The following is a 111,183-nucleotide window of genomic DNA, read 5'->3' on the forward strand; positions in this document are numbered from 1 at the left end:
CTGGCGGGCCGCCGAGCCCGCCCGGGTGGCCCGAGCAGCGACCGAGGCGGCGCTGACCGAGCAGATCCGCAGCATTCACACCGCCACCAAGGGCGCCTACGGCGTTCCCCGGATCACGCGTGAGCTGCGGGAATCAGGTCCGGTGGTGAATCACAAGCGGGTCGCGCGATTGATGCGGGCCGCCGGCATGACCGGCCGTCACTTGCGCAAGGGCAAGCGGACCACGGTCCAAGACGCGCGAGCACCCAAGGCCCCGGACCTGGTGGGGCGTGACTTCACCGCGCCCAGAACGGATGTGCGCTGGTGCGGAGACATTACGTATCTGCCGGTCGGGAACGACTGGATGTATCTCGCCACCGTCATCGACATGCATTCGCGGCGGGCAGTCGGCTGGTCCATGGCCGAGCACATGCGGGCCGAACTGGTCATCAATGCCATCGAGGCCGCTGTCGCGATCCGTGGCGGATCCGTCGACGGCGTGGTGTTCCACTCGGATCGCGGCACGCAATATACGTCGGCTGCCCTCGCCGTGGCATGCAGAAGGCATGGAATTCGCCGTTCCATGGGGCGAGTTGGCTCCAGCTACGACAATGCGCTGGCGGAATCCTTCTTCGCCAGCATCAAACGAGAACTACTTCACGGGGAACGCTGGCTGCAGAATTCCGAGGCCCGCATGGCGTGTTCTCCGGGCTTGCCTGGTACAACAACCGGCGCCGTCACTCTGCCCTCGGCCATCTCAGCCCGGTCGAGTTCGAACGGCAAACGATCGCATCAAGTAGCCTGAATCTGGCCGCATAGGTCACAGATGTCCACGTAGCGGGGCAAAGCCCAGACTGTCACCCGAGGCGTCATACAGGACGACCTCACTGTCGGAGATCTGGAGGTAGCGCTCGTACTGCTGCCACCACCGCTGCGACACCTTGCCCCACGGCGCGTCGAGGGAGTTGTAGGTGCGCGCCAGGGTGAGGTTCTGGCCGACGCCCGCGATCGAGAAGTCGGTGGCCGTCAGCATCAGGTTGCCGGTCGAGAAGTCGACGTGCCCGGTCAGCGCGTCGGTGATCGCGAAGTCGCTGAACCGGTGCCAGGGCACCTTGCCCTGACCTTCGGGTACGTACGTCTCCTACATGCAGGCCTCCGGCGAAGAGCTTGCCGAGCCGTACGGCGGCTTCATCGACCTCGCCCGCGAGGTACGCGCAGGGGCCGACGTGTTCGCCTGCGCCGAAAAGATCCGCAGCTGGCGTCTGTGACTCACCGGACATGCCAGAAGCAGCAGCCGCTCCGCCCTGCCTTCGCCCGCTGTCTCGGGCACGCGGGGCTGTCAGGACGGGCGTCGGCCCCTGCTGAGTGGCCGCTGGCCAGCGTACGCACGTTCTCACCGACACCGCGCAGGCCCGCGAGTGGGGCCCGGAACCGATCAGCCTGCTGCGCGCCCTGCCCACCCTCGTCCACGGGCACCTGTCCACTGCACAGCGTGGTCTCTTGCCCCGACCGGGCATGGATCCGCACGGTCTCCGCCGTCCGGTGCAGCACCGACCGGTCCCCGTCGTTCTCCAGACTTTGACGTGTCTCATGGGCCGTCGCGAGTACGGACGAGGCGGCTCCGGAGAGCGGCTTGAGAGATGAGACAGGTCCTCGCCGAGAAAGGCGCGTGCGCGATCGCAGCAGCGAGGTATCGCGGCTACAAACTCACCCACTACCTCGTTGAGCTGCGCAGGCGAAGTAGGCGGCTGACGCCGCCGTTGCCGTTCTTTCCGTTCCAAATCACGGCCCCAAACCAGAGAGGGAACCAGCGAGCCGACTCCGGTAGGGGGTACGTGAGGACGAGCCACACGCGGAACAGCGCGTTACCCGCCACGTAGCCGCCACGCTTTGCCTTCGAGCTGGCAGCCTGCCGCATCGATTTCATGGCCATCCTGCGACGGTATGCGGCACCCCCACCATGCGCCTGAGTACGCCTACTCAACGGGCTTGCCGGTTGAGTGTGGTCGCCCTCAAAGACAGCCTGGGCAACTTCACGTGCCTCCAGATATGAGTTTCCGCCCAGGCCCTGTGCAGGCTTCCGGCGCGGGGCGAAGGTGCGCTGGGAGATGCCGTGGTGTCGCTCGGATGAGACAACTTCATGTGTCTGGAGAACCGTCGAACTTCGGCTCGTAGAACCAGCCGGCACCGCGTGGTAGCACGGGGAACGCCACCCGGAGATGATCCAACTGCTGCAGGCCGCCGTTGCGGCGTACCAGCAAGTCCGCGAGCTGGAGGAACGATTCGGGCGCCCGCCCCAGGGTGACGGCTGGAGTGAAGAGCAGCATGCGCAGTGGCACGAGCCCAGGTGACCTGGCGGGACGCGGCGTTCGCGAAGTACTCGGCAGTTCCGCACGAGCTGGAGATGGCGGTGACGGCCGCCGTACGCCATCCGTAGTCGCAGGACGAAGCTGGTTGAACGCCCAGCCGAGGCCCACCAGCGCCGGTGCTTCTCGGTCGCAGGAGTCGCCGGGCAAGGTAGGACATCGTGTTGACGACGGCGTAGCGGTCCGGCGACGGGTCTGCTGAAGGCTCCATTGAGAGCCAACCCGCTCTCAGTCCGAAGGCGGCGGGGGGCCAGAGCACGGTATGCGGTGCGTGTTGTTTCGCGGCGGGCCTGCAGGGATGTACGAGCGATAGCGTGGCGGCCGTGAGTGATCACATGGAGCGTGTGCAGAGCATCGAGGAGCGGCAGGTCGATGATGCGTGGCAGCGCATCGAGACATGGCTGCGGCTGCATGCTCCCGCGACGGTGGACATGTTGTTGCCCGGTGCGTCGGAAGAGGAGATCGATGCCCTTGAGCGGGAACTTGGCGTACGCATTCCCGTGGGACTGAGAACGTTCTGGCGACGGTGCGCTGGGACGCGTCCTGTCCCCGCCGCGAGTTTCATGCTGAAGGAGCGGGCGCCGATGAGATTCGACGCGGTCGTTGCCGTGTACCAGGAGCAGATGCTGTTGCAGCAGCGCGCCCTGGACTTGAGCCGGCGGCGAGGCGACGGCGAAGGGGTCGCGTTGTGGCGAGCCGCATGGATCCCCGTCTTCTCGTTCGGGGCAGAGGACTATGTGTATGGCCTGTGCCTGGAGGCCGAGACAGGAAGGCTCTGGTCCTGGAGTGAGTTCGCAGAGCGGCAGGTCGAATTCGACTCGCTCACGGACTACTTGGAAGAGATGGCCGATGTGCTGGAGACGCCTTCTTTGGCCATGGGGGGCAAGCCCGGGCTGATAGAAGGTGCGCTCGTGTGGGGCCCGCCCAACGATGCGGATGGACAAGCCCTGTGGCAGCCGGTTGTTGGATGAACCGTGTGGGGACGGCTATCCGTCCCCACACGTCACAGGCCGCTAGCCGATCTTCTGCCAGGTGCAGGTGGTACTGGTAGAAGTGCAGTGCTCAAAGCCGGGGTTGCTGAGGTAGAACGGGTCGTTGTCCAGCATGCGCCATGCGGGGGCCGGGGAGGTATGGAAGGCGCCGCTGTTCTGGGTGCCGGGGATGGTGGCCCGCCCGCGCTTCTCCGTCGAGGCGAAGCCGTCCTTCTTCACTGTGAGTTCGTGCACGATCAGGTGCGCGTCGTCTATGTGCCGACCGCGCTGGGCACCGTGGTTCTGGTCGCGTACGTCGAAGTCTGGCCCGCGCGCAGCACTACTGCCGTTCTCCGGCCTCTCCATTGTCCTCGTTGTCGGCTGGGTTGCCGGTCTCTCCGGTTCCGTCGCACTGCCCGCAGGGCACGGTGGTCTCGTTCCCGTCTGCGTCCCGCACGGTGATGCTGCCGCCCTGGCAGTTGCCGCACTTGGGCACCTCGGCCTCCAGGAGGCGTTTGGTGAGGTTGAGGAGTCGCGCGTACCGCCAGTCCTGCTCAAGGGCGGGAATGTGTTCGCGGTCGACCCAGCCCATGACGGCCTCCTCGTATCGGGGCCAGCGTCCTCCACTGGGCAGGGCCCCGCAACGTCCCTGCCCGGAGCACCGTCCACTGGTCAGGCCGCGCTCTTGAGGCGTTGGTCAGCAGCTCGGGGTGGGGCCGGCTGAGACCACGCCGTCCCGGTCCTCGCACAGCTCCTGCTGGCCGCATGCCTCCTAACCGTGATCGCCGCGACGCTGCTCCCGACCAACCGTTGGACAGCGACGGCACTCGCTACATCAACTGGTTGCCCGGAGGAGGCCTGTGGGGCGACGACATCAGCACGCTCGGCTTCGGCGATATGGAAGTGGGATCGCTCGTAGCCGCTACGGCGCTCCGACTCCGCAGGGAGGACTTTCAGCGCGTCCGTGACCGGCATCGTCAGGATGTCGCCGGGCTGCCCCAGAGGCTTTGGGCCGGTCGGCGCCACCTGGGCGGCGGGATCTAGTAGGGCGGCAAGAACGCCACCGGTGAGGGCGGCGGAGAGGAGGAGGCGCATGGGTCCGTTCCGAAAAGAGCCGGGAGGACCTGCTCTTCGTATTGGCGATGCCGGTGCCAAGCCGGTTTCCCCTGCGGGACGTTCACTCCCCTGGGCGCGAAATCCGCCGCGTAACCGCGGGGTCGGCCGTGTCGGGCCCGCGCAACTCCGCGCGTTTCGAGACCGCGGTAGTGCGGGCCGATGGGGAGCGGAAACGGGCTCCCCCGTCGGGCGTCGCCGGATGCGCTGTGCGGGCCTTGTGTGACCGGCTGACTAACACCTCTGTCGGGTGAACGCTGCTGGTGTTCCAGGGACGCGGCAGCCTCGGTCGGGCTACGAAGGTCACGCTGCCTCTGCGCGTGAGGGGCGACTTTGCCGTGCGCCGCCCGGGCCGGGCTTCGATCGGTGGCTCCTCGGCGCGCTCTTGGCACGCGACCGCCCCCGGGAGAGGCCCTTGCGCGCTGCACGCGCTCGCCCGATCGAGGGTACGAGCAGCAAACCGTCCGCTGTCCGCCTTTGCCGTCTGGGAGATTCATGACGACCGAACTCGGGTGGGGCGTTGCCGTGGTGGCTGCCTCCCTGTTTGCCCTGCCGCAGCCGCCCTCTGTCGCGGTGGCGGCCGCTCCGGCCAGGTGCGTGGGCGGGCAGAAGGACTCTCGCGGCCGTTCGGCCGTGGACGGCCACGAAGTGCGCTGGGAGGACGAGACCAAGTTCAACAACGCTTTCCGGCATGCGAACAAGGCGTGGAGTACGCACGGTCTGACGCAGGTCAAACTCAGACCCGACGACGCCTCCTCGATCGCCGACCTGCAGTGGCAGGACGTCAACTCGACGCGGGAGAAGTGGAAGAACGTTCTGGGCCAGTACGCCTCGGGCCCGGGAGCCGACACTCTCTACCTCAACCGCGCCTACCTCGACAGCGGCAAGAGGTACGGCGACGACATGTACCGGCGGATGGTGGCCGCCCACGAGCTGGGACACGCGCTCGGCTTCTGTCACAAGAGCCCCAGCTGGTATCCCACGTTGATGGCCAAGGATCTCGAGGACGTCCCCACCAACGCTCTGCCCGCCGACAAGGACCGCAGCAACTACCACAAGCTCTGGGGATGAACGGATGACCCGTACCCGAATCGCCGCCCTGGCCGGCGCGCTCGCCGTGGCCACGATCCTGACCGGCGCAGGCTGGCTGGGCTACCAGCAATGGGCCGCCACCCCCATCGAGACGGAGTCGCTCACCACCTACGACCCGGACGATCCGGCAGAGGTCTCCCAGACCGCCGACGATGTCTTCACCGCGACCGTACTCGGCGCCGAGGACCATCGCCGGATCGACGGTTTCGACTGGGACGTCTATCCGGTGCGCGTCGACACCACCCACAAGGGCACCGTGCGCGGCGACCTCCAGGTCGCCGTGGAAAACAGCAGCACCGAGCTCAAAGCCGGGCACTCCTACGTGTTCGCCACCTTCTCCTTCGCCGACCCGCACGGCATGCACGGCCAGGTCACCGAAACCACCCCGCAGCCCGCGACCGAACAGACCGTTCGGACCTGGCACCGGGCGACCTCCCACTAGGTCCTGGCCGGCGGGTCCTGGGGCCTTAGCCTGGCCGCCCGGGTGCCATCGCGGGAGTAGGTGCGCCCCGGCCCCGTGGGCCGGGGCGCTGTGTCGCTACTTGCGGGCGAGGGCGCCGAGGACCGCTGCTGCGGCGGCGATCCAGTCGGGGCTCACTCCGGCGCACGCGAGCACGATCACGGTGATGGTGACGGTGATGACGATGACGTGCCACTCGTTCGCGCCGTGTGTTCGCCCGCTGTCGGGGGCATGCACACTGAGGTACGGTCACGTACTTCTCCTTCCAGGGTTCTGGTGGGGTGGCCCCCGGTGCGGGCAGGTTGGGAAGCCGGTAGTCCTGCACCGGGGGCCTCGGCATGTTGCCGTGAAGTCCATTTACCCAGGGTTTCGTTGAGCGGAAGCGTGCTCTTACCCACCCTGCCGGTGCACAGGGGGCGCGTGGATCCACACTGTCCGGCGATTGGACGGTTCAGTGCGCCTGTTCATGGACGGGCTCACGTGGCGGGGGCTGGAAGCTCTATCAGCGGAAGGCGCGCACGAGGTCGCCGAGGGCTCGGATGCAGGCCGGAATATGGGTGCGGTTCTGAGCCTGCACGATGCCGTTGGCGGTCCAGGCGACGCCGATGATCAGACTGAGCAGGCAGAGACTGGCGCCCAGGATGGCGAGGGTGGCCGGGCCTGCGTTGACGAGGGCGTTCACCCTGTGTCGCGCACAGGAGCAGCGTGCCGTCCGGTCAGGCGGGCGGGCGCCGCGTACCGCCGCCGCTCCCGTTCAACGGGATCAGTGTCTCCAGATGGGCGCCTTTGACCCAGGCTCCCAGCAGGTCGCGGTGCAGGGCCACGACGTCCTGGCGCATGGCCAGGCCGAGCGCGGCCTTCGTGAACGCGTGGCACGTGGTGACGAACAGGGCGACGTCCGCGCCGTGCTCGGGGCGGGCGGTGCCGACGAATTTCTGCATGTCCGGTGAGGGCACGCTGCGTTCGGGCGCGTACTTCTTGACCTGGACGACGAGTTTGCGGCCGTCGGCTAGGTAGCCGACGACGTCGGCGCCCAGGTCGCCGCTCTTGCCGCTGACGACCACGTCGGTGCAGCCGTCCCGACGGCACAGGTCAGCGATGTACTTCTCGAAATCCTGCCAGGTCAGGGCATCGACCTCGGCCATGGACAGTTCCCGCGCCTTCGCCTCCTCCTGCTGGCGTCACTGCCGGGCTCCATCGACCGCGGACCGGTGTGCCCGCACGAGGCCCCACCCGACCCCGCCAGCCATCAGGATGGCGAGCACGGCCAGGAGCACGGGCCACACCGTCGCCCAGTTCCCCGCCATCCACACCGCAACGACCGTCGCCGCCACGAGCCCCCAGCCCTGTAACTGCCTGCGCGTCCGCTTCCGCTTCCGCAGCCGCCGGCGCCGTCGCGCTGCCACCAGCCCCCACTCCCCTGTCTCGGTGATCCGCAGTGTGAAATGCCCGTCCGGTCCCGGCACAAAGGCCCGCCCCTGCCGTGCTCAGTGGTCGAATCATGTACGTGAGGTTGATGAGCGCCGTTCTCAGAAGCGGTGCTCATCGACCTCACATACATGGCTATGGCTGTGGAGTTTGCTCAGGTTGCGCGGCGCAGAGGGATCACGACCTCTTCCCCGGTGCGCGCAGTGTGGGCAGCGACGGCACCAACCGACTCCCGCAGGGATCTGTCGGTGCTGGGGCGTGGCGCAGGTCCGGCACGGCAGGGCCCGGTACGCCGCTGCGGCGGCCGCGGCCGCCGTCTGCTCACGCAGCCGCTCCTGCCGGGCAGCGGCCGCGCTCGTTTCCCGCCCCTGCAGCTGCCGGGCGACCTGCCGATGGAGGATCTTTACCGGTTCGATTGGTGCTTGTTCCTCGGACGATGGGTTGCCGATTCGGCAGGTGGGCTGGAGTGAGTTGTCAGACGGCGGGCTTCGGCGATGACGCTGCCGGTCGCGAGTGTGATCGTCGCCCCCGGCTCAGGCGGGGTACAGGGCCGCGGTACGGGGCAGGAGTCGGGCGATGCGTTCGTGGTCGCCGAAGTCGAAGTCCCATTCCGGGTCGAGCTCGGGATAGCGGATTGTGAAGTTATCGGCTGGTGGCTCGCTTCCCGTGGCGGCCCGGTAGGCGTTCCAGACGATGGGGAGGATCGCTTCTCCCTCGAGGTCCCAGCCCTTTGCAGCCGCCTGTTTGACGGCAGGAAGGTCGGCCAGGCTGTCCGGATCGTTGATGACCTGCTCGAAGGTGGCGCGTCCCTGTGCGATGAGCCAGCCTCGGAAGTAGTCGAAGCCGTCGTCGGAACAGCCACCGTTGATCTGGTACGCGGCGGCCCACAGCGGGGCGAGGTAGGAGGCGGCCATCAGGTCCCACAGGATCTGCTCCGCTTGGAGGATCTGAGCCGGTTGGTGGTCGGCGAGGAGGGTGGTGGCGTGGGTGGCGACGGCCCCGGCATCGGCCGGGTCGGCGGCGAGGCGGCGGGCTTGGTCGATCAGCTGCCAGAAGCGGTCGTTGTCCATGGTCAGTCCCACCAGAACTCCCAGCAGTTCAGATCGATGAGGTGCTCGGCATACGCGACCACGTCGCGGTGCGCGCCTTGCCAGATGTTGTCGGGGCAGAAGGCGAAGTGCTCGGCGGCAATGGCCAGGGCCTCCTCGAGTCCGCTGGGTGGTGCGGCAACGCTGAGGTGGAGGGTGCTGAAACCGATGCCGACAACTCGCGCACCGAAGCGGTCCTCCCAGCCGCGGACGACGGAAGAGAAGGTGGCTGTGTCGTTCTCGTAGTTGGCAGGTCCGTCCCACCCGACGGCGGAGAGAGCGTCGGCTCCGCGGGGTGCCGAGACGAGGCCGAGACGTGCGTGCGGGTTCTGGGCCAGGAAGGCTCGCGCGTACTGCTCGGCCATTCCATCGGGGTTCGCGGAGATCGCGCGGCCGGGCGCGGTGCCAGGCCAGGTCCGGCCGAAGGGAGCGGTGACGGCCATGCGTTCCTCGGCGGTGAGCAGGTCGTCGTCTTCGTCCGTGGCGGTGTAGTCCTGCCACCAGCGGGCGAGAAGTTCCTCGGCATCGTGGTCGTCGGGGGAAGACATGCGCTCGGGAGACAGTTCACCGCAGCCCCAGGGCCGGAAGTCTGCGCCGCGTGGGTCCAGGGAGTCGAGCAACAACGGCCACAGCCCGGAGGCGGCATGTTCGGCGCGCAGCTGCGCCCACAGGTCGGGAGATGCGGGGCTGTCGGTCAGCCACAGGGGCTGCAGGTCACCGTCGCCTTCATCCGAGGTGATCACGCGTCCAGGCGGCAGGGATATGCCGCGGGACAGAAAGGGTTCGAGGTTCACGAGCGGATGCTACGAGGACGGTCTGCCAACAGGCACCGGCACAGCAGTCGTACCGACCGCTGCAAACCGTCCGCGATGCGATCGTTGCCCGCCCGTACCCAGTGTTGTCGGTGGTCACGGGCACACTGACCCTCACCACCGCCGCGAAGGCCAAGTCCCAGGCCAACACCGCCGCGGCCGAGAAGGCGATCCGCACTCTGGTCAAACGTGGTGATCCGATCACCTTCCAGGCCGTCCAGCGCGAGGCCGGCGTCTCTCACGCGTTCCTCTACAACCACCCTCACCTGCGAGGACGCGTCGAACGGCTGCGGGCTCAGGCCCGGCCGGTTCCCGCACCGGCACCTCCGGCCGACGAGCAGAGCGCCCTCGTCCTCGCCCTGACCGGCCAGATCACCCGCCTGAACAAGCAACACCGATAGGAAGTACAGGCACTGCGAGACGCCCTCGAACAAGCCCACGGCGAGAACCTCGACCTCCGACGCGAACTCGCCCGCCGAGGCGGACCCAGACAAACAAAGTAGCGGCAGGTCACAGTCGTGTCGGAGGATCGGCGTCACGGAAATAGTGGTGCAGTGGGTCCGCACGTCATGGACCAAACAGTCCCGCGGCGGGCTCGCGGCCGCGCATCGAAACAAGGCCCCCACAGCCTTTCCCCTGCCTCTCACGACACCGCCATTCGTACACAACGTGCTCATGCGCGAAACCGACGACTTCCAGCCCCGATGCGAAGTACTTGCGGGCCTACCCGATGCCAGCTCAGACGCTGGCGTCCTTCTCCGGGAGTCAGACGGCCTGCTCCGCGTTCAGCTGACTGTCACGCCGTTCGGGATGCCGCGCAGGTGGCGCCGTCCCCCGGCAGTCCGCCTCGCCCGCGGCGAATGGCTCCGTTGGCAGGTCAACTACCGCTTCGCAGGGACGCACGGGTGGACCTACCGCCTCGACACACTCAACCTCGCCAACGGCCCGGCACCGACCGATCACTTCCTGGGCACACCGACTCACCACGTCGATGAACGTGCCGCACTGCGCTGACGCACCTCTCTGCGATGTCACACACGTACTGACTGAGTGTTTGGTGCTGTTTCACGGCGATAGATTGCGGTTTGATGGCCCGGCCAGGTTGAGGCTGGAGGGGCCAGCGAGGGGAGGGGCTGCGATGTGGCGGTAGAGGGCTGTTTCATTCCAGCACCTCCCGTCTCACCCCAACTCGCCCCGTGTCCCTGGCCTTTGCCCCCCTGGTCGGGCCGTTCGCCGCGCGGTACATCGGACACATGACCCCGCGCGACGGGTATCCCAGCGACCTGTCCGACGAACGCTGGCTGTTGATCGAACCGGTCCTCACCGCCTGGCGGACTCGGCGCCGCCGCGACGCCCTGGACATCGGCCGCCCGCCCGAACACGACCTGCGGCAGATCATGAACGCCATCCTGTACGTGGACCGCACCGGCATCCCCTGGCGCTACCTGCCCCACGACTTCGCCCCCTGGGCCACGGTGTACGGCTACTTCGCCAAGTGGCAGACCGACGGCGTGTTCGAGCAGCTCACCGGCCTGCTGCGCCGCCTGCTCCGCGAGGCCGAGGGCCGCCACGCGGAGCCGTCGGCCTGCGTGCTGGACTCCCAGACCATCAAGACCTCCGCCAACGTGCACCTGGCGGACCAGGGCACCGACGCCGGCAAACGCATCATCGGCCGCAAGCGGCACCTGGGCTGCGACACCCTCGGCCTGCTGCTGACCGTGCTGGTCACCGCCGCCAGCGTGTCCGACACCGCGGCCGGCGTGACGCTGCTGTCCCGCATCGCCGCCGCCCACCCCCACATCCGCAAGGCCTGGGTGGACGCCGGTTACCGCACCACCGCCATCAACCACGGCGCCCGCCTGGGCATCGACGTCCACCCCGTCCAACGGCCGCCAGGAACCAAGGGATTCACGATCATCCCGCGACGCTGGACCATCGAACGCAGCATCGGCTGGCTCATGCACCACCGCAGACTCACCCGTGACTACGAGACCCATCCACACCGCTCCGAAGCCATGATCCACCTCGCGATGATCGACCTCATGGCCCGCAGACTCACCGGCGAGGCCACCCCCAACTGGCGCGGAACCTAACCAGGGACCAAACACCAACCAACGGACCAAACACTCAGCGAGAACACCACGCTGACCATCAGCCGCCTTACCCCAGAGCGCGCAGGTTCGCCGCACCGGGCAGCGAGGGGAAGGCGGTCGGCACGTCACCCCGAAGACCACGAGTGTTCCCCACAGGCCCTATTGACGCGCGTAGCACTGGTCGGACACTGTCGGTGTCCCACTCTTTCCTCCCATCAGGAGGCACCGTGCTCAGACGTCATGTACGCGCCTTGCTCACGCTTGTCATGCTCGCATCACTAACAACGCTCGGCTCGGCGGTGACCACGGGTACCGCCCACGCCGACACCTGCTACACCTGGAACCGGACCCTCAGCCAGGGCGCCAGCGGCGAGGACGTACGGCAATTGCAGATCCGGGTCGCCGGATACCCGGGATACGGCGGGGTGCTCGCCATCGACGGGGAGTTCGGTCCGGGCACCAAGGCCGCAGTCACCCGGTTCCAGCAGGCGTACGGGCTGTCCGCCGACGGCATCGCTGGCTCTCAGACCTTCAGCAAGATCTACGCCCTGCAGGACGGCGACTGCACACCGATCCACTTCACGTACGGCGAGATGAACCGCTGCAACTCCGACTGGTCCGGCGGCGCCGTGTCCGCCGCGGCCGCGAAGGCCAACGCCCTGCAGCAGATGTGGAAGCTGGAGGCCCTGCGCCACGCCCTCGGCGACCGCGCCCTGACCACCAGCAGCGGCTTCCGCTCCTACTCCTGCAACAGCGCGGTCGGCGGCGCCTCGGGCAGCAACCATCTCTCCGGCCGCGGCATCGACCTCGTGGGCTCCCCGTCGTTCTGCGAGATCGTCAAACAGGCCCGCAACCACGGCTTCAACGAGATCCTCGGCCCGGGCTACCCCGGCCACAGCGACCACGCGCACCTCGGCAGCCAGAGCTCGCGCTACTGGTCCGCCTCCTCCTGCGGCATCTGACTCCGCACCAGTACCGCCCTCGCCGCCGGCTGCCGCGCGCTCACCGAGTGTTCGGCCGTGGGTTGGAGTGCGGCCCCGGGTCAGGTTCCGCTCCAGTGCGGTGGTGCATGACCCGACCGATGCTGCCTCAATGGACCACCGCCGCGGAATGATCGTGAACCCGCGGGCGCCGGGCGAGCCCCGTGGTTGATGGCGGTGGTATGACAGCCGGCGTCCCCCCAGGCCCTGCGGACGTGCGGGTGGGCGGCGGCGATCCGGGACAGCAGGGTGACACTGGCGGCGGTGACCAGCCGGGCGGCATGTCCTCTTGGGCACGCCGCCCGGTTCCGGTCGGTCAGTCGGCCGCCCATGGCTGTACATCCAGGACCGCCTTGCCTGCGGTGCGCCGGTCCAGCAGTGGTTGGGCGGCCTCGGCAACACGTTCCCAGGAACCGCGCCGATCGGCCTCTGGCGAAGTCTCCCCGCTGTCACAAACTCCAGCAGGGTTGCCAGGTCCGGGCCGACCTGATGGACGTCGCCGAACGTGTTCATCGTCTTGGACGGCCTGCGGGACAGCGAAGCGTTCCACTGCAGTGCCGTCGTCCCGCTGCGCGAACAGGTTCATTCCATCGATCGCCACCGCACAGCAGAAGGAGCCTTTTCCGTGCTTGGCACGAGATGCCCAGAACCTGTGGACAACTGCCATGAATGTTGACCTCTTCCAGGCACAGGGCCCAGTTCGGCCAGTCACGCAGCTCTCACGACAAACCCCCGCTCGGGAGCCCGTACAGCGTCACCACGATCGTCAGATGGCCCGTATGGAGTAACTCCCCGGTCCGCGGGCTCGTTGACCACCGCATGAACACCGCCGAAAAAGTGACCACCTCGGACGACGGCCTGGACGAGGCCCCCTCGCCCAAGGCCGAGAACCGGATCCTTGCGAGCCATATGGCATTGGGGATCGCAGTCCGTCGCGCGGAGCAGTGCCTCAACTCCGCCGAGGACGTGGCCGCATCAGCGAACCCCGATCGCCCCGATCTGCAGCAAGCGCGGATGCTCGGCTCCTATCAGCAGGCGCTGCAGGAGCTCATGTCCGAAGTGAAGCCCTTCGCGGCACCCACCGAAACGGTGGAAGCGTTCTTGGCGCTCACGCAGAAACAGCGCCCATCGTCGTGAGTTCAGATGAGGTGAGGTGACGCGCCCAATGCAAGGAACACGCGTCACCCCACCTCGAGCAGCACCGTAGTGGCAACGTCAGCCGGACTCCGGCGGGTCAGTTGGAGTCTGCTCCGCACAGTCGAGTGGTCCTCGATCAGGCCGTAGGCACCGTTGCCGCCCGGTATCGGGCTGAACGCCCTGCACGCACACTTGCGGTCGGCAACGGGCGTCCCGCGGACCAGACCCACTCCACCGAACTCCACCCGGGCCTCCCGCCCGGACCACGAGTGCCCTGACGGCGATCCTGACTTGACACGGCCTGTCAGGCAGGCGCTGGGCACAACCGACCGGCGGCCCAAGCCTTCCCCTCGAAGCTCGGGCCGTCCCGCGCCTGCCCACGATGAAGCGCACACATCGTCAGCGCCGGACGCCTGGCCTGCTCAGGAGCGTGACCGGACACCGGCCAGCGGATGGCGCAGCAGAGGCTGCGTACTGATGCAGCCTGAATACTTCCGCAGCAGCGCGCCCGGCCCGAAAGCCGCCTGCGGCCCAGATCCCTTCGCAGACGCCCCGCGGAGCCGCGCCGGCGGACCCCGACCACGTAGTGCTGCGGGCCCTGCACCCGCGCGCGTTCCGCGGCCGTGCCGGATCAGGGCCCGGGACGAAGACCCTTGCCTGCGGGGTGCCGCCGCATCGCCGCCAGCCGCTGCTCGTCGCGGTCGACGACGACCACGCGCCGGACGGTGCGAACCAGTCCGCGTATGCCCATGACGGTCAGACTCCCTCACGCCAGCACCCCGGGCTGCGCTCCCGAGGCTCCTTCGCTCACGCCCATACCCCGGCGCGGAGCGCGGTGAAACGCTCTGCAGTGGCACGCGAGTTCAGGCGAACCGGCGCACCGGAGGTGCGGTGGCCTGTACGCGGTGTGGTCAGACGTTCCGGCCCGTGGCCCGGAGGCGCTGTCCAGTCGTCCCAGTTTCCGTTGTGAGAACTTGCCCGCTCGGGCCGCACGCACCGCCCGCAAGAGCCCTTGGCGTAAAAGCGTGGCCGATGGTCGTTGCTGCGGTCCTTGCCCCACGTCGCCTGTGCGCGCACGAGCGTCCGATCATGCGCGCAGATACTGGCGCGGAGCGACGGTGACATCGGCGTATCGCTCCACCAGGTACATGGCGGACCCGGACGTGTGGCGCAGGGCAGCGGTCACCGCGTCGAGACCGTCGTGACGGGAGGTGAGCGACTTCTCGGTGAGAACGAACACTGTGTAGCCGTCCAGTCCAGTGAGGATCTCGGCGTGGGCGGAGTCGGTGACCGCGACGATGACCAGATCAGGAGCGAAGTCGACGACTGCCTCTTTGAGGGAGCTGTAGCAAGGGAGATCGTCGCGGGTGCGGCGCCGGGAGTGGCAGGCGATCTAGACGTCGGAGCCCGGAACATGGTCGAGGGTGCGCAGGGCGCTGAGGAAGCGTGATCCGGGGTAGCCCATGCCCGCGATCAGGACTTTCAAGGTACTCATACGAGGTGTTCCTTCCTCAAGTCGTGCAGAGGGCGGAACAGCAGTTGTTCGCCGGTGGGCCGGTCACCCGCCCGCTGGCAGAAACTCGTTGCTGCCGCGGTGGTCTGCAATACGGCCTCGCCCAACGCCGCGTAGGGCCATGGGCTTTGCCCCCCCCCTGCGCCCGCACGCACACCTACATCGCATCTCCGTGATCCGAGAAGGTCTTCCGGATCCCAGTTCTTGACTTAAAGGTCAAGAACGATGCTAGTGTTCTGATCATGGGAAGGCCCAAGCAGTTCGATCCAGATGTCGCCGTCGAGCACGCCATGGACGTGTTCTGGCGGAAGGGGTATGCCGCCACCACGCCGCAGGACCTCGTCGACGCGATCGGCATCGGCAAGGGCAGCCTGTACAACACCTTCGGCAGCAAGCACGCCTTGTTCGAGCGGGCACTTCGCCGCTACCGCGACAGTCAGGCCGTTGCTCTCATCGAGATGCTCGAGGAGCCGGGCCCGGTCAAGGAGCGCCTGCGCAAGGCACTGAAGTCCCTTGCCGAGATGGACCTCGCCGACCCGGACCGCCGGGGTTGCATGGCCGTGAACACGGCAGCAGAGCTCGCCGGAACGGACCGGGTGGCAACCGAACTCGTCCAGCGCATGTTCGCCCGGACCGAGGGCGCCTTCCGCGTGCTGATCGAAGAGGGGCAGCGCTCCGGGGAGATCGCGCCGGAATGTGATCCTGCCGCCTGGGGGAGCCTGTTGCTGAACACGGTCGTGGGTCTGCGACTCATGGCACGCGTCACCGAAAGCCCTGATCGGCTGATCCGGGTGATCGACGCGACGGTCGATTCCTTGTGACCTGAACCAACCCCAACTGCAGCACGCGCTCCACGCGGAGCGAATTCCGTCCACTTTTTGTACCTGAAGTTCAAGAACTGGAGTGCCGTGCACCTCAACCTCACCGCCAAGACAGCCGTCGTCACCGGCGCAAGCCGGGGCATCGGGCTCGCCACCGTCCGAACGCTCACGGCCGAAGGCGTCCGCGTCGTCGGCGCCGCCCGCGCCATCACGCCCGAATTGAAGGAAACCGGCGCACACACGGTCTCGGCCGACCTGAGCACCGCCGACGGCGTCGCCACCCTCATGGACAGTGCCCTGACCGAACTGGGCGGCATCGATCTGCTGGTGAACAACGTCGGAGCCGGAGACGACGTGGAGCCTGTCGGCTTCCTCGACACCGACGACTCCCGGTGGACCCGCGTTCTCGACCTCAACCTTTTCAGCGCCGTCCGCGCCACCCGCGCGGCGCTGCCCAGCCTGATCGAGCGCCGTGGATCGATCGTCAACGTCTCGTCCATCAACTCCCGGATGCCCGCAGCCGGCCCGGTCGCCTACAGCGCGGCCAAGGCCGCCCTCGCCGCGCTCGGCAAATCCCTGGCCGAGGAATTCGGACCTCACGGGGTGCGCGTGAACACCGTCTCCCCTGGAGCGGTCCGCACCGCCATATGGGAGGACCCCGACGGATTCGGCGGCAAGGTGGCGGCCGGAGCCGGAGCGGAACACGCCGCATTCCTCCGGCAGATCCCGGAAGCCTTCAACATCACCACCAGACGGATCACCGAACCCGAAGAGGTGGCTGCGCTGATCGTGTTCCTCCTCTCCGACGTCGCCGGCAACATCACCGGCGCCGACCACGTCATCGACGGGGGCACCGTCAAGACACTCTGAACCCGTGTACGCAATGCGCTCGGCCGCCGGAGTGGCAAACGCCAACCATTCACCCGTATGGCTGTGCTCAACATGCCCGGATCAACCACGTCCCGCGGTCCGGAACGAGGCGGCAAACGCCCTCCGAACAGGCGTTATGGCTACGCCGAGTGATGCTCCTTGTTGCGGCCTCCCCTTGTTCGCCGCGCGATGGAGACGAGGCACATGGACCCAGCGGCGGCCACCAGCCGCCTCCATGTCCCGAAGGGAGTGATCACGCATGACGCAGAGCGAGATCAACAACCCCGATTCCCTCGCCGGGCTCACCGCCTACGACCGCACCGGGGAAAAGATCGGCAGCGTCGAGCGGGTCTACCTCGATGACAGGACCGGCAGGGCTGACTGGGTGACGGTCAAGACTGGCCTCTTCGGCATGAAGGAAACCTTCGTGCCTCTGAGGGGCGCCACGCACGACGACGAGCGGCTCAACGTGGGCTACACGAAGGAAGCGGTCAAGGACGCGCCGCGGGTCGACGCGGACGGGCACCTCGAGGAGTCCGAGAAGCACGAGCTGTACGCGCACTACGGCCTGTCGCGCGCCTCGGCGGGCACCGCCGACACCCGACCGCAGCGGCCGCCCCAGGCCGACGCAGGCCGCGTGGGCGCGGCGGGCGCCATGGGTGCCGCCGCCGCGACGCAGCCGGAGACCGGGCGGCACGCGGGTGCCGCCGCACGGGAGCCGGCCCTGCGGTCCGGGCCGGGCGTCGGCGGCGACAGCAAGGCCGACGAGCTCATCCGCTCCGAGGAACGTCTGCGCGTCGGCGTTGAGGAACAGGAAGTCGGCCGTGCCCACCTGCGCAAGGTGGTGGAGACGGAGAACGTCACCACGTCGGTGCCCGTCTCCCACGAAGAGGTCCGTGTCGTACGCGAACCGATTCGGGAGGGCGACGTCCAAAAGGCTTCGATCAGCGAGGCGGAGACCGAGGTGACGCTGCACGCGGAGCGCCCGGTCGTCCGCAAGGAAACCGTTCCCGTCGAGCGTGTTCGCCTGGAGACCCAGAAGGTCACGGAAACGAAGGAAGTCTCCGGCACCGTCCGCAAGGAAAAGATCGAGTTCGACGGCCCGAAGGACGACGGCATGCCCGGCGAGGGCAAGTTCGGCCGCAACGGGCCGCGCCACTGAGCGAAGTAGCTACGTGCGGGCCCGGCCGAACACGCTGGGCCCGCGCTGTCGTCCGGACACGACGCCTGGCGTGCCGGAGCGAGCCTGCCCCGCTCGGGACGCACAAACTCCGCCCCACAGGTCGAGGGCACTCATGTAGCGGTCGAGCCGCTCGCTGCGCGGGTTGTGCGCCATGGCGGCCGCGTCACGTCTTGGGGACTACCCACTCCACTGGGTCGCGGCCTTCGGGCGCGTAAATGATCGTGTCGGGGCGCTTACCGTGTTCCAGCGAGAAGGTGATCTTTCCTCGCAGACAGGTGCCGGCCGTGACGCGGCCACCGTCGCCGGTGGGGTATTCGGGCTTGGGCACGCCGCCACCGGACAGCAGCGGGGCGTTGAGACGAGTGTCATCGGGGAAGCCGAGGGCCCACGGATCCTGCGCCACGAGGACCGTGGTGCTCCTGGCGTCCGCGCAGACCTTTACTTCGAGTACCGCCCATGTGGGATTCTCGAAGTCGGCGGCTTCATCGGGCAGTTCGACGTTGACGGGCTGCGTGTAGACGAGCGCGGTGGTGGTGCCGCTGATGTGACTGCCGTCGTAGTCGGTATCACTCCAGTGCGCGCCCGTGCCGAGGTCAAGAGGCCTGCTGGGGCTGTCCTGCGCGGCAGTTGAGGCCGTGGACTTCTCGCTCACCCGGACCTCGGGGGCAGTCTTCGCCGTGTCGCTGCTGCAGGCCGTGACAGCGCCGAGGAATAGGCCGGTTGTGGCCAGGACGATAACGCTTCGGGTGCGCATGTTCCCCCTGAGATGTGGATCTGAGGAATCAGCATCTGTGAAGCCTGGGGGAATGTGCGCTCATGTGGCCGACCTGTGACAGTCCCAGCCGCTTCCGCACCCCGCCTGACCGTGACAGTGACGTGAGGCGCCCCACCGAGGGCGGGAGTTTGCGTCGGCGGGGCACCTGTGCGGTCCGGAAGGACAGGCCGAAGTCGGTGGGGTGGCCCATGGCTTCTCCTGCGTCGACGTCCCTGTAGCCGCTGGCGCAGGCGCTCGCGAGCTGATCCACGCCGAAGCCGACCGCCGGGACATCACGTCACCGCGCATGTCCTGCTCGACATCAACGAGTACATCTGGACCGCAGCGCACGCCTTCCACCTGCCCGGCGCCGCCGTCGCCGAAGCGTGGGTCACCGCCCGCCCCACCACCATCTTGCACAGCCTGGCCGCCCGCGCCGCCACCGCGATCACCCCGCTCCGACCTCGCCGGAGACACGTACCAGCGACCGGCGCCGCGCGCCGCTTGCTGTGCGGCGGCACCGAGTTGACCCAGCTCGTGATCGCGTTCGAGGATTCCTCACACACACCACAGTTCCGGCACTCGCCGCCGCGGCCCGTCTCCCGGAGGCGACGGTTCCGCGGCGCGCGGCGCCCCGGGTGGCTCAGCCCTGCTGCTCCAGCGCGTCGGCTAAGGCGCGGAGGGCATCGGCCAATTCCTTCTTGGTGGGCAGTTCATCCACCTTCTTCTCCAGCCTGTCGATGCGCTTCGCCAGTTCGTCGAGGTCCGCGGGGGCCGTGGGATGCGTGGTGGGCACGTCCGTGGGGGCCGGGGGGTCGGACGGCTCCGAGGTCGGGTCGGTACCGCCTGAGCCTCCCGCATCCGTGCCGCCCGAGACGCCACCGGCCACGCCGCTGTCACCGCCGCCGGAGTCAGCGCCGACGGTTCCGCCCGACACACCATCGGAGCCGCCGTCACCGCCGCCGGTGTCGACGCCGACGTTTCCTCCTCCGTCGGACGGATCCACGGACGCAGTGGTACGGCCGGAGGCCGCTCCCCCTTGGTCCGTCACGGCGATCGCCCCGCCCACACCCAGCACCATCGCGGCCGCCGCGCCGACCAGTGCCACTGTCATCCGGCGCGCCTGAAACTTCCTCATGATTGTCATGTGACGGACACTAATGATCGATCTGCGCGGAGGGCTCCCTTCCGAGGATTCAGCACCACGCTCGGTTTCTCGCGTACTCGGAGGAGTTCGGCCGGCCTACGCCGACGCCTCATAACGGCCACTGATTTCGGCGGTTCGCGAGATCGAACCGGTCATCCCTTCAAAGGAACCGCACCCCAGTCAGTACGCATGACCAGCGAGGTCAGATCAGCAGGCTGAGGCAGAGGCATCCTGTGCTCCTCTCACCCGACGCTGACATCGACCGTCGCCAGACCCGGCACCGTCGCGCCGGCGGAACCCCTCGATCAACCCGGCGACGCCAAGCACCCCTGCCGAGGCAAAACGCTCATCAGCCCTACTGCGCGGACGGATCACCGGAGCGAAGTGGCCCGCAGTTCCCGGTCCGCGGCAGTGCTACCGTGCGGCGCAACATCAACTGACCATCTCCCAAGGGGTGTTGTGCCGAGCGATCCCGGGACGAACGAGGTCATGGATGCGGAGGCCGAGGAAGAGCATCCGGAGCTGGGGAGCCGTCGCGGCGCCTACCGCCCGCAGCACAGAGGGCCCGCCGCGTACGTCCGGCTCATGCTGGCCCTGATCCCGTTCGCCGGGCTGGCCTACCTCCTGACGCTCCTCCTCGGTGCGCTCTTGGGCCGGGGCGGCGCCACCCCGGCCCAAGTGGTCGGCGGCCTTGCGCTGTTGGTGCCGTTCGCCGTCCGGGCGCAGTGGTACCGGCGCCACGCGCGCGTGGAGTTCCGTCTGTACGAGCGCGGCCTCGCCGCGATCGCGGCGGACGGCAGCGAGACGGTCTATCGCTGGGCATCGGCCACCGTGTTCACGAACGGAGCGCACCACTACAAGTTGTGCAACCCCGAGGGGAAGCTCATCACGCTCGGAGCTGCGGACCGTCGCCCCATGCTCGGCGGGGAGAGGATACGGGGCGTACGCACCCGTACGGTGATCAGAGGCGCTCAGCTCCCGCGGGAGGAGGAGTGGGGCCCGGCGATCGTGCAGGGGGTGAGGAGCGCCCAGCCACCGTCAGCAGTCGTCGAGAGGGTTCTCGGCGGCGCCGAAGTCGCCTTCGGACACTTCGTGTTGAGCCAGGCAGGGCTGGCCGTGCGGCGCAGGCACGGTCGGGACGACTTCACTGCCTGGGAGGACATCGACTCGTTCGACGCCACGGACGACGGCGGCCTCCTGATCTCCTCTCGCGGCAGCGACTTCCCGACGCTGTTCATGGGACGGCAGTACCAGGTGCCCGATCTGGACGTCTTCCTCGGCGCCGTCGGCTCTCTGCGCGCCAGCGGACCACGGCCCGTCACCGTCCCGGCGGCGGGCGTCCGCGCCGACCAGGACGCGGACAGCGAGGTGTCCGAGCAGCTTGCCTGGTAAGTCACCTGCGGCGTGGGCCTGTGGGCGGCCTGGCGCCTCGGCAGCGGGTCGGATATCGACGGCGTTGGATCCGTGCTCCTCGCCGCTCTCAGGGCTGTGCCGGGTGCGGCCGTCGGAGCGGTCTTCGGCCTCGGGCTCTCCGCAGCGGCCATGGCCGTGCCGCAAGCCGGGGGTACGTTCCTCCTCGAACCGCTGATCCGCTGGCTCCGCCACGGCCGGTATCTCGCCGCGGCCGTCCTCGCGTTCTGCGTGCTCGCTCCGCCGGTGGCCCTGCTGTTCGTGCTGTTCCGCGCCTTCCCCTCCCGTCTGGTCCCGCTGGTGGTGCTGCTCTTCTTCGGCGGCTGGACCCTGCTGCTCGCAGTGCGGCGGTGCCTCCCCGCCGAGCGCGCGGTGGTGCGGCACCTTCCCGATCTTCCCGGGGTGTTCCTGGTCGCCCTCGCCGTCGAGCAACTCGTTTCCGGCGACGTGCTGACCACCGCGCCGGCGGCCGGGCTCTTCTTCCCGCTCGCCGTCTGGCTCTCCTGGCGCGGCTGGCGCGGGCTGAAGGACTCGCCGCGGTCGGCGGTGCAGGCCGCGGCCGACATCGTCGTGTCCGTGGAACTCGGCCTCGTGCTCGCCGTGTTCCTGGTGTGGCTGGCCAACATGCTGTCGTTCACCCCACCCCAAGTCACCGTCGTACGCGCCTTGGTGGAGCGGATCCAGGGTCTGACGGAGGTGGACTGGCTGTACTGGCTGGCGGCGTACACGCTGCTGGCGGTGGGCAGTTATGTCGTCCTTCGCTCGCCGGAGCGCATCGCGCGGATCCGAAGCCGGCTGCGTCCGGCCCGGTTCGCCGGGGCGCGGCTGCCGCTGGGCCTCACCGCCAACTTCGGTCGACGGTCCCTGTCCGGGATCAACGTCGGCATCATGGTCGCCCTGCTGTTCCTCGTCGTCCTTGCTCCGGTGTCCGAGGGGGTGTGGAAGCATCCCGTGGCCGAGAGGTACGCGCTGGAGGTGCAGCGCCGGCAGTACGCCGAAGGCTCAGCTGCCGCGTACGAGGAGATCCATCGGCACGTCATGGCACATCCACGGGACGCCGCCCGTCTCAGGGACGTGGTCCTGGCCGTACAGCGGGCCGCTCCGTCGCGGCGCGGGGAGCCCGTGAACGGGACGGCGTTGGACATCGCGCGGCAGGTCGGCCGTTTCCAGGGCGCCACGATCACGCCCGACGCCCCCGTCCCGGCACCGTCCGCGCAGCAGCCAGAGCCGGAACCGGAACCGGAAGCCGCCGACGGACTCGACGGCCGGCTCGACCAGCTCGACGAGGCCCAGCGCAGTGCCGCGGAACGGGAGCAGCGGACCGACCGGTTCGCCGAGCTCGCCTCCCTCGCGATCACCCGCACGTTCGACGCTATGGACCTGGGCGAGAACCAGGTCGTCGCGCTGGTCAAGGAGTATCTCGGCGGGATGGTGGAGGACGGACCGGTCAAGAAGGTGTTCCTGCGGTGGGGCGAGCGAGTCGGCCAGGAGCCGCCCGACGGCGACCGGCTGGTGCGCATCGACGTCCGTCGCCTGACCGCCGTCGCCTACGAGCGCACCCGGGCGGCTGTCGCCCGCGCCGATGCCGGTCTGCTCGCCTTCTACGGCCGCTTCGGTTTCGGCGCCCCCGCCGCGGACACGTCGCTCACGCCGGCGGTCGACCTGGCGAACCAGCACCGGTATCTGCGGCAGGGCACCGGGTCCTGCTCGGGTTGTGTCCCCTCCACGACCGACGGCTCCCGTACGGGTGGCGGAGGTGGCGGCGGGCGCCGCTGAGCGACGCTCGCCGTCCCGGTACGGTCACCGCGGCCGTGCCCGGTGCGCGGCCGCCTCCCCGGCGGCGCCGCCGAGCAGCAGCACGGCGACCGTGCCGAGCGGGAACGCCTCGAACGGGCAGCCAGGTTGGACCGGCTCCGGCCGGGCTACCCGTCGGATCACACTAGGACACCCAAGTTAGGACACCCGGATTCTTGTCACCACCCGCTCAGGCCTTGCTCACCCTGCCCTCGTCCACACCGGCGTCCGTATACAGGCAGCACTCCGCATCCCGGAGCAGCAGGTGTGGTTGGGACCCGGCGAATTACCCGGGAGCTGCGCAACCATCGCCCGGTCAGCGCGCTGGAAGGACGCCGACCGGGCGACGGTTACGGTGCGCCGTCCTGCGTGCGCTGTTCGGCCCTCACCTCGATATCGAGGGCACGGTCGGTTTCGTCGCCACCTCGGCCGTGGCCCCTCACGCAAGACGCGAAGCGAACCGTGTGAACTAACCGATCTCACTGCCGGGTTGATGGAGCACCTCGAGAGTGGGGCGACACGCGACGCACTCGGCGAAGAGCAGGAACAAGAACTTGAAGCGGCCATGACCTCGACACCTGCCTCCGACGAGCCCGCCCGGTGCCGCACCGCGAGAGCATCTGACTGTCGCGCAGGTCCACCTGGCCGCGCTCCAATCCCCCGCCATCCTCTTCCGAGCCCGGCGATAGCCCCTGACAGCGATCGCCGACCCAGCGCGCGTCCGCCGGCCAAACCCCCGCCCCGCCGATGCGCTCCACGATCCTGAACGCCCGCGACCGAACGCCCCACGCCCGAGACACGACCCCCGACACGCAAAACGTCTACAGCTGTATACTTCTCTTTCGAGAGTCATTCTCCCCGCCCTCACGGCACAGGGAGCTCAAGAGAGGCACACAGGATGGACCTGAATCTGACCGGAAAGCGCGCGCTCGTCACCGGGTCGAGCGTCGGACTCGGGGAGGCCACCGCGAAGCTGCTGGCGGCCGAAGGGGCCGCGATCGTGGTCCACGGCCGGGACAAGGAACGTACGGAGAAGGTCGCACGGGAGATTCGCGAGGCCGGCGGGACCGCGAGCACGGTGCTGGGTGACCTGGCGGACGACGCGGCGGCCGCCGAGGTCGCACGGGCAGCCACCGAGGACGGCCCCGTCGACATCCTCGTCAACAACGCCGGCTTCTACCGGCATCTGTCGTGGGCGGAAGCGTCCCCCCGACGAGTGGCGTGACACCTACAACGTCAACGTGGTCTCGGGTGTTCGGATGATCCAGCACCTGGTCCCGGCGATGCGTGAGCGCAGCTGGGGCCGGGTCGTCACGATCGGCGGCGGTCTGGCCTCCCAGCCGATGAACACCCACCCCCAGTACAACGCGACCCTGGCGGCCCGGCACAACCTCGCCGTGTCCCTGGCCCGTGACCTGAAGGGCACCGGCGTCACCTCCAACGTGGTGTCGCCCGGAGCCATCCTCGTCGAGGCCACCAAGGAACTCGTCACCGAGATCGGCCCCGCACGCGGATGGGGTGCCACGTGGGAGGAGATCCGGCCCAACGCCGTCGACGCGCTCATCCCCAACGACCAGGAGCGCTTCGGCGAGCCGGACGAGATCGCGGCAGCGGTGGCGTATCTGTGCAGCGACTACGCCCAGTACGTCAGCGGCGCCACCCTCCGCGTCGACGGCGGTCTCATCCGCTCCGCCTTCTGAACGCGACACGCGGCGCGCGGCACGTCCCGCGCCGCGGGCCGCCGCCCGCACCCGGGCTACGAAGCCCCGGTATCGGCCTCCCCGATGAGCGGTTCGAGCATGCCCGCCAGAATATCCGCGAGGCCCTCGTTGTCGGCCTCGGCCAGGGCGGACGTACCCACGACGGTGCGCAGCAACCAGGTCCCCGCGACCAGCGCGAGCCCGAGCTGGGCGCGCACCTCCGCCTCGGGACCCTCCAACAGCCCCGCCAGACGGGCACCCACGTGCGCCTCGATCCCGCGGCGAAGAGCGTCCGTCGCCTCGGGGTCCTGCGCGGAACGAAGCAACAGCAGGAACGGATTGAGCTCCTCGGCACCACGCGCGGTGCGCTCGGCGAGCGTGTGCGCCACCGCATGCGCCAGACCGTGGCGGTCGTCACCGATCACTGCGGGCGGCCCGAAAGCCCGGTCCACCGCCTGGGCGAACAGGAGCTCCTTCGACCCGAAGTAGCGGTTGATCATCATCGCCGTCACGCCTGCCCGCTCCGCGATCTGCCGGAGCCCGGCCCTCGCATAACCGTGCTCCGTGAACTCCACCACGGCCGCGGCGAGGATCGCCTCGCGCGTCGCGGCTCCGTCACGCTTACGGGCAGGCTGCGCAGCATTCATGCACAGGAGCATATGTGGGGCCGGCAGCCGTCCGAGCGTGCGACCGCGGCTCATCGCGAGGGCGAGCCGCGGCGCTGTCTCACCTTGCGTTCTGGAGAACGGAGTTGAAGAAGTCGGTGAGCTTGTCGACGGCGGGGTCGACGGCCTCCTTCTTGTCGTAGAGGTCGACGTGACTGGCGCCCTCGATCCAGTGGAGTTCCTTCGGGCCGGTGGCCCGCTGGTGGACGTCGACGGCCATCCAGGAGGTGACGGCTCGGGTTCCGACGATCTGCAGCAGGGGGCGGGGGCCGATCAGCGGGACGGCGTGGAAGGCGTCGAAGAAAGCGAGCTTGTCGACGCTCTCCCAGGCGAGGAACTTCGCCGAACGGTCGTGCTCGCCGCGCGCGGTGCAGTAGTACTCGAAGCCCTCGATGCCGTGCTCGCCGCCGAGCGCACCGGCCTGTTCGGCGGTCTCGGGGAACATGGGCATCACACCGGGGTCCTCGCCACGGGCCGCTGCCGTGCGGGCCTGAGCGGCAGCGTCGAGCAGGCTCTGGAAGACGGCCGGGTCCTGGGTACCGTCGGCGCCCAGCCGGAACTGACGGGCGACGTCGACACCGCTGACCGTGGCCACGGCCCGGACCCGGTGGTCGCCGCCGGCGGCGGACAGCGAGTAGCCGCCCGACGCGCAGACGCCCAGCAGGCCGATGCGGGCGGCGTCGACGTCGTCGCGGGTGGTCAGGTAGGAGACGGCGGCCTTGAAGTCCTCCACTCGCTGCGCGGGGTCCTCCAGACCGCGCGGCAGCCCGCCGGACTCCCCCTGGTACGCGGCGTCGAAGGCGAGGGTCACGAAGCCTCGCTCCGCCATCCGCCGGGCATACGTGCCGGACGTCTGCTCCTTCACGCTGGTGCCCGGGTGACCGACGACCAGTGCCGGGTGCGGTCCCGCCGCCGGGGTGTCGGGGGTGTACAGGTGCGCGGCGATCCGGATGCCGGCGCTCTCGAAGGTGACGTTGCTCTTGGCCATGGAAGGCTCCTCGATGGTGGGGTGACGACGGGGCCACTGACTGCCCCGTATCGGCGACATTTCAACGATCACCCCAGATCAGCGGGGCGAAAAGAGACAGGTTTCTGCCTGGGCAAGGTCCTTCCCCCCTTGGGCGTTCCGGGCGGGAAGCGCCTGCCGCGCGAACAAGCTGCATGCGAACTGCCTGTTTCCGCAGACCCGCATCGGGTGGGATGGGGAGGGGACATGAGGAGTCGATGTCCCGGAACAGGGGGCACCCATGAACACGCAGATCGAGGTCTCCGGCTTCTCCGCCCCGGAGAGGGACATCCACGCCCGCCGGCCGGTCGCCGACGGCAGGCTTGTCGGACGCGACTCCGAACTGCGAGACCTGCGTGGGTTCGTGCGGGAGGCAGTGACGCACGGTGCGACACGCGTCGTTGCGGGGGGCCGCCGGTTCGGGGAAGTCCGAACTGCTGGAAGCCGGCGTCGAGCAGGCGGCGGCCGCGGGCATGCTCCTGGGGGCGGGTCTCCTGGAAGTAGCCGGAGCCGATCTCGCTGCCCGGGATCTGGGCGGCGATGGCGAGCACCGGCACACGGCTGCGCTGAGCGTCGAAGAGCCCGTTGATGAGGTGCAGGTTGCCCGGGCCGCAGCTGCCGACGCAGACGTTGAACTCTCCGGTCAGCCCGGCCTCGGCCGCCGCCGCGAGGGCTGCGCTCTCCTCGTGTCGTACGTGGACCCAGTCGACATCGTCGTCCCGGCGGATGGCGTCCGTCAGGCCGTTGAGCGAATCACCGGGGAGGCCGTACAGACGGCGTACCCCGGAGGCTTTGAGCGAGGCGATGACGTGTTCGGCGAAGGTGGGCATACGTGTGGGCATACGTGTGGCCTTTCGTCGGTCGTGAGCGCGGCCGGTGCGGAGCGAGAAGGACTCACGCGGCCGGTGCGCGGGGAGAACGCACCACACGGACGGAGGCCGTCGGCACAGGGGCTCGCCTTGATCGACGAGCACCTGACCGGTCTTGTCGGCCGACCTCGCGCACACATCCGTCGAATGACTGCGGGCGCGGTACCGGGGTGTCCGCAGTGTCGGCGTCACCCAACTCCGGCCCGACGCGGCTGACTTACGTCATCACGCAGTGCGGCGAGAACGCCGCTGCGCCGACGGGACACGGGTGGGGTGTCGCCAGTCGGTGGTCATACGGATTCGCTGACCGCACGCCACTCGGAGTCCTGGGCGGCGAGCCGTTCGGCCATGTTCTCGGCGGCGGCGACGGCGTCCTTGCCCAGAAGAAGGCGAAGGGGCGGCTGATCGGCCTCCGTGATGTCGAGCAGGACGCGGGCGATGCGGGCGGGATCGCCGGGCTGCCGGCCGTGCGCGCCCCTGATGTTTCCGACGGCGCCGCCGACAACGGCCTCGTAGGGGGCGCTGACCGGCGGGGTGGCCATGGAGGAGCCGGCCCACTCGGTGCGCATACCGCCCGGTTCGAGGACGGTGACCCTGATGCCCAGGGGTGCCACTTCCTGGGCCAGGACCTCGGAGAAACCGCCGACAGCCCACTTGGCCGCCTGGTAAGCGCCCAGGCCCGGGACTCCGACGCGTCCGCCGACGGACGAGACCTGGATGATGTGCCCGCTCCTCTGCTCGCGCAGGACGGGGAGGGCGGCCCGGGATACGTTGACGACACCGAAGAGGTTGGCTTCGATCTGGTCGCGGAACGTCTGGTCGGACATGTCCTCGATAGCGGCCATGTCGGCGTAGCCGGCGTTGTTGACGACGACGTCAAGGCTGCCGAAGGCTTCCGCGGCGGACCGCACGGCGCGCCGCGCCGCCTCGGCGTCGGTGACATCCAGGGTGATCAGGCGGACCTGGTCGCCGTACTGCTCGGCGAGGTCGTTCAGGGCCTCGGTGCGACGCGCGGTGGCGACCAGGTTGTCGCCCGCCTCCAGTACGGCTTCGGAGATGGCGCGGCCCAGTCCACGGGCACTTCCGGTGATCAGCCAGGTCTTGCTCATGACGTTCCTCAATTCCTTTTGTAGTGACGCTGGTTCGGCGGCCCTCGGGTTCTGGTCCGCTCACTCGGCCCGCAGGGGGCCCGCGAACGACTTGCGCAGGGACTTGGGGGCGACCAGCGGCAGAAGCGAGGCGAGCACCTTGCCCTTGAACGTGCTCGGCAGCCGCGTCAGCTCGACGTCGATCCGGGTGCCGGCACCCTCCGGGGTCATCTTGAACACCCAGCCACCGCCGGCGCCGAAGAGCTTGGAGTCCAAGGTGGTGATGGTGACCGTGTCACCGGCCGGCTCCCATGCGTAGCGCGCCCGCTCCCAGGCAGCGGCGGTGCCCTCGGTGACCTCGGCCCAGGTGTCCCCGAGGTCGTGGACCTCGAAGTGGTCGGCGTCGATGGTGGGCCAGGACTGCGCGCGGGACGGGCTGAAGTCGGTCAGCACCTCCAGTACGCCCTTGGGGTCGAGCTGGGAGCGGAGCTGTACGCGAACGACTGTCATGGGATTCCCTCACTCAAGATGTAACTGGTCTGAATGGTGACGATAGATTTGCATGGACTCAAGTAACCCGTCAAGACGGTGACTTCACCACCGTGGCGCGCTTCGGCCCGCGCCATGAGACGCGGGCCGGAGCGTTTCGGGAGAGGTGCGGGATGTCAGGCGGTCCGGGCGCCCAGCTGGCGGGACTTCCAGCCCAGCAGCAGGGCCTGGAGGATGAACCACACCCCGCCGCCGGTGGCGTAAACCGAGAGCACGTCGAGCGAGGGGTCGTCGCCCGCGGCCCGGATGTTGTAGGTGATGCCGACGAGGAAGGACAACCCGCCCGAGATCAGGGTCGGCCACTGCTTGCCGAACTCGGGGCCACGCCGCCGCAGTCCTACGACGACCTGGGCGAGACCGGAGACGACGGCCCAGCAGCCGAACACATGGAGCACCGGCGCCTCGCCGCCGGCGCCCGCGACGCCGATCGCGACGGCGGCCAGCACGCTGAGCACCCCGTTGAACGCGGTGACCCGGCGCTCGGCGCCCTCGGGGGTGGCGCGGTGGTCGATCAGCGAGGACACCGCGTCGATCAACGGGTAGACGACCAGCAGCGTGATGGCCACCGCGTCGACGTCCTTGTGGGCTTCGGCGAACACCAGGGCCCACACCACGGCGAGGATGCCGCGGCTCACGTACAGCTTCAGCAGCGAGGAACGTTCGTCCGTTGCCGTCGGTGCGGTCACGGTCGCTGTTCGGGTGCTCATGTCGGTTCGGCCTTTCTCAGGTCAGGGGGCGTCGCCGACCCGGTCAGTGCCGGGAGGAGGGGGACACGCAGCGGAAGCTGGCGGCGAGGGCCGGGTCACCGTGGCCCTTGTAGCGGGAGACCTCGGGGTAGGCGCACAGGTCGCGGTCGACCTTCTCGCCCTTGGCGTTGATCAGGGTGGCGGGCAGGGTCGCGGGCGCCGTGCCGTGCTCGACCCAGGCGGTCAGTGCCGAGAGGCCGTCGGCCGAGCCGTCGGTACCGTTGAGACCGCAGTGGTTGGTGCCCGGGGCGAGAAAGAGCCGGTAGAAGTCGTCGACCCGCTTGGAGCCGCCCATCTCCCGCTCGACCTGCTTGTGGTACTCCACGGTGCCCTGGGTGGGGATGAACTGGTCGGCGGCGCCGTGCCAGGTCAGCAGCTTGCCACCGGACTTGCGGAAGTCCGACAGGTCCGGGTCGTCGGTGCCGATGACCTTGTCGTACTCGGCCTGGGACTGCCGGAACAGCTTCGTGAAGTCGCTGTAGGTGATCTTCGTGAGGTCGAAGTCCGGGTTCTTCCTCAGGAAGAGCTGGACCCACAGGGCGGGAACCTGGAAGGGCTGGCCCTTGACGGTGCCGTCGGTGTCCGCCGCGGAGTGCGCCAGGCCGGTCAGGTCGGCCCCGACCGGGACGCCGGGCCACAGCTTCTGTCCCGAGGTGGTGCGGGGGCCGTCCCAGATCTTGCGGACCACGGCCGCGTCGGCCGCCGTGATGGTCAGTTCCTTGCCCTCGCAGTTGACCTTGGTACCGATCAGCCGGCGCGGGTCGAAGTCGCAGCGGGACGCGTCGTTGACCAGGCCGTCCCTGACACCGTCGAGCTTGTCGCAGGCCTTGACCGCGGCGTCGGTGAAGGCGTTGAGCTCACAGTCGGTCGGGTAGGTCTTCTCGTTGTTCAGGACGACCTGCGGCCACAGGGTGGCGACCTCGTACTCGTCCCAGTTGATGGCGGGAGCGTCCGCGAGGATGCCGTCGTAGTCGTCGGGGTAGGCCTGGGCCTCCATGTAGCCCTGGCGTCCGCCGGTGGAGCAGCCGGTGAAGTAGGAGTAGGCGGCGCGCCTGCCGTAGACGCCGTCCACGACCGCCTTGCCGACGGCCGCGGCCTCGTGCTGGGAGCGGGAGGCGAAGTTCTTCAGCGGCGTGCTGTTGACCTGGTTCTCGCTGTTGAGGACCCAGCTGGTGTCCAGGACGTCACCTACTCCGGCGTCCGTGGTCGTCACCGCGTAGCCGTTCTTGACCGCGGCGCCCAGGCCGACACCGTTGTCCCCGGCGCTGTAGGCGCTGCCGCCGATCGCCTGGAAACGGCCGTTCCACCTCTCCAGGGGCAGCCAGGTCTGCACCTTGGCGTGATCCCCCTCCCCCGGGTGGGCGAGCGTGACCGTCACCTGGCAGAAGGCCGGAACGCCGGACACGTCGCCGCCGAGGATCCCGGTGCCGTGGATGGTGCCGCCGGCCTGGCGGACCGCCGTCACGGACTCCACCTCGGTGCCGGCCGGGGCCTTCACGGACGGCGCCGCACAGGCGCCGGTGGCGGCGGTGTCACGGGTCCCCTCCGCCGAGGCGGTCGGCAGATACACCGCCGCCGCGACCAGCGGCACACCAACTGCGAATACTGTCAGAGCCTTCTTCATTGCTTTCCCATCCAAGAGGTAGGTGTGCGCCCAATACGGCTGCACATGTGCATGTAGCACGGCATCCGGAGATCTGATTCAGAACATGCCACTGGTCAGAACAGTGACATCAGGTTCGGGGTGGGCATCAGGTGTCAGGACGAGCCCGACGCCCCGGCCGGGTATCACTCTGCCCGTGGGCCGACAGCGGCACTACCGTCAATTGACGGTCCACGCACGGGAAGTGGCACCTAGGTCATTCGACGGTCGTCGGCACTCGTGGACGACGACGTGTGCTCTTCTCGCAGCCACTTCGCGTGGTACCGCTGCACCCAGGTTCTGCTGACATACCCGGTACGCATCCCGAGCAGGGCCTCCGGGTCCTGGAGGGCCTTGCGCATGTGTCCGAGCACGACGAGGGTGATCGCCCAGGCCAGCAGGTCATGGACGAAGATCGCGCTGGTGCGGGAGATGAACGGCAACAGCCCCATGAACCACATCAGCAGGCCCGTGAAGATCATCACCAGTACGGCGCCGGCGATCCAGCCCGCGTAAAGCTTCTGCCCCGCGTTGAACTTGCCGGCGGGCCGCGCCTCGGGCGAGGTGCGGCGCCTGCGGACGGCGCGCAACCACTGCCGGTCGTACACCGCGAAGCGGTTGATCCTGCGCAGGTCCGCGCGGAATTCGCGGGAGAAGAGCCCCAGGAGAAAGGGCAGAGGCAGGGAGATGCCGGACCACTCGTGAAGGGTGACCATCAGGTGCCGGCGCCCCACGAGTTGAGCCAGCGGAGCGAGATACAGGCAGGCGGCGGTGACCAGGCACACCAGCATCAGGTAGCCGGTGGTCCGGTGGATCCAGCGCTCAGCGGTGCTGAACCGCCGGATCCTGGCGGACGGTTCAGGCCGCGTCGCTGTGCCGGTCGGCGTCGTCGAGCCAGCCGTCGACCGCATAACCGCGCTCCTCCCAGTAGCCGGGGACGACCTTGTCGGTGACCGAGATGCCGGACAGCCACTTGGCCGACTTGTAGAAGTACATGGGGGCCACGTAGAGGCGGACGGGGCCGCCGTGCTCGTGGGTGATGGGTTTGTCCTGCATGTTCAGCGCGACCAGGACGTCCGAGCGGCGGGCCTGTTCCAGGGTGAGGCTCTCGCTGTAGGCGCCGTCGAAGCAGGTGAACCGGATCGCCGCGCCCGGAGAGCGCACGCCGGCATCGTCGAGGATGTCGGCCAGTCGCACACCGTCGAAAGGTGTCTTCTCCACGCGCCATCCGTCGGTGCACACGACGTCGTGCACGACCCGGCTCTGCGGCATCGCACGCAACTGGTCGAGGGTGTAGCTCCTGGGCCGGTCGACCAGCCCGGTGACCCGCAACTGGTAGCTCGCCTCGCCCTTGTGCGGTACCGAGCCGACGACGCTGTAGTACCGGAAGCCACCGGGATTGGGCAGCAGCCCGGTGGCGCCGGTCGGGTCGAGCTGGGAGGCGGCGCCGAGGAACCCCTCCCAGCCGCGCTGCAGATAGGGCGCGGCGGCGAGCCCCGCGGCCCCGGCGGCGAGCACGCTCAGCATCGCGCGCCGGCCTGCAGGCGCGCCTTCGGCGTCATCCGGCTTCGGCCTTTCAGCCATGGTCTGTACCCCCTTGAGGTGGTGACGGTCTTGTTCGCGCATGACCTGCATATGATTCAGTCACCCGTTACAGGGGTGACGACGCTCGGTGATGACGTACACCGATGGCACGGTGCGCCACGCCGCCCGGGTCACGCGATCGGCGAACGACTGGTGACGCTGGTCGACGAGCCCGCTGACGGCCGGTTCGGCGATCGCTTCGGGGACGTCCGCGTAGAGCTGCGCCCGCGGGTCGGCGCCGATCGGGAACACTCCTTCCACTGCCTCGGGTTCCGGGGCGCCGAGCGGTGCGTACATGGGCTCGTCCACGTCCGGGACGAAGGCCGCCAGTCAGTCATGGTGTCTCTCCGCCACATACACAAACATGTGGGAACAACATCATTGTGTGCAGCCTATGAGCATGTTTCTACGCGATCGACATGTCCCTGCGCGGCGCTTGCCGCCCGGCGATGCGCTCGCACTTCGATGTCATGAGCAGTCGAACCTCGGTACGTACGAGAAGAGTCAACCTTCCCCGCGTGCACAGGCACATCAGCGCCTATCGTGAAGAGCGCACATGCCAGAGGAACCATCCGGCGTCGACACTTATCTGCGCGGAGCCCTTGACATGGGTACCATGCGCAACGTCATCCATATCGAGGGAGTGAACCGGTTGTGACCAGCCAGTCCGCCGCCGCGCTCCGGTCGCGGTACGTCGAACAAGCCGCATCGGACCTGGAGGAGAACCGCCGCCTGCAGCAGGAGCTGAAGGAGCGGATCTCGATGTTGAAGCAGGAGGAAGCGCTCCTGCAGGACATCATCAGCCTCGCCGAGCGGTACGAGGGTTTCACCGACGCGTCCCGCCTGCCCGAGCAGACGCAGGACGAGCCCGTCGCCGCGAAGCCGAAGTCGAAGCGGGCTGCGGCCGGAACCACTTCGCGGCGCACCGCACCGACGAAGACCGCATCGGCGGGCACCCCGGCGAAGGCAGCCGCGGAGGGGAAGCCACGTCCGGCACTGCTCGGTGACCTGCTCATGAAGCTGCTCGCCAAGTCCGACGAGCCGCGCCTGGCCAAGGAACTGCGGGACGAGCTCCTGAAGAAGCACCCCGACCGCAATCCCACACCGCAGGTCGTGCGGAACACTCTCGAGTCGCTCGTCGCCAAGGGACGTATCCAGCGGCACAAGCAACAGCGCTCCGTCATGTACACCGTCGTCAAGTAGGGCCGGGCAAAAGGGCTCTGCCACAGGCGCCCATCGGGTGCCTGTCAGGAGAGGTTCAGAAGAAGTTCGAGGCCGCCGGGCCGTACCCGAAGAGCACCGCGCTCTCCGCCCAGTTCCACACCTGCACGTCCGTCGGCCAGGCATGTTGCTCGGGCTTCGTCACGGGCCGGGGCAGAGCCTTCGCGGTGGCATCTTTCGCCGTGGGGCGACCGCGCCTGGCGGTCCGTGCGTATGAGTGCGCCTGAGTGGCCATGCCCTGCCCTCGCTCTTCGGTCTGCGGGATGGGTGGTGCTGGAGAAATGGGTGGCGGGCCCCGTGCGGGGGTTGGGGGGAAACACGGGACCCGCCGGTCAGGGGGTGGGGGTGGGTCAGGAGGCCGCGGCGTCGGCGTTGACGGTGACGGGGATGTTGTCCCGCAGGGCCTTGGAGTACGGGCAGATCTGGTGGGCGGCCTGGGCGAGCTCCTGGGCTGTGGCCCGGTCGACACCGCCGAGGACGGGGTTGAGGACCGCGGAGAGCGAGAACTCGCCGTCGTCGCCGTGGGTGAGGGTGATCTGAGCGGTGATGGTGGTGCTGGTCAGCCGTATCTTGCGGGAGGTGGCGGCGCGGCGGAGGGCGCCGAGGAAGCAGGCGGCCCAGCCGGCGGCGAGGAGTTGCTCGGGGTTGGTGGCACCGCCCGCGCCACCGAGCTCCTTGGGGAGGGCGAGGCTGGTGTCCAGCAGCCCGTCGGACGAGCGGACGTGCCCCCCGTTCCGGCCTTCTCCGTCGACGTCGACAACTGCGGTGTAGCTGACAGCCATGGCTACTGCTCTCCATCTGGATCGAAAGTTGTCTGCCACCCCACCAACATCGATGGGGTAACCGGTTGAGGCGGTGACGCAATCATGGCAACACTGTACGTCACCTGTCAAGACAGTTACTTCTGGTGTGCCGAGACATCGGAGGCCAGAGCCTCGATGGCTTTGCGGACGCCTTCGCCATAGGCCGGGTCGGCCTGGGTGCAATTGGCGATGTGCCGCTCGACGGTCCGCTGGGACGCGCCGTCGATCGCGCGCGCCGTGTTCTCGAAGAGGACCTGCTGCTGCTCGGGGCTCATCAGGCGGAACAGGTTGCCGGGCTGTTCGAAGTAGTTGTCGTCGTCCGCGCGGTGGTCGAAGCGGTCCGCGACCGCGCCGACGGCCTGGCCGGGCTCGCGGTAGGCGGGCTGTTCCTGCCAGCGGCCGTAGGAGTCGGGCTCGATGCCCGGGGTGGCGCCCTGGTTGCCGTCGACGCGCAGGGCGCCGTCGCGGTGGTACGAGTTCACCGGGTTCTTCGGGGCGTTGACCGGGATCTGATGGTGGTTCACGCCGAGCCGGTAGCGCTGGGCGTCGCCGTAGGAGAAGAGGCGGCCCTGAAGCATCTTGTCGGGTGAGAAACCGATGCCAGGCACGATGTTCGCCGGGGTGAACGCCACCTGCTCGACGTCCGCGAAGTAGTTGTCGGGATTGCGGTTGAGCTCCCACTCGCCGACCTCGATCAGCGGGTAGTCCTTCTTCGACCGGACCTTGGTGAGGTCGAAGGGGTGGAAGCGGTAGTTCTCCGCGTCGGCCTCCGGCATGACCTGGATGAACAGCTTCCACTTCGGGAAGTCGCCGCCCTCGATGGCGTCGAAGAGGTCGCACTGGTGGGACTCGCGGTCCTTGCCGACGAGGGCTTCGGCCTCGGCGTCGGTGAGGTTCTTGATGCCCTGCTGGGTGCGGTGGTGGAACTTGACCCAGAACTGCTCGCCGCCGGCGTTGACCAGGCTGTAGGTATGGGATCCGAAACCGTGCATGTGCCGGTACGAGGCAGGAATGCCGCGCTCGGACATCACGATCGTGACCTGGTGCAGGGCCTCGGGGAGGCTGGTCCAGAAGTCCCAGTTGTTCTCCGCGTCGCGCAGGTTGGTGCGCGGGTCGCGCTTCACCGCGTGGTTGAGGTCGGGGAACCTCAGCGGATCGCACAGGAAGAACACCGGGGTGTTGTTGCCGACCAGGTCCCAGTTGCCCTCGTCGGTGTAGAACTTGAGGGCGAACCCGCGGATGTCGCGCTCGGCGTCCGCGGCTCCGCACTCGCCCGCGACCGTGGAGAACCGGGCGAACAGCTGTGTCTGCAGGCCGACTTCGGAGAAGAGACTCGCGCTCGTGTACCGCGTGATGTCGTGGGTGACGGTGAACGTGCCGAACGCGCCCGAGCCTTTGGCATGCGCCGCTCGGGGATGACTTCGCGGTCGACATGGGCGAGCTTCTCCAGGAACCACACATCCTGCAGGAGCATCGGGCCGCGCGGGCCGGACGTGAGGGAGTTCTGGTTGTCGGGAACCGGTGCGCCGGCCGCCGTCGTCAACGGCTTCTGAGGCCGGCCGGGAGCTGGCGTTCAGCACCGACTTCCCGGGGGCCGCCGACAACGCGGTGCTCTGACCCGCGCGACGGAGCATCGCCGACGGCGGCAGACGGTCCAACCGTCTGCCGCCGTCGGCGGTTCATCGTGTACGTGGGGTTCCGTCACGTACACCGGTTCAGACAGTGATGGTCTTGTACTCGGTGTACGTGCCGAGGCCGACCGCCCCGTACTCGCGGCCGATGCCGCTGGCCTTGAAGCCGCCGAACGGGCCGTCGAAGGCTACGGAGGCTCCGTTGACCGTGACGGTGCCGGTGCGGATACGGCGGGCGACGGCGAGGGCGTGCTCCTCGTCGGAGGACCAGACGCCGCCGGACAGGCCGTACTCGGAGTCGTTGGCGATACGGACGGCGTCGTCCTCGTCCTCGTACGCGATGACGACCAGGACCGGGCCGAAGATCTCCTCCTGCGCGATCCGCATGGAGTTGTCGACGTCGGCGAAGACGGTGGGCGTCACGTAGTTGCCCTTCTCCAGGCCCTCGGGGATCTGCGGGCCGCCGACGACCAGGCGGGCGCCCTCCTCGATGCCGAGCTGGATGTAGGTGCGCACCCGCTCCTGCTGGTCGGGGCGGATCATCGGGCCGATGAAGGTGTCGGGGTCGCCCGGGTCGCCGACCTTCAGCGATCCGACCAGGTCCTTCAGCGCGGTCACGACCTCTTCGTACTTCTCACGCGGGGCCAGGATGCGGGTCTGGGCGATGCAGGACTCGCCGTTGTTGAGCAGGGAGGCGAACTTCAGGCCTGCGACGGCCTTCTCGATGTCGGCGTCGGGGAGGATGACGGCCGCCGACTTGCCGCCGAGTTCCAGGCTGACCCGCTTGAGCTGTTCGCCCGCGATCGAGGCGATACGGCGGCCGGCACGCGTCGAGCCGGTGAAGGCGATCTTGTCGACGTCCGGGTGCGACACCAGGTACTCACTGGTCTCCCGGTCCGCGGGCAGCACGCTGATCACCCCTTCGGGCAGACCCGCCCGCTCCAGCAGTTCGGCCAGGAAGCCCATGCTCAGCGAGTTCTCCGGGGACACCTTGAGGACCACGGAGTTGCCCGCGAGCAGCGCGGGGATGATCTTCGAAGTGGCCGAGGAGAACGGGGAGTTCCACGGGATCACCGCAGCCACGACGCCGACCGCTTCACGGCGCATCACGCTCCGCACCGGGGAGGACGGATCCGAGGGGGCGAGCGTCTCCTCCCAGCCGAACTCCTCGGCCGCCTTCAGGTAGGCGTTCGCCTGCCGGGTCAGGCCGGGCTGCCCGGCCCGGGTGAACCAGCCCGCCGAGCCGTTCTCCAGCGAGATCAGGTGGGCGGCCTTCTCCGCGTTCTCCTCGCGCAGCTCGTTGAACCGGCGCAGCAGCGCGATCCGCTCGGCCGGCGAGGTCAGCCGCCACTCCCCCTTGTCGAACGAGGCGCGGGCCGCGGCCACCGCCCGGTCGATGTCCGCCGGCCTCGCCTGGGCCGCCCGGCCGATCAGCGACTGGTCGTGCGGCGAGGCGATGTCGAGCGGCGCGGGGTCGCTCGGCTCGGCCCAGGAACCACCGATGAAAAGTCGGTCGTACGTGATCATGCGCTTTCTCTCTTCCCGTGCTGATCGGTCTGTCGGGCATCATCTCTAACTGTCACTTCAATGTAGCACTTACTTAGATGAGCTGCACACCGGAAGGACATTAAGACGGTGAGTGCCGGCATCGGGACACCTACCTCACCAAGGTCGACACCTCCCCGACACACCCACTGTCGCGTCACGAGACATGTTTTTCACTCAGTCGAATGACTGCGCGATGTCACCGGCCGCGTTCCACCGTCATCTGACTGATGTATCCGGTTTCGTGTCGAGCGAGAGTGTGTGTCATCGGCCGACCGCCTCGCGGACCCGGCCCACCGCTCACCGTAAACACACGAGAGGGTTTGACATGATCAACAGGCGCACCTTCAGCAAGGCCGTCGGCCTGGGCTCCGGCGCGGCCGCGGTCTCGCTGGCCGGCCTGCAGGGCAACGCGTCCGCCGCGACCGCATCACGTGGTCCGGCCGGCTCCACCGCTCCCGTCGTGCCCACCCTCACCCCCGGCACGCACACCGATTTCGGGACGCTCAAGCACGTCAAGGCGGGTGTCCTGGAGATCAGTTACGCGGAGCTCGGGCCGGCCCACGGCCCCGTCGTCCTTCTGCTGCACGGCTGGCCGTACGACATCCACAGCTTCGTCGATGTCGCGCCGCTCCTGGCCGACCAGGGTTACCGGGTCCTCGTTCCCTACCTGCGCGGCCACGGCGGCACCCGTTTCCTGTCCCGCCGCACCCCGCGCACGGCCGAGCAGTCCGCCATCGCGCTCGACATCATCGCGTTCATGGACGCTCTGAAGATCCCGAAGGCGACCCTCGCGGGCTTCGACTGGGGCTCGCGCACCGCGGACATCATCGCCGCCCTGTGGCCCGAGCGGGTCACGTCCATGGTCTCCACCAGCGGTTACCTGATCACCAACGTCAAGGCACAGCTGGAGCCCGCCCTCCCGGCCGTCGAGCACAACTGGTGGTACCAGTGGTACTTCGCCAGCGAGCGCGGCAAGAAGGCGATGGAGAACGAGAAGGAGCGCATCGCGCTGTGCCGCTACGTGTGGACGCTGGTCTCCCCGAACTGGGACTTCTCCGACGACGTCTTCGACCGCACGGCCGAGGCCTTCAAGAACCCCGACTACGCCGCCATCGTGCTCTTCAACTACCGCTGGCGCATCGGCCTCATCGAGGGTGAGCCCCGCTACGACCGCTACGAGAAGCAGCTCGCCGCCCAGCCCGACATCCACGTACCGACGGTCACCCTGGACGCGGCCCTCGACCCCTTCACCCCGGCCGGCGACGGTTCCACCTACCGCACCCACTTCACCGGCCCGTACCTGCACCGCACGATCGCGAACATCGGGCACAACCTGCCGCAAGAGGCGCCCACCGTCTTCGCCCAGGCCGTGGTCGACGCCGACTACCTCTGAGATCCCGCACCCGCCACCGGCCCGGTGCCGCGCACCGTGCCGGCCCCGTCCAGGAGGAGTCCTAGATGCGCGAAGTCCAGTGGAACCGCCTGACCGCCGCCGAACTGTGCGCCCTCGCGGCGCGGGACGCGGCGGTGGTGATCCCCACCGGGGCCACCGAGCAGCACGGGCCTCATCTGGCCACCGGCGTCGACGACTTCCTCGCCACGGAGGTGTGCCATCGGGCGGCGGCGCTGGCCGCCGAGCACACCGGTGTGGTGGTCACCCCTTCGATCCCCACGGGTCTGTCGGAGCACCACATGGCCTTCGGTGGCACCCTCACGCTCAGCCTGCCGACGCTGCACGCGTTGCTGCGTGACATCTGCCGGTCCGTGATCCGGGCGGGCTTCTCCCGCATCCTGATCGTCAACGGACACGGCGGGAACATGACCGCCCTCAACGTCCTCACGACCGAGCTGACCGTGGAGTTGGCGACGCCGATCGCGGTCGCCAGTTACTTCGGCGCCGGGCGGGCGGTGGTGCGGGACACCCTGGAGACCCAGGACGGCCTCATGCACGCGTGCGAGGGCGAGACGTCCATGATGATGGCGGCCCACCCCGGCCTGATCCGCGACGAGCATCTGCCCGAGGCGCACGGACCGCGCATCACGCTGCCGGCGGAGTCCACCGACCCGGTGTACATGGCCGTGCCCTTCGACCGGATCACGGCGACCGGCGTCGCGGGCGACGCCCGGGCGGCGAGTGCGGAGAAGGGCGAGCGGATGCTCGCCGGCTGCGCTGCCGCGTTGGCGGACATCATCGTGCGGGACCCCTGGGCCAAGTAGCACCCACAAACGTCACCGTCTTGACGGGTGACGTACCGCATGACACATTCAATCACCGGTTAAAAGAGTGGCGGCCCGGCATGGCCGGTCCGCCCCAGTACCGAAGTATCCGAAAGGGATTTCCCATGGTGAGCAACAAGGGTGGCCGCAAGCGGCTGACCACCGGTGCGGTCGCGATGGCCGCGGCGGGGCTCGCGCTCGGCGCGATCGCCCTCAGCGGCACCGCCAACGGCGCGACCGGAGCCGCCGCGACCTCCGACGCGGCCCGGCAGACCAAGCCGACCGTCGTCCTGGAGCACGGCGCCTTCGCCGACGCCTCCAGCTGGAACGGGGTCATCGCCGACCTGCGCGCCGACGGCTACCCGGTCGTCGCCGCCGCCAACCCGCTGCGCGGACCGGCCTCCGACGCGGCCGCCCTGCGCACGGTCCTCGACCACGTCAAGGGCCCGAAGATCCTCGTCGGCCACTCCTACGGCGGCAACGTCATCACCCAGGCAGCGACCGACGACCCCCAGGTCAAGGCCCTGGTCTACGTCGCGGCCTTCCTGCCCGCCCCCGGCGAGAGCGCCCTGCAGCTCACCAACAAGTACCCGGGCTCCACGCTCCCCGACGCCCTCGACCCGGTCACCTATCAGCAGGCCGACGGCTCCACCGCGACCGACCTCTACATCCAGCAGGACAAGTTCCGCCACCAGTTCGCCGCCGACGTGCCCGCGAAGCAGGCGGCGCTGATGGCCGCAGGACAGCGGCCGATCGCCCAGGCCGCTCTGGAGGAGAAGGCCACCACGGCGGCCTGGAAGTCCAAGCCCAGCTGGGCCGTCGTCACCACCAAGGACCTCAATATCCCCGTCGCGGTGCAGCGCTTCATGACCGAGCGCGCCCACGCACACACCACCGAGGTCGCCGCTTCCCACTCGGTGGCCGTCTCCCACCCCCGCCTGGTGGCCGGCGTGATCGAACGAGCCGCCCACGCCACCGTCCGCTGACCGTCGACGATCGGCTGACCCTCGAAAGGGCGGCGGGGCGCACCGCCCCGCCGCCCTCGCGCATCGTCTGAAGACATCGCCCGGCACCCTGACGGGTGTGCGGATCACGGAAGGCGGGAGAACGAACGTCATGAACTCACACTCCGACACCCACAGACTCGGCGAGTTCCTCAAGGCCCGCCGGGCCGCGCTGACCCCGCGCGAGTGCGGCCTGCCCACGACGGACTCCCGCCGGGTCGCAGGCCTGCGCCGCGAGGAGGTCGCCCTGCTCGCCGCGATCAGCGTGGACTACTACACACGGCTCGAGCAGGGCCGCGTACGCGCCTCGGCGGCCGTCCTCGACACCCTGACCCGCGCTCTGCGCCTCGACGAGGACCAGCAGAGCTACCTCTACGAGGTGGCCGGGCGGACGGACGACCTGCCGCGCCGGACACGCCGGTCCGTCCAACAGGTACGCCCCGCCATGCGCCGGCTGCTGGCCCAACTCACCGAGACGCCCGCGCTCGTCCTCGGCCGGCGCCTGGACATCCTCGCGTGGAACCGGTCCGCCGTCGCGCTGTACACCGACTTCGCCGCGATCCCGGCGGCCCGACGCAACTACCTGCGCCTGGTGTTCACCCACCCCGCGATCCGGGGCCTGCACCGGGAGTGGGAACACGATGCCCGCGACGCGGTCGCCGCGGTACGCATGGAGGCGGGGGCGGACCCCGACGACCCCGAACTCGCGCGGCTGGTCGGTGACCTGACCCTGCAGGACGCCGACTTCAGCACCTGGTGGGCCGAACACCGCGTCAACAGCGCGACGTACGGCACCAAGCACTACCGCCACCCCCTGGTCGGCGACCTCACCCTGGATTGCGACACCTGGTCCGGATCCGACGACTCCGGTCAGCGTCTGATGGTGCTGACCGCCGAGACCGGCAGCGCTTCACACGACGCCCTGCGCATCCTCTCCTCCTGGACCGCGGATCAGGCGGGCGCGGAACCGACGAAGCCCCGAACCCCATGACGCCCTGAGCCGATCGGCCCGGACGCCGTCCCCACCGCCCACGAGACTCCGCCGACATGCGAACGGACCGGCCTCTTCGCAGAGGCCGGTCCGTTCGCATGTCGGCGGTCCGCCCGCTCATTCGGCCAGCCGGTCCAAGACCTTGGTGGCGAGGCGAAGTGCGGCATGCAGCTCCGTCACCTCCGCGACGGTGGGGCGCACGACAGCGGACCACTCGCCGCGCAAGCGGGGCCAGACCGCCAGCAGCGTCTCGGCGCCCGCGAGGCCCAGCCGGGCCGTGACGTCCGTACGGTCCGCGTTCGCGGGCGTCCAGGACAGCAGGACGCGGCCCTGCGGTATGCGGGACGGTTCGCTCAGCGGCAGCCATGTCGCCATGAGCCGGCCGCGCACGGGCGTCACGACCGCACCGCGGACATCGGCCGGCATCGGTGCCCGCGTCAGCGCGGACAGCTCGACGGGCGCCCGGTCGGCCGCGGAACCCGGTACCAGAGCGAGAAGGGGCCGACCCGCCTTGTCTCCTCCCCTGCGCCACCTCCCGGTTGACGCCGAGCCGACCGGCGAGCGGTCACGGCGCGGCCGGTGCGGCGTGTCGTACGTCGTCATGTTCGTTCCTCTCCATCTCTTTCCTCTCCATGGCGGTGTCTGAGCTGCGTGGCGTCGAGTCTTCCGCGAGCGGGAGTCCGGCACATCGGTCATCTGACTGCCCACGCCGGTGCGTCGGGCGGTCAGTAGAGCTCCTCGGCCGGGTACAAGGTGAACAACCGAATGGTCTCCACATACAGCCAGGTCAGGGTCAGCGTGAGCCCGAACGCGGCCGTCCAGGACAGATCGCGGGACGCGCCGCACGTGATGCCGTCCTCCACCTTCCTGAGGTGCAGGGGCAGAAAGGACGCCGCGAGGACGACACCTACGACGCCCGTGAAGACTCCCAGAACCGCGATACGCAGTCCCAGGCCGTCGGCGCCCAGCACTGGGAACAGGGCCAGGTCGGCGAGAGCGAGCACCCCCAGCCCGAGCAGTCCTGCTCCGGCGAGCGGGCGGAAACGGCGGTCGGCCCGCATCCAGTGCAGGGCCCGGGCGAGGAGGCCTCCGGCGCAGCCGGCCATCGTGCCCAGCACCATCTGTGCGAGGACACCTGGTGACAGATGGCTGGAGACAGAGGTGGAGAGCACCGCGAGAAACACGCCCTGAACCGCGGCGAACGTCAGCGTCAGGGCCGACGACAACACATTCTTGCGGCGCTGGATCACCACGAGTGCCGTTGCGGCCAGTCCGGCGCCGACGGCGATGCCGTAGGCCGCAGCCGTGGAGACCGGGGCGTGTGCCAGCGACGTCCAGGAGAGCACGGCCGCGAGGGTGCTCGCCGCGAGCCCCGCCGCGGCACGGGAGACGACGCCGTCCATCGTCATCAGGTCGGCGACGGGGTGCGGCAGCGATCCCGGGGCATCCTCGCGGAACGGATCCTGGCCGCCCGTGGAACGGCCCGGTGCCACGGCGATCCCCGGCCGTGGGTCCCTGGCCGCCGTCTTCGGTCCGCCGCGCCGCCTGAACTGCGGCCGGGAGAGCACGGGGTTGCTGCTGGTCAGCGAACGCTGCTGTTCGACCGGTGTCACGCCAGGTCCTCTTCTCCGAGTCGAAGGTGTCGGCCGTCCCCAGCGTGTCCGTCCCGACAACCGTCGCGCATCAGTCACATGACGGTGAGGTGTGTCGCGCGGAGGGCGGAGGCGACACGTCAGCGGGCCGGGACTGCTTCCTCGGCGTCGGCGCAGGTGGAGTCGGCGGCATCGGTCCTGTCATCGGTCGTGCGGGCCGGCTTGAGGAAGAGGGCGAGAACGATTCCGACGGCGAGGGTGGGTGCGATCCAGAGATAGGCCATTGCCGTGGCGTCGGCGAAGGCGTCCAGTGCGGTGTCGCGCAGGGCGGAGGGGAGTTGGCCGATGGTGTCGGGGCGGGCGGCGTCGAATCCTCGGGCGGTCGTGAGGCCCTGGACGCGTTCGGCGAAACCGGTGTTGAGCAGGGTACCGAGGACGGCGACTCCGAAGGCCGCGCCGATGGACCGGGAGAAGGTGACGACGGCGCTGGCGGCGCCCAGGTCGGCGGCGGGCACGCTGTTCTGGACGGTGGTCAGCACGACCATGGGGACCATGCCGATCCCGACGCCGGTGATCAGGAAGTAGACGCTCAGCACGAGAGTGTTGGTGGCGGCGCCGATGGTGCCGAGCAGGATCAGCCCGACGAGGTTGGCGGCGAGCCCGGCGAGAAGGATCACCCGCAGCCGTTCGACGTGTGCGGCCCGGCGTCCGGCCAGGGACTGGCTGACGACCAGACCGGCGACCAGCGGCAGCATGTAGATCCCGGACAGGGTGGCCGAGACTCCGTGGACGATCTGGAGGTAGGTCGGCAGGTAGACCAGGACGGCGAACATCGCGGCGTTGGCGAAGAAGCCGATCAGCGAGGAGAAGACCACGGTCCGGGAGCCGAGCATGGCGGGCGGAAGGACCGGGGCGGCGGCGCGGCGCTCGACGGGGACCAGCACTGCGCCGAGGGCGACGGTGGCGACGATCAGGCCGACGATGGCCGGCGAACCCCAGCCCCAACGCTCGCCGAAGGACGTGATGAGGACCAGTCCGGTGGCGATGGCGGCCAGGACAGTGGCACCCAGGTAGTCGATACGGGCCTTCGCGCCCCGGGCGCCGGCGGGCAGCGCACGGGCGGCGACGGCCAGGGCGACGAGGCCGACGGGCAGATTGATCAGGAAGGCCCACCGCCAGGACAGCTGGTCGGTGAAGATGCCGCCGAGCAGGGGACCGACGATGCTGGCGACGCCGTAGACCGACCCGAACATGCCCTGATAGCGGCCGCGTTGGCTCGGGGCGACGATGTCACCGACGAGGGCGAAGGTCAGCACGATCATGCCGCCCCCGCCAACGCCCTGGAGTACGCGGGCGCCGATCAGCTCGGGCAGGTTCTGCGCCAGGCCACAGGCGACGGAAGCGAGCAGGAAGATCGAGGTGGACGCCAGATAGAGCCGCTTGCGGCCGAACATGTCGCCGAGCTTTCCCCACAGCGGCGTCACCGCCGTGGAGGCGAGCAGATAGGCGGCGCTGACCCAGGCGATGTCGTCGAACCCGTTCAGGTCCTCCGCTATCCGGGGCAACGCGGTGGACACGATCGTCTGGTCCAGGGCGGCCAGGAGGACCGCGAGGACGAGCGCGCTCATGGCCGCGGCCACACCACCTGCCGCAGGTGCTGCGGACTGCTGTGTCTTCGACATCAGGACGTGCCTTTCCGGAAGTGATGCACAGGGGTGGCGTGCCGACCGAACCCCACAATGAGCCCCATGGGGCTGGCACTAAAATTAATATCTGTCACTACACTGTAGCACTTACCGCTCGTGAGGCTACTCATGAGAGGCGCTAGAGAACCCATGCTTCACATTCCGCCACTACACTCGGTCCGGTGAGAGCCGACGCAGCACGCAATCTGGAAGCAGTACTGACCACCGGGGCACGCATGCTCGCCGCCGACCCCGGTACGAGCATCGCGAGCATCGCGACCGAGGCGGGTGTGGACCGGCGCACCGTCTACCGGCGCTTCGCCTCCCGCGAGGAACTCCTCGCCGCCATCTACACATCCCGCCTGGAAGCCATCGAGCGGGCCATCGAGGACGCACGACTGCGCGAAGCACCCGTCGCCGTGGCCCTGCACCGCTACGTCGAGAACATCATCGCCGTCAACCGCACCTGGCCCGTCGACCTCACCCACATGCTCGCCGACGACACTTTCCGGACCCGCCGTGACGCGTCCGTGCACGAGACCGACGCCTTCCTGGAGCGTGCCACCGACGAGGGCCTGCTGCGGCCGGGCCTGCCGGAGGGCTGGGCGAGTGCCCTGCTGCCCCAGCTGATGCACCTCGTCTCCAGGGAACGCCCGGAACTGAGCCCCGCGCAGGCGGCGGACATCGTCGTCGACACCCTGCTGCACGGCCTCGGAGCGCCCTGACCCGCACACCCTGCGTCATACGTGTCTGCCCGACCCACCGCCACATACATGTGACGGACCAATCGCGCAACAAGAGCCTTTTCGGCCATACGAGGTGACGAAGTTTCCGGCGGCATCTACTCTGCTGCTTTAGGTGAGGCGGACCGCGAACATGTCATGGTGCCCGGGGTGATCCGTAAGGACACAAAGACGCCTGGGCGGGGGCTTGTTCAGCGGCGAAGGGAGTGGGGGATCGTGGATTCGGGCGTGGGGACAATGATCGGCCGCGAGAGCGAGCAGGAAGTGCTGTCGGCGTTCGTGGCCGACACCGGGGGCCGGTCCCTCGTGCTGCGAGGCGACACAGGCGTGGGCAAGAGCGCGCTGCTGGAACATGTCGTCGACGTCGCGGCGACCCACGCGTACCGGATCATCCGCGCTGCCGGGGTCGAGGCGGAGTCGGAGCTGCCGTTCGCCGGGCTGCACCAGTTCCTGTATCCGCTGTTGTCCCACATCGACCGGCTGGACGACATGCACCGCAAGGTGTTCGACGTCGTCTTCGGACGGAGTGAGGGGACACCTCCCTCCGTCATGACCCTCGGCATCGCCGTGCTCGATCTGCTCTCCCTCGCGGCGTCACAGGAGCCCCTGCTCCTCGTGCTCGATGACGGCCAGTGGATGGATGCCTCGAGTACCGAGGTGTGCGGTTTCGTGGGACGACGGCTGACCGGCAGTTCGGTGAAGCTCGTCGTCGTACTCCGCTCCGACCTGTCCTCGGGCTTCGACACCGCCGCGCTGCCCGAACTGCCGGTGACCACGCTGTCGGAGAAGGCCTCCGAACAACTGCTGGACGCACGGCACCCGGGGCTGGCCCCCCGCATCCGCCGCCTGGTCCTGGAAGTGGCCCAGGGCAATCCGCTGGCTCTGCTCGAACTGCCGCCGCATGTCCGACGAGCGGGCCGCGCCTCCGGGGAACCGCTCGGGTACACCGGCATCCCGCTCCCCGTGCGCCTGCAGCAGGTGTACGGCGCCCGGATCGAGGCCCTCGGCGACGGCGTGCGCACAGAGCTGCTGCGCGGCGCGCTGGACGGTGCCGGCGCGACGGCCGGCAGTCCGAGAGGCACGCGTTACCGCATGTCCGAGGTCGACGAGGCCGTGGACTGCGGCCTGCTGGACGTCGATCCGTTCACCGGAGACTTCGTCTTCCGGCACCCCCTGGTGCGTTCGACCGTCGTACAGACGGCGACACCCAATGAGCGGCGGGCGGCACACGCCATGCTCGCGCAGGTGCACCGGGACGATCTGGAACGCCGCGCCACACATCTGGCGGCCTCGACCATCGACCCCGACGACGAGGTCGCGGCCGTGCTGGAGGCAGCCGCGGACTCCGCGACGGTGCAGGGCGGCGCCCTGGCCGCCGTGGCCTGGCTGACCCGGGCCGCGGAACTGAGCGAGAGCCACGAGGAACGGGCGCGGCGGCTGGGCAGTGCGGCGTACATCGCCGGGCATTCCGGCCAGTTGGACCAGGCCCGGCAGCTGATCCGCTCGGGCTCCGGGTCCGGTACGGGCGATTCGCCGAGCTCGGTGGTCACTTCGGGCTATGTCGCGCTCTTCGAGGACGGGGACGTACGGTCCTCGCACCGCCAGGTCTTCGCGGCGATCGAGAGCATCCGCGACACGGGGGTACGGGAGCCGGACCAGATTCTCACCCGCCTCGTCGACCTGCTGCTGGCGATCAGCCAGTACGCGAGTGACGAGGCCGCGTGGGAGCGCACCCACCAACTGCTGGACAGCCTGGGCGACTTGGTGTCCTCGCAGTCGCGCATCTACCAGGACGCGTGGGGCGACGTGGTACGCCGGGGGGCCGGTGTGCACGAGCGGGTGGAGCGCGTCTTCGTCCGCCTCGCCGACCTGGAACCGTGGGACGTCACCCGGCTGGGAGTCTCCGCGTACCACGTGGACACCCTCAGCCAGTACCGGCCGCATCTGCAGCGCACCGTGGACCGCGAGGTGGAGACGGGGGCACTGGCCGACGCGATGACGATGCTGCATCTGATCATGCTCGACCAGATCGCGGTCGGCGAGTGGTCCGAGGCCCGGCGCACCGGAGAGCACTGCCTGGAGCTGACCACAGCCCACCAGCACGATCTGTTCACGCATCACACCCACGCCTACCTGGGGCAGGTGGCCGCGCTGCGCGGCGAGGTCGAGCAGGCCCGTGAACTGCAGGCCATGGTCGACACCTGGGCCCGGCCCCGCGGCGTCGGCTTCCTCACCCAGATCACCGATGCCATCGGCACCACCGCCGCCCTTGCCGAGGGCGACTACGAGGCCGCCTACCTCCACGCCATCGGGATCACACCCCCCGGAACGTTCGAGCCCTACGCCCACCAGGCCTCCCGCACCCTCCTCGATCTGGTCGAAGCCGCCCTCCACACCGGGCGCGCCGAACAGGCCCGAGCCCATGCCCTCGCGGCCCGGCAGGCCGGCCTCCCCGACATATCCCCGCGCCTCGCCCTCCTCACCTACGGTGCCCTCGCCATGACGGCCACCGACCCCACCGAGGCCGCGGCCATGTACGAGCGCGCCGAAACCCACCCCGACGGCGCCAACCACCCCTTCGAACTCGCCCGCATTCATCTCGCGCACGGCATCCGGCTCCGGCACACCCAGGGACGTAAAGCCGCACGCCTCCCCCTCACTCTCGCCGCGGAGACCTTCGAACGTCTCGGCGCACCCACCTGGACCGAGCGGGCCCGTGCCGAACTCCGGGCCGCGGGCGCATCCGCGCTCGCGCCCTCGGCGCATCTCGCCGCCCTGACCTGGCAGGAGCGCAGGATCGCGGAGCTCGCGGCGAGCGGGCTGACCAACAAGGAGATCGGCCAGCGGATGCACCTCTCGCCCCGCACCGTCAGCTCACACCTGTATCGCGTCTTCCCCAAACTCGGCATCGCCTCGCGCGCCGCACTGCGCGACGCCCTCGCGAAGTCTCCCGGTGACCAGAACGTGTGACCGCGCAGCGTTCAGCCCTCCCCCGGATGTGGGCCTATGCCCCGCCCGTCGAGCCAGCCGAGCACATGGTCGGCGACGAAGCGCCATCCGTTGTCCACGACGAGGGAGTGGGCACGGTCCGCGAACTGCTTGAGGTCCGTGGCGGCCGTGGAGTCGCCGTAGGCCTTGTACGCGGCCCGGGTCACCGAGTCCGGTACGAGCAGGTCCTCCTGGCCGGAGATCAGCAGCAGCGGTCCCCTGCCGGTGTTGCCGAGGTCCGCCACGGCGTACGGGCTGCGTACGGCGCCCGCGCAGCCCAGGTCCGCGAGGAGACGGCGGGGCGCGGGCACCACGTACCGTTCGAAGAGCCGCTCGGCCTCCGCCACGTCGAGGGTGTTCGCGAACACCTTGCGGAACTGCTCCGGGGACAGCGACACCACGGGTTCGGTGCTGTCCTGGTCCGGGGTCCACAGTCCGGGCCGGGGAGCGGGCAGCGGGATGTCGTTGATGGGGGCTGCCGCGATGGCCACCGCGGCCCGGCCGATGTTGACGCCGATGAGGTGCTGGGCGATGAGCCCGCCGACCGAGTGCCCGATGATGACCGGCGCTTTGTCGAAGGAGCGCACGATTCCCGCGTAGTGATCCGTCAACTCGGCGAGGCCGATGCCGTGGAAGGGCTCGGGCGACCGGCGCATCTGCCGGGCGGTGGCTTCCTCTCCCGGCCATCCCGGGGTGAAGGTGCGGAACCCCCGGCCGGCGAAACGCTCGGCCCATGACTCCCAGGAAAGCGCGTGCAGCCACTCACCATGGATGAAGACGACGGGCGTACGGTTCACGGTTGGCTCCTCCGAGCATGACGACCTTCATTCGGCTCCGGCACGCGGGCGACGGTTCCAGGATCGTTCAGGCACAGGTCAGGGGCGACAGTCGAATGACTTAATGTCGGCGCCGCACAGGCCCGGGAGAGGGCTGACGTGTCGTTGGGCGCGGCATCAAGACGGGGGCACAAAGTCGGACAGTGGCCCGTTTGTCGGGCGTCGTCCACCGAGCTCACCGTGAAAGTCGGTGCATCCCGACGGTCAACTTACTTATGTACGAAGGTCCCGCGGTGACGAGAGTGGGTCGGGTCAGCTTCCGCCCCAGAGAAGGGCCCTCCCGTCATGAACGGCGACCACCTCGGCGTCCGGGCTCCCCGGACAGCGCCGTACGACTGCGGCCCTGAGCTGATCCTGGACATCGAGCGTGTGCTGGGCATCTCGGCGCGGCAGGCCGTCAAGGCGGAGTTCCGGTTCGATCCCGGGTCTCCCCTGATCGTCTGCGTGGAGTTTCTCGTCGCGGGCGGCCCCCGCGTCCTGTGGCGGATCGGCCGCGATCTGCTCCAGCAGGGGCTGCACTCGGTGAGTGGTCTCGGTGACGTCCAGATGTGGCCGGCGCACCCGGAGGCGGACGTGGCCACCGCCCGGCTGCGGTTGGCCTCCGGGGACATGGCGGCCTTGTTCGAACTGCCCGTGTCGCCGCTGGCGGAGTGGCTGGAGCACACCTATGAACTCGTTCCCGCCGGTGCCGAACTCTCCGAGATGGACTGGGACTCGGCGACGGCAGACCTGCTCCAGGGCCCCACGGCCCCGTAGGACTGATCACCCGGCACGCGGCGCAGTCCGCAGGCGCCCCGACTGCTGCGGCGGTTCGCACCTCCCCTTCCCACGGACGCCTGCGGGACCGGATCCACGGCAGGCGGCGCACGCGGGAGTCTCTCCTCGTGGACAGCATCGCGGCGCTCCGTCGTCTTCGGTCTACGGTTGCTCTCCTGCCGACCGAAGGCGCCGGCTCTCCGAGCGAAAGACACGTACCGTGACGAGCGTTGCTTACCAGGGCGAATACGCTTCCAATTCCGCGACCGCCGCCCAGAGGCTCTTTCCCGGATGCGCGGAACTGCCCTGCACGAGCTTCGAACAGGCCCTGGACGCGGTGACGCTCGGCGCCGCCGACGTGGCGGTGATCCCGGTCGACAACTCCGCCGCCGGGCGCGTGGCCGACGTGCACCACCTGCTGCCGGAATCGGGCCTGTTCGTGGTCGGCGAGTACTTCCTCGCCATCCGATTCGACCTCGTGGGCGTCCCCGGGACGTCGCTCGCCCAGGTGGAGCAGGTCCGCTCCCATGTGCACGCGCTCGGACAGTGCCGCAAGGTGCTGCGCGAGGGCGGCTGGCGGACGCTGATCACCGATGACACGGCGGGCGCGGCACGGGAGGTGGCGGAGCTGGGTGACCCGCGGCACGCGGCTCTCGCCCCGCCCGCCGCGGCCCGGCACCACGGCCTGGACGTGCTGCGGGCGGGCGTCGAGGACGACCCGGACAACACGACGCGCTTCGTCGTCCTGTCCCGCCACGCGGACTTCGCCCCGCTCACGGACGAGCCGACGATGACGAGCCTGTTCTTCGCCGTGCGGAACATCCCCAGCGCCCTCTACAAAGCGCTGGGCGGCTTCGCCAGCAACACCGTGAACCTGACCAAGATCGAGAGCTATCAGATGGGTGCGGGCCTCAACCCCAGCTGCTTCTACGTCGAGATCGAGGGCCATCCCGACGAGAACCGGGTCGCCCTCGCCCTGCAGGAACTGCACTTCTTCTCGTCCGAGGTCCGCGTTCTCGGCGTCTACCCGGCACACCCGCACCGGCTGCGCGAGCAGACCTCGTGACGCGTCGCCTGGTGGCGGCCGGCCCGTCGTGGGCAGCGGGCCGCCGACCGGTCTTCCGTCAGCCCGCGGCGGTGCTCTTGCGTGCGCGGTAGGCAGCGGCCTTGACCCTGTTTCCGCAGGTCCGCATGGCGCACCATTCGCGCCGGTGGCCGCGCGAGCGGTCGAGGTAGACCTGGGTGCACTCCGGGCGTGCGCACTCCCGCAGCAGAGCGCCTTCGTCACCGCCGAGAATCTCGACCGTCGCGCGAGCGAGGGTCGAGAGCCCCTGGGAGACGGACCCGGTGTGCCGCACTCCGTCGGGGCCGAGCTGCACCTTCACCGGCAGGCCGGCGGCGCACCGGTTGACCTCGGCGACATCGGCGGCGGGCAGCGGCTCACCGGCGAGACGGGCCGCCACCAGCGAGTAGATCGCTTCGCGCAGGTCGATCGCCGTATCCACGTCGACCTCGTCGGCATGGGGCGGTGTATCAAGCATCTGAGACTCGACAAACCAGTCGTCGAGCAGTGCGGGCGTGGCGAGCTTCTCGGTCGGCGCCTCGTTGCGTCGCGCGCGCAGGGTGCCGACGAAGTCGAGTGGGAGCGTCCCACAGGGGAAGGCATGATTCACGTAACCATACTGACGGGTGACTACTGAATATGCAACGCCTTGGACGACCTCACCTCCCGATAGCGGGCAAATGTGCGCCAATCCAATCGGGCGCTCCCGGGTGGCGGCGAGGCCACCACGGATGACGTGACGACCCGACGACCCGCCTTCGGACGTGGCGCGGATCACAGCACCAGCGCCGAACTTCGGCGCCGCCACCGCATCGTGTCGGTGTCATCAGCTGTCTTCCGCTCGAACGGAGCCACCATGAGCGTCACCGCGAACACCGCCGGGGCATCGAAGAGTTCGGACGCCGCGTCCGGCCCCCTGTCCCCCGGCCCGCACGCCGTCACCGTCGGCGGCATCACTCAGCGCTATCACGTCCACGGCACCGGTCCGGTGTGTCTGGTCCACTCCGGCGGGCCCGGCATCCTCTGGGACTACCTGCGCATGCCGCTGCTGGAACAGCACCTGACCATGGTCTACGTGGAACCGATCGGGACCGGTGCCGAAAGCCGGCTGCCCTCCCACCCGCACGGCTACACGCGGGAGCGGTACAGCCGCTTCCTGGAGCTCTTGATCAACCGGCTGGGCGTCCCCGAGGTGTACCTGCTGGGGCACTCGCACGGCGCCTTCGTCGCGGCTTATCACGCAATTCACCGGGCGGAACGGCTCGCCGGTGTCGTGCTGTACGAAGGCGCGCCGCTCACCGGTCCCGAGCACGGCGCGGAGGCCGGGCGCATGGTGGAGAAGTTCGCCGCCGATCACGCGGGACACCCCGGTCTCGCGGACGTGCTCGCTGCCTTCGGGGCGATGTCGAACATCTCCGACGACGAGGAGACCACGACGGTGGCGCGCGGCGTCCTGCCTTCCTACTTCGCCGACTACTGGGGCGACCAGGAGCGCTGGACGCCCTTTCGCGACGCGGTGCGTGCGGTCTTCATCTCCGGTCTGGACGAGGACCTCTCCCCCGATCTCATCGACGATCGCATGGCTCTGAAAACGCTGGACGTGCCCGCACTGATCGTCGTGGGCCGGCACGACGTGATCTGCGGTGTGCGCTGGAGCGAGGAGTTGCACGACCTGATCCCGGACTCGCGGCTGGTGATCCTGGAGCACAGTGGCCACTTCGGTCACGTCGAGGAACCCGAGCGGTTCGACCAGGCGGTGTTCCGCTTCGTGTCAGAGACGGAGGCCGGCGTGTAGGTCCCGCCGAACGGGACCTACACGCCTTACCCGGGCTCAGCCACTTGCCCGCTACGCCCGCCGAACCTCTCGGCGGACGTGGCGAGGTCCGGTCGGCTCCTAGGTCGTGTCCGCAAAGACCCTCCGTCCGCCCGGAGGGCGGGCCCCGCGGCGTCGATGGGGTCTCCCCTGCTCGAACGGAGTTGAGAGCTTGGGGAAGCGTGCTCTCGGCGTGCCGGGCGCACGACACCCACGAGGGACCGGGTGTACTTGGCCTTGTGCCCGGTGCGGCGAATGGGGTCTCCCCTGCTCGGAGCCTGTCGGAGAGCTTGGGGAAGCGTGCCAGGCGTCGCGAGGCAGGAGGGACTTTGCGGACACGACCTAGGCGCGCAGGTGGCGGCTCACGTCGCCCACCAGATGGATAGCGACCTGACGCTCCACGAATCGCCACTGCCCGCCCCGGCGCGTGAAGCGGTCGCGATAGCGGCCCGCGGCCACCGGCTGCAGCGGAAAGCCGGGAGCCGCCTGGAACACCGTGACGTAGGAACGAGCGGTGGCGGTCTCCGCCTGCTCGTCGACGTCGACCTCGATGTTGCTCGTGACGTGGTGGGTGCGCGGTGTGCCGTCCTCGTAGAGGATCACGCTGTCCCGGAGCATCTTCTCCACGCCTCCGTCCCGACCCTGGACCGGTCCGGAACTTCCGATGAACACGGCGTCCGCGAACATCTCACCCACCCCGGCCAGGTCTCCGGTGTCGACCAGCTCGGCATACTTGACGATCAGGTTTGCGATGGCGGTGGCATCTGCGACGGCACTCATGAATCCGAGACTACATGTGAGCACTTGTGGGCCGCTCCGGCACTGCATCACCGCTCCAGTCGGTGGCTTACACCTGTCGCCTGTTACACCTGTCGCCTGTCGCTGCTACAGGCCCAGATCGAGGGCCAGGCAGGAGTAGTACTGCCACTGCCCCTCAGGGTTGTACGTGCCGTTGACCCTGGCAGCCAGCCCGGTGTCCACGCTCTGCGTCGTGTCCTCGACACGGACGCGCTCGGGGAGCTTCCCGAAGCGTGCGTGCCGCGCCGCCGCGGCGGTGTCGATGGTGGCTTCCTTGTTCATGACCGTCCTCCACTTCGTGGATCCCGTCCGCTTGTCACCCGGACTGCCACCAGTCTCCACCCTCCCGAGTAACCAGTCAAGACGGTTACGCTAGAGAGTCGCAGTTTGGGGCGTCCGGGTGTGCACAGCCCGGACGCCCCACGCTTCACCCGGCCGGGCGCACGCGGTAACTGACGGCGGCGTAGGGAAAGTTGCCCTGCCCGAGCGTCCCGGTCCGGTAGTAGAGGTCCCCCTCCTGGCCAGGAGCACCCGACCGGCATTCGGAGTTGAAGAAGACGTCGACATCCTTGTCCGAGACGGCGAGGAACGAGCGCGCAGGGGCCGGCAGTTCCCGGCAGAGCCCGTCCTTACTGAGATCCGCCGTCACAGCGGTCCCGCTCTGGTTGCTCCCGGTGTAGAAGGTGACACCACCGGGGGCGGCCGCGTGCGCCTGGGCGGTTCCCGCGGCACACAGGGCCGCCGCGGCGGCTGCGAGCGCGGCGCTTCTCACATATCGGTACGTCATGTATCTCACCTCGGAGCTCGGGTGCGACATGTGTCGCATGGAGGAAGGGAGTGGAACACAGATACTTCCCGAGCCACTGTGCTTTACGTTTCAACGAGGCGTAAGCAGCAAATCAGCCACGGCTGCCGGGACATGTCTCACCCGGCGACACCCTCGTCGCCGGAGCGGGGGCGCGGTGTGTGACACAGGGTCAGCCTGTCGACGCGGCCCTGGCGCAGGGTCATGATCCAGGCGACTCCGGGCGGACAGTGGTCCGGCGCGTCGGGCGGGCTGATGAGGTCCATCTCCCACACCATCAGGGAGCGCCCGGCGATGACATGGACGGGGCGCTGGCGAACCCCGGCGGACAGGTCGCTGTCCATGCCCGCGAGCAGCAGCCCCGTCCCGCCGAGAAGCTCGCCCCCGGCATGCAGCGACACATCCCATGCATAGCGGTCCGCGACCACGGTCGCGAACTCGCCGCGCTCCGCGGCGACCAGCGTCGCCCGCGCCTCCGCCCATGCCGCTCCGGTCCATGCGCGAGCCTCCGAGTGTGCGCCCTCGGCCGTGGCCTCCAGCGTCCGGGCGAGGCGTGTCCGCGCCTGGCTGAGCCGGCTGCGGACCGTGCCGACCGGTATCCCGCAGGCTCGGGCTATCTGCTGGTAGGAGGTGAGCCGCAAGGAGAAGTAGCGCAGGACGACGGGCAGTTGCAAGGCTGGGGACAGTGCCTCCACGGCCTCCCAGATCCAGTCCCGCATGGTGTGCCGGTCGAGTACCTGCTCGGGTGTGATCGACAGGGACGGCGTCGGTACGTCCGCGACCGGTTCGATCCGCCGCGCGTCGCGCAGCACCGCCCGTCCGGCGTTGCGCACCACCATCCGCAGCCACGGGCCCACGGCTGCCGGATTCCGTACGTCACCGATGCGGCGCAGCGCCACCAGTGCAGCCTCCTGCATCACGTCGTCCGCGTCAGGGCCGGGCCCCAGTAGGCTCACCGCGACGGCTCGCATGCCCGGGCGGTGACGCTCCAGCAGCTGCGCGAGAGCGGCCACATCGCCTCCCTGTGCCGCCAGGGTCAGCACTGCGTCCTCGGCGCGTTCGACTTCCGTCACCACGGTGTTCACGCCCTCCCCTTCCGCTCGTTCACTCCGCCACACCGTCCACGTCGTGTTCATACGTGTCGTCGGCGGCCGGCGCGCCGGCCGGTCGTCAGTCGTTGCCCCGCAGGATCGACAGCAGCCGGAGCGCTTCGAGGTAGATCCAGACCAGGGTGACGGTGAGGCCGAAGGCCGCGAACCAGGCTTCGTCCCGCGGGGCGCCGTAGGCGATGCCGTCCTCGACCTGCTTGAAGTCCAGGGCGAGGAAGCACGCGCCCAGGACGATGCCGATGACACCGAACAGCACACCCGTGGCCCCGCTGTCGAAGCCGAGACCGCCGCTGGCGCCGAAGGCGGAGAACAGCAGGTCGGCCACCATCAGCAGCAGGAAGCCGAGGGCCGCGCCGAGCACGAACCCGTAGAAGCGTCGGGTGACGCGTATCCAGCGCCGCTTGTAGGCGATCAGCACGCCGGCGAACACGGCCATCGTGCCCAGGACCGCCTGAACGACGACACCCGGTGCGATGTACGTCGACGTGGCATCGGAGGTGACTCCGAGGAAGACCCCCTCGAAGGCGGCGTAGCCCAGGATCAGCGCCGGGGAGGGTGTGCGCCGGAACGTCTGGACCATGGACAGGGCGAACGCGACGAGGGCGGCGACCGCGCCGATGCCGAGGGCGCGTCCCGCGCCGGCGTCACCGACGGGCAGCAGGAGCCACGACAGCGCGGCCGTCAGCACGACCGTGCCGAGCGTGGCCGCGGTGCGGACCACGACGTCGTCGATCGTCATCGCCGCGCCCTCGGCCCGCACGTCGGGCGCGGAGAGCTCGATGGTCGACTGGGCGTAGGGGTTGGTCGGCACTCCGCCGGACAGATCGGCGCCGGCTACGGCGCCCACCGGCCGGGACCGTTCGGCGGCGGACGCGGCGGTCCCGTCGCCACGTCGGAAGCCTCTTCGGGTGAAGATCGGATTGCTGCTGCGCATGGCGCCGCCTCCCTGACCGTGATCCCGCACGGCCTGTATGGCGCATGTCGTGGATCGTCGAGCGGGCGGAACCAGTTAGCCCCACCCTGCGAGTAACCACTCTGACAGGTGACGCAATAACGGGCAAGCCCATCACGTTCTCAGCTCGTAACAGGTGCGCCTCGCCCACACGTCAGACGAAAGGGCCGCCGCGGCATGACGCCGCGGCGGCCCGAACCCTGCACCGAACGCCGTCCGGCGCAGAGGATCAACGCATCGCGTGAGCCTCCTGGACCGCGGAGATGAACGCTTCTGGGCGTTCCTGCGGGAGGTTGTGACCGGCGCCCGGAACCACGTGGTGCACCCAGGGACCCGAGAAGTGCGGCGCATAACCGCTCCCGTCGGTCCATGGCGTGACGCCATCCGCCTTGCCGTCCAGGGTGACGGTGGGAGGGGCGATCTTCGGCTGGTCCAGCAGCCGTTTCTCCAGTTCCGCGTAGCGCGGATCACCGGGAGTGGCGCCCAGCCGGTGACGGTAGCCGTGGATCACGACGTCGACGTAGTCGGGGTTGGTCCACAACTGCGCAGCCTGCGCGAACTCCGCCTCGGTGAACTGCCATTCGGGCGAGTTGCGCTGCCAGACGACACGAGCCAAGGCTTCCCTGTTCCGCAGCAGCCCCTTCCTCCCCCGCTCGGTGAGGAAGTAGAAGAAGTACCAGTAGCCGGATTCGACGGAAGGCGCCAACGGCTCCTCGGCGACCGCGAGGTTCTGGATGAGGTAACCGTTCACGGACACCAACCCCGAGCAGCGCTCCGGCCAGAGTGCCGCGGCCACGTCGCCGGCCCGGCCACCCCAGTCGTATCCGGCGTACAGCGCCCTGCGGATGTGCAGGGCGTCCATGAAATCGATCAGGTCCGCACCCAGCGCGGCCTGTTCACCGGACCGGAACGTGTCGTCACGGAGGAAGGAAGTCTCCCCGTGGCCGCGCAGATAGGGGATGTAGCAGCGATAGCCCCGCGCGGCGAGCGCCGGTGCCACTTCCGCGTAGGAACCCGCCGGGCTGAAGGGCCAGCCGTGCAGGAGGATCACCGGCACACCGCCGGCAGGGCCGACGTCGTGGTAGGCGATGTCCAGGACGCCGGTACGCACGTGGCGCACGGGACCGAGTCCTCGCCCCGCCCACGAACCCGGCCCGCCCTGCACGGACCCCGACGCCACGCCCTGGGCGCGGGCCGAACTCTGCCCCACCCCGAAAAGTCCGACCGCCCCCGCCATCGTCGCCATGGCCTGCGTCACCCCGCGCCTGCTGATCACAGCTTGCCTCACCTTCACGAGGACGTACTGCACACGTGTTAGTACGTCACTGTATTGACAGGTGATAACAATCCGGCACGGGCATACGTGTGTCAAGCGTGTCGGACCGCGCGTCGAGCAGTCCCGCAAGCTGCTTGAGGCCCACGAGCAGCAGTTCGAAGGAACCGAGGAGCCGTGCGATCCGACCGTGCACCGCATCGTCGACCCGGTCCGTGCCACCTGCGAGTGGTTTCTCGACGCAGTGGACACCGGGCAGGTCGACGTCGACGAGGGGCCCCTGGTCACGGCACCGGGGAGATGCGGATCCGAACGAGCTGGAGACCTACGAGGTGGCCCGCGTGCGCGTAGAAGCGGGAGGCGGACGTCATGCGCCGGCGTTGACACCCCTCGGACACGACGGACCTGGAACGGGCCCTGATCGAGCCGTTGCGTTGTTGCCGGTGCCGGCTTGCGATACCCCCCGGCGGCGACAGGCCGGAGGCCCGCCCACGTCGGGAGATCGTCGACGCCCTGCGCCATCTCGTCGACACCGGCAGCACATGGGCCGCGCTGCCGCAGGATTACCCGCCCTTCAAGACGGTGTTCGGGTTCTTCACGCGCCGGCCCACTGCGGGCGTCTTCATCCTCATACGCGACCAGCTGTGACGCCGGACGACGGCTTCGCCGCCCGAAAAGCCCTCTTCCGGCTCCGGCTGATGCGCCCCGAAATCGCCATCGTCTGGGCCGACTTGGCCTACGCGGGCACCTTTGTTGCCCGTGCCAAGTCCTTCCTCCACCTGCCGGTCAAGACCGCCCAACGCATCATCCATGCCCCGATCTGCCGACCCGTCCACGCTGCTTGAGGCGTCCCAGGGATGACGTCGGCCAAGCCAGGTGCCAGCATGTTTGCCTGGGTCATGCCCCCAGATTCTCTGTCACGGGCAGGCACTCGGCGAGGAGGTCGACGACGTCGCGCCAGGCTCGCTGCGCGTGCTGTGGGTGGTAGCCGACGCCGGGGACCGTGGGGTGGTCGACCGTTGGGTGGTGGAAGGCGTGCAAGGCGCCGCCGTAGACCGCGAGGCGCCAGTCGACGCCCGCGGCCTGCATCTCGGCAGTGAATGCGTCCCGTTGCGCGGGCGGCATGATCGGGTCTTCCGACCCGACTCCGGCCCACACCGGGCAGCGAATGCGCGTCGCCTCGCCCGGTCGGCCCGTGGTCAGTGCGTTGACTGTCGCGATCGCGCGCAGGTTGACGCCGTCGCGCCCGAGTTCCAGCCCGACGGCGCCCCCGGTGCCGTAGCCGACGGCGGCGATCCGGTCGGAATCGGTCCGCGGTTCGGCGCGCAACACGTCGAGCGCCGCATGGCCGATGCCCCGCATCCGGTAGGGATCAGCGAGCAGTGGCATGCAACGGGCCAGCATCTCCTCGGGGTCGCTCAAATAGCGCCCGCCGTGGAGGTCGAAGGCCAGCGCTATGTATCCCAGCTCGGCGAGAGCATCGGCCCGGCGGCGCTCCACGTCGCTGAGCCCCGTGCCCTCTGGCCCGAGCAGCACCGCGGGCCGGCGGTCGGCACCGGCCGGGAGCGCGAGGTGGCCGATCATCGTCAGACCGTCGGCCGGATACTCGACCGTGCGCGTCGTCATCGTCGTCATGGGACCGGACTGTAGTGATCGTCGAGCACGGTCCGGCCGCTGTTCTGCCGCTGGCAGAGCAGCGCGGGTATCCCTCTCAAATACGACGGGGACTCACAAGAACCGTCACAAACCTCGTCCCCACGGCAGCTGTCCATCCCGCAGGCGCGGGCGCGGGTCGGTCTGGTTGCGACGCGCAGGTGGGCTTGGTCAGGCGGCGAAGCCGATGTTCATGACGTATTCGTAAGCGCCGTAGTCGGAGCCGAGGTCGGCGGTGATGTCGCCGAACCAGGCCTCGTCCATGGTCGCGTCGTCGTCGGCCACCCATGCCTGAACCATCCGGTCCCAGTTCCTTACGTTCAGGGTGCGGAAGGAGACGTCGCGCTGGAGGGGGCGGGAGACCTGTGACTGGTTGAGCGGGTGGAACTCGACCCGGGTGCCGCGTCCTTGCCGGTTGAGGCGCTGCAGGAGGTGGCGGGCGATGTTCTGACGGCGTACGCGAAGGTAGACGGCGTCCAGCTGGGCCAGGCTCTTCTTCGACGGTGTCGCTTTGCCCTCGGCCCAGCGCTTGAGGGTGCGGTCGGTGACCGTGAGGCCGGCGGCGCGGGCGGCTGCCTTGGCGTGAGCGGTGCGGGTGAGGTAGTGCAGGCGGGCCAGCATGCCGCGGCGCTGGGTGACGGGAGTGGCGATGAAGCCGGCGAGGGCATCGAGCTGGCGGGCCGCGGCCTCGTAGCCCTTGATGCCGCGGGCGCCGAACTTGCCGAACTCCAGATTCCTGTCGGGCATTTACTCCCCCTCCCCGGGGTGCGGGGTCTGGTCGGTGCTGGTGCCGGCCGTGTAGCGGTCCTTGACCTTGACCTCGGTAACGCCGCGGCCCTCGGCGAAGACACGGCGCCAGTCACCGATGACGTGGAGTTCGTCGGTGCCCATCGCGCGGACCACGCTCAGGCCCTCTTCGTGGGCCTTCAAAGCCTTCATCCACAGGTTGGCGAAGGCCTGCGAGCGGATGAGGTGCATCCAGTCCGGCCGGTACAGTTCCCGGTTGTAGTTCGACTCCCCCATCGTGGAGACGAACTTGGAGTACATCGCTTTCACGTATTCCAGCGTCACCTCGTCGCCGTCGGCGATTGCCGTGTCGCGGGCGTCCTTCAGCGCGATCCGGAACTTCTCCAGCAGGCCCTCGGTCGCCCCGGAGGTGTAGGACTCGTGGATCACCGGGGGTTCGCAGAGGCCGTACTTCGGACCCGACAGGCGGAGCAGCAGGCGCAGCGTCGGCTCGGTCACCCACAGCGGGCCGGGCTCGTCGCGCTGCCCGACCGGGTTCGGCAGGACAGCCTCGTGGTCCCAGTGCGGCGGGGTGATCAGGTGGATGCCGGCCCGGCGGCGGTCGTGACCGACGCCGCCCGCGGAGTGCTCCAGCTGCCCCAGCGGCAAATGGGTTTTGAGGGCGGACAGATAGGCGCCGTTGATGTCGAGGGCGGTCACCTCGTGCTCACCGGGCGGCAGTTCGTGCCGGGTCCACTTGGGGCGAGCCTCCCACACCTGGTCGGCGCCGCGCGAGGACTGCTTCTTCAGAACGTCCGGCATCCACGGATGCGCGACCACGTCGTAGCGGCCGCCCTTGCGGGTGGTGTCAAGGAGAGCCATCGCGTCCGGGATCGCCTTCTTCACCAGCGCCGCCGTCGCGGCCTCCACGTCGCCCTGATGCTGGGCGAGCGCGGCCTGCACGGCCTGGCCGATCAGGTCCACCGCTTCGCCGGAGGGCTGGAAGGCGCGGCGGGTGGGTCGACGGCTCGCCGGCCGGGCAGGTTCCGGTTGAGGGGCGGGCGGTGCAGCGTCCTCGGGCTGCGGTGTCACGCTGCTGCAGTCGGCCGGGTCGAGGTGCTGCGGAAAGCCCGCCACCCGCTGCCCCGCCGGATTCCCGCACAACACGCACGGCTCCGGAGCCCCCAGCACTTCGACGTCCTCGGCATCGTCCGCGTCTCCGCCACCCTCCGTGCGGGCCGCGTTCCGCGCATCGCCGTCGGTCCATGACGGGCCGGAAGGAGGCGGGCCGCCCGCTTCCGGGGATCCGGGTAGCACGGGGGCGTCGGCCGCCGGCTCGCCGCCCGAGGGCGACGGCGACGGCGACGGCGCGAGTTTCGCGGTCAGGCCGTCCAGAAGGTAGGCGTACCTGGTCCGCACCTCGCCGGACGGGGCGCGGCGCCCCGTCTCCCAGCCGCCCACGGTGGAGGGACTCACACCCAGAGCCCGCGCCACCTGCGCCATCGACAGTCCGGCCTGCTCACGCAGTTCCCGCCGGGCCTGCGCATCAGGCAGCTCGGCCTCCGGCGCAACGGAGGCGAGCAGGGAGTCGATCGCGTCGAAGTCGCTCATCGGCGGCCCCCCTCCTTCGAGTCGCCCCGCTGGGACCGGCGACGCTCGGCCAGCGCCGGGGTGACCGTCTCCTTCACGCGCTGCTGCCCCCACCCGGTGATGTCCGCCGCCCGCCCGATCCGGCCGTGAACCGGTCGGCCCGTGATGGGATCGCGGGCCAAGAACACGCGCAGCGCGGCAGCGACCCGCTCCTCGGCAGCCCTCAACGCCACCACCGCTTCAGTAAGTTCCCGCTCGTCACCCGGATTCGACACAAGCATATTCTGCTTAATTTGAGGACCATTGTCAAAACAATGACAGTCATCAATCCATTGAGCGTCAACCAATGTGGGCGGTCTCCGGCTCCGATCCACCGGGCGGACCAGGAGGACCGGCCTACCACTTCCGGCCCGCCCCTCCACGCCACGGCTTGCACGCCCCACGGACCCGACCACTCGTCCGAACTCCCGGACACTCACCCCCGCCAACCGGCCGAACCGCCCCCACGGCCGGTCCGGCCTGACAGACCGTCACGCGGGCACCCCGGCAGAGGCGACGCGCTCACTCGGCAGCGGTGGCCGCCTTCCGGCTGCGGAAGGCGGCCACCCGCGCGCGGTTCTGGCACGTGACCGAGCAGAAGCGGCGGCGACCACCCGGCGACTGGTCGACGTAGACATCGGCGCAGCGACCGCCCGTGCACACGCCGACGCGGGCGAAGCCCTGTTCCCCGAGGTACTGCCGCAGAGCGAGTGCCGCCGCCGCGACGAGTGCACGGTCGGCGCTGCCCACGCTCCAGACGGCGTCGAGCCGGTCGTCGTCCACGGCGTCGAGGACCGGGCGCGTGCCGCCGGTGGACAGCAGCCGGGTCAGCCGCCGGGCGCAGGTGGCAGCGTCGGTGGCGGCGAACACCGGGTGCAGCGCGTCCGCCGCGGCGACCAGCGCCTGGCCGGTCAGCCCGTTCCGTACGTCATCGGGAAGGCCCAGGTCCGTGAGGGTGTCCACCGACGGCAGCGGCTCCTGCGTGCGGCCGCCTTCCTGGCGCGGCCGGGTCCCCCACCCGTTGACCAGGTGGGTCAAAGCGCCCAGCGGGAGTGGTGAGATGGTGATCGCCATGGCATCAGCGTAACGCGTTGAGAGGACTTATGCCGTTGCGCTCCACCCTTGCCCTGCGTAACGTATTCAGAGAGATAAATGCGTTACGCGGCTGCGGTCGAGGGACCCCCGGAGGACGGCATGCTGGATCTCACTCTTCTCCCCGCCTACCTGGCGGCTGTCGCCCTGGTCACGATCGCGCCCGGGCCTGACGCCGCGTACATCGTCGCGGTGGCCGTGGAACGCGGGCCACGAGCGGGCCTGCTCTCCGCGACAGGCATGGCGCTCGGCATGGTCGTCCACGTCACGGCTGCCGCGCTCGGTCTCGCCGTCCTGCTGCAATCGACCCCCGTGGCGCTCACGGTCGTGGAACTGGCGGGCGGGCTCTACCTCGCACGGCTCGCCGTGACCACCCTGCGCTCGACGACCACGCCTCCGGCCGAGTCGGCGCCGCCGCCCGAGCGCGAGATCCTGCGCCGCGCGGTCGTCACCAACCTGCTCAACCCGAAGACCGTCCTCTTCTTCGCCGCGTTCCTCCCCCGGTTCACCAACCCGCAGAGCGGGCCGCTGTGGCTGCAACTCCTCATACTGGGACTGATCTTTCTCGCCATGGGCCTCGTCTGGGACAGCACTATCGGGCTGTGCGCCGGCCGCCTGGGCCAGGGCCTGATGCAGGGACGCAGGGCGGCCCTCGCGGTCAACATCGCGGCCGGCACGACGTTCGCCGCGCTCGCCGTACTGCTCCTGAAGGACGCGGTCACCACCCTGTGAAGGCGCCGCCCGCCGGCCCTGGACCGGGCCATTCACCACGACACCACCGCCGAATCGTCGACGCGTCGGCCCACAGACGGAATCTGAGCCTCACCTGTTGACGTCTTCGCGGGCGTGGGCATGATGCACGACAGGGGCAGGGCACCGGCACAGGGGGCGGCGCATGTTCGACAGCTTCAGGAGCAACCACCGCCGGAGAAGGTTCACCCAGGCATGGTTCTGGGAGGACTTCCTCGATGCGGTGTCCGACTTCGTGCGGTCCCGCTCGGTGTGGGTGGTCGTGGGCAACGCGGGCTCGTGGGTCAGTGCGGTGACCGGGGTGGTGTACTGCTGGTCGCGCCCTCCTTCGCTCGCGCAGTATGCCGTCATCCAACTCGCCTGCCTGGTCTTCCAGTCGGTCGCCCTGCTTCCGGTCGCACGGCCGGGGCGGTCGGCGACCCCACGGGACGTCGACGGTTACGCCGATCTCCACGAGGGCCTGACCCTGCTCAACGTCTGTGGTTCGTGGATCTTCGGGGTGTTCCCGGTCCTGGGCCTCTTCATCGCCCTCGACGTGGACACCGACAGCCCGCACTGGTCGGCCCTGTTCTTCTCCGGGACCGCCCTCATGCTGGCGTGCGTAGCGGGCCTGATCACCGGGGTCTTCCTCTCCGACAAGGCGCGAACGCGGCGCCGTGAGGCGGCCGGGCCGCCAGGTGAGTCCGACTGGGCAGACAGCGAGAGCAGCGGGGACGCTGTCGACGTGGACTCGGGCGGCTTCGACAGCGACTGAGCGGCAGCAAACGAAACTGCCACTCCGACTCAGCCGACGACACATCAGAAGCACAGCGCAGGGACTCCACCTCTCGGCAGGAGGCATCGTCGGCATGCTGCCGCCCGCTTCGCGCCACAGACGGGGGCGGGGGGAGGTGCTCCGGCCGTTGGCTCGCGGTCCCTCGGTTCGCGTTCCCACCCGATGTCGATCCAGAGGTGTGAAGGGGTACGTTCCCGAGTGACCGGCTGATGGCCATCGAGGAGGCCCGCCTGGCTGCGCGGGTCGGGAAGGCACGCACGTGCTCCGCGTAGAGAACGACCACGGCTCCACCGCTACCGGTACTGCTTTCAGCGGCGAGATCGTCCGCGAAGGCAAGTCGGCCTTCTCCGCAGTCAGGCTCCGGGCCAAGTTCACGCAGGGCGCCGACAGTCCGACAGTCGCCCTCTCCATGGTCCTGGCAATCGTCGAGTCTGCCCGTCCCCATGGGCAACGGGACACCCGTAGTACCCGGTTCGCCGCTCTGGCCCGCGGCACGTTCGAGAAGAGGGGCGTCTTCGTCGAGCGCGCGGAGGCAGAAGCGGCGTGAACCGGCCGACACACGGGGCACTGCACCACGTAGAGATCTGGGTTCCCGATCTCGATCGCGCCGCCGCCTCCCTCGGCTGGCTGCTGCAGACGCTGGGTTACGCCGTTTCGCAGACCTGGGACTCCGGCCGCAGCTGGCTTCTCGGGCCGACCTACTTGGTCCTGGAGCAGTCTCCGGCCCTCACTTCCGACCTGTATGACCGGCGTAGGCCCGGGCTGAACCACCTGGCCTTTCACGTCGAGGACGCCACTACCGTCGAAAAGCTGACCGTCGACGCGACCCACAGGGGCTGGAGCCTGATGTTCCCCGAGCTTCACCCTTACGCCGACGGCAAGCAGCACTACGCGGCCTACCTGGAGAACGCCGACGGCTTCGAGGTCGAACTGGTCGCCATCAGCACGCCCCAGAATGCGTGAGCTCAACTGATCGACGCGCATGGACCATTGCCCATCGAGCCGCTGGCGACGGACACGATGCCCCCTCCACGATGAACCTCGTGTCTTCGCCTATCGATCGAGGGCTGCGCCCCGTTCGGCGCGCAGGGCGAGCCGCAGCGGCCATGCGCGGACAACCAGCGAACAGACGGTGCGCAAACCGCTTGAGCGCGCCGTCGCCAAGTCCTCGATCGGGCAGCACAGACAGGCCAACTCCGCGCAGTACACGGCGGACTTCGAGCCGGACGCCGTGTTTCCCCCGCTACCGTGACCCGACCGTTGCCCTGAGTGTGACGCCCACCACAGCGTCCTGGTACATACCTTGCTGGGGTGTGCTCATGCGCATTTTTCGAAGACTTCTGATCGCAGCTGTCATTCTCGCGGCCGTTCTGACGGGTGCCGATCGACTCGCCGTCCGCATCGCCGAAGGACGGGCCGAGGACCAGCTGCGTGCCTCGGCCGGGTTCGGCGAGTCCACCTCGGTGTCCATCACGGGCTTCCCTTTCCTGACCCAGATCGCGGCGAACGATCTCGACGAGCTTGACGCTCACGTCGACCACTACGAATCAGCCCTGCCCGGCGGAGGCACCGGGCGGGTCGAGGACCTCGAACTGCGGCTCCACGGAGTCCAGTTCAGCAACAGCTACAGAACCGCCGTGGCCCGCGACGCGACCGGCACCGCGCTCGTCCCCTACGCCGAGCTGCTGCACGCCGCCCCCAACAGCGACCAGGTCAAGGTCACCTCACTGTCCGACGGCGGCAAGAACCGCGTCAAGATTGCCCTCCAGACCGCCGACGGCGGCCGGCACACCCTGTACGGCTCGGTCTCTGTCGAGGGCGACACGCTGCGTCTGCACGCCCAGGGCGAGCCACAGATTTCCGGAGTCTCCGCGGACCAGATCCGCTCCGCGACGAACATTCAGCAGACCCTCACACGGCTGCCCGGCGGCATCAGCCTCAAGGACGCCGAGCCGCTCGCCTCCGGCCTGCAGCTGACAGTCGGGGGCTCACACGTATCGCTGACCGGCTGAGGGACAGCAATACCAGGACACCGAACGGCAGCTGCCCCGAGCAGCTGCCCTCCTCGAATGCGGATCTGCTGCACGATCAGGTGGCATCTTGACCTGCCCCGCCTCCCGGCTACCGGTTGGCCACCAAGCACTGACTGCGTCGGCAACCATGGACAACTGGCCTATGGTGCAGGCCACTTCGCCGGTCAGCTCGGCGGCCGACGGACAAGGGGACTGACGCGCCGGAGCTGCGGAGCGCACGTGCAAGGTCCTCAAGGGTACGGGGACGGTGCGCGCGAGAAGCGGCTGGAGCGGGGGCTCAGATACCAGAGGGGTGGACCTTGTCGATCAGGGCCGTGAGCTCGTCGAGATCCTGCGGGGACAGGTCGGTGAGCGGGGGGCGGACCGGGCCGGCCGGGTGGCCGGTGGCCGTCATGCCGGCCTTGACGATGCTGACCGCGTAACCGGCCTGCCGGTTGCGGATCTCGGTGTAAGGCAGGACGAAGTCCGTGAGCATGCGAGTGACGTCGGCCTGCCGCAGCTCGCGGACCGCCCTGTAGAAGTCGAGGGCGAACTCCGGCAGGAAGTTGAAGATCGCCGAGGAGTAGGTCGTCACGCCGAGCTGCAGGTAGGGCAGGGCGTAAGTCTCCGCGGTGGGCAGCCCGCCGATGTAGGTGAGGCGGTCGCCGAGCCGGGCGTGAATGCGGGTGACGGTGTCGATGTCGCCGACGCCGTCCTTGTAGCCGATGAGGTTGGGGCAGGAGTCGGCGAGGCGGGCCACCGTGTCGGCGGAGTAGACGGCGTTGGCACGGCTGTAGATGACGACGCCGAGGGAGGTGGTGCGGCAGACGGCCTCCACATGCCGGGCAAGGCCCTCCTGCCCGGCTTCGGTCAGGTAGGGAGGGAAGAGCAGGATGCCGTCGGCGCCGGCGCGCTCCGCGGCGGCGGCGAACTCGGCGGCGGTGGCGGTACCGTAGCCCGCCGGCGCCAGGATGGGCGTGTCATCGGGGGCGCTGGCGACGGCGGCGGTGACGACGCGCTCCACTTCGGTGGGGGTCAGGGAGAAGAACTCCCCGGTGCCGCCGGCGGCGAACAGGCCGGCGGCATCGTACTTGCCCAGACGGACGATGTTCTCGCGGTACGCGTCCTCGTCGAAGGACAGATCGGCGGCAAAGTGCGTCACCGGGAAGGACAGCAGGCCGGAGCCGATGCGGCGGCCGAGTTCGGCCGGGGTGAAGCGCGTCATGGGGTACTTCTCCTGGGTCACTGGGGCGCGGAGATCCTGCGCGAGAACGTAAAAGGGCCGCGTACGTCTTCGACTGCTCACGGCGAAACGTCGATCGGGAAGTGGAGGATTTCGCGGGCTGGGTGCCGGACTGGTGTCAGGGGCGGGTGCCGACCTCGTGGTCTGCCACCGTCCAGGCGCGGGCCTGGTCGCTGAGGGTGAAGCCGAGTCCGGGGCGGGAGGAGATGTGCATCCGGCCGTCGCTGATCTCCAGGCGCTCGTTGAACAGGGGCTCCAGCCAGTCGAAGTGCTCCACCCAGGGCTCGATCGGGTACGCGGCGGCGAGGTGGAGGTGGATCTCCATCGCGAAGTGCGGGGCGAGCTGCAGCTGGTGGTGTTCGGCGAGAGCGGCGAGCTTGAGGAACTGGGTGATGCCGCCGATGCGAGGGGCGTCGGGCTGGATGATGTCGGCGGCGTCGTGCCGGATCAGTTCCACGTGTTCGGCGACGGACGCGAGCATCTCGCCGGTGGCGACGGGTGTGTCGAGGGAGGCGGCGAGCGCCGCGTGCCCCTTGGCGTCATAGGCGTCGAGCGGCTCCTCGATCCAGACGAGGTTGAACTTCTCCAGCGCGCGGCCCATGCGCTGGGCGGTGGGGCGGTCCCACTGCTGGTTGGCGTCGACCATGAGCGGGACGTCGTCGCCGACATGCTCGCGCACCGCGCTCAGGCGGGCGAGGTCGTACGTGCCGTCGGGGTGCCCGACCTTGATCTTGATGCCGCCGATGCCGCTGGCCAGGGAGGCGGTGGCGTTGTCGAGGACCTGCTCGGTGGGGGTGTGCAGGAAGCCGCCGGAGGTGTTGTAGCAGCGCACCGAGTCGCGGTGGGCGCCCAGGAGTTTGGCCAGTGGCAGACCGGCTCGCTTGGCCTTCAGGTCCCACAGAGCGACGTCGAAGGCGGCGACGGCCTGGGTGGCCAGACCGCTGCGTCCGACCGAGGCTCCGGCCCACACGAGCTTGGTCCATATGCGGCCGATGTCGCTGGGGTCCTCGCCGATCAGGTGGTCGGCGATCTCCTTGGCATGGGCGAACTGACCGGGGCCGCCGGCGCGCTTGGAGTAGCTGAAGCCGACGCCTTCGTGCCCCTGTTCGGTGGCGATCTCGACGAAGAGGAAGGCCACCTCGGTCATGGGCTTCTGACGGCCGGTGAAGACCTTCGCGTCGCTGATGGGCGTCGCCAGCGGCAGTGTCACCGAGGACAGTCGCAGCCAGGCGATGCGGTCCAGTGTGGCGTCGCCCGCCGTCTGGAAGCTGCGGGGGGTCGTGTTCGTCGTGGTCACCACTTCGTGTCCCTGAGTCGGCATGAGGGGGAACGGACCTGGTCCGCCGCAACGGGCCGGAGCCGTCACTGTGTCCGGAAAACCGCGGCCGGATCGCGCCGCCCCTGCCGGACCCTCCTGACGCTAGGTCCGCCATTGATTTACGTCCAACATAAGTTTTAGATGTCACGATGCGAGATGCGCATGACAGTGGTCGTGAAGGAGTACGTGATTGTTCACCCTGACCCAGCTGACGTGTTTCCTGGCCGTGGCGGAAGAACTGCACTTCACACGGGCTGCGGCGCGGCTGAGCATGACGCAGCCGCCGCTGAGCCGTCAGATCCAGTTGCTCGAGCACGAGTTGGGGGTCCGCCTCCTGGACCGCACCAACCGGACGGTGCGTCTCACTCCGGCCGGCCGGTCATTTCTGGGAGAAGCGCGCCGCATCGTGCGCCAGGCCGAACACGCCGCCCTCTCCGTGCGGCAGGTGTCCACGGGAGAGTCCGGGTCGATCGCCATCGGTTTCACCGCGGCCAGCGCCTACTCCGCGCTCGGCGCCCTGCTGGCCACTTCGCGCTCCGCGCTGCCGGGGGTGGAGATACTGCTGCACGAACTGGTCAGCCGCGATCAGATGGAGGCGCTCGGGGAGGGCTCACTCGACCTCGGCCTCATCAGACCGACCGCCATCGGCGCCGACCTGACCTCGCGCACCGCCGTCCGCGAGGGCCTGGTCGCGGCTCTTCCCGCCGATCACCCACTGGCGACCGGCGGCGACGGTCCCCTCGAACTGGCCGCCTTCCAGGGCCAGGAGTTCCTCATGTACTCCTCCGTGGAAGCCCGCTACTTCCATGAGCTGTTGCTGACCACGTTCCACTCGGCGGGCGTGCGCCCCGTCTTCGTCCAGTACCTCAGCCAGGTCCACAGCATCCTCGCCCTGGTCAACTACGGCTGGGGAGTGGCGCTCGTCCCGGAGGCCGCGGCGAGCATGCGCTACGCCGGAATCGTCTACCGCCCGCTGCACCTGCCGGACGATCCCCACCCGGTCGAGCTGGACTTCGTATGGCGCAAAGACAACGACAACCCCGCACTGACCGCGCTGCTCGAACTCCTGTGAATCCAGGCCTGATAGGCCACGGACACGGCCGCGACATGGTGGTGACATCGCGGCGACACCCCGTCGTGACACCCGCACCACGAAGGACTGATACAAGCTCGCTATCGCAAGCTACAAAATTCGACATAGACGTGAATCACCAGGGTCCCTACGGTCAACTCAGCCACCGGTTCTGTGGCTCGGACCACATGCGGCAGCGCCGCCGTTCCCCCTAGGTCTAGGAGACCCCGACCATGCCCGCTCTCCACCGGCAGGACGAACCGACGACCGCCGCCTCTGCGGACACCTCCGGCAAAGCAGGGCGAATCAGGTACCTGATTCTGGCCATGCTCTTCGTCGTCACCACGATCAACTACGCGGACCGCTCCACACTCTCGATCGCGGGCGACTCGATGCAGGCCGACCTGCACATCAGCTCGGGCGAACTCGGCGTGCTGTTCTCCGCGTTCTCCTGGTCCTACCTCGTCGCCCAGATACCCGGCGGCTGGCTGCTGGACCGCTTCGGCTCGAAGAAGGTCTACGGGCTGGCGATCTTCCTGTGGTCCGTGTTCACCATGCTGCAGGGAGCGATCGGCTTCTTCGCGGGCGCAGCGGTGGTCCTGCTGTTCATTCTCCGCTTCGCCGTCGGCTTCGCGGAAGCGCCTTCCTTCCCGGGCAACTCGCGCCTGGTCGCCGCCTGGTTTCCCACCCGGGAGCGCGGATTCGCCTCGGCGCTGTTCAACTCCGCGCAGTACTTCGCCACCGTGGCGTTCGCTCCCCTGATGGGCTGGCTGGTCACCGCCATGGGCTGGGAGCACGTCTTCACCGTCATCGGCGGCGTCGGCGTGATCCTCGCCCTCATCTGGTTCAAGGTCATCCACGCTCCCCGCAGCCACCCGCGCGTGCAGCGGGCCGAACTCGACCACATCGCCGCCGGCGGCGCCCTCATCGACATGGACGCGCCCACGGCCGATCAGGAGATGCAGGCCAAGCAGGCCACCTCCGGCAAGCAGAACCTGCACCACATGAAGGCGCTGCTGAAGAACCGCATCACCCTGGGTGTCTTCATCGGCCAGTACTTCATCAACACCATCACGTGGTTCTTCCTGACCTGGTTCCCGGTCTACCTGGTGCAGGAGCGGGACATGAGCATCCTCGAGGCAGGATTCGTCTCCTCACTGCCCGCTCTGTGCGGCTTCATCGGAGGCGTCCTGGGCGGCTGGCTCTCCGACCGACTGGCCCGCAGCGGCATCAGCCTCACCGCGGCCCGCAAAATCCCCATCGTCACGGGACTTCTGCTGTCCACCAGCATCATCATCTGCAACTACGTGAACGCCTCCTGGCTGGTGGTCACGATCATGTCGCTCGCCTTCTTCGGCAAGGGCATGGGCGCGCTCGGCTGGGCCGTCATGTCGGACGTCGCCCCCAAGCAGATCGCCGGTCTGGCCGGGGGCCTGTTCAACACCTTCGGCGCCGTCGCAGGGATCGTCACCCCGCTCGTCATCGGCTACATCCTCGACGCCACCGGCTCCTTCGACCTCGCCCTCGCCTTCGTCAGCGCCTGCGCCGCCATGGCCGTGGCCTGTTATCTCGTCATCGTCCGCGAGATCAAGCGCATCGAACTGCCCGACCTGGACCACGCCACCGCATAGCGCCCACACCCGACCGACATCACCGTCCCTGCGCCGAACGCCTCCGAGCCCCTGCCTCGGGGGCGTTCGCCGTCACGGTGTCCCCTCACACCCTTCAGGACCTGAATCTGAAGCTGAAGGTGAAGCTGTACGGGCGGGACAGTCGTGCTCAGGAGGCGTCCAGATCCACGCCCGCGAGCTCGGGCATCGCCTAGCGGGCCAGCACGGAAAGGCTGTCCCGAAACCGCCGACGAGCCGAGATGTCTTCGGTGTGGCTGACGTGGCGTATGCCCCCTTGACTGCTCGACGCGCCGACAAGGGTGGGCCGGAACGTCGGACAAGCAGGCTGAGCGGAGGAGGATGCGGGCGTGCTCCATCGCGTCGCCGAGGCGACCGGAATGCAGGTCTTGGCGAGAGCGGCAGGCGTCAGCATGTCGGCCTTGGGTGGTCGGGCTCGCCGAGGTGGGAATCGGGCTTTAGGCGTTCACCGGTCCAGGGAGCGGGGGCTCCGTCCTCGTCCAGACGGCGCTCGCGGTGGGATTCAATGCGGGCGGCCTGTTGCTCGGCCTCGGGCACATCGAGTTGCCCGGGCGTCAGAAGGGACGCTTCGCGCCGACGGACGCAGCGGCGGGGTCCTCCGACCGAGGCTCGCCGAGTTCCGCCAGCGCTCCACCGAAGCGACCGCCGACTCCGGCGAGCCCGGCGAAGTCGAAGTGGTCTTCCTGCTCGTCGGGCCCTGACCTACGCATACCGGCCCGCACTCAGTCGAGCTGCATGCACGTCGCCTTTTCCAGGAAGTCGCCGCGCACCCAGCCCTTCGCATTGATGGACAGGCCGGACTTGGGGTCGTCCATCGGCGTGACCTTCCGCCACTGCCCCTTCTTGCCCAGCACAGCCACATGATCGTCCTTGCGCAGCAGCCCGTACGAGGCGTACCCCGTCCCCGGACCGCTCCGCAGATTCACCGTGTCCGTCACGTAGTACCCGCAGTCCGCGGACGCCGGAGCCGCACCAAAGAGCGCTCCTCCGGCAAGGAGGACGCCGACAACACTCGCACTGATCATCTTTCGCATGATCCGCTCAACCCGGCGCCCGCAGGACCGGATACGACAACGGCCGCCAGATCACCCCATCGGGTCACCGGCGGCCATCGCCCCGCTGGACACTCAACACAACTGCGTCAACGCCCGGTCAGCGGGCTACTTCCAGATGTCAGCGCACGGCTTGGCGCGCTTCTTGTTCGACTCGACACACAGCAGCGACCCGTGTCGGTAGTCCGTGTGAGGCGACCAAGTCACCGAGTGCATACCGCCATGACGCTTCGCCAGCCGCCAGCCGGAGAGGTTCTCTCGCGTCTCGCTGTGCGCGTGGATCACGTACGCGCGGAACCGCTCGCCCTTGACCGGGCCCTTCGCCCACGCCCGCACCGATTTGACGTGCGTACTCTCTCCCCACACATCGATATGCACACCGCCATACCCACCGTGCGTCTCCGCCGGCACCGTCGCCGACGACGACGGAGTCACCACCATCACCGCAGCGGCCGCCGCCAGGGCGGACTTGATCACCATTCGCATGATCCGCTCAACACCCCGACCTACAGCCCAGGTCACGCGGCCCGACCACGGATCACCCGGACGGCACCCGGAACCTCACCGACGGTGCCGCCGAGCAACGACTTCTCATCTCGAACGGCCCGGCGATCGAACTGAAGGAGATCGGCGCCATGATCAGGGCCCGGCTCGCCGCCGATGCGAGCGACGTACCCACCCGCCGGGCACTGCCGAACATCACCGTGCGCGCCGCAGCGAAGTTCGACCCCCAGCTGCGGGCCATCGTCCCCGACCTCGGTTGCTCGAAGAAGACCTCGAACGAGAAGGCGCGCCGCATCCTTCAGTGGACGCCACGCGATCCGGAGGAAGCCGTCATCGCCGCTGCCGAGAGCCTGGTGAAGAAGGGCCTCAGCACCGAGAAGTGACTCGCCTCCTCACGCACCCCTGCATCAGAACCTGGTCCTCCACCGGGCCCACAGACCGGTCGGCCGCTCCGCCCGGTGGAGGACCAGGGGGCGCTGCCCGTCATGTCCCGTACACGCGGAACTCGGAGACCTGGCCGGCCGGCCAGCCGGAGTTTGCCGTGAAGAGCAGTCGCACGTGGCGCGCGGTCCTACCGGTGGGCAGCGACAGGGTGGCCGTGTTGCCGGTGGCAGGATCGAAGGTGCAGGCCGTGGCGCCGCGCAGGGAGCTGAACGTGGTGCCGTCGGTGCTGCCCTGGACAGCGACGGTCTGGGTACGGGTGGCCCAGGCGGTGGCCGGGGGCAGGGTGAGGACGACGCGGGAGACGGCGGTGGCGGTGCCCAGGTCGACCTGGAGCCATTGCGGGAAGGCGCTGTTGGCGCTCTCCCAGTACGTGTTCGCGTTGCCGTCCACGGTGTTCTGCGAGCCGTAGCTCTGGGTGTGGCTGCTCTCGGTGGTCGGCCGGTTCAGGGCCAGGTTGCCGTTGGTGGGGCCGCCGGTGGTGGTCGCGGTGACGCGGTTGGACGGTTCGGAGGCGGTGCCCGCCGCGTCGAGTGCCTGCGCGTCGAACGTGCAGGGTGTCGACGGGGCGAGCCCGGTCACGGTGAACGTGGTGGCGTTGGCGGCAGTGGTGACGACCGGAGTGACGGTGCTGCCGGTGATTCTCCGGATGCGGTAGCCCGTCACGCCGACGTTGTCCGTGGCCGCGGTCCAGGACAGCGTCACGGTGGTGTCGGTCACGGCGGTGACCCGCAGGTTTCCGGGGGCGGTCGGCGGAACGGTGTCGCCGTTGCCCATCACCGGCCGGGTCGGCCGGACGGCGGTGACGGCGATCTGGCCCTTGAACATCCGGCCGCCGTCGCCGGTCAGGCGCAGATAGTAGTCGGACGAGCAGGCTGTCCCGTCCTCGTCGAGGGCGAGGAAGCCCGACCCGGTCGGCACCCAGGCCTGGGACTCGGCGGTCTTGGCGATCTGGTTGCCTTCGTTGTACTCGTCGAACATCGAGATGTAGGCACTGGGCACTCCGGCCCGGGCCATGTTGTAGAACTGCCGCCACATGAAGTCGCCGTGGGCGCGCTGTCGGTCGCCCACTCCCCCGGGCAGGACGCACGGCTGGTAGTCGATGCCGTGCGCGGTGCACTCGGCGAGGTCGGGCACGGTCGCGACGTTGTAGAAGTTGTCGGCGTCCCCTACGTTGCCGATCCGGCCGACCATCCACGGGGAGAGCATGTCGAAAGCGTGGTAGACGGCGGAGAAGCCCGGCCGGGAGTCCCGGTCGCCGGTACGCCACCAGGTCGGCACGCCTCCGATCACGTAACAGCCTTGCGCCTTGAACCAGTTGACGACGTCCAGGCAGGCGTCCGGGGTGAACGGCCGCTGGTTGTCGTCGAATCCGAAGCCCCAGACGCACACCACCGGCTTGCCGTTCTGCCGTGCGTAGGCGGGGGACATGGTGTGGGCGCGCATCTTGTCGGTCCAGTCCGCCTTGATGTCCGTCCTCATGGACGTCCAGTCCGAGACGTCGTACATCACGTAGAACTTGACGCCCGCCGATTCGGCCGCCTGGCGCACCTTGCCGGCCATGGCGTCGCGGGTCGGTCCCTCGCCGCCGGTGGGGTTGAAGCGCTGGAGTGCGGCGGTGTCGATGCCGTACTGCTTCATCCAGCGGAAGTGGACGTCGACGGTCGACTGGTCGTAGGAGGAGAACAGCGTGGCGGGTAGCCCGTTGCCGAGGTCGGCGAACCCGGTGCGGTAGCCGGTCGGGTAGTCGCGGACGTCGGGCCAGGCCACGATGGCCTTGTTGGACGGGGACGGTGTCTGGCCCCAGTTCTGGGCCCAGTGCCACCAGCCGTCGATCGGGGCGCCGTCCCCGGCGCACGCGAACCAGCCCTGATATCCCACGGTCACCTTGCCGACCACGTCGCCGGGCGGGCTCGCCGCGGCGGCTGCGCCCGCGAACAGGGTCTGGCCGAGTCCGACCGCTCCGGCGACCCCTGCCGTGGTCGCGGCCTGCAGGAGTGCGCGACGCGTGACAGCCATCTGGATCTCCTCCGGTTGATCGCCAACTCCACTGCCGGGAAAGGGTGTTGACCCAGGCATGGGTAGCGGCGGGGTGGATGCGAGGAGAGCGTATTGATGTGGACATGCGGGCGCAAGAGAGAGGCATCATCCCGCAAAAAGGAGAGAAGACTGGCGCAATAGTTCGCTATGTCTCGGCGCTGGCGGCCGGGCCACGGCCGCACTCACTTCCCGCGGCTCGCACGAGAGGGGCGGGCGAGGCGGGTTCGGGTGCTCCTCGTGCGAGCGTGAATGAGTGCGGCCTGCACGACAGCACCCCCACGCCATTGAGACCTGTGGCGCCTTCGATCGAGCGGCCGCGACACCTCGCCGTCACCGCTCGACAGACAGCCTCACGCTGCGCCCGGGGTCGCGGCCAGGCCCTGCTTGACCTGGCGGGTGATGTCGTCGGCGAGGATCTCCGGCAGTCCGGCGCCGATCCCTCGCAGAGCCAGTGCGGCGACCTCGGCGGGGTCGGACTTCTGGTCGGCCGGTACGTGGGCGGCCATATCGGTGTCCATGTAGCCGACGTGCAGGGCCGAGACCGTGATGCCGCGGGGCGCCAGTTCCTCTCGGGACGCGTCGGTCAGCGCCCAGGCGGCGGCCTTGGTCGCGGCATAGGAGCCGAGGGCAGCCGGGTGCGCCCACGACAACACGGAGAGGACGTTGAGCACGGCGCCGCCGCCGTTGGCCTCGATCACGGGGGCGAAGGCGCGGGTCAGCGCGAGGGGGCCGTAGAAGTTCGTTTCCATCTCGGCCCGCAGGGCGTCGAGGTCGCCGGTGAAGAGCGATGTTCCGGTGGACAGACCGGCGTTGTTGACCAGGAGGGTGGTGTCCGCCGCGATGCGTGCCGCCTGCCGCACGGACTCCGGGTCGGTGACGTCCAGGCGTACGGGAACGGCACCGGGGAGGTCCACCGACTCCTGGCGGCGGGCCGCCGCGTACACCTTCGCCCCCTGCGCGACGAGCTGGCTCGCGAGGTGCCTGCCGAGGCCTCGGTTGGCACCGGTGACCAGGGCGGTCGCGTTCTTGAGTTCCACGGGTCCTCCAAGGGTGCGGCGCGGGTACGGTCGACCGCGCTCAATAGATTATGGATGTAATCCAACCTCTGGACTACGATAGATGTCAAGCGTCATTCAAATCGAGAGCAGCGTGGAGGCGGGCATGGGCCGGGTGTCGCAGGCGCAAGCGCGGGAGAACCGTCAGCGGGTCGTGGAGACCGCCTCGCGGCTGTTCCGGGAACAGGGCGTCGACGTGAGCGTCGCCGACCTGATGCAGGCGGCGGGGCTGACCCATGGCGGGTTCTACAAGCAGTTCGCCTCCAAGGAAGCCCTGGTAGACGAGGCCACCGCGCACGCTTTCGCCGAGCGCGCCCGGCAGTACGAGGAGGACGCCGCGCGTTACGCGGGCGCATCAGGGCCGGATGCGCCAGGCGCCGACGCACGGGCCGTTGCCCGTCGCGACCTGATCGACGCGTACCTGTCCCCCGAACACCGGGACAATCCGGCAGAAGGCTGCCCGATCGCCGGACTCGCCACCGACATGGCACGCACCCCGGCCGACCGCGACGCCCACCACACGTACGCGCGAGGGGCCGAGGCCTACGCCGGCCGGCTCGCCGACGAGGACGGAGACGACGACGGACTGACCCGGCTGAGCACCATGGTGGGCGCGCTGGTGCTGGCCCGGGCGACGCGGGGCACACCACTGTCCGACGAGATCCTCAAGACCGTACGTACGAGCCTGACGCGCCCAGAGGTATGACGTCGTCCGTGTCCAAGGGGACTCCCGACGACGCCCGATCAGCGGGCGCGGGCCGTCGTCACGACTGCAGGACGCGTGGTACCTGCCCTGGCGCGGCCGCGTCGGCACGGCCCTGGGGTTTCCCCCTGAGCGATCAGGACGGGGCAGAACCGCCATCAGCTGCCGTGCGCTGACGCCTGTAGTGGCGAGCCGCTCGGGCGCGGTTTCCGCATGACGGCTTGCACCACTCCTGCCGCCCGTGGCTCTTGACGAAGTAGCGCACGCAGCGGGGCGCGGTGCAGGATCGCAACTGCGTGCGCTGCGGGCCGCTGAGAAAGTCGATGGCCGCTCGGGCCAGGGCCGCGACAAGCCGAACGTACGGATCGCTTTCCGCTGACAGCAGTCGGGCGGCAGGGATTCCTTCGTCGGGCCAGTCGATCTGCGGGGCGACCGGTTCCCGCGCGGCAGCCATGTTGAGGTGGGCGATTGCCCGGTCGGCAGTCATCAGGCGATGGGCGTCCGCCGGGCTGGGGGGAGCGGGACTGACCACTCGGGCGAACAGGGCCCGGATGGCCTGCCGGAGCTCGATGATCCCGAGCCTGAGGTCTTCATCTGCTGCGAGTTCTCCAGCCGGAATGTGGCCGGCCAGCAGGTCCCCCTGCTCTTGGATCCAGTGCGTTGTTCCCTGGACGGTGGCGAGGTCATCGGCGACGCCGCCATCTCCGTCATGGCGAATCGTGCTTGCCAGTTCCAATGCCAACCAGCGCCCCACGAGGCGTCCCCTTCCCTCTCGGTGTCCGGTCATCAGCCACTTGTTCACATCCCTCCGCACACCCTAAGGTCCCTAACGGTAAATGGAAAACTTCCGTTAGGTGAGGGAGCGGGTGGAGACACCTGCCCTCGTATGGGACGGCGGCTGAGCCCGCCACTGGAGGCGACTGCGGAATGACGCTGCTTGCACAAATCAGCGACCTGCATCTGGACGGCAGCGAGAGGGCGACCCGACGTGCCACCCGCGTCATGGACTACTTGCGAGCCATGCCCCACCCGGTTGACGCGCTCCTCGTCACCGGGGACATCGCCGATCACGGTGAGGAGACCGAGTACGAGGAAGCAGCTCAGATCCTGACCGCGTCCTTCCCCGTGCTCACCTGCCCCGGAAACCACGACGTGCGACCGGCCTACCGCAAGGCCCTGCTCGGAGAGGCACCCGAGCGCGGCCCCATCAATCAGGCCCACCACATCGCCGGCACCACCATCCTGATGTGCGACTCCACCATCCCGGGCCGCGACGAGGGACGGCTCGACGCGCAAACACTCGCCTGGATCGACACCACCCTCACCGCGCTGCCGCAGGACGCCACGGCATTGATCGCCTTCCACCAGCCGCCGGTCGAACTCCATCACCCCCTGCCTGACTCCGGCATGCTCGAAGAGCCCGGACAACTGGCCGACTTGCTTGACGCACACCCGCAGGTCGCCGCCGTCCTTACGGGCCACGCCCACACCGCGGCCGCCTCTACCTTCGCCGCGCGGCCGCTGATCGTCGGACCGGCCATCACCTGGACCCTGCGCATGCCCTGGGAGGGCGACAAGGCCGCGGACCGCGAGCAGCCGCCCGGCCTCGCGTTCCACATCCTGTCCGACGACCGGCGCCTGACCACCCACTACCGCGTCGTGCTCTGATCCCCGTTCGCACGATCCGGAGGCATCGTGGTCCATCCCTACGCCGTCGCCGGGTTCCTCGTGGCGGTCCTTCCCCTGATCGCCACCCCTGGAGCCAGCCTGGCTTTGCTGGTCCAACACGTCACCGACAGCGGACGCCGTCAGGCTCTTCCCGTCATCCTCGGCACAGTCACCGGCCTGTACATCCACGCCACTCTCGCCATAGCCGGCCTGTCAGCCCTGGTCATGCACTCCAGCCTGGCCTTCACCGCCGTCAAGCTCATCGGTGCCGTCTACCTCATCGGCCTGGGCATATGGACATGGCATTCCGCCGCACGGAACGCGGCACCCGTCCCCGACCGCCAACGCCGGCCGAAGGAGGCGCGTTCTGTCTACGCCCAAGCGTTGCTCGCCAACGTCCTCAACCCGAAGGCGGCAGCTATCTACCTGACCCTGGTCCCCCAGTTCATCGCACCCCGCCAGCCCTTCGGCGGCCAGATCCTCACATTGGCCACCGCCCACGCGATGCTGATCGCACTCTGGCTCGCCGCCTGGACGTTCCTCATCCTGCGTGCCTCACACGCCCTGCGCACGCCCCGCTTCAAGCAAACTGCCGCCAAGGCCACGTCAGCGGTCCTCATCGCCTTCGGTATTCGGAGCGCCGTGGCGTAAGCCGAGGGCCACCTCCTGAGTGTCGGCGAACGACCGTCTGTCGACACTCACGCGCGTGATCACGAACCCGCAGGTGAACACCGACCTGCCCGGCATCCCGGGCGGTCAGGGTGGATGAGGCTCGCTCAGCGCTCGGGTCAGCCCGCGGTTCGCGCCTCACGCCACGTCGAGCTCGTCGGTGCGCTCGTCCAATTCACTGCGGACATCGGCGAGTTGCTGTTCGAGTCTGCAGGCGGAACCGTAGGGCGGGCCGGGGCCCCGCTCCCTAACCATGCGAGCGACGAGTCTCCGTGTGGCGCAGCCTATTTCGAGGCGTACGACGGCTGTTCCAGCACTGGGTGACGGAGCTCTGCGCGGAACCGTGACCACGGCTCAAGGGCGATCACTTGACGGCCATGGCAGGACGATCCGATCAGGCGGTGGAGTGCCCTGCTTCGGCAGCGACAAGGGCAAGGAGACTTTCGGCGGTCTCGGTGATGGTGTCCTCGACAGGACGCGGCTTCCAGACGAGCAGGCGCTGGACCTTCTCCGAGGTGGCGTCGAGGTTCTTGCCGAGGAGCGCGCGCAGCGGGCGCAGTTCCGGTTTGGCCAGGGAGAGACCGCGGGCGGCCCAGACCGGCATTTCCCGCGTGGGCACGCTCTGTGCGCGCCCCGAGGCGTTGGTGGAGAATCTCGGCGACCTCACGGATCCACAGGCTCCGCCCTGACATCGCGGTGAATCGCTGCCCTGCCGCCGCCGGATCGGTCATGGCCCGCAGATGCAGGTCGGCCACGTCGCGTACGTCCACGTAGCCCGAGGCGAACTTCAAGGATGCGGATCCCAGGCGGCCTACGGGTTCGGTCATGTCAGCTCCTCATTGGCGGCAGGGGGCGCGGAGCCGCCTGGCGGCGCCGTCAGACGTTGGCGTAGCCGGGGATGGAGGCCTTGATGCGCTCGAGTTCGCGTTCGTCGGAGACGCCCTGGAAGTCGTGGCGGGGCGTGTACGGGAGCTCCAGGCGACGGGCCTCGTCGTCGGTGAGGTCGAGGTCGAGGGAGGCGACGGCGTCGTCGATCTGCTGGATGGTGCGGGCGCCGACCAGGGGGGCTGCGACGACGGGGTTGCGGCGCAGCCAGGCGAGGGCGATCTGGGCGCGGCTGACGCCCCGGGCGTCGGCGACGGCACCGAGCTCGTCGATGATCAGACGGTCGCTGTCGGCGTTCGCCTTGTACAGCATGTCGGCGAAGCCGCCGTCGGTGGCCGCGCGGGCACCGGCGTTCGCCTCGTCGAAGGGGCGGGCGAGGCGGCCGCGGGCCAGCGGGCTCCACACCATGGTGGCCACACCCTCGTCGGCGCACAGCGGCAGCATCTCGCGCTCCTCCTCGCGGGCGAGGAGGTTGTAGTGGTCCTGCATGGTCACGAAGCGGGCCCAGCCATGGCGCTCCTGGAGGTGGAGGGCCTTGGCGAACTGCCAGGCGTGCATCGAGGACGCGCCGAGGTAGCGGGCCTTGCCGGCCTTCACCACGTCGTTGAGGGCCTCGAGGGTCTCCTCCAGCGGCGTCTCGTTGTCGAACCGGTGGATCATGTAGACGTCGACGTAGTCGGTGCCCAGGCGGCGCAGGCTGGCATCGATCTCGGACGTGATCGCCTTGCGGGACAGGCCTCCCCCGTTCGGACGACCCGGACGCATGGCGTGGCGGACCTTGGTCGTGATGACGACATCGTCGCGGTCCGCGTAGTCCTTCAGCGCCCGGCCCAGGATCTCCTCCGACGAGCCGTAGGAGTACATGTTCGCCGTGTCGAAGAAGTTGATGCCCGCGTCCAGCGCGTGCTTGATCAAAGGCCGGCTGGACTCCTCGTCCAGGGACCAGACAGGGTGACCACGCTCCGGATCGCCGTAGGTCATGGCACCGATGGCCACGGGTGACACGTCGAGGCCGGTCCGGCCGAGCTTGATGTAACGCATCAGAAGGCTCCTACGATGGAGATCGAGACAAGCGGAGAACTCTCCGCCTGACTCTTCGACGGTAACGGAGAACTCTCCGTATCACAAACGGGGCAGCTCTCCCCTGACCTCACCACCGCGTCACTGCAGCATCACCGCCGCATCACCAGCAGGAGGACCCTTACCCGAGGCCGCACGGCAGCACGCCGACGCACTCAAGAACCGGGAGGTGATCCTCCAAGTCGCCAGCGACGCGCTCACCGAGTCCCCCGACGCCTCGCTCAACTCGATCGCCAAGCGGGCGGGCGTCGGTCCCGGCACGCTCTACCGGCACTTCCCCACCCGCGAAGCACTGCTCCTCGAAGTCCACCAGCACGGCATCGACCGACTCACCGACGCCGTGACCGAAGGCCTTGCCACCCAGCCTCCGCTGGAGGCGCTGCGCAGCTGGTTCACCACCCTGAGCGGCTACGTGCGCTTCAAGCACGGCCTCGACGAGGCACTGAACTCCGCACCCTGAGCGGCGACGTGCGCTTCAAGCACGGCCTCGGCGGAGCACTGAACTCCGCCGCCGCCAAGGACATCATCAGCGCCTCCTGGCCACCCGTCACCGCGGCCGTCCAACGCCTCATCGACGCTTGTGTGGAGGCCGGCGAGATGCGCCCCGACATCGACCCCGTCGACGTCATCATGCTGCTCAGCTGCCTGTGCGTACGCAGGACAGCCCGGAGGGCTCCGCCCAGGCCGCCCGTCTCATGGATCTCGCGATCGACGGCTTCCGCCCATAGGCGAGGGGCGGCGCGGCGGGTTCGGCTCCGCGCGCCAAGCGGTGCGCGAGGGGGCCACCGTCCACTCCCCGAACGGCCACCGTCGAGTTCATCAGCGAGCTCTGGCGCTCACCCGTTACGGAGCCCAGGAGCACGTGCCCGGGACAGCAAGCATGTACCTACGAACCTTGATCCTTGCTGGGGACGACCGGGAAGGATGCCTTGTCGCGGCCCGTGCGGTCGGTGATCCACCACCTGTCCCCGCCCAGAAGGGCCAGTTCCGCGCGGCCGTCGCCGTCCCAGTCCTGGACGGCGAAGAGGGTGCCGTCGGTGGGGCCGTCGTCACCCGGCACGGACCGCTTGATGGAGTGCCAGGGTTTCGATCCGAGCCCGTGCTCGGAGCCGCCCCGCAGCACCTCGATCCGTGCGTCCCCCTCCTCCTTCTTCTTGGTGAGCTGTACGGCCAGGTCGTCGCAGCCGTCGCCGTTGAAGTCCCCGACGGCGAGCCCGGCGCCGAAGCCCTCCTTGAAGTCGCCGCCTTCGATGGTGACCCACTTCTTCGCCTCCGCCCCGTAGCGGACGCTGACCTGGCCGCGCCGGTGAGGTGTGTCCACCTCGTCGTAGCTGTCGACGAAACTGCGACCGATGGCGATGTCCTGGCGCCCGTCGCCGTCGAAGTCGCCGAAGACGATGTTCTCGCCCTCCGGCAGCCGCTCGGGCTCCCTGCTCAGGCCGGCGGCGGTACGAGCGCCGCCGGTGTACAGCAGGGGCGGGTCCCACGGAGAGCCGTAGAGCGCGAGATCGGTGGCGCGGTCGTCGTTCGCGTCCCCTGCGACCAGTACGGGTGACGCGCCCTCGTCGACCGGGCTGGGGATCTTCACGGTCCCGACCGGAGCCCCGGAGCGCTTGAACGGCCCCTTGAGGACGACCAGTTCCCGAGTCTCGTTCCAGTCCCTGAACACAGCGAGGTCGGTATGGCCGTCCCCGTCGAAGTCGCCGGCGACCGGCGCGGTGTGGTATCCGCTTCCCCGCAGTGGCACGCGCCCGTGCGCTCCGCCGACCCGCGGACCGTTGGGGCCTCCCCACAGGACCTGGGCGGCGCCGCTCACGACGAGGTCGGCGTGGCCGTCCTCATCCAGGTCGGCGACCGTGGGCTGCAACGGGTCGTCGCCCGTCTGGACATCGTCCGGCACACCGAGGTCGTCGTGGGCGAAGACGGTCGTGCGGTCGGGGTCAGGACCGTGCTCGGAGCCGGGCACGACGAACAGGTCGAAGTTCTCCGTCTCGGAGATCTCGTGCACCAGATCGACGAAGCCGTCCCCGTCGAGGTCGGGGGTCGCGGGCGTGGCCTCGCGCGCCGAATCGACCGCCCGGCAGGGACTGTTGGGCACCGCACGCACGCCGCCGGACGGCCGAAGGACGAGAAACGCCACCACCGCCACCACCACGAGGGAGGCCGCCACGGCGTGCCACACGCGCACGTGGCGGAAGAACGGACCGCCTGCTGTCGGAAAGTACATCAGCCCACTTCACGGGCGTGGGCGCGGCCCGCACAAGGAAGCGGATCATTTCGTTACGGGGGTGATGCACGACGGTCCTGCCCCCTCCGGTCCACGGGTACGTACGGCGGTGAGCCAGGGCTGCTCCCGGCCCGAGGTCGGCGTCGTCCGGGCAGCCCCGCGGGCTTCGATCTGCGACAGCAGGATCGGAGCGGATCGCGGCGCTCGTCGCCGACGCCGGGGCCGACACGGTCGTCAACGCCGCGGGCCGGGCCCGGAAGGCCGACGATACGGATCTTCATCTGGGCGGCCCAACGCTTGAGACAGTGCCCTGAATGGCGCGTTGGGGTAAGCCGCCTCGTCATGGACGAAGTGGCGTACGGATGAAGTACTGCCCGCCGGGATCCGGTCGAACCCGAACGGAGGCCGCGTACTGATCCCGGCCCTCCGCCTCACCCGCCGCTCCCCTGACCCAGCTACGCACCGACCGGCGCGCGGCTGGATGTCACGCAACCGCGCGCCTCGACGACCGAACGCTCAGCTGAGGGTCTTCAGCGCGTCGGCGTCGTACGGCTTGAGTTCGTCGAAACGGTCGGCGAGCACCTTGGCCGCCCACTCGGGGTCCTGGAGCAGCGCGCGGCCGACCGCGACCATGTCGAACTCCTCGGCCTCCATGCGGTCGAGGAGGTTGTCGATGCCCTTGACCGGCGAGCCCTGGCCCTGGAAGGCCTTCACGAAGTCGCCGTCGAGCCCGACCGAGCCGACGCTGATGACCTGCTTGCCCGTGATCTTCTTCGTCCAGCCGGCCAGGTTCAGGCCCGAGTCGTCGAACTCGGGCAGCCAGTAGCGGCGGGTGGAGGCGTGGAACACGTCGACGCCGGCCGCGGCGAGCGGCGACAGGATGGCCTCCAGCTCCTGCGGGGTCTCGGCGAGGCGGGCCTTGTAGTCCTGCTGCTTCCACTGCGAGTAGCGGAACAGGATCGGGAAGTCCGGGGAGACCTTCGCGCGGACCGCCGCGACGATCTCCTCGGCGAACTTCGTCCGCGCCACCGGATCGCCGCCGTAGCCGTCGGTGCGCCGGTTCGTGCCCTCCCACAGGAACTGGTCCAGGAGGTAGCCGTGGGCGCCGTGCAGCTCCACGCCGTCGAAGCCGATGCGCTCGGCGTCCGCGGCGGCCTGCGCGAAGGCGGCCACGACGTCGTCCAGGTCCTGCTGCGTCATGGCCTTGCCCGTGGGCTCGGCACCTGCGGTGACCAGACCGGAGGGGCCGACGGCGGGAGCTTCGGGGTACGGAGCCTCGCCCTGCTGACGCACCATGCCGATGTGCCACAGCTGCGGAACGATGGTGCCGCCCGCCGCGTGCACGTCCTGGGCGACCTTCGCCCATCCGGCCAGCTGCTCCTCGCCGTGGAACCGGGGGACGCGGTCACTCTGTCCGGCCGAGTCGTGACCGACGTACGTTCCCTCGGTGACGATGAGGCCGACCCCGGCGGCCGCCCGCCGGGCGTAGTAGGAGCGCACGTCCTCGCCGGGAACGCCACCGGGCGAGAACATGCGCGTCATCGGGGCCATCACGATCCGGTTCGGAACGGTGAGCCCGCCCAGCGCGATCGGGCGGGACAGGAGGCGAGCCGCGCGGGAGGCGGGCGTCGTGGTGGTCACACGGACTCCTCGGAGGATGCAGGGTTAACCGGTTGGTATGTGAGCGTGCATTGTTACAGCCCATGAAGTAACCGGTCGTACGGGGGCCTGCATTCCCGCCCACAGGGGCCGCCTCCTGCAAGATCCCGGGCCGGCTGCGCTGCGCCTCGCCCGTAAGGCGCCTGGGAAATGCGATGGCCGCTCGCTCAGGCGCGCTGGCACGCTTGCGGATGTGATCGCTGCGGAGCTGGACTGCCTGATCGTGACCGGGATGCCCGGGGCAGGGAAGTCGACGGTCACCAGGCATGTCGCCGGGCTCCTGCCGCGGTCGGCCCGGCTGGACGGTGATGTCGTCAGCAGGTTGGTCGTCGGCGGTCGTGTGTCGGCTCTTGGTCATCCTGCCGACGAGGCGGCCCGGCAGGTGGAGCTGTGCAACCGCAACCTGTGCACGCTGGCGAACAATGTCTCCGCCGCGGGTTTCACGCCCGTGATCGACTGGGTGATCCCGGACCGTGCGCAGCTGGACTTCTTCGTCTCGCTTCTGTCGGCCCGGCGGGTTCTGTTCGTCGTTCTCACGCCGGGCATCGAGACGTGCCGGCACCGCAACCGGCTCCGTGACCCACGAGAACGGTTCGACTTCGACGGCTACGACGATCTCGATGCCGCCATGCAACGCGAACTGGGCGGAGTGGGCTGGTGGTTCGACACCTCGGCCCTCACAGCCGAGGAATCCGCCGATCGCATCATCCGCGAAGCCCGTCACCGGGCCCTGGTGAGCCGACCCGGCGAAGGGTTCACGGACGGGTTCTGAGTTTCCTGTTCTGAGCTTCCGGTTCTGAGCTTCGTGCAAACGGCCGCCGTCCATCGGGGCCGCCGACCGTGGACGTGGCTGTGGGGTCCGAGGAGGCGAGCCTGCCTCGGACCCCACAGCGGTCAGGGCGCCGCGTTCACCCCGGCCTCGTGCGCCCGGCCCGCATGGCCGTGCCGTGCGCACACGCGGCGCCTGGGTGCGGGCCGAGGGAGCGGCCCGCACGTCTCCGGTGGATCAGCCGGCGAAGCAGAGCGCGTTCCCGGCTCCGAAGTCGTAGCAGGTGATCTGCTTCGACGTCTTCGCCGTGCGGCCGCCCTTGTCCGTCACCGTCACCTGCGCGGTGTAAGTGCGCTGGCCCGTCGGGTACTGGTGCGATGCCTCGACTCCCGTGGCGTTCGCGTTGTCGCCGAAGTTCCAGGCGTACGAGGCGATGTCGCCGTCCGGGTCGCTGCTGCCCGAGGCGTCGAAGGAGCAGTCGCGGTACCAGCAGGACACCGTGAAGGACGCCGTCGGCGCGTTCCCGGCGGGCGGCTCTGCCGAGCCCGCGGTGACCTGCTTCGTCGTGGCGCCCGTCAGGCCGTCGTCGTCGGTGACGGTGAGCTTGACGGTGTAGGTGCCCGCCTTCGCGTACGTGTGAGCGGGCTTGGCTCCGGTGCCGGTGGTGCCGTCGCCGAAGTCCCAGGCGTACGAGGCGATGCTGCCGTCCGGGTCGGAGGAGGCGCCGGCGTCGAAGGCGCAGTCGAGCGCCGAGGCCGAGCACTGCGCGGTGAACGACGCCGTGGGACGGCTCGGTTCGCCCGGTGCGGAGCCGAGGGCGGTGACGTCGAGCAGCTTGTTCGGGGAGGAGGTGCCCGGGCTGGTCACGACGCCGGACTGCGCGTTGTCGACGAGCGCGTCGCGTACCTGCTGCGGGGTGGCGTCGGAATGCGCCGACAGGTAGAGCGCCGCCGCGCCGGCGGCGTGCGGGGTCGCCATCGACGTTCCGCTCATGACGGCCGTCCCGCCGCCGTTCTTGGTGGAGGTGATGGAGCCGCCGGGCGCGAACAGGTCGAGACAGCGACCGTAGTTGGAGAAGCTGGAGCGCGCGTCGTTGCTGTCGGTGGAGCCGAGCGTGATGGCCGCGGGCAGGCGCGCCGGGCTGGTGCCGCAGGCGTCCTTGCTGTCGTTGCCGGCGGCCACCGCCACCTGCACGCCCGCGTTGATCGCGCCCTGGACTGCGTCGTCCATGGCCTGGTCACTGCTGCCGCCGAGGGACATGTTGGCGACGGCAGGCTTCTTCGCGTTCTTCGCGACCCAGTCCATGCCCGCGACGATCTGCGAAGTCGTTCCCGATCCCTGGCAGTTGAGCACCCGGACGCCGACCAGCTTGACGGCCTTGGCGACTCCGTAGTCCTTGCTCCCCACGGTGCCGGCCACGTGCGTGCCATGCCCATGACAGTCCGAGGAGTCCGTGTCATTGTCGATGAAGTCGTAGCCGGAGGAGGCGCGGCCCTCGAAGTTCGTGTGCTGGCGGTAGAGGCCGGTGTCGACGATGTAGGCCGTCACACCGGACCCGTCGCCCGGGTAGGTGTACGTGTTGTCCTTGGCACCGTCGATCCTGTCGAGTCCCCACGACGGCGGGTTGGGCTGGGTGCCGCTCACCCGGAAGCGGGTCTCGGCCTGGACGTACTTGACGCCGGGTGCGTCGGCGAGGCGTTGGGCCTGCGCGGGCGTCGCCTCGAGGGCGAAGCCGCGCAGCGCGGCGGAGAACACGCGGCTGACGGAGCCGCCGTTCTCGTCCACGAGGGCGTCGGCGCGGGCCGCGACGTCCGCGGTGGCGACGGACACCGACGCGGTTCCGTCGAGGGCCACGATGTAGCGCCCGGCCACGGTGTCCTGGCGGTCGGCACCGAGTACGCGGTGCTGCGGCGCGGCGTGTGCTGCGGTGGCGGCGCCGCCGACGGCGAGCGCCGCCGCGGCGAGAGTCCCGGCACACAGGGCCGCTAGCTGTCTCTGGCCTGCTGGCATCGTCTGCTTCTCCTCGTGGTGAGGGGTGCCCGCACGCGGGCGGAAGGGGAGGCGCGAGGGGCGCCGCGCGGCCCCGGCATGGGGGTCGAAGGCCGCGCGGCGTCGGACACCACCCTGCGAGGCGGGTCTGAGCGGAACAATCCGTACCGCGTTAGGTAGGGGTACGTATAACGACGCTGACCCGAAGCGGAGTCGTACGGGACAAGGCGCGCGGGGCTCAGTCGGGCTCCGGCGTGTCGCCCTGTCGCAGGGCCGCCGCGGCCACATCGGCGCGGGAGGTGACGTGCAGTTTCCGCAGCACCTTGGCGACGTGCTGCTCGACCGTCCGGGGTGACAGGAACAGCGCCTGTGCGATCTCCCGGTTGGTGAGCCCGGAGGACAGGAGGCGTGCCACTTCCCTCTCGCGCGGGGACAGTTCGGTGCCGTACCCGCGGCGGCCGCGGCGCGGTCCGGCGAAGTGCCCGTCCGCACGCAGGGCGCGGCGACAGCGCGCGGCATCGCGCGGAGCCTCCAACGCTTCGTAACGGGCGCTGAGGGTCGTCAGCTCCTCGGCGGACAGGGGCCGTTCCGCATCCGTGGCGGCGCACTCGGCGGCGGCCTCGGTACATCGGGCGGCGGCGTAGGGAGCCGGGAGTGCGGCGTAGCTCGCCGCGGCCCGCTCGTAGCAGTCGACCGCCCGGGCGTGGTCACCGGCGGCGCGCGCCAGGGTGCCGTGGCACGCGAGCAGTGCGGCGGCGGCGAGTGGCCAGTGGCGTCCCTCGACGGCGCTCTCGAACTCGGCGACCAGCGCGCGGGCCTCCACGAAGCGGCCGGCCCGGGCCCAGGCGAGTACCGCGGCCGGCAGCAGATCGCCGGCCCACCCCCACACCTCCTTGCGCCGTATCCGCGGCACGGCGCGGTCGGCCTCCGCGCAGGCCACGGCGTCGTCGCCGCGGTACAGATGGATCCAGATCATGGCCGCGGAAGCCGCCGCCAGCAGGGGTGCCGAGGTGTTCACCGGGTCGGCCAGCGCCGCCTCGGCGAGCCGGGCACCGGCGCTGTCCCACTCCCCCCGGGTCATGGCCAGCAGGCCGAGCACGAGGTGGGCCTCGGCCTCGACGCCGGACACACCCGGAGCGGCGCCGAGGAGCCGGCGCGCCCGCTCGCCGAGTCCCTGCCGACGGCCCTGGGTCCAGTCCAGGCGCAGCCGGGTGCCCTCGACGATCGCGTGCAGGAACGGCGCGCCGCAGCTGCGGGCGAGCCGGGCGCCCTGTCTCGCGAAGTGGACGGCTTCCGTGTCGCGGCCCAGCCATGCCGCGGAGTCGGCGAGGTTGGCACACATGCGGGCGAGTTCCGCGGTCCCCTCCGTGGTGCCGCCGAGCGTGAGGAGCGCGTCGGCCTCCGCGGCCACCGTCGCATCGCCCAGGGTCATCCGCAGCGCCAGGTGGTTGCCCCGCACCGCGAGGTGCAGGACTCTGCTGTCGTGCCGACGCGCCTGTTCCTCGGCCCGGTCGATCCATGCCTGGTGGACGGCCGCCGCCTCCTCGCCCCAGATGGGCATGGCGAGACCGGCCATGGCGCGGGCGGCGAGTTCGGGCCGTTCGCGCAGCTCGGCGACGGCTCGCTCGGTGTCGGCGCGGCCCTCGATGTGATTGCCCGCCTGGTTGTTGAGGAGCAGGCCGAGATTGAGGCGGATCTCACCGCGTACGGCCTCGGGCAGCGACGGATCCTCGACGCTGCGCCGCAGCAGACGGGTCGAGCGGCTGTGGGCCAGGCCGATGACCGCGATACGACTGAGCCGCACGGCGAGGCGCGCCCGGTCGGGGGCCGGCAGGTCGGTGTCGGCGAGCAGTCCTTCGAGGAGTTCGACGGCGAGCGCGGTGTCCCCGACCGCGTGGGCGGACTCGGCGGCCTTCTCGGTGAAAGCGCGCCACGCCGGGGTGTCGCCGCATCCGCGGGCGTGATGGGCGAGTTGGACCAGCGAGAGGCCCTCGCTCCCGGACAGCGCGTCGACCGCGGCGGCGTGCAGGCGCCGCTGATCGAGCCGCAGCAAACTGTCGTAGACGGCCTGTTGCGCCAGCCCGTGCCGAAACCCGTACAGGTCGTCCGCCACTTCGTGCAGCACGCCCGCCTTCAACGCTTGCTTGAGGCCCGCGGTGGCGGCGATGTCCGAGAGGCCGGCGACCGACGAGATCAGTGCCGCGCTCGCCGGCACCCTCAGTACGGCGGCGGCGTGCACCAGGCCGACGGTGTCCGGGTCCAGGTCCAACAGGCGGTCCGCCATGGCCTCCTGGAACAGGACGGGCACGGTCACGGAGTCGAGCGTGTCCTCGTCCCCGCCGAGACATCGGACGAACTCCTCGATGACGAAGGGAATCCCGGCCGTGCGCTCGTGCAGCCGGCCCGCCAGTTCGGCGGACACGTCCCGGCCGGTGATGGCCCCGGCCAGGGCACGTACGTCGGACACCTCCAACGGCGCCAACGGGATGATCACCGAGGTGACGGCCGGCGGATGCCGGTAGGCGCGCCCGAGCGGGAGCCCTGCCCCTGGTATGTCCTCGCGCCGGTAGCTCAGTACGGTGCACAGCCCAGTCGGCGGATCGTCCACCAGGAAACGTACGAGGTCGCGGGTGCCGTCGTCGGCGCGGTGCAGATCCTCGACGATCCAGACGACCGGGCCGAGGGCGTCGAGCAGTGCGCGTACGGCACGGAAGAGTCGGTGGGCGGCCGCGCCGGGGTCCGCCAGCGGCTCGGGCTGCGGCGGCAGGCGGTCGGCCAGCTCCGGAAGGTACGGGCGCAGTACCCCGCACACGGGGTTCAGGCCGGACGGAACCCGTGCGCCGATCGTGCGGAGCGTGTCGAACACCGGTCCGTAGGGGAAGGGTTCGCGCAGCGGCGGACAGGCGCCGAGCAGCACGGTGGAGGCACCGGCGTCCCCACGCTCGGCCCGCGCGTCGAGTGCCTCCCGGATCAGCCGGGTCTTCCCCACTCCTGCCTCGCCCTCCACCAGGGCGACCGAGGGCGCGTGGTCGAGCACGTCGAGAAGCAGCCGCAGCGGCCCTGCGCGCCCCACCAGCGGGGCCGAGCCGAACCCCGATATCGGTCGGTCCAACGGCACGTGTTCCTCCTGCCTCGGGGACAGCGCGTGCCGCAAGCTACTTCGCCCGTGCGGGAGGGGGCAAGCCCGTCGGTGGGGCGCACCCGGCGGCTATGGCGGCGCGTTGCTCGGCCGCTCCTCGTCGACGAGCCGCGGCCACAACCTTTGCGGCGCGCGCCTGTGGGGCGGGTACAGGGGTCAGTTGGCGTGCGGTCGGGCGAAGCAGTGCAACCAGCGGGACTCCGCGCTACGAGAGGTGATCCGGACCGGGGTCAACTTCGCGTCCTGAAGGAGTTCCGTGAGCATGGCACCCGAAATACGAGCGTAGTAGCGCACGAAGTCCGGCCCCTTGGCCTGCCAGCCGGATGAGTCGTCGAGATGAACGCTGACGAACAGCAGGCCCGAGGGTTTCAGCACACGGTGGCATTCGGCCAATGACTGGGGCATGTGCTGCGGGATCAGGTGATGCAGGACTGCATTCATCCAGAGGCCGTCGAACGAGCGGTCCTTGAAGGGGAGCGCACGAACGTCGCCTTCCAAGAAGTGCGACTTGGGCACGCGCTCACGCGCCATGTGCAGGAGCTTTTCTGATCGGTCGACCCCGCACACGATGTGTCCGAGTGAGCTCAGATATTCGACGTCGCGACCATGTCCGCATCCAACATCGAGCAGAGACGCAGTGCAGGGGATTCTCTCGTTGAAGAACGTGAGAAGATCCTTGACTTCGTCGATCGAGTCATTCTGCGCCGCATATCGGGCAGCACAGCGATCATAGGAGGCGATCGTTCCGCTATAGAACTGATCCGCCTCCTGATCTTCCTCCAATAAGTTGGCGGAAAATATCGTGATCACCCCTCCCCCATTGATCTGCTGTTGCAGCGTAGCAACATCGCTCGATGATCGCCGCGCCATTGCGGTCATTCATGCCCGTGAGTGGGCGTCAGAGTACTTGTGCGATTCTTCTCGCTCTGCCGTGCGGCATCGTGGCTCCCGAGGGAACTCGGCCTCTCCTGCCACTCGCCCGCCTCCAGGAACAGCGCTGTCGCCGCGATGTCGTGCAGCACCGCGTCGTCGGCGAAGACGACCTCGTCGCGCCAGTCGCAGCGCAACGAGAATTCCTCGGACGAGCCCTGTGCGCACTGCGCGACAAATCGCCGAAAATACTGCGAAGGCAGGGCGCCGCCCGGTGGCTGAAAGAGCATTCCACGTTCCCCGTCGCGCGTTCCGAGCGTGAAGGAGTGATAGGAGGAACCGTGTGCCTCCAGCGCTGCCCTGCGGCTCGCCCAGTCCGCCGGATCAAATTGGCTTCCGGCATATCCGTCCGCTCTCGTGTACCCGTCCAGCAGATCCAGAACTTCGGATCCGATCAAGTTCGGCAGGACGTGCACGTGGGCGTGTTCGGTGGGCGCGCATTTCACTCGCTGGGGTAGCGCTGCACCGGTTCGGCCCGTTCCGTGCTCGAAGGTCAGGTAAGAGTCCCGACTGAAGCGTTCCGTCAGCCGTAACCCCACCTTGCGGCAGATCTGGCGGAATCGGATCGTTTCTGTGGAGGGCAGGCGGGCGGTGGCGAGAATGTGCAGTCCCGGAATGACCAGGACGTGCCCGGCGCTCAACGGAGCCACTTCGGCCAGCAGGAGATGGCCGTCGACGAGCCAGTGCTGTCGGACGGGCCGGAACGTGGTGCAACGCGCCAGCTCCACATATTCCGGCGTGGGTGATCCTGTGGCGATCACCTGGCAGAACGTGCACTCTAAATCATCCAATGAAATCCCCCTCAGGTAGTGCGGCGGTTTCTGTACTGCTCAGTGGCGAACAGCCCCAGGGGGAGAATGAGGCCGAGCGTGAAATCCTGCCAGGAGAATCTGCCCAGGCCCACGAAGAGGGTGCCGAGGAGCGCGGACAGGGAGAGCAGGCCCACGGACCAGTGCCGACCGAAGGCGCGTACGAACCGAGCCCGGCGCTGCGCCCGGATGATCGCGGTCAGCGGTTGGTCGCCGGCGTCGGCTCGCTGGATCACGACCAGGGAGGGCGACCAGAGAATGTGGTCGGACGCCATCGCCGGCGAGACGCGCCGCAGGTCGGCCAGTGCGTTGACGAAGGGCGCGACGGACCAGATCGACTCCCCCGACCCACCGTGCACGTTGGGCCAGGCGCCGCTCGGTAGCTGCCCGGACGTGATGGTCTTGAATGCGTCGGCGATCAGTTCGGCAGGCGCTCCTTTGGGATGCCGAAGCAGGGCGGACGCGGCGAATGCGAGCCCGTAGTGCGGCATGACCGTCTGCCACACCACTGACGCGCCGTTCGAATCCAGGAATGAGGTGTTGTAGCTCTCCACCCGCGCGTCCCCGTCGTCCAGCCTGGTGGGGTCGAGATGGGCGGTGAGCCATTCGAAGGCGGGAAGCGTGCGGGTGTCGTTCCATTGCGGACGGAGTTCGAGAATCGTCACGAGGGCGAACGAGGTGTGCGTCACGGTGGGAGGCCGCCCGGGTATCTCGCCCCAGCCACCCGGCTCACCACGCGCGGCCATCAGCCACTCGAGGCCCGTGGTGATCGCCTCGGCATACGGGTTGAGCTGGTGGAGCGCCCGCAGTCCCAGACACGTCAGCCACACACGTGACGGGCATCCGACCAGTGAACCCCAACCGCCGTCGGTGTTCTGATTGTTCACCAGCCACTCGTACGCCGCTCGGGCGTCCGGCCCGTTGCCGACCAGGCCGGTGCGGGCCGTTCCGATCACGTAGGCGACCCAGCCGGTGGCTTCCATGACGGGGTGCCCGAGACTGGTGTTGGTCGACCATCCGCCGTTGACCCGGGTGTCCGCCGACCGGGCCTGACGCTCGCGCAGAAAGCCCAGGCACTCGGCGAAGTGGTCGAAGGGGGCTCCCACACGCTGGAACATGTCGACGCCGACCGCTGTGGCCGTGGGGCCGGGAACGGCAGCGTCCAATTGGTGGTACCACCCGCCGGCGCCGGTCCCCTGCCCTGGCCTAAATCGGTTCCGCATAAAAGACAGGGCATTTTCCAATGCCTGTTCCGTGCGGGATAGATCTACCCCGACGCCGATTGCCGACACCATAAGGCGGGCCCCCGTCCACCTGCCATTACCCCCAGTTCATATGAAGGTACTACGCCGTGCACGCTGAAGGTAGTGGTCCTCCATTGTTCCTGGGAACCGATTCCCGGGCACCCGTCCACTCACCTCGGATGAGAACTAAACTCCAGTTCGATAGGGGATTCAGCGTGCCGAAGTGACCGAGAGCGTCGAGTTCCTTGGTGCCCCTGAAACAAGGGGGGCCGGAGGGTGGATCGTGGCTGAAGGTGACGGGCCTGTTCGCGGGGCCGGGCGAAGCCCTTCTGACAGCCCGGCTGCTCCTCGAAGTCAAACGGCGCCGACATCACCCACCCAATCTCGGTAGTGCTGTCACAGCGCCGGTTCTCCGGGTTGCGATCAGGTCGCCTGTGACGCGCAAGCGTGGATGGCTACGCGCACGGCGACTTCGAGCGATGAGTTCTGATCGAAAGGGGGGTCTTCCTGGTCGGGCGTGCTCGTGAGGCGTCAGTTGAGGCACCGCACAACCTTCGACTCGTGGGCGCGTAGGAACTCGGCACAGGTTGACGACCGGTAGGAGGCTCCAGCGTGAGCGACATCGTGGTCCAGAAGTTCGTCCGGCCTGAGCGCGCGGCATCAGGCCCGTGGCTGGAGGTGATCGCCTCGAATCTCGACTACCACCGAGCGACTTTCTTGTGGAAGTGCGAAGGGCTCACGGACGCACAACTGCGGCTACGGCCTGTACGGTCGTCGGCGTTGACCCTGCTGGGGCTGATGCGCCATCTGCAGGGTGTGGAACGCGCCTGGTTCCAGCGGACCTTGGCCGGCACGACGCCTCGCTTCTTCCCCTATCGGACCTATGTCACCGCGGACGGTGACGAGTGGTACGACGAGTCCGACCCGACGTCGGCCGGTGACGTCTACGCGGACTACCTCAAGGCGTGCGAGGAGTCACGGCAGGTCTTCGCGCAGGTGACCGTCGACATCGCGCGCATCGTGCCGAACCCTGAATTCGGCGACACCGACGTGCGGTTCATCCTTGAGCACGTGATCGAGGAGTACGCCCGCCATGTCGGCCATGCGGATCTCCTCCGCGAGGCCATCGACGGCGTCACCGGCGAATAGCCGAGCGTGTGCCCACGCCGCTCCCGACCGCCTGCCGGTGGCGCCCGGCAGAAATCTGGGCTGCGGGGACGGCGGTGCCGCTACGCGGCGAGCGCTGCCGGCTCGCCGAGGTGGGCGGCCGCCGTCCGCCATGCCGTGGTCACCGCGGTCCGGGCCCGCGCCGTCCCTACGATGCGGTCACCGGTCAGCACCACTGGCGCCCCCACATGGACATGCAGGGCCGGCCGGCGCAGGGGTGCGGTGGCGAGGCCCGCGAGCTGCTTGAGGGTGCTGCCCGATGTGACCCGGCGGGCACCGGCCTGGCCCACGGGGACGATGGGAGCCCCCGTGCGCTCGACGAGCCGGGCCAGGCCGCTGCGGAACGTCCCGGGCGCCGCCTCGGCCGCGTTCCTGGAGCGCGGCAACCCGCCCTCGGCGTAGATGAGGACCAGCCGTCCCTGCTCCAGAGCGTCGGCGGCCGCGTCCAGCGCGTCCGCGGCGCGCCGGCCGCCGCGCACGACGGGGATGTGGCCTTCACGGGCGAGGGCACGGCCGAGCACCGGGACACGCCACAGTCCGGCGGCCGCCATGATGACCGGCTCGGCACCGAGGCGGCGCAAGGCGCTGACCACGATGGCGGGATCGGCGAGCGAGGTGTGGTTCGCGGCGACGATGCTGCCCGGCGCGAGGTCGGCACTCGGATCGGTGGTCACCGACAGGCGGCCCACCGCGGGCACCAGAAGGTCGGCGATACGGCTGAGCATGAGCAGTCCCCCGGTCTCGGCGATGTCGATCTTCATTGTCGGCGGGCGTGATGGGCCGCGCGTGAGTCGTCGTACTCATCTTCGCTCCAGGCCGGCCCGGTACGGCGGTCCGGTCACACTCGCAGGGCGGAGCGAAAAGCCCTGGTGACCACCGCCCGCGCGGCCGCCACCAGGGCTTCGTTCACTCTGCGGCATCAGCTGATGCCCGGCAGGGCGTGGAGTGGATACCTACTTCCACATACCCATGTCGTCGCCGTAGCCCATGTCACCACCGTGGTTCATGGAACCGTGCCGGCCCATGTGGCCCTCGTCCCAGGCGTGGCCTCCCTCGTTGCCCGAGCCGTTGGAACAGCTGTTGCCGAAGGCCGGGTTGAGCAGACCGATGACGTTGACGGTGTTGCCACAGGCGTTGACCGGGACGTGCACCGGGACCTGGACGACGTTGCCGGACAGCACGCCCGGCGAACCCCACGCGGCGCCCTGGGCGTCGGCGTCCGCGGACGCGGCACCCGCACCGGCCAGCACCGCACCGCCGACAGCCACCGCGATCGCCGCGCTCTTCAGCACACGAGACATGAAACTTCCTTCACTCGCTTCAGAGCCCCCGCCCGATCGGGTCAGGGACAAGGAGCTGCTCGCTCCTCACCCGCAATCCGGAGCTCATTGCGCTGCAGATTGGCCCCTGCGCCTGAGTTCACCTGTCTGGAGCATCCATCGAACAGCCAGGCCAGTCAGCCGGGCGGATCATCAGTGCACGCGGTGCACGCCCGGTCGATCGCGCTGCCACAGGCCGGACGGACGCGCCGCCAAGGTGCGCGCACGACGCTGCGACGTAGCGGCATCAGGTGCTCTCGTTGCGCTCGGTGCTCTCCAAAGCGTTCTTGAGGTTCTGCAGCGTCCGCTCGATGTTCCGGGTCTGGAAGTCGGCGAACGTCTGGCCCGGGGTGACGATCCGGTCGAAGACCTGCGCGGCGAGGGCGGGCCAGGCACGCCGGTCGTCGGTCCAGGTCTCCGTCACTCGTGTGCCGTTGCCCGTCGGCTCGAAGCGGTACTCCCACGTGGCGATCGGACCTCGCAGGCGAGGTCGGCGCACACCGATCCTGTGCACTCGGAACGCAAAGCGGCGACCGGGATCGGCTGCGGTGACGGTACACAGGGTGACCCACCGGAACCGTCCCCGCTTGTTGCGCCCGACGAAAGTGGTCCCCCGTTCCGCAGGTCCCACCGGAACATCACCCATCGTGCCGCGGTTCTCCGGACTCCAACGCCCCATGTCTTCAGGCCGACTCACCGCCGCATAGACGACCTGCGGCGACTCCTCGACCTCGATGCTCCTGCTGACCGTGAATACCCGGCTCACCGACGGTTCCTCCCGCGACGGAAACACGTAGCTACTGACGAGTAGAGAGCATGGCATGCACAGACATTCGCCTGGTACCCGGTGTGGTGCAGCGACAGGTCGACCCGATGCGGTCGGGGCAGGTCTACCGCCTGCAGCGGTGCAGGTGACCGTCTAGTCGTCGGCACCCGGAGGGCCGTCCAGGACGGTCGGGACGTACTCCAGGAGCTGGAGCCGCCCGTCGAACGTACGGCTCTCAACCAACGCGAGGGTGACGTCCGGATACTCGTCGAAGATCCGCTCCTTCCCCGTGGCACCGGTGATGACGGGAAACACGACGATACGGAAACGGTCGACGAGGCCCGCTGCGAGCAGCGACCGGCACAGGGTGAGGCTGCCAAGGGTCCGCAGGGGTCGCGCGGAGTTCTTCTTCAGGTCACGGACGGCCTCGACTGCGTCACCGCTGACCAGTTCCGTGTTGTCCCAGGAAAGGGGCGCCTGCAGAGTCGACGAGAAGACCATTTTGGGCATCGCCGCCAGGACAGCGAAACCTGGGTCGTCGGCCGCCTGTGCGGCGAACCCGGACATCAACCGGTAGGTCGTGGCACCCATCAGGCCGGCATGCTGCTTCTCCGCGTCGCTGTCGAGCCAGGCAAGGTATTCCGGCCCTTCCATGCCCCAGAAGCCGGGCCAGCCTTCCGCGGAGGCGTATCCGTCGAGCGAGATGATGAAGTCGACCATGAGATCTGCCATCGAACTGTCCCTTCAGTCGTAGTCTCCTCTACCGGATACGACCGGCCCCCGGCCGCAAACTCATCGCCGGCATCCTGGAGACCATCCGCGTCCGCGTCGGCTCCGCCGCAACCACGGCGGGCACGCATCAGCGGACAACCGGCCATCGCTGCGGGCCGCAGACTGCGCTCGGCGCTCGATTCGAGACCGGGTGCTGGTCGCAGCCGTGAACGAGTGGCTGCGACCAGCACCGTCGCGACGCCCCTCAGACGATGTCGAATTCGTTGCCCTCGGGGTCCTGCATGGCGGCGGCGTAGAACCCCATGTCCGGCTCATCCTTGATCCGCAGCACGGTGGCGCCGGCTTTGACCAGGCGTTCCACCGCAGCATTGACCCGCTGCGTACGGACGTCCAGGGGGACGTCACGGCCCCCACCGACCTTCAGGTCGAAGTGCCACCGGTTCTTGGCGGTCTTCGGCTCCGGAACCTGCTGGAACCACACTCTCGGTCCGCGCTCCGCAGGATCGACGATCGACTCGGGAATGTCTCCGGCACCGGCCGGCAACTCTTCCTCGGGCACCCCGATCGACGCCCAGTACGCACGCCACGTGGCGTGCCCGTCCGGCGGAGGCTCCGGCACGTAGCTCAGGGCCTCGGCCCAGAAGGCCACCATTCTTTGCGGATCGGAGCAGTCGATCGTCAGCTGCACTGTCATCTCCATGCTCGGAGCATCCCAGGCAGGTCTGACATGCCAGCTACGCGACGTCGGGCCGTGTCATGAGTGGTGACCGCACATGCAACTCCAGGCTGGGGCCGGTCAGGGGCACGGTGCTCCAAGTCGCCACCGCGGTACCCGCCTCCGCGTCGACGACCAGCCGAACCCGGTGCGGGGTCGTGATGACGTAGAGATCGGCGACGAACGTGCTGCCCTGCCAGGCTCCGGCAGCGACGACAGGCCGGCCGAGCGGGGAGCTTTCCCTCCAGTCGCCGTGGCCGATCTCGACGTCGAGGAGCGACCCGAAGCGGACGAGCCATCCGCCGTCGACGGGATCGACGACCACCGTCGTCCCGTCGGGCAGAGCAGAACCCTCGGCGGACGCGTCGAGCTTCGCCTCCACCGCCCCCTCCGGGCCGGCCGAACCCTGCACCGGCGCCAGTGAAAGCCGCTGCAACCGGTCGGCGAGGACCTCGTCGTCCCGGGCGCATCCCGTCTCGTCCAGGCCGGGCAGCAGGCACTCCCACAGAGCGTCGAACACCTCCTGAGACTCGCCTTGGGCGGTCACGGCCACCACCAGATCGTGCGACGGAACCACCACGCACTGCTGCCCGAAGGAGCCATGACCGTGGTAGCCGTGCCGCGACATCCAGAACTGGTAGCCATAGCCGCAGGAGAAATCGGCGTCGTTCGTGCCGTCCTTGAACGGTACGCAATCGACCTGCCGACCGGTGGCCAACTCCACCCACTCACGCGGGACGAGCCGCCGCTCGCCCCACATGCCTCCGCGCAGCAGCAGTTCGCCGAAGGCGGCGACGGCCTCGGTCGTGAGGTGCAGACCGTGGAACCCGAAGGCGGCACCGCCGGCCACCCGGTCCCACTCGGCATGGTCGATGCCCATCGGCTTGAAGAGGCGCTCGTCGAGGAACTCCGGGAGCCCGCGACCCGTGACCCGTTCCACCATCCGGGCCAGGACGAAGGTCGTCGAGTTGTCGTACGTGTGCCGCGTCCCCTCCACCGTGGCGAACGGCAGACCCAGGAAGCCCTTCACCAGGTCGCCGGGCTCCCGCTCCCAGGCCTCGGCAAGGCTGTCCGAGTGGTGGCCGACTGTCATGGAGAGCAGGTGGTGAACGGTGACACGGCTCCCCTGCTCCGAGATGTCGGCCGGGACGTGGTCGGGCAACACGTCCACCACCCGATCGTCCAGTGAGAGCAGCCCGTCGGCGATCGCGAACCCCACGGCGACCGAGGTGAACGACTTGGTCAGCGAGTAGAGAAGGTGCGGGCGTTCGGCCGAGTACGGCGCCCACCAGCCTTCGGCGACGACGTGACCGTGGCGTACGACCATGAGGGAGTGACACTCCACGGATCGCGCTTCGAGCCGATCCAGCAGAGCGGCGATCGCACGGGACGACACCCCCGAGGCGGCCGGTGTCGAGCGCGGCAGCAGGGCACGCCGAGAAGCCATCCTGGCACCCTATCCGAACGCCTTTCCGAGCCCCAGCAATTGACTGACTCCGGTGCGAACTGAGTTGACCTTGTGAGCTCGCGGCCGGTGATCCGGGTCAGCAGGCCGTGCCGCTGCCGCCCGTTTCCCGGGGTTGCCGTGGGCGACCTACCAGCAGCTCGCACCCGGGCACAGCTCTACGGCACCGCCCGACAAAGTCGGCTAGTCGGCGCAGTCGAAGGTCAGGTCTGCGGATACCGCGTTGTCGATGGCGCGGACGAGTTGCTGCCCGCCTCGGTACCAGGACGGGGAGATGCCTATGGTGCAGCCGCAGATGCCGATCAGGGCGCGGTCGGAGCCGTGTCGTTCGAGGGCGAGGACGTCGTCGAAGCGGAGTTCGTGGTGCGCGCCTGGGCGGCACGACACCAGGGACTCGTCCGTGAGAACGGCCCACTGGGTCCTCGCCGAGCGCCGTACGGCACGTTTGAGGGGCGGCTCGCGGAACGTCCGTCCCCATGGGGCGCTTTCGTCCCAGGTCCAGCACGAGGTGCACCACAGTCGGCGGCCGTCCGGAGCGGCGAAGTCGAGGAGCAGGCCCGGTGGGACTACGAGTTGGGCGCCCTGCAGTGCCTGACGCCAGGCGGCACGGACGTGGGCGGGGGTGACAGCTTCCGGCGCCGGGCGGGGCCCGTCGGGTTCGCTGTTGAGGGCGTTGCGGGGATGGGGAGTGTCGAACAGGACTGCTCGGGCTGCCGCGTCGAAAGTGGCGAGCGTCGGCTGTGCGCTCTCGCGCGTCGGGGCGCCGTGGTGGGCCACTTCGGCCGACGTGGGCTCCTTGTCCGCGAGAAAGAGGGCCTGGGACCACAGGGTGGCGGCCACGTTGTGGGCGTCGGCCGCCGAGGCAGGAGCGAGAAGGAGGCGGACGAGTGTCGCGGAGTCGTGCACCGTGGTGACGGACTCTGTCTCGGCCGGGCCCGACTGCCCGGCGGGCAGGGCCGCGGCCACCCGGGCGCGAAGGATGCGGTGGGCCGCGGAAGCGGCCGCGGACTGGGCCGGCATCTCGACGGACAGGGCCACCCCGTTGATGTTCCGATGAGTCCACGAGGCACGAGAATGGCGGGCCTGTGGCGCAGTCCGGTGCGGAGTCGGGCCCTGGGGCAGGGGAAGCCGCAGGCCCGCCGGCTCAGGCCCGATCCAGGTCAGGACCGCGTTGGTCCGCGTGAACCAGGTCGCTGCGTGCCTGAGCACCGACTCTGCGGCCGGCGGACGCAGCAAGACGTCCACATGACCCGGCAGACCTTCGGCCTGTGATCCGTATCGTGCGTTGAGCGCTGCGGCGACGCGCGGGTCGAAGGTGCCTGCGCCACCGAAATCCGGCTCGTCCGTTGCCTCGCCGAACCGGTCGACCGGCAGGCCGGACAGCGCCAGGCAGAGGTTCTTCAAGCAGGCGCCCACGTCTTCAAGGCTGCCTGAGACGGAGAACCTGGTCTCGTCCAGACCGGCGGATATGTCGGGCGCGACCTGGCCCGTCGGGCAGCCGATCGTCGCCAGCGCGGCGACCGCGCGGCCGACACCGAGCGTGGAGTACGTCTCGTCGCGGGCGCCGACACCGAAGCGCAGACAGGCGCGGACAGGCCCGGGCGCGGGAATCCGAAGCGTGGGAACCCCGTCGACGTAACTGCTGATCATGGGCGCACTCTACTGAGGGGCTCGACCGCTGGTTCGGCATCGGGCCCCGGGCAGGTTTCCGCTGGACATGCGGGCCGCGGGCCAGTTCCAAGGCATGAGCACGATGGGTCCAGCGGCTTCGCCGTTCGCCCCGGGCGGTGATGAGCACCGACCCGGGACGCCGCGCCGCCCACCCCCGCCACTTCGCCGTGGTGGGGCGGCCGTCGGGGCGGGCACGCGGTCCAGCGGACGAACGTCGCCGTGCTAGCGAATGGCGATCTGGACGGTGTTGGACACAGCGCCGCCACCGACGATGCGGATCTTGTTGTTGCCCTTGATGCCGAGCTTGACCCGCAGGTTGTAGGTATGGCTGCGCGTGGTGTTCATGTGGATGGGCAGGCTGACCCAGCCCTTCCTCTGCAGTTGCTGCAGAGTCACCCGGGTGCCGGCCTTGAGGCGGGTCGAAGCACCGTAGACGCGGAACTCCTGCCATGCCCTGGCGGACTTGGCCGTGGCCTTTGCCGACAGCGTGGGGCGCGGCGCGGTCTGCGCCGCGGGCGCGAGGGCTGAAGCCGTGGCGGCAGCGGCGGAGTTGGGCGCGGCCGCGGCCGACGTGGTGGCCAGCGGCGCGACGCAGAGCAGCAGTCCGGTGCCCACACCGGCGGCGCGGGTCAGAAGAGGATGCACAGAGAGCCTTTCGTCAATCCAGTCGACAGTTGGATTGACGCAATATAGGACAAATAGGCTCACTGGTCGGTGTGGACATGCCCGGCAGGTCGGTGATCATCCACGTCAAGTGCTCCACGGCCGCTGACAACATCCGCGGCAGCGCACGGCAGACCGTCAGCCCTGCGTCAGGTGAGCGGTGACGACCACGTTGCCCTGGTAGCGCTGGAGCTGCTTGTCGAAGCCGCCGCCGCAGGTGATCAACCGAAGCTCGGGACGGCCGGTGTCGCCATACACCTTGTCGTCGGGGAAGTTGTCGGCGTCGTAGACGTCGATGGTGTCGATGGTGAAGTGCGCGGTCCGCTGATCGGCGCGGGCGACGTCGATCGTCATGCCCGGTTTGAGGGCGCCGAGGTTGTAGAAGACGGCGGGCCCGCTGGGGATGTCGACGTGGCCGGCGATGATGGCCGTGCCCTTCGCACCTGGGGTCGGCCCGCCGGCCCACCATCCGGCCAGGTTCCGGTCGTTCTCGGGCGGGGCGGCAAGCCGCCCGTCGTCCTGAAGCGCGAGATCCATGAGCGGGCCATCCACGTGGATGGCCGGCACGGACACGCTCAACGGCCGAGAGGCCGGGAGCGGGTCAGCCGGGGGTTCACTGCGTGCGCCCTGCTCGACGGTGCCGTTCGCGTGCGGACCGGCGGGCTGGGGCGGCCCGTCGGGCGCGCGGCCGACGGCCGTGAAGGCCAGGACCGCGATCGCCGAGAGGAGCAGACACAGTTCCCAGGGGAACCGCCACCTGACCGGAGGGCGCCCCGTACTCGCCGGTCCGCCGGCGGTCCGCCCTCCGCGTTCCTGCCGCCCCGGGGCGGGACTGTCCTCGCTGCCCCAACGGTGCATGTGTTGACCTCAGTTCATCCCGCTCGCCGCAACCGACCTGTGCTCGAACCTGCCGTACGCCGCCCTGCCGGACTGTTCTCCTCGGCAGGGCGGCGTACGGGATCGGGGCGTCAGTGCTGACGGTTGTGCAGCGCGCGACGACGCAGGGCGAACCCGGCGGCGGCCGCGACGGCGAGGCCGCCCGCGACAGCGAGTGCCGGGACGTTGGCGGGGTCAGTGCTGGTGGAGCCACTGCCGGTGTGCATGGCACCGGAGGGCTTCCGGGACGCCGGCGCTGTCGGGTTCATCACCGTGTCGCCACAGATGCGCTGGGCCTCGGAGGCGGCGGCGTTGGCCTTCTGTTCGAGCTGGTCGACGTTGTCCTGCTCGGCCTGGCCCGGGTGCCCGCCGGCGTCGATTTCCTTCTGGTAGTCGGAGAGGGCCGCCTTGTAGGCGGACTCCGCTTCCAACGCCGCCGCGGTGGCCGGGTCGCACTGGGTGTCGGACGCAGAAGCCATCGGCGCCGCGAACAGGATCGCGGTGCTGGCCAGAACCGTGCCGGTGGCTATCTTCAGCGAACGCATCAGGGCTTCCTCCAAGAAGCGGAGCGGCTACGGCACAGGGGGCGCCGTCAGAAGAACCGCCGTTGCCCCTGACACAAACCCGAACGGTCCCCCCGCGCAGGGCCGGATACGCCGCCTCTCCGACACCTCGCCACGCTGGTCGCCAAAAGTGCGCAGCTCACAGCCACACGTGTGGCGCGGTTGGGTGAAGCGGACGCGACTGCGCCGAACGGGCTCACCGCCGCTCTCCCCCATGCGCGAAGAAGGCAGCAGTCCGCCCAGGGCCTGCCCTCGTCGTCCACCCGTCCGCCGGCTCGCGAACCCCCTGCCTCACCCCACCCTTGACGCATTTTGCATAATGCAAAAGTAAGGAAGGGGAAATAGTGAACGAGATACGCAGTGATCGACGGGCCAGAGGCCCCGCGCCGGGCGGTCGCGGTTCGATGATGGTGCTGGCCGTGCTGGTCGGCGCGGGGGCGGGGGTCGGCTCGATCGTCTTCCGCTGGTGCATCCAGACCTTCACCCGGCTGTTCTCCGGGCACGACGACTACGCGGCCGCGCCCGGGAGCGACAACCCGCACGTCCCATGGTTGGGCCCGTTCTTCGTCCTCGTCGTGCCGGTCGTCGGCGGGCTGCTGTACGGGCCGCTGGTCAACCGGTTCGCGAAGGAAGCGCGCGGACACGGCGTGCCGGAGGTGATGCTCGCGGTAGCCCAGCGGGGCGGGCGGATCAGCCCCAAGGTGGCCGTGGTCAAGACCCTGGCCTCGGCGCTGACCATCGGCTCCGGTGGATCGGTGGGCCGTGAGGGGCCGATCGTGCAGATCGGCTCCGCGCTCGGCTCCACCCTCGGCCGCCTGAGCCGGCTGACCGAGGACCGGATGAAGCTGCTGGTCGCCTGCGGCGCGGCGGGCGGCATCGCGGCCACCTTCAACGCCCCGCTCGCGGGCGTCATCTTCGCCATGGAGCTGATCCTGGCCGCCTTCAGCATCGAGGCGTTCGGCGCGACCGTGCTGGCCAGCGTCACGGCGAGCGTCATCGGCCGTGCCGCCTTCGGCGACGTGGCCTTCCTCAGCCTGCCCGACTTCCATGTCCAGCACCTGGCCCAGTACGGCCTGTTCGCCGTGCTCGGTGTCGTCGCCGGTGCGGTCGGGGTCGGTTTCTCGCGGGTCCTGTACGCGATCGAGGACGCCTGCGACTGGGCCTGGCGCGGGCCCGAATGGCTGCGCCCCGCGGTCGGCGGCCTGGCGCTGGGCCTGGTGCTGCTGGCCCTGCCCGAGATGTACGGGGTGGGCTACCCGGTCCTGGAGGGCGCCACGGAGGGGAAGTACGCGATCGGGTTCCTGCTGGTGCTGCTCGTCGGCAAGATGATCGCCACGAGCCTGACCATCGGCATCGGCGGTTCGGGCGGCGTGTTCGCGCCGAGCCTGTTCATCGGGGCGATGCTGGGTGCCGCTTTCGGCGCGGGCGCGCACGACCTGCTGCCCGGCACGGCCGGGGCCGTGGGCGCGTACGCACTCGTCGGGATGGGCGCCGTCTTCGCCGGCGCCTCACGTGCCCCGATCACCGCCGTCGTGATCCTCTTCGAGCTGACCGGCGAGTACTCCATCATTCTGCCGTTGATGCTGGCGATCGTGCTGGCCACCGTCACCAGCCGGGCCCTGACCCGCGACACCGTCTACACACTGAAGCTCCGCCGCCGCGGCATCGATCTGGAGGGCCCGGCCCAGGGTGCGAGCATCGGCACCCAGAGGGTCACCTCCGTCATGGAACCCCTGCCCGCGCCACTGACCACCACCCTCGAACTGACCGCAGCCGCCGACCGGTTGAGCCGGTCCGGGCACGGCGCCCTGCCCGTCCACGACCCGTCGGACCTCTACGTGGGAATCATCACCGCGCGTGCGGTGGCGGAGGCACTCGCCGAGCAGCCCGACGGCGCGCCGACCGTGACGGGTGACCTCACCGAGACTGCGCCCCGTGTCACCGCGGACCAGCAACTCGCCACTGCCCTGCACGTCTTGCTGTCCGCCTCCGGCACGGGCCTGCCGGTCCTGAACCCCGAGAACGGCCGACCGGTCGGCTGGTTGAGCCACCAAGGGACACTGCGGGCGCTGCACTCCCCCAAGGAAACCCGCGCCACCGAGCTGCTGCCCTCGTAGCAGCCGCGCTCCCGGCTGACCGGAGGGTGCGCGCGACACCGCCCACGGACAGGGTGGTCGGTGTCCATCCGCTCCCCCGTCGAGGCAGCGCACCCGAGGAGCCGGACGCGCGATGGCCCGACCAGGGCCCTGCCTCGAGCAGAAGGGCGCGGGCCCCTGCCGGTCAGCCCGCCGTCGGTGATTCGCCCCAGCCCAGTGGATGAAGGTCCGTGCCTTCGTCCGGGGACGGGGCCAGGGGTTCGCCGCCCACCTGGTTGAAGTCGGTCAGCGCGTCGATGAGCGCCGTGCGCTGCTGCGGGGACAGCCGCTGGACCATCGACGCGATCTCCTGACGGCGCCGCGCGGTGACGTCCTCCACCGTGCGACGGCCCTCGTCAGTGAGCCGTAGGAGGGTCTCACGGCGATTGTCGGGATTGATCTGCCGGTCGGCGAGCCCGGCCGCGATCAGCCGGTCGACCATACGCATCGCCGTCGACGGGGCGACCCCCAGCAGTTCAGCAAGGGCCACGAGCTTCGTCGCCCCGCGCGAGGACAGCACCACCAGCATGCGGAACTGCGGCAGCGTCACCCGGTCCTCGACCTCGGCGAGCGAGCGTGCGGACACCGCCACCAATACCCGCGACGCCGTGAGCACCGCACGGGTCACCGCGTCCACATCGTCCATGCGCTCCGCCGGAGCCGCTTTCCTGGCCATGGCACTTTTCTACCCTGCCCGCGACTCGGCGCGCCCTCCGCCCTGTTCAAGGCAGGGGGCACTGCGACTGTTCGAACGAGGGACACGCCATCGGGGCCCCACGGAGGATCTCCTCCGTGGGGCCCCGATCTGGCACAGTGCGTCGGCTATCGGCGGGATGCGGATCTAGAAGTAGTGTTTGCGTCCGCCGACGGCGCGTCCGGTGGCCCCGAGGATCCAGAGGATCGCCCCGACCAGGATGAGTATCCCGCCTATCGTGGTCAGCAGGGACAGGCCCACCAGAAGGCCAATGATCAGCAGAATCAGCCCAACGACAATCATCACGAATCCGATCTTCCGGTTTTCCTCTTCGACACGTGCTGACGTGTTTCCGCCAAGCCCGCGGTGCCTCTTGCCCGACAGTCCCGTGTCGCTGATCAGCCGCGGATGCGGCGGACCACGCTCGGCCACTGCCGGTCCGTTGTGGTGCTTCACCCGTGTGCCCAGCTCTGAACAGCACATGCCCATGGAGAGGCATCGTTCTTCGCCGGCTCGCATCGCGCCCGGGCCGGTTGGCTCAGATCGTGGGGCGAGTGGCTGCGCGCCTGGGGCGTGGGAGAAGTCGACGGCTCGCGGACGGCGTCAGGGTGAGACGGGTTCCGTCGGAGCCGGGGCGCATGCCCTGGTCCCTCGGTTCGGGCAGGGCGAACATCCCACCTGGACGCGCTGATCGACCGCCTGGGCAACGGGCCGGTCGTCGTGGTCGGACAGAGTCCCGGCGGCGCCGTGGCCGTGCTCCTCGCCAGGGACCACCCCGAGAACGTCGCGGGGCTCGTCCTGCTCGACCCGACCCCCGTCAACGACCCGGCCACGTGCGAGCGCCTGGAACGTACGATGCGCGTACTGGGAAGGCTCACCGCCCTTCCGGGCCGCGCCGCCTCCTCTCCGCCGTGCTGAGGGCCGGCGTCACGCGGACCGCGAACCGAAGGCCGCTGCGGCCCGACTGCGCGGCCGCACTCAAGAGAACCGCCCGTCTCGACATCCCGAATCTCGCCCGAGCGGTCCACGGCCTGGGCGCCTTGTCCCGCGACTTCCGGGAGAGCGAACTGCCCCGCATTCCGGCCGTGGTGGTCACTGCCGACCGCAAGGAGGACCACTCGGTCCGCCGCGCTCACACCCGACTCGCCACGGCCCTGGGCGCACCCGTCGTGTGCCGGCCCGGAGCGACGCACAGCGTTCACCTCGACCGTCCCGACGAGACCCTCGCGGCCGTACGCGACGTCGTCGCCCAGGTCGGTGCCGCGACCTGAGCCCGCTCCCCCGCGCCGCCAAGGCCCCTTTGCGGTGCGCGGCGCCGAGTCGGGCATCGGTCGCCGCGCACCGCTCCTGGAACACCGGTGGAATCGCCGATGGCAAGCCGGCGCGGTCCGTCGACACTGCGGTCTCAACCCATTGGGACACGCATTCACGGAGGCACTCCATGCGCGTGCTTGCTCGGTTATCCCGGCGGTCCGTCACCGCCACCGCACTGGGGGCGCTGCTCTGCGGCGCCTTCTTCGCCGCCCCACCGGCCACCCCGGCCCCCACGGCGGCCCCCGCCGCGGCCGCGAGCCCGACGGTCACCGTGCCGCCCACCGGAAGTCACGGCTTCCCGTTCCTTGCCGCGGCGGAGGACCTCGGCTCGTTCGGGTACACCGAGAGCGAGTACTTCGTCTCGGGCACCGCCACGTCGTACGCCAAGTCCGGCCTGTGGACGTCGGACGGCCGCTGGAACGTCCGCGCGTCCGGCACCGCCGCCTACAAGAGCCGTCTGCTGGTGCGCCGCCCCGCCGACCCGGCGAAGTTCAACGGCACGGTGGTCGTGGAGTGGCTCAACGTCAGCGGCCAACTCAAACTCTCCCCGGACTACTGGTTCCAGCGCGACGAGCTGCTGCGCGAGGGCTACGCCTGGGTCGGCGTCTCGGCACAGGCCGTCGGGGTCAACGGCGGGCTGGGCGACATCAAGGGCCTCAAGGGCTGGGACCCGGCACGGTACGGCAGCCTGGTCCACCCCGGCGACGCCTTCGCCTACGACATCTTCTCCCAGGCGGGCCAGGCGCTGCGCACACCGAACGGGCCGAACCCGCTCGGCGGTCTGACGGTCCGCACGCTGCTCGCCGACGGCGAGTCGCAGTCGGCGGGCTTCATGACGACGTACGCCAACGCCGTCCAGCCGGTCTCCGAGGTCTACGACGGCTTCATGGTGCACAGCAACAGCGCGATCGCCTCGCCGATCAGCGGAGTGCTGGCCGACACGCTGCTGATGCCCAACCCGTCCCGGATCAGAACCGACCTGCCGGTGCCGACCTTCGTCGTCCTCACCGAGACCGACGTGCCGGGCGCCGCGACCGCACGGCAGCCGGACACCAACAGCGTCGTGCACTGGGAGTTGGCCGGCACCGCGCACGGCGACCAGTGGGCCTACGACCTCGGCGACGACACCGTACGGAAGTCGGCGGGCGACGCCGCGCCGTCGGCCGACTGCGCCGCCGGTTCGGCCCCCTTCAACGACGGCCCGGGCCACTGGTCGATGAACGCGGCGCTGCGCCACCTCGCCTCCTGGGCGCGGGGCGGGGCACGGCCGCCGAGCGGTCGGCCGCTGAGCACCGTCCTGCGTGATCCGGCCACCGGCCTGGCCACCGGAGGGGTCCGGCTGCCGGACGTCACGGTGCCCACCCGTACGCTCACCGGGTCCCGCGACACCACGGACAGCGGCGTCTTCTGCGGCCTGTACGGGGCACGCGACCCGTGGAACGCAGACGCCGACGCCTGGGACCGGCACGACGACGGCGACCCGTCCGACCCCGCCTTCCCCGCTACCGCGGAACCGGTGCTCAGCCGCCTCTACCCGACGCACGCCGACTATGTGGCCAAGGTGGGCGCGGCAGCGCAGACGTCCGTCGATGCGGGATACCTGCTGCCGGAGGACGCGACGGCCATCGTCACC

At 69.2% G+C, this 111,183-nt stretch carries 112 protein-coding genes and 5 pseudogenes (1 of these 117 only partly in view); 46 read left to right on the forward strand and 71 right to left on the reverse strand.

Annotation, left to right across the window (positions count from 1 at the left end; genetic code table 11):
• Positions 1 to 798 (forward strand): annotated as a pseudogene (locus B072_RS49260) (IS3 family transposase); the annotation flags it as partial.
• Between the two features lies 1 nt (position 799).
• On the opposite strand, the gene B072_RS0122120 reads toward B072_RS49260, so the two are convergent.
• Positions 800 to 1,090, reverse strand: a complete 291-nt coding sequence (locus tag B072_RS0122120) for a DUF6531 domain-containing protein (RefSeq protein WP_018532164.1) — start codon at positions 1,088 to 1,090, stop codon at positions 800 to 802.
• A 34-nt stretch (positions 1,091 to 1,124) separates the two neighbouring features.
• Here B072_RS0122120 and B072_RS49640 point away from each other — a divergent pair, with 34 nt between their 5' ends.
• Positions 1,125 to 1,247 (forward strand): hypothetical protein, encoded by a 123-nt coding sequence (locus B072_RS49640; RefSeq protein ID WP_018532165.1) that lies wholly within the window; start codon positions 1,125 to 1,127, stop codon positions 1,245 to 1,247.
• An 870-nt stretch (positions 1,248 to 2,117) separates the two neighbouring features.
• On the opposite strand, the gene B072_RS48275 is transcribed toward B072_RS49640, so the two are convergent.
• Entirely contained in the window at positions 2,118 to 2,318 is a 201-nt protein-coding gene (locus tag B072_RS48275; protein WP_158689223.1) for a hypothetical protein, read from the reverse strand.
• Positions 2,319 to 2,668: 350 nt separating this feature from the next.
• Between B072_RS48275 and B072_RS0122140 the strand changes: the two genes are divergently transcribed.
• Positions 2,669 to 3,316 (forward strand): SMI1/KNR4 family protein, encoded by a 648-nt coding sequence (locus B072_RS0122140; RefSeq protein ID WP_234018901.1) that lies wholly within the window; start codon positions 2,669 to 2,671, stop codon positions 3,314 to 3,316.
• Between the two features lie 42 nt (positions 3,317 to 3,358).
• Here B072_RS0122140 and B072_RS48280 read toward each other — a convergent pair whose 3' ends face one another.
• On the reverse strand, positions 3,359 to 3,682 hold the full coding sequence (locus B072_RS48280) for a hypothetical protein (protein ID WP_158689224.1): 324 nt from the start codon (positions 3,680 to 3,682) through the stop codon (positions 3,359 to 3,361).
• The gene (locus B072_RS0122150) at positions 3,657 to 3,908 is read right to left on the reverse strand and encodes a hypothetical protein (protein WP_018532170.1); all 252 of its coding nucleotides are present in this window, start codon (positions 3,906 to 3,908) and stop codon (positions 3,657 to 3,659) included. The genes B072_RS48280 and B072_RS0122150 overlap by 26 nt, the downstream gene beginning before the upstream one ends.
• 1,016 nt (positions 3,909 to 4,924) lie before the next feature.
• Here B072_RS0122150 and B072_RS0122160 point away from each other — a divergent pair.
• Together B072_RS0122160 and B072_RS0122165 are read left to right on the forward strand one after the other, a co-directional pair.
• On the forward strand, positions 4,925 to 5,500 hold the full coding sequence (locus B072_RS0122160) for a hypothetical protein (protein WP_158689225.1): 576 nt from the start codon (positions 4,925 to 4,927) through the stop codon (positions 5,498 to 5,500).
• Positions 5,501 to 5,504: 4 nt separating this feature from the next.
• Entirely contained in the window at positions 5,505 to 5,963 is a 459-nt protein-coding gene (locus tag B072_RS0122165; RefSeq protein ID WP_018532173.1) for a hypothetical protein, read from the forward strand.
• A 96-nt stretch (positions 5,964 to 6,059) separates the two neighbouring features.
• On the opposite strand, the gene B072_RS48285 is transcribed toward B072_RS0122165, so the two are convergent.
• From B072_RS48285 to B072_RS0122190, 5 genes and pseudogenes are all read right to left on the reverse strand, one after another.
• On the reverse strand, positions 6,060 to 6,218 hold the full coding sequence (locus tag B072_RS48285) for a hypothetical protein (protein WP_018532174.1): 159 nt from the start codon (positions 6,216 to 6,218) through the stop codon (positions 6,060 to 6,062).
• Between the two features lie 265 nt (positions 6,219 to 6,483).
• A complete protein-coding gene (locus B072_RS0122175; protein ID WP_018532175.1) occupies positions 6,484 to 6,663 on the reverse strand; it encodes a hypothetical protein in 180 nt (59 codons plus the stop codon).
• Positions 6,664 to 6,697: 34 nt separating this feature from the next.
• Positions 6,698 to 7,288: pseudogene (locus B072_RS46680) on the reverse strand (restriction endonuclease).
• A gap of 654 nt (positions 7,289 to 7,942) precedes the next feature.
• A complete protein-coding gene (locus tag B072_RS0122185; RefSeq protein ID WP_026246152.1) occupies positions 7,943 to 8,479 on the reverse strand; it encodes a DUF4240 domain-containing protein in 537 nt (178 codons plus the stop codon).
• Positions 8,480 to 8,481: 2 nt separating this feature from the next.
• Entirely contained in the window at positions 8,482 to 9,291 is an 810-nt protein-coding gene (locus B072_RS0122190) for a DUF4253 domain-containing protein (protein WP_043244476.1), read from the reverse strand.
• Positions 9,292 to 9,401: 110 nt separating this feature from the next.
• On the opposite strand from B072_RS0122190, the gene B072_RS43765 reads away from it, so the two are divergent.
• The 4 genes from B072_RS43765 (at position 9,402) to B072_RS43770 (ending at position 13,519) form a co-directional block, all read left to right on the forward strand.
• Positions 9,402 to 9,710, forward strand: a complete 309-nt coding sequence (locus B072_RS43765; RefSeq protein ID WP_199791077.1) for a DUF6262 family protein — start codon at positions 9,402 to 9,404, stop codon at positions 9,708 to 9,710.
• A gap of 852 nt (positions 9,711 to 10,562) precedes the next feature.
• Positions 10,563 to 11,402, forward strand: coding sequence for an IS5 family transposase (locus B072_RS0122200; RefSeq protein ID WP_026246154.1), 840 nt, complete (start codon positions 10,563 to 10,565; stop codon positions 11,400 to 11,402).
• 227 nt (positions 11,403 to 11,629) lie between these two features.
• On the forward strand, positions 11,630 to 12,364 hold the full coding sequence (locus tag B072_RS0122205) for a D-Ala-D-Ala carboxypeptidase family metallohydrolase (RefSeq protein ID WP_086020384.1): 735 nt from the start codon (positions 11,630 to 11,632) through the stop codon (positions 12,362 to 12,364).
• 837 nt (positions 12,365 to 13,201) lie between these two features.
• Positions 13,202 to 13,519, forward strand: coding sequence for a hypothetical protein (locus B072_RS43770; protein ID WP_018532183.1), 318 nt, complete (start codon positions 13,202 to 13,204; stop codon positions 13,517 to 13,519).
• A 1,087-nt stretch (positions 13,520 to 14,606) separates the two neighbouring features.
• On the opposite strand, the gene B072_RS48290 is transcribed toward B072_RS43770, so the two are convergent.
• Positions 14,607 to 14,759 carry a hypothetical protein gene (locus B072_RS48290; RefSeq protein ID WP_018532186.1) on the reverse strand — a complete coding sequence of 51 codons (153 nt, stop codon included), beginning with the start codon at positions 14,757 to 14,759 and terminating at the stop codon, positions 14,607 to 14,609.
• A gap of 515 nt (positions 14,760 to 15,274) precedes the next feature.
• On the opposite strand from B072_RS48290, the gene B072_RS0122235 reads away from it, so the two are divergent.
• The 3 genes from B072_RS0122235 (at position 15,275) to B072_RS0122245 (ending at position 17,885) form a co-directional block, all read left to right on the forward strand.
• The gene (locus B072_RS0122235) at positions 15,275 to 15,853 is read left to right on the forward strand and encodes a TetR/AcrR family transcriptional regulator (protein ID WP_026246157.1); all 579 of its coding nucleotides are present in this window, start codon (positions 15,275 to 15,277) and stop codon (positions 15,851 to 15,853) included.
• An 87-nt stretch (positions 15,854 to 15,940) separates the two neighbouring features.
• Positions 15,941 to 16,723 (forward strand): SDR family NAD(P)-dependent oxidoreductase, encoded by a 783-nt coding sequence (locus B072_RS0122240; RefSeq protein ID WP_026246158.1) that lies wholly within the window; start codon positions 15,941 to 15,943, stop codon positions 16,721 to 16,723.
• A gap of 259 nt (positions 16,724 to 16,982) precedes the next feature.
• Positions 16,983 to 17,885: a DUF2382 domain-containing protein gene (locus tag B072_RS0122245; protein WP_018532190.1), complete on the forward strand. Its 903-nt coding sequence runs from the start codon at positions 16,983 to 16,985 to the stop codon at positions 17,883 to 17,885.
• A gap of 184 nt (positions 17,886 to 18,069) precedes the next feature.
• On the opposite strand, the gene B072_RS0122250 is transcribed toward B072_RS0122245, so the two are convergent.
• Positions 18,070 to 18,660 carry a hypothetical protein gene (locus B072_RS0122250; RefSeq protein WP_018532191.1) on the reverse strand — a complete coding sequence of 197 codons (591 nt, stop codon included), beginning with the start codon at positions 18,658 to 18,660 and terminating at the stop codon, positions 18,070 to 18,072.
• A gap of 643 nt (positions 18,661 to 19,303) precedes the next feature.
• Entirely contained in the window at positions 19,304 to 19,774 is a 471-nt protein-coding gene (locus tag B072_RS0122260; protein WP_234018907.1) for a hypothetical protein, read from the reverse strand.
• A gap of 492 nt (positions 19,775 to 20,266) precedes the next feature.
• Between B072_RS0122260 and B072_RS0122265 the strand changes: the two genes are divergently transcribed.
• A complete protein-coding gene (locus B072_RS0122265) occupies positions 20,267 to 21,199 on the forward strand; it encodes a hypothetical protein (RefSeq protein WP_158689226.1) in 933 nt (310 codons plus the stop codon).
• A gap of 72 nt (positions 21,200 to 21,271) precedes the next feature.
• Entirely contained in the window at positions 21,272 to 22,993 is a 1,722-nt protein-coding gene (locus tag B072_RS0122270) for a hypothetical protein (RefSeq protein WP_158689227.1), read from the forward strand.
• A 24-nt stretch (positions 22,994 to 23,017) separates the two neighbouring features.
• On the opposite strand, the gene B072_RS48295 is transcribed toward B072_RS0122270, so the two are convergent.
• On the reverse strand, positions 23,018 to 23,155 hold the full coding sequence (locus tag B072_RS48295; RefSeq protein WP_018532195.1) for a hypothetical protein: 138 nt from the start codon (positions 23,153 to 23,155) through the stop codon (positions 23,018 to 23,020).
• A gap of 754 nt (positions 23,156 to 23,909) precedes the next feature.
• Here B072_RS48295 and B072_RS49645 point away from each other — a divergent pair.
• The gene (locus B072_RS49645; protein WP_267880637.1) at positions 23,910 to 24,236 is read left to right on the forward strand and encodes an SDR family NAD(P)-dependent oxidoreductase; all 327 of its coding nucleotides are present in this window, start codon (positions 23,910 to 23,912) and stop codon (positions 24,234 to 24,236) included.
• Between the two features lie 34 nt (positions 24,237 to 24,270).
• Entirely contained in the window at positions 24,271 to 24,711 is a 441-nt protein-coding gene (locus B072_RS49650) for an SDR family oxidoreductase (protein ID WP_267880638.1), read from the forward strand.
• Positions 24,712 to 24,767: 56 nt separating this feature from the next.
• Here B072_RS49650 and B072_RS0122280 read toward each other — a convergent pair whose 3' ends face one another.
• From B072_RS0122280 to B072_RS43785, 10 genes and pseudogenes are all read right to left on the reverse strand, one after another.
• Positions 24,768 to 25,358, reverse strand: coding sequence for a TetR/AcrR family transcriptional regulator (locus tag B072_RS0122280; protein WP_202538068.1), 591 nt, complete (start codon positions 25,356 to 25,358; stop codon positions 24,768 to 24,770).
• 79 nt (positions 25,359 to 25,437) lie between these two features.
• Positions 25,438 to 26,364, reverse strand: a complete 927-nt coding sequence (locus tag B072_RS0122285) for an alpha/beta hydrolase (RefSeq protein WP_018532197.1) — start codon at positions 26,362 to 26,364, stop codon at positions 25,438 to 25,440.
• A 494-nt stretch (positions 26,365 to 26,858) separates the two neighbouring features.
• Positions 26,859 to 27,212, reverse strand: a pseudogene (locus B072_RS46700) (thiamine pyrophosphate-binding protein); the annotation flags it as partial.
• A gap of 329 nt (positions 27,213 to 27,541) precedes the next feature.
• Positions 27,542 to 28,360 carry an SDR family NAD(P)-dependent oxidoreductase gene (locus tag B072_RS0122290; RefSeq protein WP_018532198.1) on the reverse strand — a complete coding sequence of 273 codons (819 nt, stop codon included), beginning with the start codon at positions 28,358 to 28,360 and terminating at the stop codon, positions 27,542 to 27,544.
• Positions 28,361 to 28,420: 60 nt separating this feature from the next.
• Positions 28,421 to 28,849, reverse strand: a complete 429-nt coding sequence (locus B072_RS0122295; RefSeq protein ID WP_018532199.1) for a hypothetical protein — start codon at positions 28,847 to 28,849, stop codon at positions 28,421 to 28,423.
• 155 nt (positions 28,850 to 29,004) lie between these two features.
• A complete protein-coding gene (locus B072_RS0122300) occupies positions 29,005 to 29,595 on the reverse strand; it encodes a DUF308 domain-containing protein (protein ID WP_026246160.1) in 591 nt (196 codons plus the stop codon).
• A gap of 43 nt (positions 29,596 to 29,638) precedes the next feature.
• Entirely contained in the window at positions 29,639 to 31,258 is a 1,620-nt protein-coding gene (locus B072_RS0122305) for a tannase/feruloyl esterase family alpha/beta hydrolase (RefSeq protein ID WP_026246161.1), read from the reverse strand.
• A 230-nt stretch (positions 31,259 to 31,488) separates the two neighbouring features.
• Positions 31,489 to 32,187 carry a cytochrome b/b6 domain-containing protein gene (locus tag B072_RS0122310; protein WP_018532202.1) on the reverse strand — a complete coding sequence of 233 codons (699 nt, stop codon included), beginning with the start codon at positions 32,185 to 32,187 and terminating at the stop codon, positions 31,489 to 31,491.
• Positions 32,135 to 32,860, reverse strand: a complete 726-nt coding sequence (locus tag B072_RS0122315; RefSeq protein ID WP_234018902.1) for a molybdopterin-dependent oxidoreductase — start codon at positions 32,858 to 32,860, stop codon at positions 32,135 to 32,137. The genes B072_RS0122310 and B072_RS0122315 overlap by 53 nt, the downstream gene beginning before the upstream one ends.
• Before the next feature lie 60 nt (positions 32,861 to 32,920).
• Positions 32,921 to 33,169 (reverse strand): hypothetical protein, encoded by a 249-nt coding sequence (locus tag B072_RS43785; RefSeq protein ID WP_018532204.1) that lies wholly within the window; start codon positions 33,167 to 33,169, stop codon positions 32,921 to 32,923.
• 345 nt (positions 33,170 to 33,514) lie between these two features.
• Here B072_RS43785 and B072_RS0122325 point away from each other — a divergent pair, with 345 nt between their 5' ends.
• Entirely contained in the window at positions 33,515 to 34,063 is a 549-nt protein-coding gene (locus B072_RS0122325; protein ID WP_018532205.1) for a hypothetical protein, read from the forward strand.
• 368 nt (positions 34,064 to 34,431) lie between these two features.
• Here the strand turns inward: B072_RS0122325 and B072_RS0122335 are convergent, their stop codons facing one another.
• The 4 genes and pseudogenes from B072_RS0122335 to B072_RS0122345 form a co-directional block, all read right to left on the reverse strand.
• Complete coding sequence (locus B072_RS0122335) at positions 34,432 to 34,863, reverse strand: organic hydroperoxide resistance protein (RefSeq protein ID WP_018532207.1); 432 nt, start codon at positions 34,861 to 34,863, stop codon at positions 34,432 to 34,434.
• A gap of 116 nt (positions 34,864 to 34,979) precedes the next feature.
• Positions 34,980 to 35,159 (reverse strand): catalase-related domain-containing protein, encoded by a 180-nt coding sequence (locus B072_RS49980; protein ID WP_420707564.1) that lies wholly within the window; start codon positions 35,157 to 35,159, stop codon positions 34,980 to 34,982.
• Between the two features lie 186 nt (positions 35,160 to 35,345).
• A pseudogene (locus B072_RS43790) lies at positions 35,346 to 36,427 on the reverse strand (catalase); the annotation flags it as partial.
• Between the two features lie 172 nt (positions 36,428 to 36,599).
• Positions 36,600 to 38,042, reverse strand: coding sequence for an aldehyde dehydrogenase (locus tag B072_RS0122345; protein ID WP_018532208.1), 1,443 nt, complete (start codon positions 38,040 to 38,042; stop codon positions 36,600 to 36,602).
• Positions 38,043 to 38,388: 346 nt separating this feature from the next.
• On the opposite strand from B072_RS0122345, the gene B072_RS0122350 reads away from it, so the two are divergent.
• The 4 genes from B072_RS0122350 to B072_RS0122365 all read left to right on the forward strand — a co-directional run bounded on the left by B072_RS0122350 (position 38,389) and on the right by B072_RS0122365 (position 42,275).
• A complete protein-coding gene (locus tag B072_RS0122350) occupies positions 38,389 to 39,456 on the forward strand; it encodes an alpha/beta fold hydrolase (RefSeq protein WP_018532209.1) in 1,068 nt (355 codons plus the stop codon).
• A gap of 65 nt (positions 39,457 to 39,521) precedes the next feature.
• Entirely contained in the window at positions 39,522 to 40,280 is a 759-nt protein-coding gene (locus tag B072_RS0122355; protein ID WP_018532210.1) for a creatininase family protein, read from the forward strand.
• A 125-nt stretch (positions 40,281 to 40,405) separates the two neighbouring features.
• Positions 40,406 to 41,266, forward strand: coding sequence for an alpha/beta fold hydrolase (locus B072_RS0122360; protein WP_018532211.1), 861 nt, complete (start codon positions 40,406 to 40,408; stop codon positions 41,264 to 41,266).
• Positions 41,267 to 41,396: 130 nt separating this feature from the next.
• Positions 41,397 to 42,275: a helix-turn-helix domain-containing protein gene (locus tag B072_RS0122365; protein WP_018532212.1), complete on the forward strand. Its 879-nt coding sequence runs from the start codon at positions 41,397 to 41,399 to the stop codon at positions 42,273 to 42,275.
• 117 nt (positions 42,276 to 42,392) lie between these two features.
• Here the strand turns inward: B072_RS0122365 and B072_RS49270 are convergent, their stop codons facing one another.
• From B072_RS49270 to B072_RS0122380, 3 genes are all read right to left on the reverse strand, one after another.
• Positions 42,393 to 42,878, reverse strand: coding sequence for a hypothetical protein (locus B072_RS49270; RefSeq protein WP_018532213.1), 486 nt, complete (start codon positions 42,876 to 42,878; stop codon positions 42,393 to 42,395).
• Positions 42,879 to 43,000: 122 nt separating this feature from the next.
• A complete protein-coding gene (locus B072_RS0122375; RefSeq protein ID WP_018532214.1) occupies positions 43,001 to 43,888 on the reverse strand; it encodes a Bax inhibitor-1/YccA family membrane protein in 888 nt (295 codons plus the stop codon).
• A 119-nt stretch (positions 43,889 to 44,007) separates the two neighbouring features.
• Entirely contained in the window at positions 44,008 to 45,495 is a 1,488-nt protein-coding gene (locus tag B072_RS0122380; RefSeq protein ID WP_234018903.1) for an MDR family MFS transporter, read from the reverse strand.
• A gap of 293 nt (positions 45,496 to 45,788) precedes the next feature.
• On the opposite strand from B072_RS0122380, the gene B072_RS0122385 reads away from it, so the two are divergent.
• The gene (locus tag B072_RS0122385; RefSeq protein WP_018532216.1) at positions 45,789 to 46,277 is read left to right on the forward strand and encodes a TetR/AcrR family transcriptional regulator; all 489 of its coding nucleotides are present in this window, start codon (positions 45,789 to 45,791) and stop codon (positions 46,275 to 46,277) included.
• A 255-nt stretch (positions 46,278 to 46,532) separates the two neighbouring features.
• Positions 46,533 to 49,265: a helix-turn-helix transcriptional regulator gene (locus tag B072_RS0122390; protein ID WP_018532217.1), complete on the forward strand. Its 2,733-nt coding sequence runs from the start codon at positions 46,533 to 46,535 to the stop codon at positions 49,263 to 49,265.
• Positions 49,266 to 49,276: 11 nt separating this feature from the next.
• Here the strand turns inward: B072_RS0122390 and B072_RS0122395 are convergent, their stop codons facing one another.
• Positions 49,277 to 50,080, reverse strand: a complete 804-nt coding sequence (locus B072_RS0122395; RefSeq protein WP_018532218.1) for an alpha/beta hydrolase — start codon at positions 50,078 to 50,080, stop codon at positions 49,277 to 49,279.
• A gap of 324 nt (positions 50,081 to 50,404) precedes the next feature.
• Here B072_RS0122395 and B072_RS0122400 point away from each other — a divergent pair, with 324 nt between their 5' ends.
• Together B072_RS0122400 and B072_RS0122405 are read left to right on the forward strand one after the other, a co-directional pair.
• Positions 50,405 to 50,875, forward strand: coding sequence for an SsgA family sporulation/cell division regulator (locus tag B072_RS0122400; protein ID WP_018532219.1), 471 nt, complete (start codon positions 50,405 to 50,407; stop codon positions 50,873 to 50,875).
• A gap of 220 nt (positions 50,876 to 51,095) precedes the next feature.
• A complete protein-coding gene (locus tag B072_RS0122405; RefSeq protein WP_026246165.1) occupies positions 51,096 to 51,941 on the forward strand; it encodes a prephenate dehydratase in 846 nt (281 codons plus the stop codon).
• A gap of 58 nt (positions 51,942 to 51,999) precedes the next feature.
• Here B072_RS0122405 and B072_RS0122410 read toward each other — a convergent pair whose 3' ends face one another.
• Entirely contained in the window at positions 52,000 to 52,548 is a 549-nt protein-coding gene (locus B072_RS0122410; protein ID WP_018532221.1) for a CGNR zinc finger domain-containing protein, read from the reverse strand.
• A 246-nt stretch (positions 52,549 to 52,794) separates the two neighbouring features.
• Between B072_RS0122410 and B072_RS0122415 the strand changes: the two genes are divergently transcribed.
• A complete protein-coding gene (locus B072_RS0122415) occupies positions 52,795 to 53,733 on the forward strand; it encodes an alpha/beta fold hydrolase (RefSeq protein ID WP_018532222.1) in 939 nt (312 codons plus the stop codon).
• Between the two features lie 360 nt (positions 53,734 to 54,093).
• On the opposite strand, the gene B072_RS0122420 is transcribed toward B072_RS0122415, so the two are convergent.
• The 6 genes from B072_RS0122420 to B072_RS0122445 form a co-directional block, all read right to left on the reverse strand.
• Positions 54,094 to 54,531, reverse strand: a complete 438-nt coding sequence (locus B072_RS0122420; protein WP_018532223.1) for a nuclear transport factor 2 family protein — start codon at positions 54,529 to 54,531, stop codon at positions 54,094 to 54,096.
• 105 nt (positions 54,532 to 54,636) lie between these two features.
• Entirely contained in the window at positions 54,637 to 54,831 is a 195-nt protein-coding gene (locus B072_RS0122425; protein ID WP_018532224.1) for a hypothetical protein, read from the reverse strand.
• A gap of 145 nt (positions 54,832 to 54,976) precedes the next feature.
• The gene (locus B072_RS0122430; RefSeq protein WP_043244507.1) at positions 54,977 to 55,336 is read right to left on the reverse strand and encodes a hypothetical protein; all 360 of its coding nucleotides are present in this window, start codon (positions 55,334 to 55,336) and stop codon (positions 54,977 to 54,979) included.
• Positions 55,337 to 55,473: 137 nt separating this feature from the next.
• Positions 55,474 to 56,439: an RNA polymerase sigma factor gene (locus B072_RS0122435; protein ID WP_018532226.1), complete on the reverse strand. Its 966-nt coding sequence runs from the start codon at positions 56,437 to 56,439 to the stop codon at positions 55,474 to 55,476.
• 85 nt (positions 56,440 to 56,524) lie between these two features.
• Positions 56,525 to 57,397, reverse strand: coding sequence for a Bax inhibitor-1/YccA family membrane protein (locus B072_RS0122440; RefSeq protein ID WP_018532227.1), 873 nt, complete (start codon positions 57,395 to 57,397; stop codon positions 56,525 to 56,527).
• 247 nt (positions 57,398 to 57,644) lie between these two features.
• A complete protein-coding gene (locus B072_RS0122445; protein ID WP_026246167.1) occupies positions 57,645 to 58,691 on the reverse strand; it encodes an alpha/beta fold hydrolase in 1,047 nt (348 codons plus the stop codon).
• Between the two features lie 402 nt (positions 58,692 to 59,093).
• Between B072_RS0122445 and B072_RS49985 the strand changes: the two genes are divergently transcribed.
• Positions 59,094 to 59,336 carry a transposase gene (locus B072_RS49985; protein WP_078506540.1) on the forward strand — a complete coding sequence of 81 codons (243 nt, stop codon included), beginning with the start codon at positions 59,094 to 59,096 and terminating at the stop codon, positions 59,334 to 59,336.
• Positions 59,333 to 59,533, forward strand: a complete 201-nt coding sequence (locus B072_RS45620; RefSeq protein WP_026246169.1) for a hypothetical protein — start codon at positions 59,333 to 59,335, stop codon at positions 59,531 to 59,533. The genes B072_RS49985 and B072_RS45620 overlap by 4 nt, the downstream gene beginning before the upstream one ends.
• A gap of 52 nt (positions 59,534 to 59,585) precedes the next feature.
• Here B072_RS45620 and B072_RS0122460 read toward each other — a convergent pair whose 3' ends face one another.
• The 5 genes from B072_RS0122460 to B072_RS49275 form a co-directional block, all read right to left on the reverse strand.
• Positions 59,586 to 60,323, reverse strand: coding sequence for a dienelactone hydrolase family protein (locus B072_RS0122460; protein WP_026246170.1), 738 nt, complete (start codon positions 60,321 to 60,323; stop codon positions 59,586 to 59,588).
• 189 nt (positions 60,324 to 60,512) lie between these two features.
• The gene (locus B072_RS0122465; protein WP_018532230.1) at positions 60,513 to 61,088 is read right to left on the reverse strand and encodes a hypothetical protein; all 576 of its coding nucleotides are present in this window, start codon (positions 61,086 to 61,088) and stop codon (positions 60,513 to 60,515) included.
• Positions 61,089 to 62,678 carry a helix-turn-helix domain-containing protein gene (locus B072_RS0122470; RefSeq protein ID WP_018532231.1) on the reverse strand — a complete coding sequence of 530 codons (1,590 nt, stop codon included), beginning with the start codon at positions 62,676 to 62,678 and terminating at the stop codon, positions 61,089 to 61,091.
• Positions 62,675 to 62,932 (reverse strand): hypothetical protein, encoded by a 258-nt coding sequence (locus tag B072_RS0122475; RefSeq protein WP_234018904.1) that lies wholly within the window; start codon positions 62,930 to 62,932, stop codon positions 62,675 to 62,677. The genes B072_RS0122470 and B072_RS0122475 overlap by 4 nt, the downstream gene beginning before the upstream one ends.
• A gap of 286 nt (positions 62,933 to 63,218) precedes the next feature.
• Positions 63,219 to 63,770 carry a CGNR zinc finger domain-containing protein gene (locus tag B072_RS49275; RefSeq protein ID WP_018532233.1) on the reverse strand — a complete coding sequence of 184 codons (552 nt, stop codon included), beginning with the start codon at positions 63,768 to 63,770 and terminating at the stop codon, positions 63,219 to 63,221.
• 120 nt (positions 63,771 to 63,890) lie between these two features.
• On the opposite strand from B072_RS49275, the gene B072_RS0122485 reads away from it, so the two are divergent.
• The 5 genes from B072_RS0122485 (at position 63,891) to B072_RS0122505 (ending at position 67,325) form a co-directional block, all read left to right on the forward strand.
• On the forward strand, positions 63,891 to 64,520 hold the full coding sequence (locus tag B072_RS0122485) for a LysE family translocator (protein WP_018532234.1): 630 nt from the start codon (positions 63,891 to 63,893) through the stop codon (positions 64,518 to 64,520).
• A 163-nt stretch (positions 64,521 to 64,683) separates the two neighbouring features.
• A complete protein-coding gene (locus tag B072_RS45630) occupies positions 64,684 to 65,292 on the forward strand; it encodes a hypothetical protein (RefSeq protein WP_018532235.1) in 609 nt (202 codons plus the stop codon).
• Positions 65,293 to 65,572: 280 nt separating this feature from the next.
• Entirely contained in the window at positions 65,573 to 65,860 is a 288-nt protein-coding gene (locus B072_RS43815; protein WP_018532236.1) for a hypothetical protein, read from the forward strand.
• Complete coding sequence (locus B072_RS0122500) at positions 65,857 to 66,276, forward strand: VOC family protein (RefSeq protein ID WP_018532237.1); 420 nt, start codon at positions 65,857 to 65,859, stop codon at positions 66,274 to 66,276. The genes B072_RS43815 and B072_RS0122500 overlap by 4 nt, the downstream gene beginning before the upstream one ends.
• 356 nt (positions 66,277 to 66,632) lie before the next feature.
• Complete coding sequence (locus B072_RS0122505) at positions 66,633 to 67,325, forward strand: DUF2993 domain-containing protein (protein WP_018532238.1); 693 nt, start codon at positions 66,633 to 66,635, stop codon at positions 67,323 to 67,325.
• 298 nt (positions 67,326 to 67,623) lie between these two features.
• On the opposite strand, the gene kdgD is transcribed toward B072_RS0122505, so the two are convergent.
• Both kdgD and B072_RS0122515 read right to left on the reverse strand, forming a co-directional pair.
• Complete coding sequence (gene kdgD / locus B072_RS0122510; protein ID WP_026246171.1) at positions 67,624 to 68,550, reverse strand: 5-dehydro-4-deoxyglucarate dehydratase; 927 nt, start codon at positions 68,548 to 68,550, stop codon at positions 67,624 to 67,626.
• Between the two features lie 136 nt (positions 68,551 to 68,686).
• A complete protein-coding gene (locus B072_RS0122515) occupies positions 68,687 to 69,868 on the reverse strand; it encodes an L-talarate/galactarate dehydratase (protein WP_018532240.1) in 1,182 nt (393 codons plus the stop codon).
• 208 nt (positions 69,869 to 70,076) lie between these two features.
• On the opposite strand from B072_RS0122515, the gene B072_RS0122520 reads away from it, so the two are divergent.
• Together B072_RS0122520 and B072_RS0122525 are read left to right on the forward strand one after the other, a co-directional pair.
• Complete coding sequence (locus B072_RS0122520; protein WP_018532241.1) at positions 70,077 to 70,958, forward strand: LysR substrate-binding domain-containing protein; 882 nt, start codon at positions 70,077 to 70,079, stop codon at positions 70,956 to 70,958.
• A 233-nt stretch (positions 70,959 to 71,191) separates the two neighbouring features.
• Positions 71,192 to 72,589, forward strand: a complete 1,398-nt coding sequence (locus B072_RS0122525) for an MFS transporter (protein WP_018532242.1) — start codon at positions 71,192 to 71,194, stop codon at positions 72,587 to 72,589.
• Between the two features lie 740 nt (positions 72,590 to 73,329).
• On the opposite strand, the gene B072_RS43820 is transcribed toward B072_RS0122525, so the two are convergent.
• On the reverse strand, positions 73,330 to 73,632 hold the full coding sequence (locus tag B072_RS43820; RefSeq protein ID WP_158689228.1) for an SH3 domain-containing protein: 303 nt from the start codon (positions 73,630 to 73,632) through the stop codon (positions 73,330 to 73,332).
• Between the two features lie 135 nt (positions 73,633 to 73,767).
• The gene (locus tag B072_RS0122545; protein WP_018532245.1) at positions 73,768 to 74,139 is read right to left on the reverse strand and encodes a hypothetical protein; all 372 of its coding nucleotides are present in this window, start codon (positions 74,137 to 74,139) and stop codon (positions 73,768 to 73,770) included.
• Between the two features lie 155 nt (positions 74,140 to 74,294).
• Between B072_RS0122545 and B072_RS0122550 the strand changes: the two genes are divergently transcribed.
• On the forward strand, positions 74,295 to 74,546 hold the full coding sequence (locus B072_RS0122550) for a hypothetical protein (protein ID WP_018532246.1): 252 nt from the start codon (positions 74,295 to 74,297) through the stop codon (positions 74,544 to 74,546).
• Between the two features lie 100 nt (positions 74,547 to 74,646).
• Here B072_RS0122550 and B072_RS0122555 read toward each other — a convergent pair whose 3' ends face one another.
• Positions 74,647 to 76,623, reverse strand: coding sequence for a discoidin domain-containing protein (locus B072_RS0122555; protein ID WP_018532247.1), 1,977 nt, complete (start codon positions 76,621 to 76,623; stop codon positions 74,647 to 74,649).
• A 371-nt stretch (positions 76,624 to 76,994) separates the two neighbouring features.
• Positions 76,995 to 77,681 (reverse strand): SDR family oxidoreductase, encoded by a 687-nt coding sequence (locus B072_RS0122560; RefSeq protein WP_018532248.1) that lies wholly within the window; start codon positions 77,679 to 77,681, stop codon positions 76,995 to 76,997.
• A gap of 124 nt (positions 77,682 to 77,805) precedes the next feature.
• Between B072_RS0122560 and B072_RS0122565 the strand changes: the two genes are divergently transcribed.
• Positions 77,806 to 78,405, forward strand: coding sequence for a TetR/AcrR family transcriptional regulator (locus tag B072_RS0122565; RefSeq protein ID WP_018532249.1), 600 nt, complete (start codon positions 77,806 to 77,808; stop codon positions 78,403 to 78,405).
• 133 nt (positions 78,406 to 78,538) lie between these two features.
• Here B072_RS0122565 and B072_RS0122570 read toward each other — a convergent pair whose 3' ends face one another.
• Positions 78,539 to 79,156, reverse strand: a complete 618-nt coding sequence (locus B072_RS0122570) for a CGNR zinc finger domain-containing protein (RefSeq protein WP_018532250.1) — start codon at positions 79,154 to 79,156, stop codon at positions 78,539 to 78,541.
• Between the two features lie 173 nt (positions 79,157 to 79,329).
• Between B072_RS0122570 and B072_RS0122575 the strand changes: the two genes are divergently transcribed.
• A complete protein-coding gene (locus tag B072_RS0122575) occupies positions 79,330 to 80,070 on the forward strand; it encodes a metallophosphoesterase (RefSeq protein WP_018532251.1) in 741 nt (246 codons plus the stop codon).
• A 27-nt stretch (positions 80,071 to 80,097) separates the two neighbouring features.
• Positions 80,098 to 80,721 (forward strand): LysE family translocator, encoded by a 624-nt coding sequence (locus B072_RS0122580; RefSeq protein WP_018532252.1) that lies wholly within the window; start codon positions 80,098 to 80,100, stop codon positions 80,719 to 80,721.
• A 412-nt stretch (positions 80,722 to 81,133) separates the two neighbouring features.
• Here the strand turns inward: B072_RS0122580 and B072_RS43825 are convergent, their stop codons facing one another.
• Together B072_RS43825 and B072_RS0122600 are read right to left on the reverse strand one after the other, a co-directional pair.
• The gene (locus tag B072_RS43825; RefSeq protein WP_324603834.1) at positions 81,134 to 81,406 is read right to left on the reverse strand and encodes a hypothetical protein; all 273 of its coding nucleotides are present in this window, start codon (positions 81,404 to 81,406) and stop codon (positions 81,134 to 81,136) included.
• 209 nt (positions 81,407 to 81,615) lie between these two features.
• On the reverse strand, positions 81,616 to 82,665 hold the full coding sequence (locus B072_RS0122600) for an aldo/keto reductase (RefSeq protein WP_018532256.1): 1,050 nt from the start codon (positions 82,663 to 82,665) through the stop codon (positions 81,616 to 81,618).
• Positions 82,666 to 82,873: 208 nt separating this feature from the next.
• Here B072_RS0122600 and B072_RS49280 point away from each other — a divergent pair, with 208 nt between their 5' ends.
• Positions 82,874 to 83,164, forward strand: a complete 291-nt coding sequence (locus B072_RS49280) for a TetR/AcrR family transcriptional regulator (protein WP_018532257.1) — start codon at positions 82,874 to 82,876, stop codon at positions 83,162 to 83,164.
• Between the two features lie 426 nt (positions 83,165 to 83,590).
• Here the strand turns inward: B072_RS49280 and B072_RS0122610 are convergent, their stop codons facing one another.
• Positions 83,591 to 84,931, reverse strand: a complete 1,341-nt coding sequence (locus B072_RS0122610; protein ID WP_018532258.1) for an FG-GAP repeat domain-containing protein — start codon at positions 84,929 to 84,931, stop codon at positions 83,591 to 83,593.
• A gap of 516 nt (positions 84,932 to 85,447) precedes the next feature.
• Positions 85,448 to 86,572 (reverse strand): NADH:flavin oxidoreductase, encoded by a 1,125-nt coding sequence (locus B072_RS0122615; protein WP_018532259.1) that lies wholly within the window; start codon positions 86,570 to 86,572, stop codon positions 85,448 to 85,450.
• A gap of 211 nt (positions 86,573 to 86,783) precedes the next feature.
• Between B072_RS0122615 and B072_RS43835 the strand changes: the two genes are divergently transcribed.
• Positions 86,784 to 87,362: an AAA family ATPase gene (locus B072_RS43835; protein ID WP_018532260.1), complete on the forward strand. Its 579-nt coding sequence runs from the start codon at positions 86,784 to 86,786 to the stop codon at positions 87,360 to 87,362.
• A gap of 234 nt (positions 87,363 to 87,596) precedes the next feature.
• Here B072_RS43835 and B072_RS49825 read toward each other — a convergent pair whose 3' ends face one another.
• The 5 genes from B072_RS49825 to B072_RS0122645 form a co-directional block, all read right to left on the reverse strand.
• Positions 87,597 to 89,369 (reverse strand): S8 family serine peptidase, encoded by a 1,773-nt coding sequence (locus B072_RS49825; RefSeq protein WP_018532261.1) that lies wholly within the window; start codon positions 89,367 to 89,369, stop codon positions 87,597 to 87,599.
• A 217-nt stretch (positions 89,370 to 89,586) separates the two neighbouring features.
• Positions 89,587 to 92,466 carry an ATP-binding protein gene (locus B072_RS0122630; protein WP_018532262.1) on the reverse strand — a complete coding sequence of 960 codons (2,880 nt, stop codon included), beginning with the start codon at positions 92,464 to 92,466 and terminating at the stop codon, positions 89,587 to 89,589.
• A gap of 177 nt (positions 92,467 to 92,643) precedes the next feature.
• Positions 92,644 to 93,366, reverse strand: a complete 723-nt coding sequence (locus B072_RS45640) for a class I SAM-dependent methyltransferase (protein ID WP_078506543.1) — start codon at positions 93,364 to 93,366, stop codon at positions 92,644 to 92,646.
• Positions 93,363 to 94,178 carry an HIT domain-containing protein gene (locus B072_RS0122640; RefSeq protein WP_158689229.1) on the reverse strand — a complete coding sequence of 272 codons (816 nt, stop codon included), beginning with the start codon at positions 94,176 to 94,178 and terminating at the stop codon, positions 93,363 to 93,365. Before B072_RS0122640 ends, B072_RS45640 begins: the two co-directional genes overlap by 4 nt.
• A gap of 41 nt (positions 94,179 to 94,219) precedes the next feature.
• The gene (locus B072_RS0122645) at positions 94,220 to 95,521 is read right to left on the reverse strand and encodes a prenyltransferase/squalene oxidase repeat-containing protein (protein WP_158689230.1); all 1,302 of its coding nucleotides are present in this window, start codon (positions 95,519 to 95,521) and stop codon (positions 94,220 to 94,222) included.
• Between the two features lie 561 nt (positions 95,522 to 96,082).
• On the opposite strand from B072_RS0122645, the gene B072_RS0122650 reads away from it, so the two are divergent.
• Positions 96,083 to 96,619 carry a DinB family protein gene (locus B072_RS0122650; RefSeq protein WP_018532266.1) on the forward strand — a complete coding sequence of 179 codons (537 nt, stop codon included), beginning with the start codon at positions 96,083 to 96,085 and terminating at the stop codon, positions 96,617 to 96,619.
• A gap of 80 nt (positions 96,620 to 96,699) precedes the next feature.
• On the opposite strand, the gene B072_RS0122655 is transcribed toward B072_RS0122650, so the two are convergent.
• The 10 genes from B072_RS0122655 to B072_RS0122700 all read right to left on the reverse strand — a co-directional run bounded on the left by B072_RS0122655 (position 96,700) and on the right by B072_RS0122700 (position 105,389).
• On the reverse strand, positions 96,700 to 97,362 hold the full coding sequence (locus B072_RS0122655; protein WP_026246173.1) for a lysophospholipid acyltransferase family protein: 663 nt from the start codon (positions 97,360 to 97,362) through the stop codon (positions 96,700 to 96,702).
• A 228-nt stretch (positions 97,363 to 97,590) separates the two neighbouring features.
• Positions 97,591 to 97,938: a chaplin gene (locus B072_RS49830; RefSeq protein WP_043244488.1), complete on the reverse strand. Its 348-nt coding sequence runs from the start codon at positions 97,936 to 97,938 to the stop codon at positions 97,591 to 97,593.
• 265 nt (positions 97,939 to 98,203) lie between these two features.
• A complete protein-coding gene (locus tag B072_RS0122665; protein ID WP_026246174.1) occupies positions 98,204 to 98,722 on the reverse strand; it encodes an SRPBCC family protein in 519 nt (172 codons plus the stop codon).
• 153 nt (positions 98,723 to 98,875) lie between these two features.
• Positions 98,876 to 99,454: a dihydrofolate reductase family protein gene (locus B072_RS0122670; RefSeq protein WP_018532270.1), complete on the reverse strand. Its 579-nt coding sequence runs from the start codon at positions 99,452 to 99,454 to the stop codon at positions 98,876 to 98,878.
• A 244-nt stretch (positions 99,455 to 99,698) separates the two neighbouring features.
• On the reverse strand, positions 99,699 to 100,154 hold the full coding sequence (locus B072_RS0122675; RefSeq protein WP_026246175.1) for a VOC family protein: 456 nt from the start codon (positions 100,152 to 100,154) through the stop codon (positions 99,699 to 99,701).
• Between the two features lie 34 nt (positions 100,155 to 100,188).
• Complete coding sequence (locus B072_RS0122680) at positions 100,189 to 101,616, reverse strand: serine hydrolase domain-containing protein (RefSeq protein WP_026246176.1); 1,428 nt, start codon at positions 101,614 to 101,616, stop codon at positions 100,189 to 100,191.
• 201 nt (positions 101,617 to 101,817) lie between these two features.
• A complete protein-coding gene (locus B072_RS47405; RefSeq protein ID WP_018532273.1) occupies positions 101,818 to 103,284 on the reverse strand; it encodes a hypothetical protein in 1,467 nt (488 codons plus the stop codon).
• 243 nt (positions 103,285 to 103,527) lie between these two features.
• Positions 103,528 to 104,013: a hypothetical protein gene (locus B072_RS0122690; RefSeq protein WP_158689231.1), complete on the reverse strand. Its 486-nt coding sequence runs from the start codon at positions 104,011 to 104,013 to the stop codon at positions 103,528 to 103,530.
• Positions 104,014 to 104,106: 93 nt separating this feature from the next.
• Positions 104,107 to 104,826: a class F sortase gene (locus B072_RS43845; protein ID WP_018532275.1), complete on the reverse strand. Its 720-nt coding sequence runs from the start codon at positions 104,824 to 104,826 to the stop codon at positions 104,107 to 104,109.
• Positions 104,827 to 104,936: 110 nt separating this feature from the next.
• A complete protein-coding gene (locus tag B072_RS0122700) occupies positions 104,937 to 105,389 on the reverse strand; it encodes a hypothetical protein (protein WP_018532276.1) in 453 nt (150 codons plus the stop codon).
• Between the two features lie 425 nt (positions 105,390 to 105,814).
• Between B072_RS0122700 and B072_RS43850 the strand changes: the two genes are divergently transcribed.
• Positions 105,815 to 107,524, forward strand: a complete 1,710-nt coding sequence (locus tag B072_RS43850; RefSeq protein ID WP_043244525.1) for a chloride channel protein — start codon at positions 105,815 to 105,817, stop codon at positions 107,522 to 107,524.
• 163 nt (positions 107,525 to 107,687) lie between these two features.
• Here the strand turns inward: B072_RS43850 and B072_RS0122710 are convergent, their stop codons facing one another.
• Together B072_RS0122710 and B072_RS49300 are read right to left on the reverse strand one after the other, a co-directional pair.
• Complete coding sequence (locus B072_RS0122710; RefSeq protein WP_026246178.1) at positions 107,688 to 108,218, reverse strand: MarR family winged helix-turn-helix transcriptional regulator; 531 nt, start codon at positions 108,216 to 108,218, stop codon at positions 107,688 to 107,690.
• Between the two features lie 165 nt (positions 108,219 to 108,383).
• Positions 108,384 to 108,539 (reverse strand): DUF6131 family protein, encoded by a 156-nt coding sequence (locus B072_RS49300; protein WP_086020387.1) that lies wholly within the window; start codon positions 108,537 to 108,539, stop codon positions 108,384 to 108,386.
• A gap of 357 nt (positions 108,540 to 108,896) precedes the next feature.
• Here B072_RS49300 and B072_RS49660 point away from each other — a divergent pair.
• From B072_RS49660 to B072_RS0122725, 3 genes and pseudogenes are all read left to right on the forward strand, one after another.
• Positions 108,897 to 109,154, forward strand: a pseudogene (locus tag B072_RS49660) (alpha/beta fold hydrolase); the annotation flags it as partial.
• A complete protein-coding gene (locus B072_RS45650; protein ID WP_018532281.1) occupies positions 109,148 to 109,507 on the forward strand; it encodes an alpha/beta fold hydrolase in 360 nt (119 codons plus the stop codon). The pseudogene B072_RS49660 and the gene B072_RS45650, both read left to right, overlap by 7 nt.
• 170 nt (positions 109,508 to 109,677) lie before the next feature.
• Positions 109,678 to 111,183, forward strand: partial view of an alpha/beta hydrolase domain-containing protein gene (locus tag B072_RS0122725; RefSeq protein WP_018532282.1) — the 5' portion only. Its footprint extends 30 nt past the window's final position; 1,506 of the gene's 1,536 nt are visible here — the first part of the coding sequence; its start codon is at positions 109,678 to 109,680; the stop codon falls past the right edge of the window.

The organism is Streptomyces sp. HmicA12, assembly GCF_000373565.1.
Lineage (GTDB): Bacteria > Actinomycetota > Actinomycetes > Streptomycetales > Streptomycetaceae > Streptomyces.

What these genes read in the sequence shown, in the direction of transcription:
- B072_RS49640 (WP_018532165.1), top strand. Translation starts at nt 1,125, where the DNA reads ATGCAGGCCTCCGGCGAAGAGCTTGCCGAGCCGTACGGCGGCTTCATC.
- B072_RS48280 (WP_158689224.1), bottom strand. Translation starts at nt 3,682, where the DNA reads ATGGAGAGGCCGGAGAACGGCAGTAGTGCTGCGCGCGGGCCAGACTTC.
- B072_RS0122150 (WP_018532170.1), bottom strand. Translation starts at nt 3,908, where the DNA reads ATGGGCTGGGTCGACCGCGAACACATTCCCGCCCTTGAGCAGGACTGG.
- B072_RS0122160 (WP_158689225.1), top strand. Translation starts at nt 4,925, where the DNA reads ATGACGACCGAACTCGGGTGGGGCGTTGCCGTGGTGGCTGCCTCCCTG.
- B072_RS0122165 (WP_018532173.1), top strand. Translation starts at nt 5,505, where the DNA reads ATGACCCGTACCCGAATCGCCGCCCTGGCCGGCGCGCTCGCCGTGGCC.
- B072_RS0122185 (WP_026246152.1), bottom strand. Translation starts at nt 8,479, where the DNA reads ATGGACAACGACCGCTTCTGGCAGCTGATCGACCAAGCCCGCCGCCTC.
- B072_RS0122200 (WP_026246154.1), top strand. Translation starts at nt 10,563, where the DNA reads ATGACCCCGCGCGACGGGTATCCCAGCGACCTGTCCGACGAACGCTGG.
- B072_RS43770 (WP_018532183.1), top strand. Translation starts at nt 13,202, where the DNA reads ATGAACACCGCCGAAAAAGTGACCACCTCGGACGACGGCCTGGACGAG.
- B072_RS0122235 (WP_026246157.1), top strand. Translation starts at nt 15,275, where the DNA reads ATGGGAAGGCCCAAGCAGTTCGATCCAGATGTCGCCGTCGAGCACGCC.
- B072_RS0122245 (WP_018532190.1), top strand. Translation starts at nt 16,983, where the DNA reads ATGACGCAGAGCGAGATCAACAACCCCGATTCCCTCGCCGGGCTCACC.
- B072_RS0122250 (WP_018532191.1), bottom strand. Translation starts at nt 18,660, where the DNA reads ATGCGCACCCGAAGCGTTATCGTCCTGGCCACAACCGGCCTATTCCTC.
- B072_RS0122260 (WP_234018907.1), bottom strand. Translation starts at nt 19,774, where the DNA reads ATGACAGTGGCACTGGTCGGCGCGGCGGCCGCGATGGTGCTGGGTGTG.
- B072_RS49645 (WP_267880637.1), top strand. Translation starts at nt 23,910, where the DNA reads ATGGACCTGAATCTGACCGGAAAGCGCGCGCTCGTCACCGGGTCGAGC.
- B072_RS49650 (WP_267880638.1), top strand. Translation starts at nt 24,271, where the DNA reads ATGATCCAGCACCTGGTCCCGGCGATGCGTGAGCGCAGCTGGGGCCGG.
- B072_RS0122280 (WP_202538068.1), bottom strand. Translation starts at nt 25,358, where the DNA reads ATGAATGCTGCGCAGCCTGCCCGTAAGCGTGACGGAGCCGCGACGCGC.
- B072_RS0122285 (WP_018532197.1), bottom strand. Translation starts at nt 26,364, where the DNA reads ATGGCCAAGAGCAACGTCACCTTCGAGAGCGCCGGCATCCGGATCGCC.
- B072_RS0122290 (WP_018532198.1), bottom strand. Translation starts at nt 28,360, where the DNA reads ATGAGCAAGACCTGGCTGATCACCGGAAGTGCCCGTGGACTGGGCCGC.
- B072_RS0122295 (WP_018532199.1), bottom strand. Translation starts at nt 28,849, where the DNA reads ATGACAGTCGTTCGCGTACAGCTCCGCTCCCAGCTCGACCCCAAGGGC.
- B072_RS0122300 (WP_026246160.1), bottom strand. Translation starts at nt 29,595, where the DNA reads ATGAGCACCCGAACAGCGACCGTGACCGCACCGACGGCAACGGACGAA.
- B072_RS0122305 (WP_026246161.1), bottom strand. Translation starts at nt 31,258, where the DNA reads ATGAAGAAGGCTCTGACAGTATTCGCAGTTGGTGTGCCGCTGGTCGCG.
- B072_RS0122310 (WP_018532202.1), bottom strand. Translation starts at nt 32,187, where the DNA reads ATGCGGTCGACGGCTGGCTCGACGACGCCGACCGGCACAGCGACGCGG.
- B072_RS0122315 (WP_234018902.1), bottom strand. Translation starts at nt 32,860, where the DNA reads ATGGCTGAAAGGCCGAAGCCGGATGACGCCGAAGGCGCGCCTGCAGGC.
- B072_RS0122335 (WP_018532207.1), bottom strand. Translation starts at nt 34,863, where the DNA reads ATGGCTGTCAGCTACACCGCAGTTGTCGACGTCGACGGAGAAGGCCGG.
- B072_RS49980 (WP_420707564.1), bottom strand. Translation starts at nt 35,159, where the DNA reads ATGAGCCCCGAGCAGCAGCAGGTCCTCTTCGAGAACACGGCGCGCGCG.
- B072_RS0122345 (WP_018532208.1), bottom strand. Translation starts at nt 38,042, where the DNA reads ATGATCACGTACGACCGACTTTTCATCGGTGGTTCCTGGGCCGAGCCG.
- B072_RS0122350 (WP_018532209.1), top strand. Translation starts at nt 38,389, where the DNA reads ATGATCAACAGGCGCACCTTCAGCAAGGCCGTCGGCCTGGGCTCCGGC.
- B072_RS0122355 (WP_018532210.1), top strand. Translation starts at nt 39,522, where the DNA reads ATGCGCGAAGTCCAGTGGAACCGCCTGACCGCCGCCGAACTGTGCGCC.
- B072_RS0122360 (WP_018532211.1), top strand. Translation starts at nt 40,406, where the DNA reads ATGGTGAGCAACAAGGGTGGCCGCAAGCGGCTGACCACCGGTGCGGTC.
- B072_RS0122365 (WP_018532212.1), top strand. Translation starts at nt 41,397, where the DNA reads ATGAACTCACACTCCGACACCCACAGACTCGGCGAGTTCCTCAAGGCC.
- B072_RS49270 (WP_018532213.1), bottom strand. Translation starts at nt 42,878, where the DNA reads ATGACGACGTACGACACGCCGCACCGGCCGCGCCGTGACCGCTCGCCG.
- B072_RS0122380 (WP_234018903.1), bottom strand. Translation starts at nt 45,495, where the DNA reads ATGAGCGCGCTCGTCCTCGCGGTCCTCCTGGCCGCCCTGGACCAGACG.
- B072_RS0122385 (WP_018532216.1), top strand. Translation starts at nt 45,789, where the DNA reads ATGCTCGCCGCCGACCCCGGTACGAGCATCGCGAGCATCGCGACCGAG.
- B072_RS0122390 (WP_018532217.1), top strand. Translation starts at nt 46,533, where the DNA reads ATGATCGGCCGCGAGAGCGAGCAGGAAGTGCTGTCGGCGTTCGTGGCC.
- B072_RS0122400 (WP_018532219.1), top strand. Translation starts at nt 50,405, where the DNA reads ATGAACGGCGACCACCTCGGCGTCCGGGCTCCCCGGACAGCGCCGTAC.
- B072_RS0122415 (WP_018532222.1), top strand. Translation starts at nt 52,795, where the DNA reads ATGAGCGTCACCGCGAACACCGCCGGGGCATCGAAGAGTTCGGACGCC.
- B072_RS0122420 (WP_018532223.1), bottom strand. Translation starts at nt 54,531, where the DNA reads ATGAGTGCCGTCGCAGATGCCACCGCCATCGCAAACCTGATCGTCAAG.
- B072_RS0122425 (WP_018532224.1), bottom strand. Translation starts at nt 54,831, where the DNA reads ATGAACAAGGAAGCCACCATCGACACCGCCGCGGCGGCGCGGCACGCA.
- B072_RS0122430 (WP_043244507.1), bottom strand. Translation starts at nt 55,336, where the DNA reads ATGACGTACCGATATGTGAGAAGCGCCGCGCTCGCAGCCGCCGCGGCG.
- B072_RS0122440 (WP_018532227.1), bottom strand. Translation starts at nt 57,397, where the DNA reads ATGCGCAGCAGCAATCCGATCTTCACCCGAAGAGGCTTCCGACGTGGC.
- B072_RS0122460 (WP_026246170.1), bottom strand. Translation starts at nt 60,323, where the DNA reads ATGACGACGATGACGACGCGCACGGTCGAGTATCCGGCCGACGGTCTG.
- B072_RS0122465 (WP_018532230.1), bottom strand. Translation starts at nt 61,088, where the DNA reads ATGCCCGACAGGAATCTGGAGTTCGGCAAGTTCGGCGCCCGCGGCATC.
- B072_RS0122470 (WP_018532231.1), bottom strand. Translation starts at nt 62,678, where the DNA reads ATGAGCGACTTCGACGCGATCGACTCCCTGCTCGCCTCCGTTGCGCCG.
- B072_RS49275 (WP_018532233.1), bottom strand. Translation starts at nt 63,770, where the DNA reads ATGGCGATCACCATCTCACCACTCCCGCTGGGCGCTTTGACCCACCTG.
- B072_RS0122485 (WP_018532234.1), top strand. Translation starts at nt 63,891, where the DNA reads ATGCTGGATCTCACTCTTCTCCCCGCCTACCTGGCGGCTGTCGCCCTG.
- B072_RS45630 (WP_018532235.1), top strand. Translation starts at nt 64,684, where the DNA reads ATGTTCGACAGCTTCAGGAGCAACCACCGCCGGAGAAGGTTCACCCAG.
- B072_RS0122505 (WP_018532238.1), top strand. Translation starts at nt 66,633, where the DNA reads ATGCGCATTTTTCGAAGACTTCTGATCGCAGCTGTCATTCTCGCGGCC.
- kdgD (WP_026246171.1), bottom strand. Translation starts at nt 68,550, where the DNA reads ATGACGCGCTTCACCCCGGCCGAACTCGGCCGCCGCATCGGCTCCGGC.
- B072_RS0122525 (WP_018532242.1), top strand. Translation starts at nt 71,192, where the DNA reads ATGCCCGCTCTCCACCGGCAGGACGAACCGACGACCGCCGCCTCTGCG.
- B072_RS43820 (WP_158689228.1), bottom strand. Translation starts at nt 73,632, where the DNA reads ATGATCAGTGCGAGTGTTGTCGGCGTCCTCCTTGCCGGAGGAGCGCTC.
- B072_RS0122545 (WP_018532245.1), bottom strand. Translation starts at nt 74,139, where the DNA reads ATGGTGATCAAGTCCGCCCTGGCGGCGGCCGCTGCGGTGATGGTGGTG.
- B072_RS0122550 (WP_018532246.1), top strand. Translation starts at nt 74,295, where the DNA reads ATGATCAGGGCCCGGCTCGCCGCCGATGCGAGCGACGTACCCACCCGC.
- B072_RS0122555 (WP_018532247.1), bottom strand. Translation starts at nt 76,623, where the DNA reads ATGGCTGTCACGCGTCGCGCACTCCTGCAGGCCGCGACCACGGCAGGG.
- B072_RS0122565 (WP_018532249.1), top strand. Translation starts at nt 77,806, where the DNA reads ATGGGCCGGGTGTCGCAGGCGCAAGCGCGGGAGAACCGTCAGCGGGTC.
- B072_RS0122575 (WP_018532251.1), top strand. Translation starts at nt 79,330, where the DNA reads ATGACGCTGCTTGCACAAATCAGCGACCTGCATCTGGACGGCAGCGAG.
- B072_RS0122600 (WP_018532256.1), bottom strand. Translation starts at nt 82,665, where the DNA reads ATGCGTTACATCAAGCTCGGCCGGACCGGCCTCGACGTGTCACCCGTG.
- B072_RS0122610 (WP_018532258.1), bottom strand. Translation starts at nt 84,931, where the DNA reads ATGTACTTTCCGACAGCAGGCGGTCCGTTCTTCCGCCACGTGCGCGTG.
- B072_RS49825 (WP_018532261.1), bottom strand. Translation starts at nt 89,369, where the DNA reads ATGCCAGCAGGCCAGAGACAGCTAGCGGCCCTGTGTGCCGGGACTCTC.
- B072_RS45640 (WP_078506543.1), bottom strand. Translation starts at nt 93,366, where the DNA reads ATGACCGCAATGGCGCGGCGATCATCGAGCGATGTTGCTACGCTGCAA.
- B072_RS0122645 (WP_158689230.1), bottom strand. Translation starts at nt 95,521, where the DNA reads ATGGTGTCGGCAATCGGCGTCGGGGTAGATCTATCCCGCACGGAACAG.
- B072_RS0122655 (WP_026246173.1), bottom strand. Translation starts at nt 97,362, where the DNA reads ATGCTCAGCCGTATCGCCGACCTTCTGGTGCCCGCGGTGGGCCGCCTG.
- B072_RS49830 (WP_043244488.1), bottom strand. Translation starts at nt 97,938, where the DNA reads ATGTCTCGTGTGCTGAAGAGCGCGGCGATCGCGGTGGCTGTCGGCGGT.
- B072_RS0122670 (WP_018532270.1), bottom strand. Translation starts at nt 99,454, where the DNA reads ATGGCAGATCTCATGGTCGACTTCATCATCTCGCTCGACGGATACGCC.
- B072_RS0122675 (WP_026246175.1), bottom strand. Translation starts at nt 100,154, where the DNA reads ATGGAGATGACAGTGCAGCTGACGATCGACTGCTCCGATCCGCAAAGA.
- B072_RS0122680 (WP_026246176.1), bottom strand. Translation starts at nt 101,616, where the DNA reads ATGGCTTCTCGGCGTGCCCTGCTGCCGCGCTCGACACCGGCCGCCTCG.
- B072_RS47405 (WP_018532273.1), bottom strand. Translation starts at nt 103,284, where the DNA reads ATGATCAGCAGTTACGTCGACGGGGTTCCCACGCTTCGGATTCCCGCG.
- B072_RS43845 (WP_018532275.1), bottom strand. Translation starts at nt 104,826, where the DNA reads ATGCACCGTTGGGGCAGCGAGGACAGTCCCGCCCCGGGGCGGCAGGAA.
- B072_RS0122700 (WP_018532276.1), bottom strand. Translation starts at nt 105,389, where the DNA reads ATGCGTTCGCTGAAGATAGCCACCGGCACGGTTCTGGCCAGCACCGCG.
- B072_RS43850 (WP_043244525.1), top strand. Translation starts at nt 105,815, where the DNA reads ATGGTGCTGGCCGTGCTGGTCGGCGCGGGGGCGGGGGTCGGCTCGATC.
- B072_RS0122710 (WP_026246178.1), bottom strand. Translation starts at nt 108,218, where the DNA reads ATGGCCAGGAAAGCGGCTCCGGCGGAGCGCATGGACGATGTGGACGCG.
- B072_RS49300 (WP_086020387.1), bottom strand. Translation starts at nt 108,539, where the DNA reads ATGATTGTCGTTGGGCTGATTCTGCTGATCATTGGCCTTCTGGTGGGC.